86 protein-coding genes, 5 tRNA genes and 3 pseudogenes are annotated in these 91,054 nt (G+C 44.4%); 56 read left to right on the top strand and 38 right to left on the bottom strand.

Annotated elements, in window-relative coordinates:
• From ACGF7G_RS08895 to ACGF7G_RS08865, 7 genes are all read left to right on the top strand, one after another.
• The coding region (locus ACGF7G_RS08895; RefSeq protein WP_387464833.1) for an HNH endonuclease signature motif containing protein at nucleotides 1–409 on the top strand (409 nt) is incomplete at its 5' end.
• A 59-nt stretch (nucleotides 410–468) separates the two neighbouring features.
• Nucleotides 469–702, top strand: a complete 234-nt coding sequence (locus tag ACGF7G_RS08890) for a DUF3085 domain-containing protein (RefSeq protein WP_387464832.1) — start codon at nucleotides 469–471, stop codon at nucleotides 700–702.
• 88 nt (nucleotides 703–790) lie between these two features.
• The gene (locus ACGF7G_RS08885) at nucleotides 791–979 is read left to right on the top strand and encodes a hypothetical protein (protein ID WP_133815652.1); all 189 of its coding nucleotides are present in this window, start codon (nucleotides 791–793) and stop codon (nucleotides 977–979) included.
• Nucleotides 980–1,108: 129 nt separating this feature from the next.
• Nucleotides 1,109–2,080, top strand: coding sequence for a DUF1281 domain-containing protein (locus tag ACGF7G_RS08880; RefSeq protein WP_387464830.1), 972 nt, complete (start codon nucleotides 1,109–1,111; stop codon nucleotides 2,078–2,080).
• A 139-nt stretch (nucleotides 2,081–2,219) separates the two neighbouring features.
• Nucleotides 2,220–2,534, top strand: a complete 315-nt coding sequence (locus ACGF7G_RS08875; protein ID WP_387464828.1) for a hypothetical protein — start codon at nucleotides 2,220–2,222, stop codon at nucleotides 2,532–2,534.
• 217 nt (nucleotides 2,535–2,751) lie between these two features.
• Nucleotides 2,752–4,269, top strand: a complete 1,518-nt coding sequence (locus ACGF7G_RS08870) for a conjugal transfer nickase/helicase domain-containing protein (protein WP_387464827.1) — start codon at nucleotides 2,752–2,754, stop codon at nucleotides 4,267–4,269.
• Between the two features lie 78 nt (nucleotides 4,270–4,347).
• Entirely contained in the window at nucleotides 4,348–4,914 is a 567-nt protein-coding gene (locus tag ACGF7G_RS08865) for a phage integrase SAM-like domain-containing protein (RefSeq protein WP_387464826.1), read from the top strand.
• 226 nt (nucleotides 4,915–5,140) lie between these two features.
• Here ACGF7G_RS08865 and ACGF7G_RS08860 read toward each other — a convergent pair.
• The 4 genes from ACGF7G_RS08860 to mutY all read right to left on the bottom strand — a co-directional run bounded on the left by ACGF7G_RS08860 (nucleotide 5,141) and on the right by mutY (nucleotide 7,848).
• A tRNA-Phe gene (locus ACGF7G_RS08860) sits at nucleotides 5,141–5,216 on the bottom strand.
• A gap of 151 nt (nucleotides 5,217–5,367) precedes the next feature.
• Nucleotides 5,368–6,441: a membrane-bound lytic murein transglycosylase MltC gene (gene mltC / locus ACGF7G_RS08855; protein ID WP_387464824.1), complete on the bottom strand. Its 1,074-nt coding sequence runs from the start codon at nucleotides 6,439–6,441 to the stop codon at nucleotides 5,368–5,370.
• 63 nt (nucleotides 6,442–6,504) lie between these two features.
• Entirely contained in the window at nucleotides 6,505–6,777 is a 273-nt protein-coding gene (locus ACGF7G_RS08850) for an oxidative damage protection protein (RefSeq protein ID WP_132355663.1), read from the bottom strand.
• A 30-nt stretch (nucleotides 6,778–6,807) separates the two neighbouring features.
• A complete protein-coding gene (gene mutY, locus ACGF7G_RS08845; protein WP_387464821.1) occupies nucleotides 6,808–7,848 on the bottom strand; it encodes an A/G-specific adenine glycosylase in 1,041 nt (346 codons plus the stop codon).
• 240 nt (nucleotides 7,849–8,088) lie between these two features.
• Between mutY and trmB the strand changes: the two genes are divergently transcribed.
• From trmB to ACGF7G_RS08820, 5 genes are all read left to right on the top strand, one after another.
• Nucleotides 8,089–8,808 carry a tRNA (guanosine(46)-N7)-methyltransferase TrmB gene (gene trmB / locus ACGF7G_RS08840; RefSeq protein ID WP_387464820.1) on the top strand — a complete coding sequence of 240 codons (720 nt, stop codon included), beginning with the start codon at nucleotides 8,089–8,091 and terminating at the stop codon, nucleotides 8,806–8,808.
• Entirely contained in the window at nucleotides 8,808–9,134 is a 327-nt protein-coding gene (locus ACGF7G_RS08835; protein WP_133815253.1) for a YggL family protein, read from the top strand. Before trmB ends, ACGF7G_RS08835 begins: the two co-directional genes overlap by 1 nt.
• Before the next feature lie 81 nt (nucleotides 9,135–9,215).
• Nucleotides 9,216–10,142, top strand: a complete 927-nt coding sequence (gene glsB, locus ACGF7G_RS08830) for a glutaminase B (RefSeq protein ID WP_387464819.1) — start codon at nucleotides 9,216–9,218, stop codon at nucleotides 10,140–10,142.
• Nucleotides 10,143–10,170: 28 nt separating this feature from the next.
• The gene (locus ACGF7G_RS08825; protein WP_387464818.1) at nucleotides 10,171–10,893 is read left to right on the top strand and encodes a DUF2884 domain-containing protein; all 723 of its coding nucleotides are present in this window, start codon (nucleotides 10,171–10,173) and stop codon (nucleotides 10,891–10,893) included.
• Nucleotides 10,894–11,009: 116 nt separating this feature from the next.
• Entirely contained in the window at nucleotides 11,010–11,960 is a 951-nt protein-coding gene (locus ACGF7G_RS08820) for a siderophore ABC transporter substrate-binding protein (RefSeq protein WP_387464817.1), read from the top strand.
• Between the two features lie 633 nt (nucleotides 11,961–12,593).
• Here the strand turns inward: ACGF7G_RS08820 and hemW are convergent.
• Genes hemW through ACGF7G_RS08795 form a run of 5 tightly spaced genes read right to left on the bottom strand, consistent with a single transcriptional unit; the run spans nucleotide 12,594 to nucleotide 16,446 of the window.
• On the bottom strand, nucleotides 12,594–13,724 hold the full coding sequence (gene hemW / locus ACGF7G_RS08815; protein WP_387464816.1) for a radical SAM family heme chaperone HemW: 1,131 nt from the start codon (nucleotides 13,722–13,724) through the stop codon (nucleotides 12,594–12,596).
• Nucleotides 13,717–14,310: an XTP/dITP diphosphatase gene (locus tag ACGF7G_RS08810; RefSeq protein WP_387464815.1), complete on the bottom strand. Its 594-nt coding sequence runs from the start codon at nucleotides 14,308–14,310 to the stop codon at nucleotides 13,717–13,719. Before ACGF7G_RS08810 ends, hemW begins: the two co-directional genes overlap by 8 nt.
• 26 nt (nucleotides 14,311–14,336) lie before the next feature.
• Nucleotides 14,337–14,885, bottom strand: a complete 549-nt coding sequence (locus ACGF7G_RS08805; protein ID WP_387464814.1) for a YggT family protein — start codon at nucleotides 14,883–14,885, stop codon at nucleotides 14,337–14,339.
• An 18-nt stretch (nucleotides 14,886–14,903) separates the two neighbouring features.
• The gene (gene proC / locus ACGF7G_RS08800; RefSeq protein WP_387464813.1) at nucleotides 14,904–15,725 is read right to left on the bottom strand and encodes a pyrroline-5-carboxylate reductase; all 822 of its coding nucleotides are present in this window, start codon (nucleotides 15,723–15,725) and stop codon (nucleotides 14,904–14,906) included.
• A 25-nt stretch (nucleotides 15,726–15,750) separates the two neighbouring features.
• On the bottom strand, nucleotides 15,751–16,446 hold the full coding sequence (locus ACGF7G_RS08795) for a YggS family pyridoxal phosphate-dependent enzyme (protein ID WP_387464811.1): 696 nt from the start codon (nucleotides 16,444–16,446) through the stop codon (nucleotides 15,751–15,753).
• Between the two features lie 21 nt (nucleotides 16,447–16,467).
• Here ACGF7G_RS08795 and ACGF7G_RS08790 point away from each other — a divergent pair, with 21 nt between their 5' ends.
• Nucleotides 16,468–17,469, top strand: coding sequence for a type IV pilus twitching motility protein PilT (locus tag ACGF7G_RS08790; protein WP_387464809.1), 1,002 nt, complete (start codon nucleotides 16,468–16,470; stop codon nucleotides 17,467–17,469).
• A 60-nt stretch (nucleotides 17,470–17,529) separates the two neighbouring features.
• Here the strand turns inward: ACGF7G_RS08790 and ruvX are convergent, their stop codons facing one another.
• The 4 genes from ruvX to rsmE all read right to left on the bottom strand — a co-directional run bounded on the left by ruvX (nucleotide 17,530) and on the right by rsmE (nucleotide 20,313).
• Nucleotides 17,530–17,949, bottom strand: coding sequence for a Holliday junction resolvase RuvX (ruvX, locus tag ACGF7G_RS08785; RefSeq protein ID WP_133815264.1), 420 nt, complete (start codon nucleotides 17,947–17,949; stop codon nucleotides 17,530–17,532).
• Nucleotides 17,950–18,513, bottom strand: coding sequence for a YqgE/AlgH family protein (locus ACGF7G_RS08780; protein ID WP_036849968.1), 564 nt, complete (start codon nucleotides 18,511–18,513; stop codon nucleotides 17,950–17,952).
• Between the two features lie 108 nt (nucleotides 18,514–18,621).
• Nucleotides 18,622–19,572 carry a glutathione synthase gene (gene gshB, locus ACGF7G_RS08775; protein WP_387464806.1) on the bottom strand — a complete coding sequence of 317 codons (951 nt, stop codon included), beginning with the start codon at nucleotides 19,570–19,572 and terminating at the stop codon, nucleotides 18,622–18,624.
• A 9-nt stretch (nucleotides 19,573–19,581) separates the two neighbouring features.
• Nucleotides 19,582–20,313, bottom strand: coding sequence for a 16S rRNA (uracil(1498)-N(3))-methyltransferase (gene rsmE / locus ACGF7G_RS08770; RefSeq protein WP_387464804.1), 732 nt, complete (start codon nucleotides 20,311–20,313; stop codon nucleotides 19,582–19,584).
• 297 nt (nucleotides 20,314–20,610) lie between these two features.
• On the opposite strand from rsmE, the gene ACGF7G_RS08765 reads away from it, so the two are divergent.
• The gene (locus ACGF7G_RS08765) at nucleotides 20,611–21,285 is read left to right on the top strand and encodes a prepilin peptidase (RefSeq protein ID WP_387464802.1); all 675 of its coding nucleotides are present in this window, start codon (nucleotides 20,611–20,613) and stop codon (nucleotides 21,283–21,285) included.
• A 34-nt stretch (nucleotides 21,286–21,319) separates the two neighbouring features.
• Here ACGF7G_RS08765 and ACGF7G_RS08760 read toward each other — a convergent pair whose 3' ends face one another.
• The gene (locus tag ACGF7G_RS08760) at nucleotides 21,320–21,961 is read right to left on the bottom strand and encodes a DsbA family protein (RefSeq protein ID WP_387464800.1); all 642 of its coding nucleotides are present in this window, start codon (nucleotides 21,959–21,961) and stop codon (nucleotides 21,320–21,322) included.
• A gap of 32 nt (nucleotides 21,962–21,993) precedes the next feature.
• Nucleotides 21,994–22,878, bottom strand: coding sequence for an MBL fold metallo-hydrolase (locus ACGF7G_RS08755; protein ID WP_387464798.1), 885 nt, complete (start codon nucleotides 22,876–22,878; stop codon nucleotides 21,994–21,996).
• A 105-nt stretch (nucleotides 22,879–22,983) separates the two neighbouring features.
• Between ACGF7G_RS08755 and ACGF7G_RS08750 the strand changes: the two genes are divergently transcribed.
• Entirely contained in the window at nucleotides 22,984–23,898 is a 915-nt protein-coding gene (locus ACGF7G_RS08750) for a LysR family transcriptional regulator (RefSeq protein WP_387464796.1), read from the top strand.
• On the opposite strand, the gene ACGF7G_RS08745 is transcribed toward ACGF7G_RS08750, so the two are convergent.
• The gene (locus tag ACGF7G_RS08745; RefSeq protein WP_387464795.1) at nucleotides 23,881–24,816 is read right to left on the bottom strand and encodes a LysR family transcriptional regulator; all 936 of its coding nucleotides are present in this window, start codon (nucleotides 24,814–24,816) and stop codon (nucleotides 23,881–23,883) included. The two genes, ACGF7G_RS08750 and ACGF7G_RS08745, sit on opposite strands and share 18 nt — an antisense overlap.
• Nucleotides 24,817–24,940: 124 nt before the next feature.
• Between ACGF7G_RS08745 and lysA the strand changes: the two genes are divergently transcribed.
• Nucleotides 24,941–26,221: a diaminopimelate decarboxylase gene (lysA, locus tag ACGF7G_RS08740; protein WP_387464793.1), complete on the top strand. Its 1,281-nt coding sequence runs from the start codon at nucleotides 24,941–24,943 to the stop codon at nucleotides 26,219–26,221.
• Between the two features lie 64 nt (nucleotides 26,222–26,285).
• On the opposite strand, the gene fadE is transcribed toward lysA, so the two are convergent.
• On the bottom strand, nucleotides 26,286–28,721 hold the full coding sequence (fadE, locus tag ACGF7G_RS08735; RefSeq protein ID WP_387464791.1) for an acyl-CoA dehydrogenase FadE: 2,436 nt from the start codon (nucleotides 28,719–28,721) through the stop codon (nucleotides 26,286–26,288).
• Between the two features lie 257 nt (nucleotides 28,722–28,978).
• Between fadE and lpcA the strand changes: the two genes are divergently transcribed.
• Together lpcA and ACGF7G_RS08725 are read left to right on the top strand one after the other, a co-directional pair.
• Nucleotides 28,979–29,560 carry a D-sedoheptulose 7-phosphate isomerase gene (gene lpcA / locus ACGF7G_RS08730; RefSeq protein ID WP_387464790.1) on the top strand — a complete coding sequence of 194 codons (582 nt, stop codon included), beginning with the start codon at nucleotides 28,979–28,981 and terminating at the stop codon, nucleotides 29,558–29,560.
• A 24-nt stretch (nucleotides 29,561–29,584) separates the two neighbouring features.
• Complete coding sequence (locus ACGF7G_RS08725; protein ID WP_387464788.1) at nucleotides 29,585–30,352, top strand: class II glutamine amidotransferase; 768 nt, start codon at nucleotides 29,585–29,587, stop codon at nucleotides 30,350–30,352.
• Here ACGF7G_RS08725 and ACGF7G_RS08720 read toward each other — a convergent pair.
• A complete protein-coding gene (locus tag ACGF7G_RS08720; RefSeq protein WP_387464786.1) occupies nucleotides 30,323–31,057 on the bottom strand; it encodes a L,D-transpeptidase family protein in 735 nt (244 codons plus the stop codon). The two genes, ACGF7G_RS08725 and ACGF7G_RS08720, sit on opposite strands and share 30 nt — an antisense overlap.
• A gap of 417 nt (nucleotides 31,058–31,474) precedes the next feature.
• Between ACGF7G_RS08720 and ACGF7G_RS08715 the strand changes: the two genes are divergently transcribed.
• From ACGF7G_RS08715 to ACGF7G_RS08670, 10 genes are all read left to right on the top strand, one after another.
• Entirely contained in the window at nucleotides 31,475–32,818 is a 1,344-nt protein-coding gene (locus ACGF7G_RS08715) for a Na(+)-translocating NADH-quinone reductase subunit A (protein ID WP_387464784.1), read from the top strand.
• A 3-nt stretch (nucleotides 32,819–32,821) separates the two neighbouring features.
• Nucleotides 32,822–34,060 carry an NADH:ubiquinone reductase (Na(+)-transporting) subunit B gene (locus ACGF7G_RS08710; RefSeq protein ID WP_387464782.1) on the top strand — a complete coding sequence of 413 codons (1,239 nt, stop codon included), beginning with the start codon at nucleotides 32,822–32,824 and terminating at the stop codon, nucleotides 34,058–34,060.
• Nucleotides 34,053–34,850 (top strand): Na(+)-translocating NADH-quinone reductase subunit C, encoded by a 798-nt coding sequence (locus ACGF7G_RS08705; protein WP_133815280.1) that lies wholly within the window; start codon nucleotides 34,053–34,055, stop codon nucleotides 34,848–34,850. Before ACGF7G_RS08710 ends, ACGF7G_RS08705 begins: the two co-directional genes overlap by 8 nt.
• On the top strand, nucleotides 34,843–35,472 hold the full coding sequence (locus tag ACGF7G_RS08700; RefSeq protein WP_021322988.1) for an NADH:ubiquinone reductase (Na(+)-transporting) subunit D: 630 nt from the start codon (nucleotides 34,843–34,845) through the stop codon (nucleotides 35,470–35,472). Before ACGF7G_RS08705 ends, ACGF7G_RS08700 begins: the two co-directional genes overlap by 8 nt.
• A gap of 8 nt (nucleotides 35,473–35,480) precedes the next feature.
• A complete protein-coding gene (gene nqrE, locus ACGF7G_RS08695; protein ID WP_023045063.1) occupies nucleotides 35,481–36,077 on the top strand; it encodes an NADH:ubiquinone reductase (Na(+)-transporting) subunit E in 597 nt (198 codons plus the stop codon).
• Nucleotides 36,078–36,092: 15 nt separating this feature from the next.
• The gene (gene nqrF, locus ACGF7G_RS08690; protein ID WP_133815282.1) at nucleotides 36,093–37,319 is read left to right on the top strand and encodes an NADH:ubiquinone reductase (Na(+)-transporting) subunit F; all 1,227 of its coding nucleotides are present in this window, start codon (nucleotides 36,093–36,095) and stop codon (nucleotides 37,317–37,319) included.
• Between the two features lie 109 nt (nucleotides 37,320–37,428).
• Nucleotides 37,429–38,424 carry an FAD:protein FMN transferase gene (locus ACGF7G_RS08685; RefSeq protein ID WP_387464839.1) on the top strand — a complete coding sequence of 332 codons (996 nt, stop codon included), beginning with the start codon at nucleotides 37,429–37,431 and terminating at the stop codon, nucleotides 38,422–38,424.
• A 12-nt stretch (nucleotides 38,425–38,436) separates the two neighbouring features.
• A complete protein-coding gene (gene nqrM / locus ACGF7G_RS08680) occupies nucleotides 38,437–38,664 on the top strand; it encodes a (Na+)-NQR maturation NqrM (protein ID WP_133815284.1) in 228 nt (75 codons plus the stop codon).
• A gap of 702 nt (nucleotides 38,665–39,366) precedes the next feature.
• Nucleotides 39,367–40,407 (top strand): AAA family ATPase, encoded by a 1,041-nt coding sequence (locus ACGF7G_RS08675; RefSeq protein WP_387464778.1) that lies wholly within the window; start codon nucleotides 39,367–39,369, stop codon nucleotides 40,405–40,407.
• A 394-nt stretch (nucleotides 40,408–40,801) separates the two neighbouring features.
• Nucleotides 40,802–42,907, top strand: a complete 2,106-nt coding sequence (locus ACGF7G_RS08670) for a S8 family peptidase (RefSeq protein WP_387464776.1) — start codon at nucleotides 40,802–40,804, stop codon at nucleotides 42,905–42,907.
• Between the two features lie 650 nt (nucleotides 42,908–43,557).
• Here the strand turns inward: ACGF7G_RS08670 and ACGF7G_RS08665 are convergent.
• The 7 genes from ACGF7G_RS08665 to ACGF7G_RS08635 are packed head-to-tail and all read right to left on the bottom strand — an operon-like array spanning nucleotide 43,558 to nucleotide 49,453.
• Nucleotides 43,558–44,895 (bottom strand): MSMEG_0569 family flavin-dependent oxidoreductase, encoded by a 1,338-nt coding sequence (locus tag ACGF7G_RS08665; RefSeq protein ID WP_387464775.1) that lies wholly within the window; start codon nucleotides 44,893–44,895, stop codon nucleotides 43,558–43,560.
• Nucleotides 44,896–44,907: 12 nt separating this feature from the next.
• Nucleotides 44,908–45,198: an MSMEG_0570 family nitrogen starvation response protein gene (locus ACGF7G_RS08660; RefSeq protein WP_133815288.1), complete on the bottom strand. Its 291-nt coding sequence runs from the start codon at nucleotides 45,196–45,198 to the stop codon at nucleotides 44,908–44,910.
• Complete coding sequence (locus tag ACGF7G_RS08655; protein WP_387464772.1) at nucleotides 45,186–46,259, bottom strand: sll0787 family AIR synthase-like protein; 1,074 nt, start codon at nucleotides 46,257–46,259, stop codon at nucleotides 45,186–45,188. The genes ACGF7G_RS08660 and ACGF7G_RS08655 overlap by 13 nt, the downstream gene beginning before the upstream one ends.
• On the bottom strand, nucleotides 46,256–46,819 hold the full coding sequence (locus ACGF7G_RS08650) for an MSMEG_0567/Sll0786 family nitrogen starvation N-acetyltransferase (protein ID WP_387464770.1): 564 nt from the start codon (nucleotides 46,817–46,819) through the stop codon (nucleotides 46,256–46,258). The genes ACGF7G_RS08655 and ACGF7G_RS08650 overlap by 4 nt, the downstream gene beginning before the upstream one ends.
• A 12-nt stretch (nucleotides 46,820–46,831) precedes the next feature.
• On the bottom strand, nucleotides 46,832–47,911 hold the full coding sequence (locus tag ACGF7G_RS08645; protein ID WP_387464768.1) for an MSMEG_0568 family radical SAM protein: 1,080 nt from the start codon (nucleotides 47,909–47,911) through the stop codon (nucleotides 46,832–46,834).
• 22 nt (nucleotides 47,912–47,933) lie between these two features.
• The gene (locus tag ACGF7G_RS08640) at nucleotides 47,934–48,941 is read right to left on the bottom strand and encodes a Nit6803 family nitrilase (RefSeq protein WP_387464766.1); all 1,008 of its coding nucleotides are present in this window, start codon (nucleotides 48,939–48,941) and stop codon (nucleotides 47,934–47,936) included.
• Nucleotides 48,942–48,970: 29 nt separating this feature from the next.
• Nucleotides 48,971–49,453: an MSMEG_0572/Sll0783 family nitrogen starvation response protein gene (locus ACGF7G_RS08635; RefSeq protein ID WP_021326334.1), complete on the bottom strand. Its 483-nt coding sequence runs from the start codon at nucleotides 49,451–49,453 to the stop codon at nucleotides 48,971–48,973.
• Nucleotides 49,454–49,691: 238 nt separating this feature from the next.
• On the opposite strand from ACGF7G_RS08635, the gene ACGF7G_RS08630 reads away from it, so the two are divergent.
• Nucleotides 49,692–51,617 (top strand): sigma 54-interacting transcriptional regulator, encoded by a 1,926-nt coding sequence (locus ACGF7G_RS08630; RefSeq protein ID WP_387464764.1) that lies wholly within the window; start codon nucleotides 49,692–49,694, stop codon nucleotides 51,615–51,617.
• 250 nt (nucleotides 51,618–51,867) lie between these two features.
• Here ACGF7G_RS08630 and ACGF7G_RS08625 read toward each other — a convergent pair whose 3' ends face one another.
• Together ACGF7G_RS08625 and ACGF7G_RS08620 are read right to left on the bottom strand one after the other, a co-directional pair.
• Nucleotides 51,868–52,743 (bottom strand): glycerophosphodiester phosphodiesterase family protein, encoded by an 876-nt coding sequence (locus ACGF7G_RS08625; RefSeq protein ID WP_387464762.1) that lies wholly within the window; start codon nucleotides 52,741–52,743, stop codon nucleotides 51,868–51,870.
• A gap of 102 nt (nucleotides 52,744–52,845) precedes the next feature.
• Nucleotides 52,846–53,364, bottom strand: a complete 519-nt coding sequence (locus tag ACGF7G_RS08620; RefSeq protein WP_387464761.1) for a sigma-70 family RNA polymerase sigma factor — start codon at nucleotides 53,362–53,364, stop codon at nucleotides 52,846–52,848.
• Between the two features lie 485 nt (nucleotides 53,365–53,849).
• Between ACGF7G_RS08620 and ACGF7G_RS08615 the strand changes: the two genes are divergently transcribed.
• On the top strand, nucleotides 53,850–53,990 hold the full coding sequence (locus ACGF7G_RS08615) for a hypothetical protein (RefSeq protein ID WP_387464759.1): 141 nt from the start codon (nucleotides 53,850–53,852) through the stop codon (nucleotides 53,988–53,990).
• 313 nt (nucleotides 53,991–54,303) lie between these two features.
• Nucleotides 54,304–54,636 (top strand): annotated as a pseudogene (gene ampE, locus ACGF7G_RS08610) (regulatory signaling modulator protein AmpE); the annotation flags it as partial.
• A gap of 149 nt (nucleotides 54,637–54,785) precedes the next feature.
• Here ampE and ACGF7G_RS08605 read toward each other — a convergent pair.
• From ACGF7G_RS08605 to ACGF7G_RS08575, 7 genes are all read right to left on the bottom strand, one after another.
• A complete protein-coding gene (locus ACGF7G_RS08605; RefSeq protein ID WP_387464757.1) occupies nucleotides 54,786–55,850 on the bottom strand; it encodes a hypothetical protein in 1,065 nt (354 codons plus the stop codon).
• A 233-nt stretch (nucleotides 55,851–56,083) separates the two neighbouring features.
• Nucleotides 56,084–58,726: a fimbria/pilus outer membrane usher protein gene (locus ACGF7G_RS08600; protein ID WP_387464756.1), complete on the bottom strand. Its 2,643-nt coding sequence runs from the start codon at nucleotides 58,724–58,726 to the stop codon at nucleotides 56,084–56,086.
• 85 nt (nucleotides 58,727–58,811) lie between these two features.
• Nucleotides 58,812–59,555: a molecular chaperone gene (locus ACGF7G_RS08595; protein ID WP_387464755.1), complete on the bottom strand. Its 744-nt coding sequence runs from the start codon at nucleotides 59,553–59,555 to the stop codon at nucleotides 58,812–58,814.
• Nucleotides 59,556–59,630: 75 nt separating this feature from the next.
• On the bottom strand, nucleotides 59,631–60,296 hold the full coding sequence (locus tag ACGF7G_RS08590; protein WP_387464754.1) for a molecular chaperone: 666 nt from the start codon (nucleotides 60,294–60,296) through the stop codon (nucleotides 59,631–59,633).
• A gap of 102 nt (nucleotides 60,297–60,398) precedes the next feature.
• The gene (locus ACGF7G_RS08585; RefSeq protein WP_387464752.1) at nucleotides 60,399–60,971 is read right to left on the bottom strand and encodes a fimbrial protein; all 573 of its coding nucleotides are present in this window, start codon (nucleotides 60,969–60,971) and stop codon (nucleotides 60,399–60,401) included.
• Nucleotides 60,971–61,690: a molecular chaperone gene (locus tag ACGF7G_RS08580; protein WP_387464751.1), complete on the bottom strand. Its 720-nt coding sequence runs from the start codon at nucleotides 61,688–61,690 to the stop codon at nucleotides 60,971–60,973. Before ACGF7G_RS08580 ends, ACGF7G_RS08585 begins: the two co-directional genes overlap by 1 nt.
• A gap of 101 nt (nucleotides 61,691–61,791) precedes the next feature.
• Nucleotides 61,792–62,355, bottom strand: coding sequence for a fimbrial protein (locus ACGF7G_RS08575; RefSeq protein WP_387464749.1), 564 nt, complete (start codon nucleotides 62,353–62,355; stop codon nucleotides 61,792–61,794).
• A gap of 791 nt (nucleotides 62,356–63,146) precedes the next feature.
• Between ACGF7G_RS08575 and ACGF7G_RS08570 the strand changes: the two genes are divergently transcribed.
• The 3 genes and pseudogenes from ACGF7G_RS08570 to ACGF7G_RS08560 all read left to right on the top strand — a co-directional run.
• Nucleotides 63,147–63,242, top strand: a complete 96-nt coding sequence (locus ACGF7G_RS08570) for a helix-turn-helix domain-containing protein (RefSeq protein ID WP_387464838.1) — start codon at nucleotides 63,147–63,149, stop codon at nucleotides 63,240–63,242.
• Between the two features lie 347 nt (nucleotides 63,243–63,589).
• Nucleotides 63,590–63,862, top strand: a complete 273-nt coding sequence (locus ACGF7G_RS08565) for a hypothetical protein (RefSeq protein WP_387464747.1) — start codon at nucleotides 63,590–63,592, stop codon at nucleotides 63,860–63,862.
• A gap of 22 nt (nucleotides 63,863–63,884) precedes the next feature.
• Nucleotides 63,885–64,007, top strand: a pseudogene (locus tag ACGF7G_RS08560) (transposase family protein); the annotation flags it as partial.
• 129 nt (nucleotides 64,008–64,136) lie between these two features.
• Here the strand turns inward: ACGF7G_RS08560 and ACGF7G_RS08555 are convergent.
• Nucleotides 64,137–66,437, bottom strand: coding sequence for a TonB-dependent hemoglobin/transferrin/lactoferrin family receptor (locus tag ACGF7G_RS08555; protein WP_387464746.1), 2,301 nt, complete (start codon nucleotides 66,435–66,437; stop codon nucleotides 64,137–64,139).
• A 248-nt stretch (nucleotides 66,438–66,685) separates the two neighbouring features.
• Nucleotides 66,686–68,146 (bottom strand): beta-Ala-His dipeptidase, encoded by a 1,461-nt coding sequence (pepD, locus tag ACGF7G_RS08550; RefSeq protein WP_387464745.1) that lies wholly within the window; start codon nucleotides 68,144–68,146, stop codon nucleotides 66,686–66,688.
• Between the two features lie 256 nt (nucleotides 68,147–68,402).
• On the opposite strand from pepD, the gene gpt reads away from it, so the two are divergent.
• The 17 genes and pseudogenes from gpt (at nucleotide 68,403) to luxS (ending at nucleotide 85,051) form a co-directional block, all read left to right on the top strand.
• Nucleotides 68,403–68,864: a xanthine phosphoribosyltransferase gene (gpt, locus tag ACGF7G_RS08545; protein ID WP_021325967.1), complete on the top strand. Its 462-nt coding sequence runs from the start codon at nucleotides 68,403–68,405 to the stop codon at nucleotides 68,862–68,864.
• Nucleotides 68,865–68,878: 14 nt separating this feature from the next.
• Nucleotides 68,879–70,126 carry an esterase FrsA gene (gene frsA, locus ACGF7G_RS08540; RefSeq protein WP_387464743.1) on the top strand — a complete coding sequence of 416 codons (1,248 nt, stop codon included), beginning with the start codon at nucleotides 68,879–68,881 and terminating at the stop codon, nucleotides 70,124–70,126.
• 132 nt (nucleotides 70,127–70,258) lie between these two features.
• Nucleotides 70,259–71,362, top strand: coding sequence for a glutamate 5-kinase (gene proB / locus ACGF7G_RS08535; RefSeq protein WP_133816215.1), 1,104 nt, complete (start codon nucleotides 70,259–70,261; stop codon nucleotides 71,360–71,362).
• A gap of 9 nt (nucleotides 71,363–71,371) precedes the next feature.
• Nucleotides 71,372–72,625: a glutamate-5-semialdehyde dehydrogenase gene (proA, locus tag ACGF7G_RS08530; RefSeq protein WP_387464741.1), complete on the top strand. Its 1,254-nt coding sequence runs from the start codon at nucleotides 71,372–71,374 to the stop codon at nucleotides 72,623–72,625.
• A gap of 174 nt (nucleotides 72,626–72,799) precedes the next feature.
• On the top strand, nucleotides 72,800–73,324 hold the full coding sequence (gene aroL / locus ACGF7G_RS08525; protein WP_387464739.1) for a shikimate kinase AroL: 525 nt from the start codon (nucleotides 72,800–72,802) through the stop codon (nucleotides 73,322–73,324).
• 90 nt (nucleotides 73,325–73,414) lie between these two features.
• Nucleotides 73,415–75,441: pseudogene (gene aas / locus ACGF7G_RS08520) on the top strand (bifunctional acyl-ACP--phospholipid O-acyltransferase/long-chain-fatty-acid--ACP ligase); the annotation flags it as partial.
• A 53-nt stretch (nucleotides 75,442–75,494) separates the two neighbouring features.
• Nucleotides 75,495–76,649, top strand: coding sequence for a lysophospholipid transporter LplT (lplT, locus tag ACGF7G_RS08515; RefSeq protein WP_387464836.1), 1,155 nt, complete (start codon nucleotides 75,495–75,497; stop codon nucleotides 76,647–76,649).
• 26 nt (nucleotides 76,650–76,675) lie between these two features.
• The gene (gene pncC / locus ACGF7G_RS08510) at nucleotides 76,676–77,179 is read left to right on the top strand and encodes a nicotinamide-nucleotide amidase (RefSeq protein WP_387464738.1); all 504 of its coding nucleotides are present in this window, start codon (nucleotides 76,676–76,678) and stop codon (nucleotides 77,177–77,179) included.
• Nucleotides 77,180–77,284: 105 nt separating this feature from the next.
• Nucleotides 77,285–78,352, top strand: a complete 1,068-nt coding sequence (gene recA, locus ACGF7G_RS08505; RefSeq protein ID WP_387464736.1) for a recombinase RecA — start codon at nucleotides 77,285–77,287, stop codon at nucleotides 78,350–78,352.
• A 317-nt stretch (nucleotides 78,353–78,669) separates the two neighbouring features.
• On the top strand, nucleotides 78,670–81,303 hold the full coding sequence (gene alaS, locus ACGF7G_RS08500; protein ID WP_387464734.1) for an alanine--tRNA ligase: 2,634 nt from the start codon (nucleotides 78,670–78,672) through the stop codon (nucleotides 81,301–81,303).
• Between the two features lie 243 nt (nucleotides 81,304–81,546).
• Nucleotides 81,547–81,732 carry a carbon storage regulator CsrA gene (gene csrA / locus ACGF7G_RS08495; RefSeq protein ID WP_002209449.1) on the top strand — a complete coding sequence of 62 codons (186 nt, stop codon included), beginning with the start codon at nucleotides 81,547–81,549 and terminating at the stop codon, nucleotides 81,730–81,732.
• A gap of 396 nt (nucleotides 81,733–82,128) precedes the next feature.
• Nucleotides 82,129–82,221, top strand: a tRNA-Ser gene (locus ACGF7G_RS08490).
• A gap of 12 nt (nucleotides 82,222–82,233) precedes the next feature.
• Nucleotides 82,234–82,310: transfer RNA gene (locus ACGF7G_RS08485), tRNA-Arg, on the top strand.
• 86 nt (nucleotides 82,311–82,396) lie between these two features.
• A tRNA-Arg gene (locus tag ACGF7G_RS08480) sits at nucleotides 82,397–82,473 on the top strand.
• 87 nt (nucleotides 82,474–82,560) lie between these two features.
• Nucleotides 82,561–82,637, top strand: a tRNA-Arg gene (locus ACGF7G_RS08475).
• A gap of 183 nt (nucleotides 82,638–82,820) precedes the next feature.
• Complete coding sequence (gene gshA / locus ACGF7G_RS08470) at nucleotides 82,821–84,380, top strand: glutamate--cysteine ligase (protein WP_387464733.1); 1,560 nt, start codon at nucleotides 82,821–82,823, stop codon at nucleotides 84,378–84,380.
• Between the two features lie 155 nt (nucleotides 84,381–84,535).
• A complete protein-coding gene (gene luxS, locus ACGF7G_RS08465) occupies nucleotides 84,536–85,051 on the top strand; it encodes an S-ribosylhomocysteine lyase (RefSeq protein WP_387464731.1) in 516 nt (171 codons plus the stop codon).
• Nucleotides 85,052–85,157: 106 nt separating this feature from the next.
• Here luxS and ACGF7G_RS08460 read toward each other — a convergent pair whose 3' ends face one another.
• Together ACGF7G_RS08460 and ACGF7G_RS08455 are read right to left on the bottom strand one after the other, a co-directional pair.
• A complete protein-coding gene (locus tag ACGF7G_RS08460; protein WP_387464729.1) occupies nucleotides 85,158–86,450 on the bottom strand; it encodes an HlyC/CorC family transporter in 1,293 nt (430 codons plus the stop codon).
• A 45-nt stretch (nucleotides 86,451–86,495) separates the two neighbouring features.
• A complete protein-coding gene (locus tag ACGF7G_RS08455) occupies nucleotides 86,496–87,287 on the bottom strand; it encodes an inner membrane protein YpjD (RefSeq protein ID WP_387464835.1) in 792 nt (263 codons plus the stop codon).
• A 183-nt stretch (nucleotides 87,288–87,470) separates the two neighbouring features.
• Between ACGF7G_RS08455 and ffh the strand changes: the two genes are divergently transcribed.
• From ffh to rplS, 5 genes are all read left to right on the top strand, one after another.
• A complete protein-coding gene (gene ffh, locus ACGF7G_RS08450; RefSeq protein ID WP_046973686.1) occupies nucleotides 87,471–88,832 on the top strand; it encodes a signal recognition particle protein in 1,362 nt (453 codons plus the stop codon).
• A 136-nt stretch (nucleotides 88,833–88,968) separates the two neighbouring features.
• A complete protein-coding gene (rpsP, locus tag ACGF7G_RS08445) occupies nucleotides 88,969–89,217 on the top strand; it encodes a 30S ribosomal protein S16 (protein WP_133816141.1) in 249 nt (82 codons plus the stop codon).
• Nucleotides 89,218–89,235: 18 nt separating this feature from the next.
• On the top strand, nucleotides 89,236–89,784 hold the full coding sequence (rimM, locus tag ACGF7G_RS08440) for a ribosome maturation factor RimM (RefSeq protein WP_133816142.1): 549 nt from the start codon (nucleotides 89,236–89,238) through the stop codon (nucleotides 89,782–89,784).
• 39 nt (nucleotides 89,785–89,823) lie between these two features.
• Nucleotides 89,824–90,576 carry a tRNA (guanosine(37)-N1)-methyltransferase TrmD gene (trmD, locus tag ACGF7G_RS08435; protein WP_387464728.1) on the top strand — a complete coding sequence of 251 codons (753 nt, stop codon included), beginning with the start codon at nucleotides 89,824–89,826 and terminating at the stop codon, nucleotides 90,574–90,576.
• 69 nt (nucleotides 90,577–90,645) lie between these two features.
• Nucleotides 90,646–90,999 carry a 50S ribosomal protein L19 gene (rplS, locus tag ACGF7G_RS08430; RefSeq protein ID WP_021325982.1) on the top strand — a complete coding sequence of 118 codons (354 nt, stop codon included), beginning with the start codon at nucleotides 90,646–90,648 and terminating at the stop codon, nucleotides 90,997–90,999.
• Nucleotides 91,000–91,054: the final 55 nt, after the last annotated feature.

The following is a 91,054-nucleotide window of genomic DNA, read 5'->3' as shown; positions in this document are numbered from 1 at the left end:
GTTCTCTGCAGAAGACCCAAAAGGTGTGCGTCGTACACTTATACAGGCGATGGATACACCAATAAAACGCCATATTAAAATCAAAACAGCAGCAAATCCTTATTTACCAGAATGGGAAGAATATTTTGAAAAGCGACTAGATTATGCTCTAAAAAATACCTATGGCGGTAAGAGGAAGTTGATAACACTCTGGAATAAGCAAGGCAAACGATGCCCGCGATGTGATCAATTGCTCACCTCTGAAACTGGATGGCATGTTCATCATAAGCTTCAGAAAGTAAAAGGGGGCGGAGATGAGCTTAGCAATTTAGAGTTGTTACACCCTAATTGTCATCAACAATTACACAGTCATGAAGCTGGTTCCTGTGAAGGAGCTTATAAAGGCTTGAGCGGTATGCTGGGAAACTAGCATGTACCGTTCTTAGGGGGGAATGAGTCAGTAATGACTTGTTCCTACCCGACTATATCATGTCTGATATGGGTACGATGCAAAATGGCAGGCATCTTGTCGCTTATGCTTGCGGTTATCATCCAGAGAAGGACGAAGGCGGGTATGAACGTGCCCGGGAAGAAGTGGGCGGCGATGATTTTGCGGAAAAGCTGGGTTTCGCCGTATCTACACTCAACCGGTTACTGAATGACCAATGTGATCTGAAGGTGACGCTGACAGCCACACAAATTATCACACAATTTTACCCCTGATTGCCGGGATGCCGGCAGTCGTTTTCACCCTGACGGGCGTTATTTCCCGTCAGGGGATAACGCCCGTTTTTATTTCGGAGCGTTACTGATGAAAAAGATTAAGACCAAAACAGCCCCAAAAACTGTCCGCAAGAACAAAGTCGCCCACCGTCATGGCAGACGTTTCCGGCCTGATGGGTACCGGGGGATGACGGGCAGGATTATCGCGACGTTTGGAAAAAGAAAGCGTCCTGATGTACAGGCCACAAAATTGTGGAGACCAGCTGTCCGGTTATAAATAGCTGGGATGGGGCTGTCCGAAAGTCGGATAGCCTTTTTTCACATCGCTGAACTTATCATCTGCCTGTGGGGGCATTGCCTTCACCAGGCATGCCCTGTTTCAGGTAAAAAAAGAGGATTTTTTACTATGCCGAAGGGGTACGCTAATCGTTTGCATATCACGGGTCAACCCGACCAACTGGAGGCTCTGCAACAATGGGGATTGGGAGACAGAATTCCCTATTACGGGCAGGCTATCCATCAAAGTATTAAGCTGTTTGTCGCGGGCTGTGCCGGTCTCTTGCAACCTACTGAAACGACAGATTACTCACTTTATCCGGCGCTGGTAGCGAAAGGAACAGGGGTAGACTCACCGGAAAACCGGGCGTTTGAGCAATGGCTGGCTTTGTTAAAAGAGAATGTGGCGCTTGATGAAGTTACCAGCCAACAGATTAGCAGGCTTTACCAACAAAGTGGTCTGGCCGCGCGAAAATGGGAGATGTTGCTCCCGGCAGAGCAGGAAACTATCATGGCGTTGTTTAACCAAAAGTCTTGTGACTGGTTCGGTCTGGTTGATTGGGACGGAGAACGTGACACGAAAATGTTGTGGTCTCATCTTGATGACCGGCTGACAGAGACGGTTCCTGGTGACTTATTTCTGCTGATACCGACCCATCTTGCGAGTGAAATCAATGGATTTTGCGGCGGATTGTTAAGGGATCACGAGACGACTCATGAGTTGTATTACCGATTGTACGGTATGACGCGGCCGCGAGGTTATGACATAGCCTGGAAGCACCATGATAATGGCAGTCTGACCGGGCATTTTGACACAGCGCCCTGGGAGCCCTGGGATGAAAAAATCATGGTGCCTTTGTCCAGGCAATATCACTGCCATATCACCCATTATTTTGAGGATGTCTGTGATTTTTGTGGTTACGACAAATACTGGAATGGGCAGTGGGAAGAAGGTCGTGTCGATGAGCTGGAATTGGCTGAGGAAGACGGTATCCGTAAAGTGATAGGGCCGGCCTACATTCTCGGTAATGTTTTACATGACGGGGATGAGTGCCCTGACAGCGTTATTTCGCTTATTCCACAGGGACGTTTCCCGTGGTGAATTGACGGTAAAAAAACAGGTTCAGGTCTGCCTGAGCGTCTGATAACACTACTGCCGGCGGATATGACGCCGGCGATTTACCCATTGGGGGAATATTTCCGCTGAGGGGGCGTGTTCCCCCTTTTCTCAGGAACACGTTTTGTTTGTATTGATTAACCATAAAAAAGCGTTTATGGCTTTATTGAATGAGACAGCTTGTTATCCTCATCGCGACCGGGTATTGGGTGATTTTGTGCAGTGTGCGGCAATCAGTCTGCATAATGCTGTTTGTCCGGACGGTGAGCTGGCGCAACAGTATCTGCACATCATAAAACATGATGAACCGGAAGATGTGACCCGGCTGTCTCAACTGCTTGTGCAGGTTGTGATGGCATTGGAACGTGAACCTCATGATTTTCTGGGTGACGTTTTCAGGGAGATGAATCTGGGTAACCAGCTCTATTTTCCTGTTTAATCCTTTCTTGCATGAGCCATCATTTGCCTTTTGTACTTATTCATGACTAATTCAACGAAAGAACCGGATACACGCTTCGTTATATCCGTGGCTGAATTGGCGTCGTTTGAATCATGACGTGCAGTTTTCATCGATTAATTTTTATTCCCGGAAAAGAGTTTTGCCTTGTCCCTGTCAGAGGATGTATTAGGGTTTGGGGAAAAAGGGGAGATTAATCGTGTTGAAAAAAATTAAAATCCTGCTGGCGGGAGCATCCACAGGAAAAAAGTCACTTCCACAACCCACCGCCATCCCAGAAACGGTCAAAGCAGGCTACTTTTTGCCGTCTGAGTCCCGGCTACTGCTGGATACTGCCCGGCGTCGGCAGTGTTTACAATGTCTGTGGGACAATAGCGCATTACCCAAAACACACTATCAGACGTTGTGGCTGACCCCGTTGTATGAGTGTGTTGCATTGATGCAACAACTTCCGGCGGTACCGCAGGGACCTTATGCCCACCTGGGCGGCTTGATTGATGTGACATTGCAATGTACTGCCTTTGCGGTACGTCTGGCGAAAGGGCAGATGTTACCACCGGGTGTGACCCCTGAGACGCAGGCAGAACAAAGTGTGATATGGAACACGGTGGTGTTTTACGCTGCGTTATTTCATTTTTTACCTGTTTTGGCCCAGTTTGACGGAGAACTGGACGAAGGGCAACCCTGGTATCCTGGGTTGGCTGTGCCGCAGGGGCCGTATCGTTTCCGGTTCAAAACTCCCCCAGTGGAGACGAGGGTTGCCTGTCATTTTGGGGGGGTATTCGCCGGGCGATTGCTGCCGGCTAAGGCGGTGACCTGGCTGGCATCGGTACCGGATGCCTTGCCTACGCTGTTTTGTCTTCTATCCGGCGACATGAAGGAAGATGACGCAATAGGTCAGATAATCACAGAAGCTTTGAGTCAAGCCAGTGCACCGACAATATCAGAAATATTCTCTGTCACGGTTGCATCACCGCAAATGATTGTTTCAGGAAATCCCGATGTTTCTGCTGCGCCTTTATCAACGGCAATGGACAGTGTTCTGCCTTCTCAGAGACGGCAGGAAGATAGCACGATGACTGAAATTGTTTCATCAGCCGTGAGACCGGTTGATGAGATCCCTTCTGCCGTCATGACCGTCACGCCAGAGAAGGGGATGCCGCCGGATGAGAGCACGCAACAGCTCTTGTCATTAATGGGGATGAATGTTGCGGACACAGTGACAGAACAGGTTATGGCCTGTGAAGCAGAAATCGTACCGCCATACACGCCGGTGTCTTCACCACCCGCGGTTCAGGCAACAGGGCAGAACGAAAATGCCAATGAGACACCCTGTATTGGCGAGCAATTCTGGGACTGGTTGTCCGCTGGATTAAGGCAGGGGGTGATGACCCTTAATACGCCGAAAGCCCGGATACATCTGGTCAGTGGTTTTGTGTTTGTGAGTGCACCGGCCATTTTCTTCCAGTTTCTCGGTGAGAAGACGCAGGCAGATGGCAAAGAGGTTAGCCAAAAATGGAAACGGGTACAAACCGCCTTTGAGCAGCTGGGACGACATCGAGTCAGTCGTGGAAAGTGTTTTTGTTGTTGTCATCTTTATGATTCGGCTGATCGGACTGGCTCCTATCAACGTGTTCATGGCTACTTAATCAAAAACACGTTGCTTTATCGTGACCGTTCTGTACCAGAAGATAGCCCTTTTCTGACGATTTCATGAGAAAGCATCTTTAATAACAATATGTTATTTTCTGCGCCCCGCAATGGGTTTTTACATTGATGAAGTGAGGAAGTAGAGATGGACAGTATGACCTGGGATAACCTGCTGGATGAGTATTTTTTTGCCAAAATCTTGCGGCCGGATACGGAGTCAAGTTATCGCAAGGTGGTGAATACCTTCCAGGTGTTTGCAGGTGTGGACAATCGGCCTGCGCAAGTGACCCGACAGCAGGTCCTGGCGTGGCGCAGATATGTATTGCATCAGTCCGGACGGAAAGGTGTGACCTGGAACGGTAAGATTGCGCATATGCGGGCGTTATTTAATTTGGCGATAAAAGAAAAAATACTGCCTCAAACGGAAAACCCATTTAATGGTGTGGTGGTCAATGCGAACAAGAAGAAAAAGAAAACATTAACCAAAAAACAACTGACAGCCCTGTATCTCACGATGGGGCAATTTGAAGCGCGAGAACGACAGGCCGGGGATAACCAGCGTGGCCGCTGTGCATTATATCCGACCTGGTATTGGCTGACGGTACTGGATACGTTGCGTTATACCGGGATGCGGCAAAATCAGTTATTACATATCCGGTTGGGGGATATTGACCTGCATGAGCGCCGGATTATTCTTTGCTCCTCGTGTTAATTAATTCATTGATTTTAGTTTGGATGGCTTGACAGTTGCAATAGAACTTGTAAGTATTGCGCTCGAACGAAAAAGGACATCCGATTTCTCAGATATCCTGAATCTAGAACCTTTATACTCTATATCGAAGCGATGCAAGATTAAGTCAACTGTAACGATGCATTTTTAGGTCCCAGTACCGAACGCCCGTTGAGCTTTTTTATCTCTCAACCAACGCACTTTGAATTGGTGCCCGGAGGCGGAATCGAACCACCGACACGAGGATTTTCAATCCTCTGCTCTACCGACTGAGCTATCCGGGCAACGGGGCGCATTAAACCGTATTCGGTAGAACCCGTCAATATATTTCTTTTGAAATAGTGATTTGTGTTTTGAAATTACTCGATTAGTTAAAAATATAGGCAAAAAATAACGGAGAGTAGAAAAATCGCTCTCCGTTATTATGCTATCGCCTTAATGATGATAGCTTTTCTGGGCAGTATTGACTTTCATCAGGTAGCGGCGTGATTCTGCCGATGGGTGTTTAGTTGTCAGGGTTTCATAAATATCACCCGGTGCCATTCCATTGATGATTTGAGCCGCTTTTTTCCTATCGCTGGAGAATACCCGTAATACACTACCTGCACCGCCATTGTAAGCGGTTATCACCGCATAACGGCGGGAGGTGGTGTTAGTGATGCCACCCAGATAACTGTTTTGTAATATTGATAAGTATGCCGTGCCGGCATCAATATTATTTTCTGGATCAAATAGATAACTACGGCTTGGTTGTCCTGATTTGCCTTTCATCTTAAAGACATCACGGCCCGCGGTATGTTGTACAACTTGCATCAGTCCAAGTGCATCAGAACGGCTGACGGCATATGGGTTAAAACTGGATTCTATTTGCATAATTGCAAGGATCAGGGATTCGTCTACTCCGTATTTAATGGAAGCCTGACGGATCAGTGGCAGATATTTATGAGCGCGTTTATCCAAATGGTTTGGTACCAGTTGCATGGTGACAGACCAAATGACATGTAAACCCGCTTGGCGTTTTTGTAATTTATTCGCCAGCAGATAATCTGCGAAATGTGCTGCCCGCCATTCCCAACGGATCGGCTGACCGTTATGGTCCATAACTTGCCCGTAAAGAAAGGGCTCTTTACTGATCTGAATGTCGTTAATATCAGAATAGAGATCGACAGAACTTGGATCGTCACCCATTAATAAGGTGGTGATAATAGCCTTGCGCAAATAGGTTGTGGGGTCTGTCGGAGAAATTGTCTCAATCGTGATCGTGCCGGCCTCAAAATTAATATGGCTGCGGGTCTGGTATTGATCGGTATATTTAACGTAATCTTTTGGGCCTGCAATTAGTACTTCGTGCAACCCCCAAATGTTTTCGATGTTGTGGGCAAATTGGCCCATCAAAATATCAAAACCATTGGTATCTTTTATATATTCTTCGTTGTATTTGGTATCTTTGGTATTGGTACAGGAAACGAGCAGTGGGGCAATAACAAACAGCGCTAACAGTTTTTTCATCTTACATTGCCATCTGGTGTTGAATACAACATCAGAGCCGTTGGCTCTGATGAAAGCTGAATATTATTTTTCTGGTGGGGTATATCCATCAATTTGAATATCATGACCTTCGAACAGAAATTTAACCATTTCTTGTTCAAGCAATTTACGATCTTCTGGATTCATGGTGCTAAGTTTTTTCTCATTGATCAGCATGGTTTGTTTACTCATCCACTGTCCCCACGCTTCTTTGGAAATTTCATTGAAAATGCGTTTGCCCAACTCTCCCGGATACAGCTGAAAATCCAGCCCCTCGGCTTCACGTTGTAAGAAAGTACAAAAAACAGTTCTGCTCATAATAAATCCTCAAAATAGCGGGTATGGGATTCAGCTCAGTTGTTGCAACAGATATTCAACTGGTGCTGCCAGCCCAACAGTCGCGGGTTGTTGTAAGTTATACCAAAGTCCTTTATGTTCATCCATGCAGGCGGCAAAAGATAAAATATTTATTTTTATCGGCACAATATCCAGATGAAAATGGCTAAATGTATGGCGGAATGCGGTGAGTTGCTCATGTTTGCTGTGAGAAATACCGGATTGTTCCAGCCAGCTATTCAACACATCTAGGCTTTCAAACTGAGGAAACGCGAATAATCCTCCCCAGATCCCCGTTGGTGGGCGCTGTTCCAGCCAAACCGTATGGTCATTTTGCATCAGCAGGAAATAAGCTGTTTTCTCTGGAATACTTTGCTTAGGTTTTTTACCCGGGTATTTTGTCCAGCTATGGTTCGCATAGGCGATACATCCCTGATTTAATGGGCAGATTTCACATTTTGGCTTGCTACGGGTGCAAACCATTGCCCCTAAATCCATCATTGCCTGATTAAAATATTCCACTTCTTTTGCTGGCGTTACATTGCCGCTGATTTGCCAGAGGTGATTTTCAACCTCTTTTTTGCCCGGCCAACCTTCTACTGCGTAACAGCGGGCCAATACTCGCTTAACATTGCCATCAAGAATTGGGAAATGTTTACCTTGAGAAAGCGAAAGGATTGCACCGGCGGTTGAACGGCCGACGCCAGGCAGGGCAACGACATCATCAAATGTTGTTGGGAATTCGTCATGATGCCGTTCCACAATCTGTTGCGCTGCTTTATGCAAATTACGGGCGCGGGCGTAGTAACCAAGACCGGTCCATAAATGAAGAACTTCATCAAGCGGTGCGGCGGCAAGTGAAGCTACATCAGGAAAACGTGAAATAAAGCGCTGAAAATAGGGAATGACTGTCGCAACCTGAGTTTGTTGCAACATCACTTCTGAAAGCCAGACGTGATAAGGTGTCTTTTCCTGTTGCCAGGGCAGGGTTTTACGACCGTAGCGATGGTACCAATCCAGTACCACTTTGGAGAATTGCTTTGCTTCCATCATTGGGATAATTATCTTTAGGGAATATCAGTGTTTCGTGAACAGGATTGCAACATAGTGTTACCTTGCTGTAAACCGGAACTTTGTTTTCGCGGCACTGCGCAATCTGGGATTAAAATTGTACTTGTCACTATTGGACTTGCTAAAATCGCCCATCTTTGGATAATGCGCTCTCTTTATGTGGTTTGCCGGTAAAGCAGCCATAAACGCCTGAATAGATGCCTTTAAACTGACAGAAATACCATGATAAATAACGTAATTTCGCCGGAATTTGATGAAAATGGCAGGCCATTGCGCCGTGTTAGGAGTTTTGTTCGTCGTCAAGGCCGGTTAACTAATCGTCAGCAACAAGCACTTGATGATCTCTGGTCAAAAATGGGTGTTGAATATCAGACGGAAAAGCTGGATATGGAGGCACTTTTTGGGCGTGAAACCCCCATTGTACTGGAAATTGGTTTTGGCATGGGTGCATCACTTGTCACTATGGCAAGCCAGAATCCCGAAAAAAACTTTCTTGGGATTGAAGTTCATGTACCTGGTGTCGGTGCTTGCCTGGCTTCTGCTGACGGTGAAAATATCAGTAACTTGCGGGTGATGTGTCATGACGCTATTGAAGTGCTGGAAAATATGATCCCGGAGAACAGTCTGGAAATGGTACAGCTTTTCTTTCCCGATCCGTGGCATAAAGCGCGTCATAACAAACGCAGGATTGTCCAGCCGCCATTTGTTGAACTGATAAAAAGCAAGTTGAAAGTAGGCGGTGTATTTCATATGGCGACTGACTGGCAGCCATATGCTGAACATATGCTGGAAGTGATGAATAGCGTGGATAATTACCTTAATTTGTCTGAGAATGGTGATTATATACCGCGTCCATCTTCACGCCCAGTAACAAAATTTGAATTGCGCGGTCAGCGGTTGGGGCATGGCGTGTGGGATATCATGTTTAAGAGGGTTAAGTAATGGCTAAAAACCGCAGTCGTCGTTTGCGTAAAAAGATGCATATTGATGAATTCAAAGAAATGGGCTTTTCTATTAAGTGGAGCTTTCCGTCTAATACACCTATAGATATTATTGACAGCACTGTTGATGCATTTATTGATGAGCTGATTGAATCTAATGGTTTAGCATTGGATGCCAGTGGTTACCTGCATTGGGAAGGTTTAATCTGCCTGCAAAAAATTGGTATGTGTACAGAAGAACATCGTCAATTGGTTGAGAAATGGCTGAAAGATCGCGGTATGGAAGATGTCATGACCTCTGAACTGTTTGATGTTTGGTGGGATTGAGTAACATATCGTTGTAAAATAGCCTGAGTGAATAACAACAGGGGTGCCTATTAATAAGTGCCCCTGTCTGGAGTAAAATCAGTGAGTACAACGTTCTCTAACACGTTATTGTCGGATATTTTGCAACAAGTTCGCCCCCTGATTGGCCAAGGGAAAGTGGCAAATTATATTCCTGCACTGGCGGAGGTTCCCGCTGATAACCTGGCAATCGCTGTCTGTACCATTGATGGGCAGATATTTCATGCCGGAGATGCTGAAAAGCGTTTTTCGATTCAGTCTATTTCTAAGATATTGAGTCTGACCTTAGCGATGACACGTTATCAGGAACAGGAAATCTGGCAGCGGGTCGGACAGGAACCTTCTGGTCAGCCATTTAATTCATTAGTTCAGTTAGAACTGGAAAAAGGTAAACCCCGCAACCCTTTTATTAACGCGGGTGCGTTAATTGTGTGTGACATGTTACAGTCGCGGTTGAGCGCACCTAAGCAGCGTATGCTGGAGGTTGTACGTAAACTTGCTGGTTGCCCTGATATTTGTTATGACAACAAAGTTGCCCGTTCTGAAATGGAACATTCTCACCGAAATGCGGCGATTGCCTATCTGATGAAATCCTTTGGTAATTTCGATAACGATGTGCTTGCTGTACTGCAAACTTATTTCCATTATTGCGCTTTGAAAATGAATTGCATTGAGCTTGCCAGGTGTTTCATTTATTTGGCGAATCAGGGGAGTACGATAGGCTCTGAACAACAGATTTTAAGTCCACGTCAGGCCAGGCAGATTAATGCGCTGATGATGACCTGTGGCATGTATGATGGTTCAGGTGAATTTGCATTCAGAATTGGTATGCCGGGAAAATCGGGTGTTGGCGGTGGGATCGTGTGTGTCGTGCCGGGAGAATTGACGGTTGCTGTCTGGTCACCGGAATTGGATCGATCAGGGAACTCTTTAGCGGGTTGTGCTGCCTTAGAACTGTTAGCCGATCGTGTCGGACGATCTGTTTTTTAACTCTCAGGTGGTTTTCTTAGGAGAAAATATGTTACGCAAGACTATCATTGCTATATCTTTGCTATTTGTTGCTCAGGCTCAGGCAGGTTATGAATGCCAGGTAAATCCGCAGAATGACATTATTATTACGTCTCAATCCGTTCAGGTTGTGGGAGCAAGCGGCAATCTCCAGATTTCACCTGATGGTTCAGTTATCCGTGATGGTAAGAATCTGAACTTAAATACGGAACAACGTCGAAAAGCACAACGTTATCAGCAGGCTTTGCGGCAGGATTTGCCTTGGATTCAACAAGAAACCAGCAAACATCTGATAACTGCCCGTAAATCTTTGGACAAAGTGGTGGCAGATACTATGGGTAAAGACAGTAATGTGCGTAACCGGTTGTTTGATCTTGAATCAGGTCTTAATAAACAGATAAACCGAATTATTGAAACCCGCTCAGAGGGTATAGCATTTCATCATCAGGCGATTAAACAAGTTGAAAAAGAGAGCCGTAGTTTAATTGAACAGAGCCTTGGTGGAGTATTACAGGACAGTATTAATGAGATTGGAAATAAACAATTTAGCTTAAATGGCGATAATAATCAGGCATTGCAATCTTTGCTTGGTGGCTTGGGTGGATTGCAGAATAATCTGAAAGCTGAATGGAAAGCTCAGGAAGAAGATTTCCAGCGTTTTGGCAAAGAGGTTTGTGGTAGAGTCAGCGGCCTTGAACAACAAAGAATTGAATTACTGAATTCTATTAAGTAATTCCCAATAATTACAAATAAGAATCAATTTTAAATTGATTCTTATTTAGATTGACATATTTTTCCTGCCACCTAGAATGCGGATTGTTAATAATATCCTTTCTTGGAGCGCGATATATGAAAAAGATAATCCCTGTCGTTCTGGCTTCATTATTTGTTGTTGCAAGCCATTCCGCATTTAGTCAGACATCTGCTGTATTCACTCCAAATGTTGTCACAGCTCAGGCTGATGATAAGATTACAGTTAAACATCTCTCTGGTGAAACTGAGGTCAAAAGGGATCCTCAGAAAGTCGTTTTATTTGATTTCGGTACTTATGATTCATTAGCTAAATTAGGCTTGTCAGATCGGGTTGCTGCACTACCTACTGGTCATACGCCTGAATATCTCCGCAATAATTTGCCTAATGGGGTAGAAAGTGCCGGGGGTATAAAAGAGCCAAATTTGGAAAAATTGGCGCAAATTAAACCCGATCTGATCGTTATCACCGCCCGCCAAGGGCCTTTCTATGAACGTCTGTCAAAAATAGCTCCAACCATTAATCTGGGAACTGATAGTAAAAATTATCTGGTTTCAGTTGAAAGTAACCTGAAGTTATTAGGTGAGTTGTTTAATAAGCAAAATGAAGTGAAAGAGCAGATTGTTGAATTGGAAAAAACAATTGCTAAAGCTCAGGATAAAGCTAAAGTTTCTGGTGCTAAGGTTTTAGTATTATTGCATAACGCAGATAAATTAATGCTGAATAACCAGAGTGTCGTGTTTGATGTGGTTAAGGCACAGAAAGCGGAAGTGCCTATTCCGGTTGGTGAGGATAAAACCAAACGCATTATGGTGACTTCTGACATGATTGCTCAGGCCAATCCAGATGTGATTCTCATTATTGATCGCAGCGAAGCAATTGGTGCCGGTAAACTTGATAAAGCACAGTTTGAAGATGATAAAATAAAATCTACTTCAGCGTATAAGAATGGCAAAATCACTTACCTGAAATCTGATTTGTGGTATTTGTCGGGTGGTGGTTTGGAAAGTTTGACAGCACAAATTAAAGCTGTTGAGGATGCCATTTAATTATGCCGATTTTATTATGTTGAATTTGAGCAGTGATTGAAATTCTATAATGTGTTGTTTTAGAGCCTATCCCAGTAGTCTTAATGGGATAGGCTGTGAGTTTGACAGTTAATATTATCGGTGATTGTCAAATTTAATTCCAGATATTTATATTGGAAGGAATTTATAATAAATAACAAGTTGCTTCATGGTTAAATAAGATTGTAAATAAAGGTTTTATGAGATTTTAATTTTTTAAAATAGCAATTAATACGTTGATTGGTAATAAATGTTAGCTATTATCTATATGGATAAAGATAATTTTAGGGGGAATTGACAAATGCTTATGTTATTTATTTTTGGGCGTTGTTCGTTAATTCTCTTTCTATATGTTGACTTTTTATTGTTGAGTTAAATTATAAGTTGTTATTTTAATGTTTATGACTTAATTGAGTTGTGATTTATATGTTTTTTAATTTATGATTGCAGGAATATTATAAAAATATAACGATTTTCTGCCGATTATTAGCTTTCTTGATTCCAAAATTCTGCTTATTTAAGCACAGTTATTGATAAACTCGAAACCAACGGTGGTATCGAGTTTATCCACAAGATGATCTTTGTGAAGCTGAATTCTTCGGAGGTCATTCTGCGTTAAAGAAATAGCTCCAGTAATGAATTCAGGAACAGTTTTCCTTTCTGCGTAATTTGCCAGTGTGTTGTTGTTTCAGAGAGATAACCTGCGGCTAGGGCTTTATCAATTTGATTGCAGATTGAACTTTCCGATAATCCGGTGAAATCACTGAAATCTTGTTTTGGCATGGCTTCCAGTAAACGGAACCGGTTCATAAAAAATTCAAATGGCCGATCTTCATTTTCTACCTGATGCTGTTTATCCAGATAGCGCCCCTGCATATATCCGCGAGGATGTTTGGTTTTTACTGTACGCAGAATACGGCCATCTTCAAAGGTGATTTTTCCATGAGCGCCACAACCAATACCAAGATAATCGCCAAAACGCCAGTAGTTGAGATTATGCTGGCATTGATAGCCAGGCTTGGCATAAGCAGAAGTTTCGTATTGCTGGTAACCTGCTGCTGTCAGCAATTGATGCCCTTGTGAAAAAATATCCCACAAAGCATCATCATCAGGCAGAACCGGAGGACGGGAACCAAAGCTGGTATTCGGTTCAATAGTCAGTTGATACCACGAAAGGTGCGGTGGTGATAACGCAATTGCCTGACGTAAGTCATCCAGTGCTTCATCAAGGCTTTGGTTTGGCAAACCGTGCATCAAATCCAGATTAAAACTGCGTAGCCCCAGACTGGCGGCTAAATGTGCTGCTCGTTTGGCTTCATCCGGCCCGTGAATACGGCCAAGACGCACCAGTTTATCCGGGCTGAAACTCTGGACGCCAATGGATATCCGGTTAATGCCGGCTTGCTGATAACCACTGAAACGGTCAGCTTCCACTGTACCTGGGTTGGCTTCCATTGTAATTTCAGCTTGTGGCGATACCGGCAGGAGAGTACGAACACCATCCAGTAATTGTTGCATCCCTTGTGAACTGAGCAGGCTGGGGGTCCCACCACCAATGAAGATAGTGGTGATTTCCCGGTCGTTGACCATTGGCAGATCCGCTTTCAGATCTGCCAATAAATGGTCAACATATTCTTGATGTGGAACATCACCTTTCAATGCATGAGAGTTGAAATCACAATAAGGACACTTTTGTACACACCACGGAATATGGATATACAGACTCAGTGGTGGAAGTTTAAGCATTACGTAGTGTATCCAACATCATTTTCAGCGCTTGACCGCGGTGTGAAACAGTATTTTTTTGTTCACCACTTAACTCAGCCGCAGTACAGCCCAATTCTGGTATGTAGAAGATGGGGTCATAACCAAACCCGCCATTACCGGCAGGTTCACGGGCAATAACCCCCGGCCAGCGGCCATGAAATACCAGAGGCGTAGGATCTTCTGCGTGGCGCATATAAACCAGCACACAGTTAAACTGAGCCTGGCGTTGATCATCAGGAATATCTTTCATTGCATCCAACAGCTTTGCCAGATTTTGCTGATCGGTGGCATCTTCACCCGCATAACGGGCTGAATAGATGCCTGGGGCACCGCCAAGGATGTCGACGGATAAACCGGAATCATCAGCAATTGCTGGCAAACCGGTAACTTGTGCGGCGTGACGAGCTTTAAGAATGGCATTTTCAATAAATGTCAGCCCGGTTTCTTCAGCAGAATTTACGCCTAATTCAGTTTGAGCAACGATATCCAGACCAAAATCAGCCAGTAATTGCGCCAGTTCACGAACTTTTCCGGGATTGCCGGTTGCCAGAACAACTTTTTGCATTATTTTGAACCCAATTTAATTCTTATTTACTGTATCAGCCATGAGAGAACATCAGCACGGAGATAGTTCAGCGCGTAGAGGATCAAGATGACGATCATTGCGGAGAAATCAAGGCCACCCATCGCTGGGATAATGCGGCGGATAGGCGCCATTAATGGCTCTGTCAGTTGCATCAGAGCATAGTCAATCGGATTGCGGCCTTGGCTTATCCAGCTTAACAGAGCACGCGCCAGCACCAGCCAAAATACCAGCTTGCCTGCGGCTGTCAGCAGTTCAATTAACCCGATAGGGATGAAAAGCGTGAGGAAGGCAAACGCGCCGGTACTGAACCAGAGTTGCATGGTTAATTTAAGTAATACCAAAGCATAAGCTACAACAACGGAAGCGGTATCAAGCGGACCAATAGCCGGGAGCACACGGCGCAGTGGTCGAACGACCGGCTGAGTAATTTTCACGACAAACTGGGCAAATGGGTTGTAAAAGTCACAGCGGGCCCATTGCATCCATACTCGAAGTAATAAAACAACGATGTATAAATCCAGAACGGTGAACAGAATAAAAGTTAAAAATTGCATTTAGCAGCCCTGATAAAATTAAAATTGTTTTTCTATTTCCTGTGCGCGGCGAATAGCTGCCTGCATGGCACTGGATACGATTTCCGGCAATTTGCCTTCATAAAAAATGCGCAATGCTTCCGCCGTGGTACCACCTTTAGATGTTACCTGCTCGCGCAGGGTTGCAAAAGGGAGATCTGCATTTGATGCGGCCAGTGCCGCAGAACCGGTTGCTGTTTGCAAAACGATTTCACGGGCTGTTTCACTGTCAAAACCTAGGCGTTCTGCCTCCTGTTGCATTGATTCCATAAACAGGAAGAAATAAGCGGGTGCACTACTTGCTGTGGCGATAATATCATTGATGCCGTTTTCATCTTTTACCCAGTAGGTTTTACCGACGCTGTTCATCAATGCTTGAGTGAAATCACGGTCAGATTGACTGACTTGCTCAGGCGCGAATAATCCACTCAACCCCTGACCGACTAATGCCGGGGTGTTTGGCATGATACGAACAATGTTGAGTTTGTCTTGTAATAAAACCTTAAAGCGTGCAACAGAAATTCCTGTTGCGATAGACAGAACTAATTTGTTACTGAAATCTACCTGCTCCTTTAGCGGCTGGCAGGCATCTGCCATTACTTGCGGTTTTACCGCCATAACAACAACATCGGCTTCCTGTGCGCAGCGAATATTATCACTGCTGCTGTTGACGCCATACTCCTTTGCCAGTACATCGCGGCGAGCATTGCCAAGAGCGCAAACATTAATCAGTTCAGCAGGATAGCCTTCTTTTACCAATCCGGCAATGATGGCGTGAGCCATATTACCTGCACCAATAAAGGTAATTTTACGTTTTTCCATTAGATACCTCGTAGCATTGATATGGTTAATTTTGATACTGACGTGCACCGAAAATTGCCGTCCCGATCCGCACTAATGTGGAACCACAATTAATGGCGGCAGCCATATCATCAGTCATCCCCATAGAGAGGGTATCTATTTGAGGATATTGAGTTTTCAGGTTAAAGAAAGCCTGTTCCATTTGCCTGAAAACCACCAATTGGCGTTTGTAGTCGGGCTCCGGTGCGGGGATTGCCATTAAACCGCGTAGCTTCACATTCGGCAGTTTGCTGACTTCGGCTGCCAGAGTGGGGAGTTCAGCAAGTTGAATACCTGATTTGTTCTGTTCATCACTGATATTTATTTGAATAAGAATATTCAGTGGTTCCATTCCCTCTGGGCGTTGTTCGCTCAGACGCTGTGCTATTTTCAGGCGGTCAACGGTATGGCACCAGTTAAAATTTTCTGCCACCAGACGACTTTTATTAGACTGTAACGGACCGATAAAGTGCCATATCAAATCATTACGATTTGCAAAATAAGCAATTTTTTCTACCCCTTCCTGTACGTAATTCTCACCAAACTGGCGCTGATCGGCAACGATTGCTTTTTCGATATCTTCCACAGGTTTGGTTTTACTGACTGCAAGCAGAGTAATTTCTTCTGGAGAGCGTTCGCATTTCTGTGCGGCAACGGCTATGCGGGTCCTGACATCTTGTAAGTTTTGTTCAATATTGTTCATAGTGACTCAGGAGATTAAAAAATGAATATGGATAAATTAGTGGCCCTTAGTGTAAAGCATAATGCTTCTGATCTGCATCTTTGTGTTGGGCAAACTCCTGTATTACGTATAAATGGTGTGCTTTATTCACAAACTCAACTGCCATCTGTAAATAATACTTTGTTGGAAGAGTGGAGCAGGCAGTTTTTATCAGAATATCAGTTAGAACAGCTATCAGTTTGTGGACATGTGGATTTCGCGATGGAGACAGAAAGCCACCAACGATTGAGAGGCAATATTTTTCGTCAGCAATCGGGGCTGTCAGTTGTTCTGCGTTTAATTAGCTCTCAGTGCCCAACTCTGGAACAGCTAAAAGCACCTGAAATTGTCCGGGAAATGATTTTGCGGGAAGAAAGTGGATTGATTCTGGTGACCGGTGCCACAGGCAGTGGGAAATCGACAACCTTAACCGCCATTGTGGATATGCTGAACAGTCATTGTTGTCAGCACATTATTACATTGGAAGATCCTGTGGAATTTATTCACCACAGCCGCAATTGTCTGATACAGCAACGACAAATCGGATTGGATTCCTCCAGCTATCAGGAAGCGCTGAAAGGTGCTCTTCGGCAGGATCCTGATGTATTGCTGTTGGGTGAGCTACGGGATAAGGAGACAATACGTCTGGCATTAACTGCGGCAGAAACAGGGCATTTGGTATTTTCAACTTTGCATACCAGAGGCGCAGTACAGGCAATTGATCGGCTGGTGGATATATTTTCGTCGGAAGAAAAAGGATGGGTACGCAGTCAGCTTGCAGGGAGTTTGAAGGCTGTGATAGCGCAGCAATTGGTTGCTACGCAGGATGGAGGACGGATCGCCGTGTATGAAGTGTTGGTGATTAATCAGGCGGTCAGTCATCTGATACGGGAAGGAAAAAATCATCAAATAACAACGCTTATGCAGACCGGTGCTGCCAGTGGAATGCAAACCTATGAGCAAGGCTGGCAGCAGCGTAAATTACAGGGATTATTGGCAGAGTAGACGGAGGTTAACAGTTAATCGCTGTTGTTGGTTGATCCGCTGTTATTGTTAGCTGATAGCTTAATAGTGCTGCTCGAACCAGCTTTCCAGAATAATAACAGCAGATGCAGCATCGACTTTACCTTTATCTAAAGCTTTGTAGCCTCCACGGTCAAACAGATGAGCGCGGGCTTCAACCGTTGTCAGGCGTTCATCCTGGAGTTCAATTTGCACACCAAACCGGCCATGTAGCCGGTTTGCAAATTTACGTGCCTGTGCTGTTACAAGTTGCTCAGTGCCATCCATATTGAGGGGAAGACCAACAATAACCAGATCTGGCCGCCACTCTTTAAGTAATTTTTCGATTTGTTGCCAATTGGGGATACCATCTGTGGCTTTAAATGAGGTCAACGCTCTGGCGGTACCTGTAATTTCCTGCCCGATAGCGGCACCGATACTACGAGTGCCAAAATCGAAGGCCATTATTGTGCGGCTACTCATTTATGCATGTCCTGCCTGTGGGGCAATGTTATAGATATTGATGCCGAGCAAAGATGCGGCCTCACGCCAGCGATCTGCAATGGGTGAGTTGAAAATAATATGTGGATCAGCGTTTGCGGTTAGCCAGCTATTCTCCATTATCTCTTTTTCAAGTTGCCCCTTTTCCCAACTTGCATACCCCAGCGTGACTAGTATCTGTTTTGGTTGGCGTGGCGTGCCCAGGGTTTCAAGTACATCTTTGGATGTGGTAATCATCGTATCATCGGAAATTTTGATACTTGAACTGAAACCTGGTTGTGGTGTGTGCAATATAAAACCATGATCTTCAGCAAGAGGGCCGCCTGTCATGACCGGCTTGTTTAGGCTGATACTTTCATCCCGATCTTCTGGTGAGATTTTCAGTTTTTGTAGAACTTTCCGAACAGAGATTTGTTCAATTGGTTTATTTATCACCAATCCCATTGCCCCGTTTTCGTTGTGTTCACAAACGTAAACAACTGAGCGTTTGAAGTAGGAATCAGATAATGTGGGCATGGCGATAAGAAAATGATGCTGTAGATTCATTTTGTTTTTGGTAATTAACCTGGCTATTTAAGGATTATTTAGCCCACAGTATGTGGGCTAAAAGTGCAAATGACAAACCTTGACAGGAAAATTAACGAAAAGAGCTTTTTATTTCTCCAATCGTTTTTCAATCGCATTCATCAGCATGCCGGTTATTGAAATATCAGGGAAAACTGCTTCTATCTCGCGTGCGCAGGTTGGGCTGGTGACATTAATTTCGGTCAATCTGTCACCGATAATGTCCAGTCCAACAAAAATTAACCCTTTTTCTTTTAACGTTGGCGCAACAGCTCTGGCTATAGCCCAGTCACTTTCTGAAAGCGGGCGCGCTTCACCACGACCACCGGCAGCAAGGTTACCTCGGGTTTCTCCCTGGGCTGGAATGCGGGCCAGACAATAAGCAACAGGTTCACCATCGACAATTAATATCCGTTTGTCGCCTTCTTTTATAGCAGGTAAGAAATTCTGTGCCATGCAGAAGCGATTGCCGTGTTCTGTCAGGGTTTCAATAATCACACCAACGTTTGGATCATCTTTTTTCAGGCGGAATACAGATGCACCGCCCATGCCATCCAGCGGTTTAAAGATGACATCACCCTGTTTTTGATGGAATTCACGCAGGTGAGCCGCATTGCGGGTCACTAATGTATCCGGTGTTAAATCCGGGAACCAGGCTGTGAAGAGTTTTTCGTTACAATCGCGCAGGCTTTGTGGCTTATTGATGATAAGCGTGCCTTTCTCTTCAGCACGTTCCAGAATATAAGTGGCGTAAATGTATTCAGTATCAAATGGAGGATCTTTACGCATCAGGATGACATCCAATGTTTCCAGTGCCAGATCTTGTTCTCGCTCGAATTGATACCATTGTTGTGGATTGTTTTCTACCTGCAATAGGCGGGTACGGGCGCGGGCTTCTCCTTGGTATAGATAGAGATCGCTCATCTCCATATAATGAAGTTCCCAGCCACGGCGTTGTGCTTCCAATAGCATAGCAAAACTGGTGTCTTTCTTGATTTTGATGGATGAAATGGGATCCATCACTATGCCGAGTTTGATCATTCTTTCTCCTTAACCCAAATCGCCGAAACGCACTTGTAATGCAGTAATTGCGGTAAGCGCTGTCGTTTCTGTTCTTAAGACACGTGGTCCTAACAGGATATCAGTAAATTGGTAATTAGCTGTCATAGCAATTTCGTCTATTGATAAGCCACCTTCCGGACCAATCAGTAAGCGTACTTTTTCCACAGGTAAAGGCAGGGTGTTGATACTTTGGCTGGCGCGTGGATGTAAGTTTAATTTTAAGCTGCCATCATTTTCTGCACACCAGTGTGCAAGTTGCATCACCGGACGAATTTCAGGTATGCGATTACGGCAACATTGCTCACAGGCAGCAATGGCAATTTTTTGCCATTGCTGAAGTTTTTTAGCCAGCCGTTCTCCATCCAGTTTGACACCGCAGCGTTCAGAAATTAAAGGTGTAATAACATTCACCCCTAACTCTACAGATTTTTGAATGGTAAATTCCATTTTCTCACCGCGGGATATGACTTGTCCCAGATGCAGATTAAGTGGTGATTCGTTATCGGCAAGTTCACTATTGTTGATGTGAACTTTGACAGATTTCTTATTGGCTTCGGTAATTTCAGCATCGAAGATCTGATTACTGCCATCAAATAGTTGTAATTGTTGACCGTTACTCATTCTGAGTACCCGCCCGACATGGTTGGCTGCTTCATCACTCAAATAAGTTTCAGTGTTGGGTGTGAGTAATTCCGGGTGATAAATGCGGGGTATACGCATGTTTTTCTTTCCTTCCTGCGGGGTAGAGCTATACATAAGGCAATAAATAATGGTGCTATGATAAGGGAGGCTCAATCCAACTATCAAGCTATCTCTGATATGGATTTTTATCTCTGAATAAATGTTGCGAGTCTGCTCGCATATTTATCTCTTATTAGCATGTTTTATATTTATTTTGTTGTTTTAATGTGGTTTTTATTATTATCTTATTGTGTCGAAAATATAGTGGAAATTGCTTCTGTTATTCAGTTAAGGTGTTTTTAATATAATTGGTTGAAATTAAAGGTGTTTTGTTGGATGGGGTTTAATATAATGATTATTATTCTGGCTATTTCTATTGGAATAGTGTCAGGGATTACTTTAAATAAAATAATGTCTGTGTTTTCTGGGGTTGTTTATGGATATGAGAAAATATCTTTTTGTTATTTACAGGTTGAGTTAGTTACACTGTTTGTAACTGCTTTTTTTGTGATTTATTTTCCATTGAATTTTAATTTATATGTTGCTTTGATATTTATTTGGATGCTAATTATACTTTCTTTTATTGATATAAAAACCAAATTATTACCAGATATAATAAATTATCCACTTTTATGGTTAGGTTTATTATTGAATTTGAATCAAACTTTTGTGCCTATTGAACTCGCTGTAACAGGCGCGGTAGCGGGATATTTGAGTTTATGGTCGTTCTATTGGTTATTCAAAGTTATCAATCATAAAGAGGGAATGGGGTATGGTGATTTTAAGTTAATGGCGGCAGTTAGTGCTTGGTTGGGTGTTGGCGCAATTCCTTTATTAATGCTCCTGTCTTCACTGTTTGGCATTATTGGATGCTTGTGGATGTGGAAATTACGGGGAAATTATCAGGCACCTATCGCTTTTGGCCCCTATATAGCCATTTCTGCGATCATAATGCTTTATTTGAACTTACAGGGAATTGATGGATTATCGTGGATGGCACCCAATAACTGAATAAGGTATGGGCACCAGTAGTTAAACGGTGGTATTAAAACTGAGAGTGAATCAGTGCATCTTGCCAACGTTTTGGTTGTCCCAAATATTTATCAAGAGAAATAACAGATAGCTCGTTTCTGTCATTTTCCAGAATAAAAGTAGGGAAGCCTGAGCCGCTAACTTTTGCCAATAGTTCACGGCTGCTCTTGATATGCTGGAGACTTTCTGATTCATTATTCAGTGTCAGCTCTTGCTGGAATTGTTTTGAATCAAGCTGAAATTCATTTGCTAAATTCAATAATGTTTCAGTTTCGCTGACTTTTAATCCACGAACATAATGCGCTTTTTGTACTGCCAGTAACATTTCGACACCTTTACCAGCCAGCTTTTCTGCTGCAAGGATGGCTGATATTGGTGGTAATGAATCCATCATTAGTGATTTATCGTTTAACAGTGCGACATATTGTTCACTGAAAACTTGCCCGGTAAGATTTGCGATCCGTTTATCCTGACTCAGGATATAATCACGCCATGTGCTGTCTATTTGGCGTTTGTTATCTCCAGTTAGCATTCCGCCGCCATGCAATTTAATTTTCACATTTGTGGCCTCTTGCGCCGCTTGTATTAGAGCGGAAACGCCATAACACCAGCCACATAGGGGATCATAGATATAGTGCAGAGTCATTCCGGGCATATTTACTTATTCCTGAAAAAGAGTTAATTGACTTATTGAGGCCACTTCATTTCGCCTTTCAGCACTTTGGCACTTAGTTCGAGGCTGGATTTGTCTCCAAGTTTTGGATAATACTTTTCCATTGCGGCTATCAGCACTTTTGAATCTTTCGCTTTTGGTAATTCTTTCTCAAAAATAGCCAGGTATTTTTGAGTGAACTTGACCGATTGCAATGTCATTGGTGCGTTACCAATGAAATGTCCCGGAACCACAATGGTCGGTTTCAGTTCTTTGATACGATCCAACGTTTGCATCCAATTTTTGCGGGATTCTTTAGTCTGGGTATCTGCCATCCAGACATGAATGTTGCCTGAAACGGTGACGCCACCGACTACCGCTTTCAGTTTTGGTATCCAAACGAAAGTACGGTCAGCCGCGGGGCCATCAAGACCTTTGACGATCAGCTTTTCACCATCAACTGTAAAAGTGTTACCTTCCAATGGTTGCGGCACGATGACTTTTTTGGGTGCCTGTTCTTTCAGGACACCTCCCCAATAAGCCAGTTTGCCATCTTTGGTCTGGTTGATTTCTTTAATTGTTTCTGGTGATGCAATGACTTTTGCATTAGGGAACGCTTTGGTCAGCGTATCAAGACCAAAGTAGAAATCAGGATCGGACTGACTGATATAAATGGTTGTCAGTTTCTTGCCGGTACCCTTAATTCTTTTGACCAGTGCTTCGGCATCATTTTTTTGGAACTGAGCGTCGATCAGTACAACTTCTTTGTTACCACTAATGATTTCAGAAGAGACGGGAAAGACGCTTTTTTCGCCTGGATTGTAAACATCCAGTTTCAGATAAGCGGCTTGTGCCAGAGAAACAGTACCCAGAGAAAGGATACCGGCCAACGCAATATTTAATGTTGTTTTGCGAGTCATGATTGAATTCCTGATGTTGTGTCAACGGGGTTTATAATAAGTTGCGTTTTTCGATGGAAAAACCGCATAATTGGCAATTATTTGTTGCATAAATCGAGCTAATTGATGGATAGAGTCACTGCTGCGCAAGTGTTCACTATAATTGTAGAACAAGGCAGCATGATTGCTGCATCAGAACGGTTAGATATGTCGCGGGCAATGGTATCTCGCTATTTAGCTGAAATGGAAAAATGGGCAGGAGTACGCCTATTGCACCGTACAACGAGAAAGATCAGCCTGACATCGGCAGGAGAGATCGCCTATCAGCGCAGCCGTAAATTGTTGCAATTGGCAGAGGAGATCCCCGTTCATCAGCCAGAAGCCGCTCAGGAGCTGAGTGGCCTTTTACGGATAAGCAGTTCTCAGTCTCTGGCTATGAGCGCACTGTCTGTGGCTATTCCTGAGTTTATGCAAATTTATCCTCAGATAGCTATTGATATGCAGATGAGTAATAAGGCAATAAATTTGGTTGAAGAGCGGATAGATTTGGCGTTACGGATCACGAATAATCTGGAACCGAATTTGATTGCCAGACCATTGTCGACTTGTCACTCTGTTATTTGTGCTGCCCCTTCCTATCTGGCGGGAAAAATGATCCCACAAAAGCCGGCTGATTTGGCATTGCATAACTGTATGACTTACAACTTCTTTGGTAAAAGTCTTTGGTTATTTGAACGTCAGGGGGAAAAATATTCTGTTCCTGTTAGCGGCACTTTGAGCGCTAATGAATCCATTGTTTTAATGGAAGCAACATTGCAAGGTGCGGGAATGGCTATGCAACCTTATTATTCTGTTGCTTCTCATCTGGCATCAGGAAAACTGATTCAGTTGTTGCCGGAATATCAACCTCAGGCCATGGGTATTTATGGTATTTATGCCAGTCGTCAAAATATGCCGGCAACGCTCAGGGCATTACTCGATTTTTTGGTGAGATGGTTTGCTTCTTCGCCATACTGGCAAAAGCTAATGCTGAAAAGCTGACTTCAATTTCTGAGGAAACAGGGCAATCTGTGCTTTCAGGTGTCCAATAAAAGTATCGACTGGGGCGGAAGAAGGGCGGTGAATGGGCTTGATCAGGCTGACAGTAAAAGGAATGTTAATACTAAACGGGCGGGCGCATATTTCAGCTTCGCCGTGGTAGTCCAGATAATCGAGTACGGTCAGCGGGTTGACAATAGAAACGCCGATACCTTCCCGCACCATTGCACATACTGATGCGGCACTGTGAGTTTCCATAATCATGCGACGGTTAATATGGTGCTCTGCGAATATTCCATCAATCAGTTGACGGTAGCTGTCTGTTATCGAAAGGCTGATGAAATGTTGTCCACTGAAATCTTCTGGAGTCAGTAATAATTTATGACTGAGCGGATGAGCGGCGGGCAATACGCAAATTTCATTCAGTGTGATCAGTGTTTCTCTTTGTGTACCGGGTGGTGTTTGCAAATGTTCGGTCAGGCCAAGGTCATGACGTTGAGCTGAGAGCCACTCTTCCAATAGCGGTGATTCCTGAGGAATGATGGTTAAATTAGCATCAGGGTATTGGCGAGTGAAGTGGTGACAAACTTTAGGTAACAAGGATTGTGAAAATACCGGCAGGCAAGTAATAGAAAGTTGAGCGTGTTGGAATTTGCGGATACTGTCAGCCGCATTCATTATTCTTTCAAGTCCATAATAGGAGCGCTCAACTTCTTCAAAAAGGCGTAATCCTTGTGCTGTCGGATGCAGGCGGCCCTTTACCCGGTCAAACAGTTTGAATTTTATCAGATGTTCAAATCGTGCCAATTCACGGCTGACCGTCGGTTGTGACGTTTGTAATAAAACAGCCGCTTCTGTCAGATTTTTGGTCGTCATTACCGCATGGAAGATTTCAATATGACGCCATGAACAAAAAGACATAGATGATTCCTTCAGATGATAACGCTATATCACAGATGAATAGACTATAGCGAAACAGATATTTTTATTCCTGTTTTTTACTGCCAATAATGGGTTATCTGCTGATTTTGTGAGAGAAACCCTAATGAGTACCTTTATCCGCAATAGTTGTTCTGATCTGATACCCGAAAATCTAAGCTGTCTGCCAGAAACTTATGGTGCTCCGTTATGGGTTTATGATAGCGAAACGATTACTCAAAGAATCAAGATGTTAAGTCAGTTTGATGTGGTCCGGTTTGCGCAGAAGGCTTGCTCTAATACTCACATTTTGCGCCTTATGCGTGAATACGGTGTGAAAGTTGATGCAGTTTCACTGGGTGAAATTGAGCGTGCTTTATGGGCTGGCTTTAGTCCAGGCCGAGATATGGCAGAAATCGTTTTTACTGCTGATTTGATAGATATAGCAACGCTTAACCAGGTAACTGAACTGGATATTCCGGTTAATGCGGGTTCTATTGATATGCTGGAGCAGATTGGTCAATGTAAAAAAGGGCATCCGGTATGGTTGCGGATTAACCCTGGATTTGGTCATGGTCATAGCCAGAAAACCAATACTGGTGGTGAAAACAGCAAACATGGTATTTGGTATCAAGATCTCTCACAGGCAATTGGGAAAATTCGGCATTATGGATTGAAATTGCTTGGTTTGCATATGCATATCGGCTCTGGTGTTGATTATCAGCATCTTGCCAGTGTGTGTGATGCAATGGTTGAACAGGTTATTCTCTGTGGTGAAGATATTCAGGCAATTTCAGCCGGCGGTGGTTTATCTACTCCTTATCGGCAGGGGGATGAACAGATCAATATCGCTCACTATTTTGGGTTGTGGGATGATGCCCGTAAAAGAATTGAGCAACATTTAGGCCATAGCGTTATGCTGGAAATTGAACCTGGGAGATTTCTGGTTGCCGAATCCGGCATTCTGATGACAGAAGTTCGGGCTGTTAAACAGATGGGAAGCCGTCATTATGTGCTGGTGGATGCGGGATTCAATGACTTAATGCGTCCGGCAATGTATGGCAGTTATCACCATATCTCGGTTTTGCCTGCTGATGGACGTCAACTTGAACAGCTGCCATTACAGGAAACATTAGTCGCAGGTCCGTTATGTGAATCAGGTGATGTTTTCACACAGGTTGAGGGTGGTGGGGTTGCGCCAAGAATGTTACCGCCTGTTCAGGTTGGGGATTATCTGGTTTTCCATGATACCGGTGCTTATGGTGCGTCAATGTCTTCTAATTACAATAGTCGTCCGCTGATCCCGGAAGTGTTGTTCATAAATGGTAAACCTCAATTGATTCGCCGTCGTCAAACGATTGAAGAGTTATTAACGCTGGAAGAGGTATCTTTTACATCTGTGCTGTGAAATATGGGGCGATACTTTAAGGTATCGCCCTGTGATTACGTTCATTCTTTCGTTATCAGCAGTATCAGGCTGCTTGCGTTCTTGGCTTTTCGACTGGAGCAGGAACAGCCAACACTTCTGGTTCAAACTCATCGACATTAATAGAACGCAGACGGCTTGCTTCAGCGCGTTTCAGAATTTCAGCCTCGTCTTGCGAAATCTTATGCTCTGCCAGTGCCTGTTCCGCCAGTTTATCCAGGCGGGTAAAGCTAAGGCGTTTACCTGCTTCACGGCTCAGGCGGGCGTGGATCGGCTCTGCGGCAATAATATCGTGCAAAGCTTCTTCCAATAATCCGTGAGGATTATGTTCGGTCGGTGTCAGGAACTGACCACGACCGATGCGATCACGGGTAGCTGAAGGTTGTTGTAAGAGCTGCGCCAGTTTGTGATCCAGACGGTCAGATGGGGCTGAATGTACACGTCCTAATGGGAAGACAATAGCACGCATCAGACCTGCAACCAGACGGTTCGGGAAGTTACGCAGTAAATTATCTATCGCCTGTTCTGCCTGATACAAGCTATCCTGAACGGCCCACTGGACTAGCGGTAAATCTTCTTTTTGACGACCTTCATCTTCATAACGCTTCAAGGTCGCTGAAGCCAAATATGCTTGACTCAGAACGTCGCCAAGACGGGCGGAGACACGTTCACGACGTTTCAGGCTGCCACCTAGTACCCCCATTGCCACATCTGATAATAGCGCAAGGTTGGCACACTGGCGGTTTAATTGCTGATAGTAACGGCGGGTTGCATCATTAACCGGTGTGCTGCTGGTGCGGCCATTGGTCAGGCCAAGCCAGAAACTGCGTAACAGGTTACTGGCAACGTGACCGAGGTGGCTAAACAATGCCTTATCAAAATCTTTAATACGGTTATTTTCAACCGCAGCCATTTCATTAAGTACATAAGGATGACAGCGAATAGCTCCCTGACCATAAATAATCATGTTGCGGGTCAGAATATTGGCACCTTCAACGGTAATGGCGATAGGTGCGCCCTGATAAGCGCGGGCAAGGAAGTTGGATGGGCCAAGGCAAATACCTTTACCACCAGCAATATCCATTGCGTCAATAACCGAACGCTGGCCTCTGTGAGTACAATGATATTTCACAATCGCCGATAATACGGAGGGCTTCTCGCCCAGCATGATACCTGTTGTCGCAAGCGTTGAAGCGGCGTCCATCAGATAGGCGTTACCGGCAATACGTGCCAGCGGCTCTTCAATCCCTTCCATTTTACCAATTGGCATTTTGAACTGACGGCGAATATAAGCGTATGCGCCAATCGCCATAGCAACGCTTTTCACCCCCCCGGTTGCGTTTGACGGCAGGGTGATGCCACGGCCAACAGACAGACATTCAACCAACATCCGCCAGCCTTGTCCGGCCATTTTCGGTCCACCGATGATATAGTCGATAGGTACAAAAATATCTTGACCGCGAGTCGGACCATTCTGGAATGGAATGTTCAGCGGGAAATGGCGATGACCAATTTCGACTCCTGGTACATTTGTCGGGATCAATGCACAGGTAATGCCTAACTCTTTTGTATCGCCCAGTAAATTGTCAGGGTCAGACAGTTTGAAAGCCAGACCAAGTACGGTGGCGATAGGGGCAAGGGTGATGTAACGTTTGTTCCAGGTTAGACGCATACCCAGAATTTGTTCGCCTTGCCATTCTCCCATACAAACTACGCCGGTATCCGGGATTGATCCTGCATCAGAGCCGGCTTCCGGGCTGGTCAAAGCGAAACAAGGGATCTCTTCACCACGGGCAAGTCCTGGTAGATAGCGGTTCTTTTGTTCGTCGGTGCCATAATGCTGTAATAATTCACCTGGGCCGAGGGAGTTTGGTACACCTACGGTGATGGCCAGAATGCCGGATGTCCCCGCCAATTTTTGCAATACCCGTGCTTGCGCATAAGCTGAAAATTCCAGGCCGCCATATTCTTTTTTAATAATCATGGCAAAGAAGCGGTGTTCTTTCAGGTAGTTCCATAACTCAGGTGATAAATCGGCAAGTTCATGGCTTATCTGGAAATCATTGGTCATGCGGCAGACTTCTTCTACCGGTCCATCCAAAAATGCTTGTTCTTCCGCGGTTAACTGAGGCTTTGGATAATCATGTAGTTTTTTCCAATCGGGTTCACCGCGGAACAGTTCGCCTTCCCACCAGGTAGTGCCGGCATCAAGCGCTTCTTTTTCCGTGCGGGATAGACTTGGCATCACCTTACGGAAGGCTTTTAATGCCGGAACAGTAAATAAGGAATGACGCATTGGCGCAAAATTCAGCGGGAATAGAATGATGGCCATGGGTAGCAACATCCAGTAGCTCCATGCATCAATAGCGCCCATTAAGGCGGTATAGACGAGGAGCAGTAGGCTGCTGAGGCTGAGATTGACTTTGTGATAACAAAGTATCCCAATCAAGACTAAAAATAGAATGATACTCAATGTGGTCATAATAAAAGCTCCTGGTTAATCTCAGGGTCGGGTAAGTCATCAGAGGTCTGACCTGTTGGTGTTCTTCTCTTTTTAGACCAGGAAACTGTTTTTAGCAATATATTTACATCTTAATTACAATGTAGCTCACAAACTCGTGGTAATCGGGAGTGGATTAATTTCCCTAAAATGGGATGGCGTCTTCTTTCAATACTCTTGATCCGGTAAACTGCCATTCGGCATAACATTAAAGATTACCTGACTGAAATGAGGAACCTATGTATCAAAACCTGATCCGTAGTGAATTGAGCGAAGCCGCAGATACGCTGGCAAAGTTTTTAAGTGACGATGCAAATATTGAAGCGATTCAAAAAGCGGCGGTATTACTGGCTGATTCATTTAAAGCGGGTGGCAAGGTACTGTCTTGCGGTAATGGTGGTTCGCACTGTGATGCAATGCATTTCGCGGAAGAATTGACAGGCCGTTACCGTGAAAACCGTCCGGGCTATCCGGCGATTGCGATTTCTGATGCCAGCCATCTTTCCTGCGTCAGTAATGATTTTGGTTATGAATTCGTTTTTTCCCGTTATGTGGAAGCGGTCGGGCAAGTAGGGGATGTCTTGCTGGGTATCTCCACTTCCGGTAATTCCGGCAATATTATCAAAGCCGTTGAAGCTGCCCGTTTAAAAGGCATGAAAGTGATTACGCTGACAGGTAAAGATGGCGGTAAAATGGCCGGTGTGGCGGATGTGGAAATTCGTGTCCCACATTTTGGCTATGCAGATCGTATTCAGGAAATTCATATCAAAGTTATTCATATCCTGATTCAACTTATTGAAAAAGAGATGGTTAGAGCTTGATTTTACCGGCTACAGAGGTGGGCAATGTGTGAGTTACTTGGCATGAGTGCAAATGTGCCAACAGATATCTGCTTTAGTTTAGGTGGTCTGATTCAGCGTGGCGGTCATACCGGGCCTCATAAAGATGGTTGGGGGATCACTTTCTATGAGGGGCGGGGCTGTCGCACATTTAAAGATCATCAACCAGGTTGCCATTCACCCGTTGCCCGTTTTGTACAAGAGTACCCGATTAAATCCAGAGTGGTGATTTCGCATATCCGGCAGGCTAACCGGGGTAATGTGGCGTTGGAAAATACCCACCCTTTTATCCGTGAGATGTGGGGGCGCAATTGGACCTATGCCCATAATGGGCAACTTAAGGGTTATCGGCGGCTTGAAACCGGTCAATATCGGCCTGTCGGGCAAACTGACAGCGAACATGCTTTTTGCTGGATTTTACATCAACTTTCACAAAAATATCCAAGGACTCCCTCTAACTGGCCTGCGGTTTTTCGTTTTATTGCTTCACTGGCGGATGAACTCAGGAAAAAAGGTGTATTCAATATGCTGCTGTCAGATGGGTGTTTTGTGATGGCATATTGTTCAACCCATCTTTATTGGATTACCCGTCGTGCGCCGTTTGGCAAAGCAAAACTTTTGGATCAGGATGTTGAAATTGATTTCCAACAGCACACTCAGCCGGATGATGTCGTTTCTGTCATTGTGACTCAACCTTTAACTGGCAATGAGTCCTGGAACCGGATTGAGCCGGGTGATTATGCGCTATTTCATCTTGGTGAGCGCATATCGTGATTGATTCTGCAAAGATGGCGATTTATAAGGTGTTGAGTTAACCGAATATTGACCATTGATGACGTTAATCGCTGCCGGCCGGTTATTTTTGACAAAATACTCATAGGCCGGTTGTAATTGCAGCCAAAATAGATAATGGGAGGATGAGCGGTGGCGTAACATGTTCTTCGGTGTCATTCTGAATGGATAAATGCTGATATCAATTTCACACTGTCCGCGCAATAATGCACTTTCTGCATAATGGTAAATCTCATCCATGTAACCGTTAGTCATCGCGTAACAACCGACAGATTTACACTCGCCGTGGATCATTAAATGGTTGCCGGAGTAGCCTCTGGATTTATCGTATTCATTTGGAAAACCGAGATTAATAGATCGGTAATACCGACTATTTGGATTTAGCTGACTGGTTTTTACACGATAAAAACCTTCTGGGCTTTTCAAATCACCTTCTGTGGTTTTAGGGCCGAGGCCACCAGAGTAATTGCAAATGGGGTAGCTTTTAGTCAGTTGGTAGTTTCCATGATTATTTTTAGTGTAAAGCTCCAGTATCCGCTCCTCTTTGAATATTTGGATAAAGATGGGATATCCGGGTGGCGTGGGGGAGCCTTGCTTAAGTTGAACTAAAGTATCCTGAGCATAGACAGGTAGGAATGAACTAAAAAACAACAATGTTATTGCAGCAAAAGCAGCAGTTTTTTTCATGTGACTACCGTATAGAGATGTCGTGGGCTAACCTAGGATTTAGCTTAAGGTTGCCATGAGTGTTCGATTTTGTGAATAAAAAATAATAACCATGATTTTATCCTGCAAAGTGATTGCAAGATCAAAAAATAATCAGTTGTCGGGAAAGGTGATACAATAGTTCGCTTTTTGCGATCTGTTGATTGTTCAGGGCCAAAATTATTCCTGTTTGCTTGAACTAAATCACTTGATTAGTCAGACAGTCGAAAGAGGGAGATGTTAAAATTGCCGCCCTGAGATTAAAAGAAAATCGTAACAATTATCGGAGAATTATAACCTGGGCACGATTCGTGACTTAAGGGGTTTTTTATAGAGTGGCTATGTTACCACCAGGTAATCTGTAGCATATGATTTAATTGATAAACTTGTGCAAATCTTATGATTAAAATTAAAAAAGGACTCGACCTCCCGATTGCAGGAGCGCCTGCTCAAGTGATAGAAGACGGTCCGACGATTCGCCATGTAGCACTGCTGGGTGATGAGTATGTTGGAATGCGTCCTTCTATGTTGGTTAAGGAAGGTGAGCATGTTAAGAAAGGCCAGATTCTTTTTGAAGATAAAAAGAATCCAGGGGTAGTTTTCACCAGTCCGGCCTGTGGGCAGGTCGTTGCGATTAATCGTGGTGAGCGACGTGTTTTTCAGTCAATTGTGATTGAGATAACTGGAGACGAGCAGGTTGATTTTGACCGTTATGATCGTTGCCAACTTGCTCAGTTATCCCGGGAACAAGCAGAAAAGAATCTGATTGATTCTGGGTTATGGACTGCACTGCGTACTCGCCCTTACAGTCAAAGCCCGGCTCTCGGCTCCTCGCCGAAAGCAATTTTTGTAACAGCAATGGATACCCAGCCTCTGGCTGCAAATCCACAGGTGGTTATCGCTACCGAGGAAGAGGCTTTTGTTGATGGTCTGAATGTGCTGACCAGATTAACCGAAGGTAAAGTTCATGTTTGCCACGGTGCAGGAAGTTTGCCGAATGCCGGTAATAATGCACAAATCACTTATAATCAGTTCTCTGGTCCACATCCTGCGGGACTTGCTGGAACTCACATCCACTTTATTGAACCCGTCAGTGCGACAAAAACGGTATGGCACCTGGGGTATCAGGATGTGATTGCTATCGGTAAGTTATTCACTACCGGCACACTTTATACTGACCGGGTTATAGCACTGGCAGGGCCACAAGTTGAGAAGCCGCGTCTTATACGCACCCGCTTGGGTGCAGACCTGCTTGAGTTGACTCAGGATCAATTGAACGCGGGTGAAAACCGTATTATTTCAGGCTCTGTATTGTGTGGTACGCAGTCAGATGATGCTCATCACTATCTTGGACGTTTCCACACCTTAGTTTCTGTTTTGCGTGAAGGCCGCGAAAAAGAGCTGTTTGGTTGGATCATGCCGGGCACCGATAAGTTTTCTGTTACTCGAACTACTATTGGTCATTTCCTGAAGAATAAGCGTTTTGCTTTTTCAACCACGATGAATGGTGGTGAACGCTCTATGGTGCCAATCGGTAACTATGAGCGTGTTATGCCTTTGGATGTGATGGCAACGCATTTGCTGCGGGATCTGCTTGCAGGTGATACCGATAGTGCTCAGGCACTGGGTTGTCTGGAGTTAGATGAGGAAGACTTGGCGCTTTGTACCTATGTCTGTCCCGGCAAATATGAATATGGTCCGGTACTGCGTGAAGTGCTGACTAAGATTGAGCAGGAAGGATGATCCATGGGCCTGAAAAACTTGTTTGAAAAAATTGAGCACCACTTTGAGCCCGGGGGAAAATTAGAAAAATATTACCCGTTGTATGAAGCGATAACGACGATTTTCTATACATCAGGTACCGTTACTTCTGGCCGTGCCCATGTCCGTGACGCTATCGATCTAAAACGTATGATGATCACAGTATGGCTGGCGGTATTCCCGGCAATGTTCTGGGGAATGTATAACGTAGGTCAACAGGCGCTACCTGCACTGCATCATTTATACAATGGTGCAGAATTGCAACAATTGCTGGCATCTGACTGGCACTATCGTGTTGCTCAACTCCTTGGTGCCTCACTGACACCTGATGCGGGTTGGGGCAGTAAAATGTTGCTTGGGGCAACTTATTTTTTGCCTATTTACGCGGTTGTATTTGTTGTTGGTGGCTTCTGGGAAGTCCTGTTCGCCATTATCCGTAAACATGAAATTAACGAGGGATTCTTCGTTACCTCTATTCTGTTTGCGTTGATTGTTCCGCCAACAATTCCCCTGTGGCAGGCGGCGCTGGGTATTACATTTGGTGTTGTGATTGCGAAAGAGGTCTTCGGCGGTACCGGTCGTAATTTCCTGAACCCGGCATTGGCTGGTCGTGCTTTCCTATTCTTTGCTTACCCTGCACAAATTTCAGGTGACTTGGTATGGACTGCGGCTGATGGTTTTTCCGGGGCGACCCCGTTGTCTCAGTGGGCTGCTGGTGGTAGCCAAGGATTAGTGAATACCGTTACCGGTCAGCCTGTTACCTGGATGGATGCTTTCATTGGCAATCTTCCGGGTTCTATTGGTGAAGTTTCTACGCTGATGATTTTCATCGGTGGGGCAATCATTCTCTTTACCCGCATTGCTTCATGGCGCATTGTCGCTGGTGTCATGTTGGGGATGGTCGCAACTTCCTATCTGTTTAATGCTATCGGTTCAGACACTAACCCGTTGTTTGCTATGCCGTGGTATTGGCACATGGTTCTGGGTGGTTTCGCTTTTGGTATGATTTTTATGGCGACAGATCCGGTATCCGCCTCATTTACCGATAAAGGTAAATGGTGGTACGGCATTCTGATTGGTGTGATGTGTATTCTGATCAGGGTCGTTAACCCGGCATACCCGGAGGGCATGATGCTGGCGATTTTGTTCGCCAACCTGTTTGCGCCATTGTTTGATTATCTGGTAGTACAAGCCAATATTAAGCGGAGAAAAGCCCGTGGCTAATGATAAACAAAAAAATAATGACAGCATCGGCAGAACGTTTATCGTTGTTTTTGTGCTCTGCCTCGTTTGTTCAATTGTTGTAGCAGGCTCGGCGGTAGGGCTGAAATCTCAGCAACAGGAACAAAAACTGCTGGATAAACAGCGTAACATTCTTGATGTTGCCGGGTTATTAACCCCCCAAATGAGTGCTGATGAGCTTAAAGAAACGTTTAAAAGTCGTATTAAAGCTGAATTACTGAATCTGGATACGGCAACGCTTGAAAAGAGTCATGGCAAGTTTAACCTGAATGATGCGTTGCGCAGTGATGATACCAGTATTGCATTGCCTCCTGAGAAGGATCTGGCGAAAATCCGCCGTCGCGCCAATATGGCGGAGATCTATCTGGTGAAGGATGAACAGGGTAAAACCAGTGAAATCGTTCTGCCTGTTTATGGCTCTGGTCTGTGGTCTGTTATGTATGCCTTTATCTCTGTTGATGTGGATGGCAAAACCGCCCGCGGAATTACCTATTATTCACACGGAGAAACCCCAGGGCTGGGTGGTGAGGTTGATAATCCGCAATGGCGTAAAAAGTGGATAGGTAAAAAACTGTATAACGATGAAGGCCATCCGGCGATCAAAATTGTCCGTGGTGGTGCTGCTGCCGATAATCCTTATGGTGTTGATGGCTTGTCTGGTGCGACTCTGACCTCTGCTGGTGTGCAGAATATGTTTGATTTTTGGTTAGGCGATAACGGTTTTGGTCCGTTCCTGAAAAAAGTACGCGAAGGAGCGTTGAAAGATGGCTGATAGTAAAGAAATAAAACGCGTCCTGCTTGGGCCATTATTGGATAACAACCCGATTGCATTGCAGGTTTTGGGGATCTGTTCCGCGCTGGCTGTAACAACCAAACTGGAAACTGCGTTGGTGATGACAATCGCTGTGACGTTGGTTACCGCATTTTCTAGCTTTTTTATCTCATTGATCCGTCATTACATCCCCGGCAGTGTACGGATCATTGTACAGATGGCAATCATTGCATCATTGGTTATCGTCGTAGACCAAATTTTACAGGCATATGCTTATGAGATTTCCAAGCAATTGTCTGTATTCGTTGGTCTTATCATCACTAACTGTATTGTCATGGGGCGTGCAGAAGCCTATGCCATGAAGTCTCCCCCTATTGAGAGTTTTATGGATGGTATCGGTAATGGGCTGGGTTATGGCGTTATTCTGGTACTGGTTGGTTTCCTGCGTGAGTTGTTTGGCTCTGGCAAATTGTTCGGTATTACCGTTATGGAATCCGTACAGAATGGTGGCTGGTATCAGCCTAATGGCTTGTTCCTGTTGGCACCCAGCGCGTTTTTCATTATTGGTATGCTGATTTGGGGTCTGAGGACTTTGAAACCGGCGCAGGCTGAGAAGGAGTAACTGACAACATGGAACATTTTATAAGCCTGTTTGTTCGTGCCGTCTTTATTGAGAATATGGCGTTGGCTTTCTTCCTCGGTATGTGCACTTTTTTGGCCGTATCGAAAAATGTCACCACAGCGTTTGGTTTAGGTATTGCAGTAACGGTGGTTCTTGGGATCTCTGTTCCTGCCAATAACCTCGTTTATAACTTTGTCTTGCGTGACAGTGCATTGGTTGAAGGGGTTGATCTCAGCTTCCTGAACTTTATTACTTTTATCGGCGTGATTGCGGCATTAGTGCAGATTCTTGAAATGATCCTCGATCGTTATTTCCCTTCACTCTATAACGCGCTCGGCATCTTTTTGCCACTGATTACGGTTAACTGTGCAATTTTTGGTGGTGTTTCTTTCATGGCGCAGCGTGACTATAACTTTTCTGAATCCATCGTATATGGCTTTGGTTCCGGTATAGGCTGGATGCTGGCAATTGTTTTGCTGGCTTCTATCCGTGAAAAAATGAAATATGCTGATGTTCCGGCAGGTCTGAAAGGATTGGGGATCACCTTTGTCACCACGGGTTTGATGGCATTGGGTTTTATGTCCTTCTCTGGTGTGCAGTTATAAAGGCGAGAAGCGTTCATGGATATAATAATTTTAGGCGTAGTGATGTTTACCCTGATTGTGTTGGTACTAACGGCCCTGATTTTGTTCGCAAAATCAAAGTTAGTTAACACCGGGAATATTAAAGTTGAAGTTAACGGCGATCCGGAAAAGAGTTTTACCGCTCCTGCCGGTGATAAGTTGCTGAATATGTTATCAAGCCAGGGCATTTTTGTCTCTTCTGCCTGTGGTGGTGGTGGCTCTTGTGGTCAGTGCCGTGTAAAGATTAAAGATGGTGGTGGCGATATTCTGCCAACAGAGCTTTCTCACATTAGTAAGCGTGAAGCAAAAGAGGGTTGCCGTCTGGCTTGTCAGGTTAATGTAAAACAGGACCTGAAAATCAAATTACCGGAAGAGATATTTGGTGTTAAGAAATGGGAGTGTGAAGTTATCTCCAACGATAACAAGGCCACTTTCATCAAAGAGCTAAAACTGAAAATCCCTGATGGGGAAGTCGTGCCTTTCCGTGCTGGTGGCTATATTCAGATTGAAGCTCAACCACATATTGCTCGTTACTCAGATTATGATGTGCCGAAAGAATACCGTGAAGATTGGGATAAATTTAACTTGTTCCGTTTTGTTTCTGAGGTGAAAGAGCCGACAGTTCGTGCTTACTCAATGGCGAACTACCCAGAAGAACACGGCATTATCATGCTTAACGTTCGGATTGCGACGCCACCGCCAAGGGATTCGCAAGCGCCGCCGGGAATTATGTCTTCTTATATCTGGTCACTGAAATCCGGTGATAAAGTGACTATTTCTGGTCCATTCGGTGAATTTTTTGCAAAAGATACTGATGCGGAAATGATTTTCATCGGTGGTGGCGCGGGTATGGCACCTATGCGTTCTCATATTTTTGATCAACTTAATCGATTGAATTCAAAACGTAAGATCAGCTTCTGGTATGGTGCTCGTTCTAAACGTGAAATGTTCTATACCGAGGATTTCGATCAGCTGGCGGCTGAAAATGAAAACTTTACCTGGAATGTGGCGCTATCTGATGCATTGCCTGAAGACGACTGGGATGGTTACACCGGCTTTATCCATAACGTTTTGTTTGAAAACTATTTAAAGGACCATCCGGCACCGGAAGATTGCGAATTCTACATGTGTGGACCTCCGGTAATGAATGCCGCAGTGATCAAGATGTTAAAAGATCTTGGTGTTGAGGATGAAAACATCATGCTGGATGATTTCGGTGGCTGATAGGCCATAAACAGTTTGATTTAATGCTGGCGCCCACAAATTGTGGGCGCTGGTGGTTCAGGAAGGGTAATGAATTGTGCGTAAAAAGATAAGTAGCTGGATAGCGTTAATGTTTGCAGTACTGTTGTTGGCAGCATGTGATGGTCAGGAGCAGCAAAATATTCATGGGCAAACGATGGGGACTTATTACGCCATTAAATTTGTCACTGGCTCGTCGGCCCCCTCGCCAGAAATTTTGCAAAAAGAGATTGATCGTTTGCTGGAAGAGGTTAACGACCAGATGTCAACTTATCGTCCTGATTCTGAATTGAGTCGTTTTAATCAAAGTCGTGAAATTAACAAGCTATTCCCTGTATCACCGGCGACAGCAAAAGTGGTCAAAGAAGCGATCCGTATTAATAGATTAACGGATGGTGCATTGGATGTAACAGTGGGGCCGTTGGTGAATTTATGGGGTTTTGGCCCTGAAGGCCGTGTGACGAAAGCACCTTCTGAAAGTGAACTGGAAAAACGTCGTGAATGGACGGGGATTGAGAAGCTGGCGGTGGAAGGCAATAATCTGATTAAAACAGTGCCGGAGCTGTATATCGATTTGTCATCTATCGCTAAAGGCTATGGTGTAGATGTTGTTGCTGAATATCTGGAATTGCAGAATATCAACGATTACATGGTTGATATTGGTGGTGAAGTTCGTACATCAGGCCATAATGGTAAAGATCTGCCGTGGCGGATTGCGATTGAAAAGCCTTCTGATACCGGAATGGAACAAAGTGCTCAGGAGGTGATAACGCCTGGAAATATGTCGATTGCTACTTCTGGCGATTACCGTAACTATTTTGAACAAGATGGTGTGCGCTATTCACACACGATTGATCCAAAAACAGGTGATCCTATTTCGCATAATCTGGTCTCTATTACTGTAGTTGCACCGGTTTGCATGAGTGCTGATGGGCTTTCTACCGGGTTGAATGTGTTAGGGCCGGAAAAAGGATTGAAAGTTGCAGAAAGCTTGAATATCCCGGTTTTTATGATTGTAAAGACAAAAAATGGCTTTGAAGAGCGTTATAGTAAAGCCTTTGAGCCATACTTACAGAAAAATCAATGAAAGGAGAAGGGAATGTTAAAAGTATTTATTGCAACCTTCATCTTTTTCCTGCTGGCTTTTGCGGGAATGTCATTAGGTTATATGATTAAACGTAAAAGCATACAAGGGAGCTGTGGGGGTTTAAGCAGCATTGGGGTAGAGAAAGTGTGTGATTGCCCAGAACCTTGTGATGCTCGTAAGAGACGTATGGCTCGTGAAGCAGCCCGACAGGTTCAGTTAGAGAAGCATCGGATTATTTGAGTTTAATAAAACTGTGGAATTCTCTTTCCCAAATGCTAATTGGGAGCAAAGCGAACTTTTAGTATTTGGGGGAGATGGATATTTAAGCGTTAATAGGGCACGGAAATGATTTGAAAAGTAGCGACATGAATTATTTAAGGGAATACGAACATGTTTACTTCTAGATTAACGATGTTGCACTTATCATGTGAATCCGCCCATTATTTCTATATCTGAAATGAAATTCTTCACTAACTCCTTATAAAAACTTTCCATGTGAGATACACATAAGACCATAGCTGAACGGCATAGGCTGTTATATGTATCAATATGGCTATGTATGTGTTTATCTGCCAAGTCAATTATGCAATCGATTTCTCTCACACGTTTACGTCAACAGGGTGGGGCAGTGGTTGTCACAATTCCTAGTGACGTTGCAGCCGTAACCGGGCGGTCAGTAGGCATACAATTGGGTGTAAAAGCGTCGATAGACGGAATAATCATCCAAAATATTGGTTTTTTATTTAATATTTGGTTTTTTTACCTATTTCTCTGCTAAGACAACTAGAAATTGGATTTTGAAAATATTTTTTATATATACTTTCTCAGCCTTTAAAGACTAAAAACACAAGCATTATTACGTTTACTCTGTATCGGCTTACTTGCTAAACTCCTAGAAATATGCAAGTGAATTTCAGGCAAGCAAAAGATAGGAATATCAACGTGGCAAGCGCAGAGCAACTCAAGGCACTTATCAAATCGTACATCAGTCGCGATGATAGCCATTTTTATTCAGTTGCTATGCAAGTTGCTGCGCACGAAGCCAAACAAGGACACGGTAGATTGGCAGAGGATCTGCTAAATTTACTGGACAAAGCGAAAGTAAAACTCGCTAATGATAAGGGCGGTAAATTAGTTCCATTAGCCAATGCCGCTAAAAATCGTACTGATCTTGGTAATTTACTTAATGTAAGCCACCCTGCTTATCGCCTATCTGACGTAGTATTGGATGAATCTGCCAATATACAGCTTCAAAGATTGATAAGAGAACAGCGGATGATGTCTCGCATCAAAGAGCATGGATTGTCACCCAGACGAAAAGTACTGCTTGTTGGCCCACCGGGAACAGGAAAAACGATGACTGCATCGGCTCTCGCTGGTGAGTTAGGTATTCCCTTGTTCCAAGTTCGTTTTGATGCCTTAATTACAAAATTCATGGGAGAAACAGCGTCTAAACTTCGGCAAGTGTTTGATGCAATCGCTGATATTCGGGGCGTTTATTTCTTTGATGAATTTGATGTTATTGGTTCCCAGCGTAGTCTTGCAAACGATGTTGGTGAAATTCGTCGAGTACTGAACAGTTTTCTTCAAATGATTGAGCAAGACACCTCAAATAGCATAATCATTGCTGCAACAAATCATCCTGAAATATTGGATTATGCACTGTTCAGGCGTTTTGATGATGTCATTGAATATCACTTACCTACTTTAGAACAAGCCTTGAACTTGATTAAGTCTCGTTTAGGTTCTTTTATACCTAAGCCTTTCCGTAAAAGTGGATTAGAAAAGCATGTACTAGATTTAAGTTATGCTGAAATTTGCAGAGCGGTAGATGAATCGATAAAAGATGCAATTATGAGCGACCGCACTCAAGTTGATCCCGTTGTTCTAAAGCAAGCTTTAGAACAACGTCGTTTAATCAGTAGTAAACTATCAATTAACGAAAAAAATAAATTAAGCTATGATGGAAACAACGCACGATAAAAGGCTACATCTAACTCTCCCAAAAACGTCTATTTCCCAACTATATACAGCTCACTCCGCTGGCAGAGGTTCATCACAAGATCTTCCAGAGCGGGAGCGTAGGGAGCATGGACAAGCTCTAAATGCACAATTACAGCAGTTAAAAGCCATTGCAGCCAAATCGCGAAATCAGCATATCCAGTTAAAACTCAGAAGTGGTATTGGCTTACAGGTTGAGTTTGTTGGTCAGCCCGACGTAGCCCTTGCGTTTGAAAGTCTTAGCAGCGAAAAAGGTAGGAATAAAGACAGACATATTGAAGTACTTAGTATTCACGAAGAAGAGGCGGTTATCTCTGCCAACGTATTTATTCCTGACGGTAAAATTAAGCACTTTGAGAATTATGTTCAGGATTATTTGAAAAAAAAGTGTCGAACCGATGGTCAAGCTGCCGATCACAAAGCGCTAATAAACACTATTTCTTCGATACGGCTTGCCGGAATAAGGTCATTATGGACCGATGATCTTGATCTTCTTCCTACTGATTTAGATGAAGCGTTTTGGTGGGAGGTTTGGCTTCCTGTCAGAGGCAACAGAGATGCCGTTGTTGCAGATTTTCGTAAGTTAAGCCATCTCGCTGAATGTCGTATTAGTGAACATCAAGTTCCTTTTCCTGAACGAACCATTACATGGATGTTTTGCTCTCAAAGACAATTTTCCCGTGCAGAATTGATTCTAAATTGCGTAGCAGAATTAAGACGAGCGAAAGATACCTCAGAATTCTTTGTCGGTTCTTCAATCACGGAGCAACGGCTTTGGTCTGATGATGCGCTTGAACGACTACAGACTCCATCGGAAGACGATAATGTACCCTATGTTTGTTTACTCGATTCAGGAGTAAATCGCGGGCATCCAATGCTTGCTCCTGTATTACATCAGCGAGATGTGCATACGGTTAATGATGCTTGGGGTATAAATGATACGGCTAATCACGGTACGGGTTTAGCCGGTATAGCTGTTTATGGTGACCTGTTTGAAACGTTAACATCCAATACCATAATCGATATTCGTCATCGTCTTGAGTCAGTAAAACTCACGCCAAGTCAGGGCGCTAACGCAGGAGATGCGAAACAGCATGCTTACTTGTTTAGCGCTGCGGTAGCCCGACCTGAAATTTTATTTGGTCAACGAAGACGCGTCTTCAGCTCTGCCGTTACTGCTACTGACTATCGTGATTTTGGTCGTCCTTCCGCTTGGTCATCCATAGTTGATTCCCTTGCTGCTGATGCTCTGTCAGGTAACGCATTCCCCCGTCTTTTCGTGCTTTCGGCTGGAAACATATGCGATAGAGATCACTGGGCAACATATCCTGACAGCCTTTCATTAAACCAAATCCATGACCCGGGGCAAGCCTGGAATGCAATTACCGTAGGCGCATTTACTAATAAAATTGACATCAGCGAAGATGATGTTGATGACTTTTCCTCTGTCGCCGGCCAAGGAGCATTAAGCCCTTTTACAACGACATCTATTCAATGGGACAGGGTTTGGCCGTACAAACCAGACGTCGTATTCGAAGGTGGGAATGCGGCATCAAACACAGAAATTGTCGATAACTTCGCAAGTTTAGAGCTACTAACTACAAACGCTTCTCCACAACATCGCCTTTTCTGGACAACAAACGCGACTAGTGCGGCTTCTGCCCTTTGCGCCCGTATGGCAGCGCAATTGATGGCTCAATATCCTTCCCTACGCCCGGAAACAATTCGTGCGCTGATTACTCATTCTGCACAATGGACACCAGCGATGTTGGAGATGTACCCAGCACGCACAAAAAAAGGCTACGCATTGCTTGTCCGCCACTGTGGCTGGGGCGCACCCAATATTGAAAGAGCACTGTGGAGCGTAAAAAACAGCTTAACGCTTATTGCAGAAGACAGCTTGCAACCCTATCGAAAAACTAACAAGGGAATTAAAACGCGCGACTTAAACTTACACACTTTGCCTTGGCCGCAAGAGCAACTACAGGTGTTGCAAAATACAGAGGTTGAAATGCGTGTTACGCTCTCTTACTTCATTGAACCCAATCCATCAGAACGCGGGGGAGCTTCGAAGTATCATTATCCATCACATCGCCTTCGGTTTGCTGTGAAACGACAAATGGAGTCGTTAGACGAATTTACCACCAGAATCAATGCGGCTGCTGATTCGGATGATAATGATTATGGTGCTACAGGCAACGATGATAATTGGTTATTGGGAGCAACACAGAGACACAAAGGCTCATTACATCAAGATATTTGGCGAGGAACCGCGGCAGAACTGGCTAACTGCGGGTATCTGGCGGTCTATCCTGCGCAGGGGTGGTGGAGAACGCGAGGTGCGCTTGAGCGTTATGATTCCGTGGCAAATTATAGCCTTATCATTTCTATCCATGCACCGCAAACAGATGTAGACCTGTATGCAATCATACAAAATATGGTCGAGAGTCAAATACAGAATCCTATCGAAATATCAGCTTAATTTATTGATTTTTATGTGATAATTCAATGCATCCAGACCGCTGACAAACCCTATTATTTTGAATGTGGCTTGTTTTTTCATTATGAAAAATGCTGTATCCATTTTGCCCCATTAAGCCGGGTCCATCCACCATTTTGGCCTCTGCCACACTGGATATCCCTTCCATCCACAGATAAAAATAACACAGCGCCAATGTCAGTATAACATCGACGTTTTTTGAGAGCATAAAATCTATGGTTATCCCCGTTTTTGCAACAATGATTTTGATTAATGGCGGTCTTGCTTTTTTCCAGATTTCAAAATCACACTGACTGACAAAGCGTTGGTTTTTTATTTGGCATTTAATTTTTTGTTTCCCTATTTCGTTGCTAAGAATGAAATTGTGTTTTATGAAACGTAAAATTCGCTGAAAAGAAAACTGAAACTTGCTATTGTCGGTAAAATATTTTCAATAACGCCTATGCCAGAAGTATCTAAAAAAACTCTCTTATAAGTATTTAGGTTTAAAATACACTATTCAAATTGGTTGAATGGAAGGCATTTTACAATGACTACAGACCATATGATGGTTTGAAAAGTAAAACGCCTTATCAGACTCTTATTGAAAAAATAAGAGTTTAAAAATATTTTGTCAGGCGAAGTGAGAAATTTCACATTTGAGATATTCTTTCATCTTTGATTTCAGATTTAGCACCTTTAATTAAAGTAGATAACATATCTATATTTTGCTGACTTATTTGTTGCTCAATATGCTGCACCACATAGGCGGCATCCTGATCAATCCCCATAAAACGCCCGGAGCCCCATGTATATAACCACGGCAAACCAATAAACGTGACATCCGGATCGATGGTAATACCACGGTCATGTTTTGGATAACCATTGGCTTGAAAAATATCTAGATCAAGCCATGAATAATCTGGTCTAAAACCAATACACCAAATCACGGAAGTAATATTTTCTTTTGCTAAATCAATGTGGGTGATTTCCTGTTCAGGCTGCCAAACAGGTTGATACACCGATGCAGGTTCATCGGTTGCAATATTGTTTTTCTCTAAATACTCATCAATCGAGGCATTAATGCGATTATAAGTGGCATCGGCACTGCCCAGGTTTTCTGATAAATTTGGACTAAACCAGAATTGACCCTCTTTAAAGTCATCAAAATATCCGAACAGTTGCATACCTTCTAAGGCAAATTTGCGCAGGTCAATATCACGCCCACCATCACGCCCGGTGACATAGTGGTTGGTGCTGTTACGTACTTCTTCACTATAACGATGATTGTTGACCGTAGTTTCGTAATAACCCATATCAAACAGCCATTTCACTACATCTTTACCGCGATAGAATCGGGCACAACGTGGTGCATTGCCTGTCGATAAATAGACTTTTTTGCCTGCCAGATGTAAATCTTCGGCAATCTGTGCACCGGACTGCCCTGACCCAACCACCAACACCGCACCTTCAGGCAGTTGATCTGCATTTAAATACTCTTCCGAATGCATCACTTTCACCTGCTTAGGCAAGGCATCGCTGAGTTTTGGATAAATCGGGGTGTGATACCCACCTGCTGCAACGACAAGCTGTTTGGCGGTGGTTGTACCCTGATTGGTTTTAATGACAAACTCATGTGCCGCCACTTTTTTCACCTGCTCTACCTGAATATTTAAAATGGCAGGAGGGTTGATTTTTTCAATAAACTCATCAAGATATGCCTCAATCTCAGGCTTTGTCATAAAACCGTCAGGGTCTTTTCCCTGATAAGGATGTTCAGGCAGTAGACACTGCCAGTTCGGTGTCACCAAGGTAAAATTGTCCCAACGTTTACGGCGCCAGCTAGGGGTCAACTCGGATTCTTTTTCTAATATCACGTGGTCAATGCCGGCTTTTTGCAAATAATGGCTGATAGATAAACCTGCCTGACCACCACCAATAATCACCACATCATAATCTGGCTGTAACATTTGATTTTGGATATTTAACATGGGACACCCCTCTCATTGATTAGTCATTTCAATAATTTCAATTTGATCTTCCGGACTTAACCCGAAGAATTGGGCTTGGCGTTTGATCATTGCCAGAGTGTCCATGGCTGAACTACAGGCAAAGCCATAACGTACCTGCACCCTTTCCGATGCGGCATTCAGGCCATTTTCAACCTGATGCAAGAACTGCGTACTTGGGTAATGCTGACCAATGGACAGATATTCATAAATCACCGTTGAAGGTGAGTAATATTGAATCAGCTCCCCATCAGGCCATTTCACAGTAAAATTCACACTGGGCATAACATAGACTCCTGCTGACTTTTAGCCTCAATCTGTACGAATTGAGCCTGTAACTTGGTTAAAACATCGGCATAACAAAAACCGGTAAACATTTGGTTGTTAAAATCCCAAAATATGTCGTACTGCTGTTGCTGTTGCTGTTGCTGTTGCTGCTGCACTGCAACCGCACCACTGACATTGGTTTCACCAATCACCGCGCAGGCAATGCCCTGCCGGTGAAACAGCCCGATAATTTCTTCACATTCATTTGCATCGGCTGTCAGTAAAAAACCAAAACTGGGGAAAATTTGCAGCCATTTAAACCAGTCCACATCATCAGGTTTAGGAATGGCATCTAAGTTGATATGCGCCCCCGATGCTGTCGCTTCGAGCAGCATCAACAAACTGCCTAAAATACCGGCATTGCTAATATCACGGGCGGCATGAGCCAGATTTGCCTCTGCCAATTGCGGCAACAAGGCAATTTGTGACTGTAAAATGCGGTCAGGCACCCGTTCAAAGCATTTCCAATAAGTGGTATTGGCGTGGAATTGCCCCCGCAGATTTAACGCAATCAGAATTTTTTGTTGTGGTTTGACATGCAGCACCGAGAGCAATTTTCGCGCTATGCCTTGAATCGCAACGGATAAAGTGGGCTGATAAACGACGTCAAGATGGGTATGTCCACCGACCAATGGCACACCATAAGCACGACAAGCATCCTGCATACCTTGCATTAACAATCGGGTATGTTCGCTACTGGTATGCCAAAAACTATTTACCACCGACAATGCCCGGCCACCCATTGCGGCAATATCACTGATATTCGCCATCACCGCTGACCATCCGGCAAAATAAGGATGATGGGTCACAAAACTGGGTAGCATTCCTTCACAGGCGTGCAATACATATTGACCATTTAGCGGTAGTGCCGCCGTATCATCTCCGGGACAGGCATATAAGTTATCCAATGAATCCATATGGCAAGTTGTATTGACTGAAACCGTGTGAGCAATCGCCTGTTTGGACTGCATAGCGGGTGTCTGTTTTAACATTTCGAGTAGTTGATTGAGTGCCATCATCGGGTCTCCTTTAGCATATAGGCTTGCATCGGGATATGCTGTAACGGATAGTTTTCAATCTGTGCCTGCATCAGCACATGTGGAATGCTGGCAATGGTCAACTGACGCAAGCTATCCCAACATAACCTTTGGAAATAGCGTTCATTTTGACTTTGCACGGTGGCTAAAAAAGTACGGCATCCCAGGTTTTTGGCGGTTGATACTGCGGTATTGATTAATGCTTTACCAATGATATGGTGACGTCGATATGAAGGTTCTACGCATAAACGCCCGCCATACCACGTCTGTTCGCCATCAGGGAAAATCCGCACTGCACCAATCACACGGTCATGCTCACCAAACATTTTCCCAATGGCAACAATGCCTAATGCTTTAACATCGTGCTCGTCGCGATCTTCTTGCAAGATTTTCTGTTCATCGCGAAAGGTGACTTCACGCAAACGATAATATTGGCGACGCTCCCAATCTTCCGACACAATTTTGATGGCAATATCATCGCTAATAAATGGTTTCAGCGCTTCATTCAGATCAAGCAGCCAAGGATAGTGAGAAAGTTTCATATCACATTCTCCTTACTCATACGCTTTCAGCGAAGAGCAAGCGCCACATTTGGCGCAGCCTGCTTGAGTATTTTCCGAGTTCAGACCCTGTTGTTTAAGTTGCTGTCCAATTTTCGGATAAAGCGACTGCATAAAAGCGTGATCAGGTTTAGGATGATGCTCTAATGGCGTACCTTGAATCGGTACAAACGGCACTACAAATGGATACACCCCCATTTCAGTCAGTTTGGCGGTCATCTCCACGATTTCCTGTTCAGTGTCGCCCAAACCGGCCAAAATGTAGGTACTGACCTGTCCCCGACCGAATACGGCAACGGCTGCTTCAAATGCCGCAAAATATTTCTCCAACGAGACTTCGGCTTTACCCGGCATAATTTTCTGCCGTACACGCTCGCTCACTGCCTCAAGGTGCATCCCAATCGACACAGCTCCTGCCTCTTTTAAACGTTGAAACCAGGCAAAATCATCCGGTGGTTCGCACTGTACCTGTATTGGCAAATTGACTTGTGCTTTAATCGCTTTAACTGAGTCATATAAAATTTTTGCCCCACGATCTGCCGTATTTGGCGTGCCTGTGGTGATCACCATTTGCTTGACACCATCCAGTTCAACGGCGGCTTTCGCGACCTCCGCCAATTGTTCCGGGCGTTTACGGATTAAGGTTCGACCCTCTTTTAACGACTGATCAATCGAGCAAAATTGGCATGCAGTTGCTTTGTCCTTCATACGAATGCAATGCTGTAACACCGTTGTCGCCAACACATCATGGCTATGTAAGGTCGCAATTTGTTCATAGGCAATGCCTTCGGCGGTTTTTAAATCATAGAAACGGGGTCGAGCAGGTGCGGTTAAGGTCGCCACCGGGATCCGGTTTTTAAAGACAATCACCTTGCCGGAGTGCGGTTCAGGCCTTGCGGTATAGGGCGAGTCTTGTGCTGCAAGGTTCAGCACAGGGATCATCATGGTCTGCCCGTCAAGGCTCAACGCTTTATGATCGCTTGGCCCTGCGCCACCTTTACGGGACAAACCAAACTTGCCTTCCCATTTCAGACCATTACATTGCAAATCGGTCAATAGTTGTATTGCAGACATCTTTACCCCCTATCGATTGGGTTTACATCAATATGGTTTCGACATGTTCTTCATTGGATTTTGAGTGCCTTTCGAGATGACTTTGATCTGATGGTTCAACTTTCAGTTCGTGTAATACATGTGTTGGACGACGATCAATCAATAAACTGAGCAATTCAGGACGGCTGTAATGTCCAATCGAATCCATCATGCGTTTGCGTTTATCAATCAGGTTGAAATCCAGATCGGCAATGCAATAACTTTCACCTTGCGTGATCGGTTTAGCCAGGAACTTGCCTTCGGGAGAAACAATGGCGGTAAAACATCCGCCGGAAATTGGACCGATATCACAGCCAGTATCCTGCATAATTTGCTGTTGCTGTTCGGGATGCAGCCATGCAGTGGCATTGACCACAAAACAGCCAGACTCTAAAGCATGGTGTTGAATGGTTGCGTTAATTTGATCGGCAAACACTTGCCCTACCAACGAACCAGGAAACATGGAAGCATGAATTTGCTCACCATCTGCCATCAAAGAAAAACGTGCCAACGGGTTGTAATGTTCCCAACATGCCAGCGAACCAATACGTCCCACCGCAGAATTAATGGCACGTAAACCACTGCCATCACCTTGCCCCCACACCATTCGTTCATGGTAAGTTGGGGTAATTTTGCGGCGATGCTGAATGATTGAACCATCGGCATCAAATAACAGTTGGGCGTTATAAATCGTACTGCCTGCACGTTCATTAATGCCAATCGACACTACCATGCTGGCTTCAAGACAGGCTTGCCCAATCGCTAAGGTTGCTTCGGAAGGGACAACCACCGATTCATTCAACAGCTTTAAGTGTTCTTTACCCATGGCGAATGGTGGTTGTACGAAGGAAAAATAAGGGTAATAAGGCACGACGGTTTCAGGAAAAACGGCAAATTGCACCCTTTGTTTTCCAAGCTCTAAAATAATGTCACAGATTTTTTTTACCGTTGCGACTTGACTATAAAGCACTGGACTACATTGCACTGCGGCAGCTTTAACGATTCTGTTCATAACCTTATCCCCTTATAGTTTATATTTACTTAGACAGTCCAAGTATCAATGATTAAGGCATTGTCACGACGCATCAGCAGTTTTAAATCCATCACATCTAATGGATTAATAGGACGGATCCCTGGAATAAGCGCTTTTTCGGTTTGACCATACATCGCTTGCAACGCAAAACGGCAGGCATAGACTTCGCCACCTTCTGCCATAAAGGCTTTCAACTGATTATTGACGGCCAGATGACCGGGAAAAGCTTCTGCCCCTAAAGTTGGAAAACCGCGTTGTACACCCAACTGCACGCCTGGGCCGTAAAGCAAGATTTTGGTTTCAAAGCCTTTACGTAATAAACGCTTTGCTTGTAACACGTTGAGCAGTCCAATTGATCCTTCAAATGCAACGGTATGGAAAGTCACCAATGCTTTTTCACCCGGCTGGGCTTTGACGTCCTCAAACACTTTTTCTTCATAATCAACGAGAAAATCGCCATCTTTATATTGTTCGATATCAATGTTTGGCATAGCAGCCTCCTAGTTCAATGTTATTTGGGAATGAACCAACATGTAGTCTAGTCTGACTGTATTAATGCGAGAGCTGTGCCAAGTTATACTTTTGGGCGGAGGTTAATTTCTATCAAATTGAAAAATAACATTTAATGTTTATGAAAATTTTTTTGTGGAGATAAATTGAACTGCTGGGACGTTACGATTTTTCGTAGTATTATGAAATCCCATAACTTAAATTATGAAAATTCATAGTATGAATACAACTGACTTTATCTCTGACTGGGTCGTTTCTGAAGATTCGATTCGCCCGTTGGTGTTTGAACACTCGTCACAGGCATTAATTGTGCTGGACCCACATCAAAACCGGTTTATTGATGTAAATATCAGTGCTACTAAACTATTACGTTATGAACGTCATGAAATTATTCAAAAAACGGTAACTTCCATTTTTGGTCATTTCAGACAACTGCCATACCTTATGGCATTTACCGAAGGCGCTTTAGCAAAAGGTTGGGCTTGGAACAATGAACTGTATACCTTGGATAAAAATGGTGAAAAAATCCAGTTGGATATTACTTCTATTTCATTGCCCTATAAAAACAAGACTTTGCTGATATGGTCGTTGATGGATGTCAAAGCTTTAGAACTGCGCCAACTCAATAAAAATGCCGATAAAGTCATCCGTATAGGTTTAAAAGAACAGCAAACTTTGCAAGAACTGTTTATTGACTCCGACACAGGCAAGCATTTATTGCTGAGTTCAGTCGGTGACGGTATTTACAGTATCAACAAACAAGGCTTATGTACCTTTATTAACCCTGTCGGGGCTAAGATGTTGGGATTGCAACCTGAAGATACACTGGGTAACAATATCCATCAAATTCATCACCATACCCATGAAAATGGTGACCCCTATCCTGAAGAAGAGTGCCCGATTTATGCGGCGGTACATGATGGCATTGTACATGAAGGTATTCAGGAAATTTTTTGGCGCCGTGATGGCAGTTGCTTTCCAGTGGAATTTACCAGTACCCCAGTGATTCGTCACAGTGAAATTATTGGCGCGGTAGTGGTGTTCCGTGATATTACCGATCGGCTGAATACCGAAAAACAACTGACCCATGCCCTTGAAGAACTGCAAGATTTAAAAAGCCGCCTGGAACAGCAAAATGAATATTTGCAAGAGGAGATTTTACAAGAAAATCAATATCATGAAATTATTGGCAGCAGTACATCCATTTTACAGATTATTGAAAAAATCGAGGTGGTCGCCTCAACTGATGCCAACGTGATGATTTATGGTGAATCCGGGACAGGCAAAGAACTGATTGCCCGAGCCATTCATCAATCCAGTCACCGTAAACAGCAACCCCTTATTCGGGTCAACTGTGCTGCCATTCCTTCGGAACTGTTTGAAAGTGAATTTTTCGGACATGTCAAAGGTGCATTTACTGGGGCTGTGCGTGACCGTGTCGGACGTTTTGAATTGGCAGATCAGGGCACACTGTTTTTAGATGAAATTGGCGAAATTCCTATAGAGCTACAAAGTAAACTGCTGCGTGTATTGCAAGAAGGAACCTTTGAGCGAGTCGGCGAAGAAAAAACGCGGCAGGTGGATGTGCGGATTATTGCCGCCACCAACCGCAATTTAAAAGAAGAAGTTAAACACAAACGCTTTCGTGAAGACCTGTATTTCCGTTTAAATGTATTCCCGATTTATGCACCGGCCTTACGTGACCGTAAAGAAGATATTCCACTGTTGGTGACACACTTTACTAAGTTGATTTGTGACAAGCGTAAAATTAATTATCTCCCATTTTCACAAAAGCATATTTTGGTGCTACAGCAATATGACTGGCCTGGCAATATCCGTGAGCTGCAAAATGTCATTGAACGCGCACTCATTACCGCAAAACAGGGGGCGGTTTCCTTTAAATATTTGCTGGAACAAGATCAACAGCAAAATGAAACTACGTATCAGAATATTCACAATGAACTTCAACAAATCGAAGGTGTGCTGACTATGCAACAGCTGAAAGAGTTAGAAATTAAAAATCTCTCTCTTGCCGTTAAACAATGCAAAGGGAAAATCTTTGGTGATGACGGTGCGGCAAAATTGTTGGGAATGAACCCAACAACATTGATCTCACGTTTAAAGAAATTGGCGATTGATTATTAAAAATCTTATCTTGAGCTTGGAAAATGCGCCTCATATGTATTAACACCTTTTTATGGCATTCTGGATGCTTAAGGGACGGTGCTATTTTTGAGTATCAATACCGAAGGCTAGAAAAAACTTGGGCAATGTTAAACCAGATTTATCAGCGGCCAAAACCCGCAGAAAACTGCGGGTTCTATTTTGTCTGTATGGGGAAAGTGTTCCTTCAAAATGATTACTGGAGGCGTTTCTTTCTGGGAACCCCAAATTTTTATTTTGTTTTAAAAGTACTGAACAGCTTGGGAGAATCCACCAGCACACCATCGGCACCAAGCTCTTTAGCCTGTTTGAAATCTGCTTTGGTTTTAATGCCAAATAAAATGATGTTTGCACCACCTTTAGCACGGAAACACTTCATTGCTTCCTTATCCCATAACAATACTGATTTGGAACGTGCTTCGCCAAGAGTATATTTTTCAACAATTTCGACATTGCGGCGCATTTCCAAACCATACCAGCGAGCAGTGTTTGTGTTTTCAGGAATATCGCATTGGTGAGCCATTGTAATATTTGCCAGCATGGTGCGGGTTTTATCACGGCTTTCAAAGCGCTGAATCATTTTTGGCAACGCGTTAAGGTATTTTTCATCAGTGGAATAGAAACGGGTACGTGCCAGCGCTTTCTGTTCGGTTAATACTTTTTCCAGTGCCTTGGCTTGTTGTGCTGGATCGGCATCTGGTGATTTTAGATCAATATAGAAGAAAGTCTTTGGGTATTTTTTTAAGACTTGTTCCAGTGTTGGGATACCTAACCCTTTATTGCGGAATGGATGATCACTATCAGAGCCAAATTTGTAACCGGCATCAAATTTGGTCAACTGACTTGCGTTATAGGCAGAAACAGGCCCACTTTCGTTGGTTAAGCTACTCAGATCTGATGGACGATAGAGCACAGGAATACTCTCTTTTGAAAGCTGAACGGTTATCCAGATGGCATCCGCTTTGTTCTCTAAGGACTTGGAAATTGCATATTCTGTATTTTCAGGTGCATCACCTGTGCCAGCACGGTGAGCGATGATTTGTGGTGTTGTTGCTAAAGCGCCGGCAGAGCAGCAAAGCAGGATTGCAGCGGTAATTCCGTGTCGCATAATTTTCCCCATAATGTCCAATTATAGTTAAATTGAAATAATTCAATTTATTTATGATTTCATAAAGAAATCAATTTTGAATGTAACACGGCTTGGTGAATTTTAAATGAAAAATTGAACTTTTTTACATTTGTTATGGGCTTGTTGCAGATACTGTTTCACTGAACTGGAAGAAATTTGAAGCTTATCAGCGATTTCGTTGTAATGCAGACCTTGTAGTTGTGCCAGCAGGAAAGCTTGTTTTACCCGGTTGGGTAATTTATCAAGAGTGATATCCAGTTTTTCAAGCTGTTCAAATGTAACCAATCTGCTTTCTGTCGAAGGTATGGTCGTTTCTGGTATGGAGTTTATATATTGCAGGTAGCGTTCTTCCGTTTTTTTCCGGCGGTAGTAGTTAGCAACCAGACAGCGAGCCACAGTTGCCAGAAAAGGCCGTGGTTGACGGATATCTGACAGATTTGAGCCGGACAGAACATTCAGGAATGTATCTTGAGTCAGATCTTCAGCATGGCAGGGACAGGAGACTTTATGGCGTAACCAGTTGTATAACCAGTCATGATGTTCAAAGTAAAATTGTTGCGCAAAACTATTAATTTCAGGCATGGCTTTCTGGGTTGCCATTATGATTTCCAATAACTCGTGAAAATGATAATGATTATTATTTAAATGTAAGCATTAACTGTCAAGTTGTTGTCATCAAGTGAGGTTCCCTTATGGCATTTTGCTGCAATCAGATGGTTTTTAAAACCGGGAAAAAGCGCATTAAGTGTGTCATGAAAAAACAGATAAAACCTTAATCATTAAAGGTAAAAAGGCCGTGGTTAAGGGTTTTTCAACGCGGGTAAAAAATTCAATGTTATACTGACATTAAGAGAGAAAACATCAGGAAAAACGGGTGTTAAATTGATTAATAAGGTGACAAAATAACTGGGTTAACTAAATAACAGGAGTATGAGATTACATAAAAAATTTAATATGATTAGCTGTATTAAAAAATTTTCTTAAATAAAATATTTTGCGTTTTTACATATTGATAAAAGGTTTTCGAAAAATCAGAGACAATCGTTGAAAAAGGCCGATAAGCCTTTTGATTAACCAGATTATCAGTGGAAAAAGAACAAAAACATTTAGCAGTATTAAAAACCATTAAAGAAATGGCTTTGATTTTAATACCATTAGCATATCTTTTATTCTTTCTGGTTTTAAACCTAAAAAAATTAAAAGGCGGTTTACTATATGATTTATGAAAAAATAAAGTGTGACTTATGAAAACCGTTTTAGGATTATCAGTAAAACAGAGTCAGTAAAGATAAAAAACGGGTATGATTAACGTTCGTGAAATGTAAAACACGGTATCCCATGATGATTAAACTTAATAAAAATCAGCCATTAAAGGTGGTAAAAACAAGGGTTAAAATTTTATACCGATTAAAATCATAGGTTAAAATAATGACTTTTAATAACAGTTTAAAACCTGCCTATCATAGAGTGCGCGGGGCGCTTACGGCATGATTATCGTGAATATTTTCGTATTGTTCATCAGGGTGACAGGGCGCAGGGTTGGCACAATATGGTACGCCACTTCAGCGCGCGCAATCCGGTGTTGATAGTCTGTTGAACTGGCTGGACTGGCTCCCTGCTCGTCTGGTTGGAATTGCTTATGCCTTATTAGGGCATGGTGAACGGGCTTTACCGGCGTGGGTGGCTTCTCTGAGTGATTTAAGAACCTCACAATATAAAGTGCTCTGTCAGCTGGCTCAATTTTCATTAAGTCGCGAACCCCGTCTTGATGCAATTCAAACGCCTGTTGCAGCGGTGACACTGGCGAAAAAGGTGACGTTCTCTCTCATGGTTGTCGTTGCTTTTCTGACAATTTATGGGGCATTGGTTTGATTGGTTGTCTTAATGACGCTGATGGGGTCGGGTTTTATGAATGTCATCATCCTGTATCTGGAATTGTTTGATCTTCGTTTAGCTATCCGGGGGGGGTTGTGCAGCGCCGACGGGCGCTGCAACAATAACAAGCACAACAATCGCCACAACTAAGCAGATGGTTGGACATCCGACCACACGGAAATGACCGCGACGGCGCTGGCTTGCCCGCCGGCACCGTCAGTCTTCAACAGAATCGGGACTACCGACAGTTGCGTCGATGCCGTATAACTCTCGTCCCCTTGTTTAACGTATCTCGCGTTTTCCCCTTCACCTCGGTGCCCGGTACTGAGTGATAAGGGAGTGTTGGCCGCATCAGTAAACGCGAAGGCGACATCTTCTATTGACGAGGCCAGCGCATTGGGTCTCCCCGCAACAAACGGCCCGTCGATCCGGTAGAGCAGGCGTGAATTTTGAAATACCTCGTCATCGCCGGAACAGGTGCTGCTTATCCCTATCTGCCTTGCTAACTCCAGTGGATCTCCCACCTGTTTACCGGCTCTTTTCACCGTTCCCCAATCCACCGATGACGGAGTAAGAACGACCGCACAGGTGGACGGCTTTTTGACCGATGACAGGATAACCGTGGTCCACAGCGGGCTTAACAGGCCGCCGGCACCCGATACGGCCGTTGAAGTCCAGCCGATAGAGCCCACGGACAAATGACTTCCACCGGGTTGCGCATTGAAATTCCCGTCACTGTCCGGGTAAATGGCCCCGGTCACTGAGCGGACACTGACATCAACCAGACCGTTGGCATCCGGGACGCAGGGAATGTTAACGCCGGGATCCCCTTTGACCAGACTGGCTGATTGATAGGTACCGGGTGAACCATGCGTCTGACAAGAGAGTGACGATTGCCCGATATCAACCATAAAGTCGCCCGCCTTTCCTACCCGGACGTGACCGGCTGATGACGAAGAGATCAATGCGTCGGTCCCCGATCCCACCGTGTAGGCCATAAACCGGGTCTCTGTGGGGACGCGACAGGTTGTCGACCAGTTAAAAGGGCCACTGGTGGTATAACCCACTATGTCACCCGGTGAATAATCACGCTTATTTTTATTGTTCGGCATCATGGCATAGCCGTTTACGGTTACATTGCTAACCATATTCCCCAGGTCAGTCTTGCAGTCCTGATAAGTCTCTGCCGCCTGGAGGGGCAATGCGGTCAATAAAAAGAGCAATGACGCCCCCAGACTCATGATGGTTGGGACGGGGTTTTCTGCATAACCGCCCCACAAACGTTCAGTTTTTAACATCCTTCTCTCTCCAAATTACTCATCTGTTCACATCGCTTTTTCACTGCCGGGGCTAACCTCGCTTTTGGTGGCGCCCCGGATGTAAACGCGATACCGGTGATGCCTCACCGGGCACGTCGGTTAGGGTGCCCATATGAGCGTAATACCTATAGACACACAGCATTGGCCTGCACCAATTGCCCTGGTGTATCGGACGACACCTGATAACGGGTGGTGCATTGTTGATCTGCCCCGTTTCCCCATTTAACTTTCACATGACCCGCGGACGGCATGCCGCTCAGATAAACCCGGCCGTTATCGCCCACAATGCCGCTGCCGGCCTGGGTTGCGTTTCCTGCCAGCGTTGCGGTGGCACCAAAGGGCACGGGTTTGCCATGATGCGTCAGGGTCAGCAGCAACTGGCTGCCCAGCCGAACCTGGTAATTGGCCAGCGTCACCGCCCCTTTGGTCGGGTAAACGTTGCGGCTGGTCTGGTCAATATCGACCCCTTCCGGCAGGGTGGACGGATCCAGATTGATGGTGTTTTTGTGGTAGACCGATCCGCCCGCCAGTACGGCGTAGCCACGCCAGTCGGTCTGTACGTTGCCGTTGCTGACTGTGACCCCTTTCGCCCCGGGCGCGCGGACTAATACTGCGGTATCCCCCAACGCGCGTGACAGCGTTATCCCGTAAGGATGGATGAGAAGGGCACCGGACGTGCCATAGGTGACATGTCGGCTGTCTGCGTTGTCATTGTAACCCAGATTAACGCTCCCCTGACTGCCCTGGTAACCTAGCGACAGGGCCCGGCTGTTCTGCTGACCGCTGTGCCCCCAGCCCTGCTGGAGGTTATAACTCAGGCGGTTATCCCATAACATGCCATTGATGCCGGTCTGCTGAGAGAGGTTACCTTGCGAGTCGCGCGAGGCCGTATAGCGGGTGTAAACGCCCCGTAACGCTGGCGATGATCCAAACAGACTGAGCGGGACCTGCATATTGAATGACACCTGACGGTTTTCCGGCCAGTGGCCCTCGCCCTTTATACGAGAAACGTGATAACTCAGGTTATAGCTGATCCCCATCAGCATCGCGTTGTAACCCAGGCTCAGGTTGTTGTCAGCCCGGCCATTCCAATAATCATTGCGCGTCCCGGAGGCGTAAAGACTGCCCCAGCGTCCCAGTGTCTGACGCAGGTTCACCTGCCAGGTGTTCTGACGCCGGTCAAGCGCCCACGGCACCTGATAGTCATTATTCAGGCTGTAGCCCATGCTGTTAGCATCACTGAAACTGTAGTAATGCTGAGTGGAATAGCGGTAGGCGGCCAGATCAATGCCGGTGCCGGTACTGAGCAAGTTTTTAGAATATTTCACGCGATAAGACTGGCCGAATTGCCCGCGCTCTTCCTGATCCTGGTTCCCCTGCAACTGGGCACGTGCCAGCGTCACATCCGCAGACAGTGCGCCGAATGCCCCCAACGAAACACCCGAGCCGAGTACACCCGACTGATAGTTGCCGGCAACCAGCCCGCCGCCATACAGGGTGATATTGTGTGGTAAGCCATAAACCAGGGTACCCAGCGCAAATACCGGGGAACGGCTGCCATTGGTGAGATTGCCACCGTGGTATTGACCGGTTGTCAACTCATATTTAACGCCACCGGGCCGCAGCATCATCGGAACAGACGAAGAGGCTAGGGTGGAGACCCGGGTACGGCCATCTTCCTCTTTGACCGTGATCGTCAGGTCGCCGGTACTCCCGGTGGTATAGAGGTCGGTGAAACGAAACGGCCCCGGTGCCACCGTGGTTTGATACACGATATTGCCATGCTGGGATACCGTCACCTGTGCATTGGAGTTTGCTACACCGGTTACCACCGGGGCAAAACCGCGCTGACTGTCCGGCAACATCGTCTCCTCAGAAGCCAGTTTCATGCCACGAAACGGAATGCTGTCAAAAATATCCCCACCGGTATAGGTTTCACCGGCCGTGAACTCACTGCGCAGTGACTGCACATCACGTTGCAGGTAGGTATTACTGACCTGCCATTGGGTCTGTGCCGGCGTGGAAAAACCGGGGGCGCCTTCGTTGCGCTGACGGTTGTAACTGTAAGTTTGTGTACTGCGCAGACGCCACGGCCCCAGATTCAACCCGTTACGAAAAGAGGCGAACAGGTTGCGAGAGTGTGATCCTCCGCTTCCCTGATTGTCATAACGCCCTTCCGAACCGTTGACGGTGTAGTTCATTAAAAAGGCCGGGATCCCGTTATCCCACAGTGACGGATCGACCATCCCAGAATGGTGGGGCTGCATGGCGGCTTGAGGGAGACTCAGATCCAGGCGTAAATGGGCGAAATCCAATGTCGCGCGGGCGTGCGGGATCTGTTTCGTCAGATCCGTGATAGTGCTGTCGCTCGCCTTTCCCTTAAAAGCCGGTAATCCGAGGATATTGACCCCATACCCTTCCAGTTGTGCGACGGTTAATACCGGTTGCAAATGGCCGTTGACCCGCCTGAATTCAATCTCGCGATTATCCACCTTATGCTGGTTCATGTAGACATCCACCAGATAGCGTCCCGGTGCGACATACCCCGCGTTTTCATACGCCGAGAGATCGACATGACTGTGTTTACCGTCAGCGCCCATCAGGAACGCCGGGTTGAAGTATTCCCGCGCGGAGGTGGGCAGGGCTGTTGCCGTCAGTGAACACAGCAGACATAGGTATACCGGACGGAGCCGGAAACTGCCCGGCTGACCGGGCGCACGTGGGTTACCCGCCCGTAGGGCAGACGGAAATAAAATGTTTATTGCCATAGCTCATCTCTGCTTCTAATTAAGCTTATGCTGTTAATCTTGAGGTCACTTTGCCGGTACACCGTCCGCCGGGGCGGACGATTTATCACGGAACATGGCGATCCTGACTGTCACCGGGAAAACGCCAGATTAGTGGCCCCTGTATCCCGGTGGTAAACGAGTAGGTTTGTATGCCTTTCGGGGGCACCATCGTTTGGCGGGTGTGGTCATCCGCATGCTGTGTGCCCACTTTCAGGACAGAAAAGGTCAGAAAGTAGGGGGTGGGATTTTCCACCCGCAACTGCGTCCCTTGGCGGGAAAATTTCACCTGTTTAGCCACCGTGGCGTTATCCCGCGCGGGCACGCCCTGAGGCCGATAAAACAGCCGAATATTCATCTGCAGGGCGACCTGTACTTGCGACGCCCGGTCTGACCGGTGGCTTGATGCCGGTGCACCTGAGATATCCGGTACGGCGACTCCCGGGATAGCCCGTAGCGAGACCACAAAGGCCGATTCCCGATCCTGCGGTAACGGCTTGCCAAGCTGACGAAGACGGAACAAAAATTTCCCGCCGGCTTCGATCCGCTTTAACGGCGGCAGGACAACAAAAGGAGGCACTTGCCCGGTTTTGGTGTCAAAGCGACCGGTATCGGGGTCCATCGGGCTGACAAATCCCTGGACCAGATAGCCCTGCGCCGTATGATTGGTCATACTGAGGGTCACACCACCCGGGCTGTCTTTAGCCACATAAGATAACTGCATTGGGGAGAACGATAACCCCTGATTCTCCGCCGCCTGCGCCTTTAACAGGCCGCCTAGCAGCAGGGCGAAACAGAAAGGGTAAATCATTGATCCACCGTGTGCTCGCCGGTTCCCGTTACTGACTCTCTTCACTTTCCACCTCTGGATAAAACAAGGGCGAATTTAACGCGCCACTTTGGCGGTAAATAGGGTTGAAGCCCCGCCGTAATCATTAATCATCGACCAGCTCACCGATTTTTTACCCACCTGTCCGACATAGGTCACACAATCCTGCGGCGCTATCATGGAGGGATAGCGGTTCAGATCGAGCGCCTGTCCGTCCAGCGTCAGGCTGTCCAGTGACAGGAAATACGGGGTGGGATTGCACGCCTTAATGCCGTCGGATTGCGACTGAAAGCGGAGCTGTCCATACGCCTCTTCCGGCAACATTGGCAGGCCATGCGGTCGCCAGAAAAACTTGATCCGCATCCCCACGCTCATTGACGCCTGATCCCGAACTGACTCATCCGTCACCGGCTGAGTCGCGGGGATCGCGTTCATCTGGACATACCCCAGCGATTCCCGATCCACCGGAAAGGGGGGCAGATGAAAAGTCGGCAAAATACGCAGGCTGTTCTGGCCGTTAGCCTCCAGCCTGAACAGCGGGGGGGTTACCACAAATGCCGGGGCGGTTTTCTCCTGATCCTCCGTTATCCTCACCTGCACCAGCCATGCCTGAGGCGTGGTATTGACCACCGTCAGCGTCTGTGCCCGCGCGCCCTGGGTAAAAATCACCCGGGTTTTATTCAGGCTGATACCGGCTGCCTGACAGGGTTCTGTGCCGGTCATACTTAACCCCAGCCAGAATAGGAGTGGTGCCAGCCTGTACCGCGTTGTACGTACCCGACCTGTTTCCACAACGCCTCCTGAAACCGGTTACCTGAGCTGCACTCAGTGATAGTCAAATTGAAATTGAATGTGCGCGGTCAGTTCACCGGGGGTCGGTAAAGCCGGGCCGGATCCCTGCCGCATATCCATCTGGAAAGTGATTTGACTGTCTTTGGCAGCGTTACCCAGTGGAGCTAAATCCACATAATCGCCATTTTTCAGGTAGCTCCCCAACCCGCCGCCCGGCGATTGATAGCGCAGGCCAAATCCCACGTTTTCCGCCACAGTGGAAGCCTTATCCCGAAATAACGTCGGGTGGTTTTCCGGCGTGGGGCCGGCTATTTTAATGGCCGGCGTACGGCCCGCTCTGGCTGATCCCGCACAGCCTGACAACGCCAGCGTAACAGGCTTGTTGTCCGCAGCTTCGATATGTTCCGTACTGCGCTGCACTTCGTAAAGCGGTATGGATGAAAACTCGACATAGGAGGTCTGCACGTTGAGTTCACAGGTTGGCTGTTCCAGTGTCAGCGCCAGCGTCAGTTCTGCCGTGTTGGGGCTCGCGCCTCCGGGCAGGGGGGCAGTACAAAGCAAACCGGCCAGAGTTGTCTGTCTGATAAAAGTCCACGGTTTTAACATTACGGTATCTCCCCTTGATAAGTGGATTCGCCGCCGAGGTCATTAATCACCTTCCAGCTCACTTTAGCCGGGTAATGCACCCCTTTGAGCGGGAAAGACAGGACCGAGAACGGGGAAACCATGTTCGCTTTCTGTTGCTGCGTCATCAGTTCTTGTCCGCCTACTTTCAGGGAAGCGAAGGTGATGTAATAGGGTGACGGGTTAGTGACCGTGATCCCCTCAGCTGTCGGTTTGAAGCGCAAAGCACCAAAGCCCTGTTCCGGCCCCATCGGCAGCCCTGACGGGCGATACATCAATTTAATCGTGTGGGCCAGAGCAAACTGTATTCCGCCGGAGATACTCTGCCGGGAATGTTTGTCGGATTCAGTACTTAATGGGATGGCCTTTGCAGTAAACCAGAACAGGGATTCCCGGTCGGTGGGCAGTGCCTGGCTGGTTTTGATAATACGTACCTGATTCTGGTTGCCGGGCTCCAGACGAAACAGGGGCGGTGTTACCAGAAACGGCGCGGCCTTCTTTTGAGCGGGATCGGCACTGACCGCCACCTGCATCAGATAGACGGCCTCCTGACTGCTGTTGCGTAACGAAGCGGTGGCGGCGTGGCGGTCCGCCGGGTAGATAATGCGGGTAGCATCAATAGTCACCCCTCCAGCCTTCGCGGCGGTGACCGTGCCGCCTAACAGACCGGCCACCATCATTGCTGTAATCAATTTTTTCACTGAGTCACCTGAATGTGTCTGGTTTGGTGTTGCGTAAGTAAGAATCGGACCTCCCTGTCCAATTCTATTGCTATGCTATTCCTTGCGCCTGATGGCGTTGATTACTGATAAGTTAAATTGAAGGTCAGTGGTACCAATACGCTCCCTGCCCCCACAGCGGCACTTCCTGCCTTAATCAGTCCTACCTTAAGCGTTTTCTTAATAGTTGTTTTAGCGTCTGTTGGTACTGAAATAGAGATGGGGGCATCAGTGCTCATGGCAACGGATCCATCAAACACTTGTACCGCTACTGTATCGCCTGTCTGACCGATAAATTTAGCTTTTTCGTTGTTAGGGTTAGTGCCGCCAATGGCCAGTTGAGCAGTTTTTCCATTACAATCAGCTAGTGTAACTGTGAGATCTTTTGCTTCTTCTAGATTAATGGAACTTGGAACGTCGCTAAACGAATGACTTCCCAGTCCGAGCCGTCCATTGTTAGTAATATTGGCACCATCTGAATCCAAACTGAAGCTACAAGTTGGAGCAGTTATAACAGCGTTTACGTTTAACAGGATTGTATTACCTTCAACTGTCTCGCCAGTAACTGCCCCGCCAGTAGCATGTGCCATCCCCATACTCAGGAGTACTGCGGCTAATACGCTGGTTTTCATAATTTGCTTTTTCATTTCATTCATTCCTTATCTATATCTACTTAATAAATTTTGCTTAAAACAACACCACAACAGATTAAACAGTCGCCCGCCAAGGCGGTGCATTTACTTGTCATTTAGAGTTATTTTGTTCGGTTATTAACTTGATGAAATATATGAATATAAATATTCACATTATGAAATCACTTCTGACTTATATCATTGGGTTTCAGGATTTCTGCCTTTAGCATAAGAAAATGAATATTAAATCGCTCAAAAAACAACCTTTCGACGTCGGGGATATTAATAAGATAAGAAATAATTTCCATTTGAAATCAAAAAATTAAGTAATTTTTTACAAAAAAATATAAAAAATGGCTTTTAAGTGATGAAATTTTCCGTATACTACTTCGGCGGTTGATAATAACCGAACAAAATAACTCAAATGTTCGGTTTTTTTGCTCCGCAGTAGAAACTGGTTTCACTGAAAGCTACGCCATTACTTTGAGTAACGTTCCTCCTCGTACTCGCATCTCCCGTCATTGTACAAACACGGCAATCCTCAGAATCGCAAAAAAATTTCATTAATTGTTCTTATGAATATTCTGGTATTAGGTGTGATTGATTCAGCCTGATATTGAATTCGTTTTGAGCAATCCTGTTTAATTCACGCTGTATTGAAGCCGTTCTGTATTGAGTGAATATATTGAGCGTTGAGCGGCTTTCCTGCATAAACCGCATCGTGCCTGTCTATTTAATCCTCGTAACAAAATATCGCCGTAAGCTCTTTGATAGCGGGATGAATAGGACAATGACCAGCATGTTTACTGCTAATAGAGACGCTGGAAAAAATATGCAAGTATTTACAGTGTCAACCCGGAGATATATTGGAATATGTGGAAGATGGAGAGGATAACTGTTAATACAACTCATTAAAGTTACTGTATGTCTTTTGGTATCTTCTAAGATGGAACTTTATATTTATTAACCAGTTATAAATGCATGAAAATATCATTTATTTCATGCTTTTTATCTAGCCTGTTATTCTTTGGTGTTAATGGATCGTCAATAAATCAGGTTTCTCCCAGTGATAAGAATATATATTCTTATCTGGGGGGATATTATTCTGATATTCCTTGGAATGCCAGAAAGATAAAATGCATATGTAGATATTACTTACTCGATCGTAAGAAATAATCGCTCTTTTTATATGGTTTTTTTATTTAAGTTAAATTTTTATAATATATACAGAGAATTAAGGATGTTAAGAATGAATAAATTTCTCATTGCTTTATTATCAACATTTGTGATTACGGGATGTTCCACGCCACAGCTTAGTGATGGCTATATTTCAACCTGTGATTATTTTGAATGTAATGTTAAAGATATCATTTCGGGTACTGAAGTCAAAGTAAATACTCCGCATCCTGTGCCTGATTTTGATAAAAATACATCAATCCAAGACAGACAAATTATACAATCTGGTGGAAAACCCCCTTTTGAAGATAAGCGTTACCGTATTAGGGGAACTTTTAAATTCTAATTTAATTTCCTTGATTATTTTCTTTCTGGTATTTGCTGCGGTATTAAGTGGGGCCTGTGGCTGGAAATCTATTCAGGATTTTGGGGAAACCCAGCTTGAATGGCTCAAAAAGTACAGCCCCTATGCGAATGGTATTCCACGGCGACTTTGTGGTTCAACTCAAAGGTAATCAAAAAACTTTAGCGGAGTTTGTCAAAAAACGGTTTTCCTCTGTTTATAATAGCGATGAAGCAGTCTGAGTTCCCTCAAAAAGAGGGAACTATTAGGTGAGAAATCAGAATTTCTGGGAGATACTGAATTTAATGTTACGTCCAACCCCGGAAACTGATTCACCGAGGTATGGACGATAATCACGATTAAACAGGTTATTTATCGTGATACGTGCTTCAAGATCTTGCCAGAAAGTAGGTTGCCAACTGGCGAATAAACCGTGCAGTGCATAACCTTTACTTTTTTTTAGTGCCCAGTAACTTGCTTCTGGATCCCCGCTTGTAGGAGAACGATCTTGCTTACGGATAAAATCACCAGTCCATCCCATTGTCATTTGCCATTGAGGGATTTTTACGCCTAACATGGCGTGGGCAGAGGTGGGTGGAATTTCCGCAATCCAGGTTTTGTTACCCCAGGGATAGCGTGGTGAAGCGTCTCTTTGACCACGGATAGTTGAGTAAGCAAGTTTTCCAAACAGGTAATCGCTGTCGTAGAAAGTTTCGATTTCCAGCCCCTGAATAGTGTATCCCGGTAAATTACGGTAGTTGGATAAAGGTTTTCCGCAATCCGGTGATTTACACGCGACGCCACGACGGACAAATATTTCATCCTTGCCTCTATTACGGAATAAAGTCGTACGGATTTGTAAACTATCTTGGTCTGCCAGCAGGTTATTGAAATTCAGAATTGCACCGAAGCGTAAACCAGTTATTCTTTCTACATCTAAATTACGGCTGGTGGCCGTGACACCTGCTCGTGCATATTGCATTTCATATTGTTCGTCTATTAATGGAGCACGCCATGTCCGGCTGATATCCGAAAATAGTGACAGGTTTTGCGTTGCTTTCCACATGATACCTAAATGTGGAGACCAGCCAGTATAGGTAACGCTGCTGTAATCATGACCTACATTTGGAGAACTATCATTGTAAATTGATGCGATATTGGGTTTGCCGGTATTGGTGATATGGTCATAGCGAACACCGGGCGTCACAGTAACGCTGCCGATAACCATTTCATCCTGCAAATAGAAACTACTCGTTTTTTGCTCTCCTGAAGGCATGTAGCTTGGTTGAAAGTAACCATAATTATATTCAGGTTTTTTGTTTTTGCTTTTATCATGTATCAGGGTATTACGTTGATTTTTATGCCAACGAGCTCCAACGAGTAATGTGTGTTCTATGTGCCCGGTTATAAATGCATTTTTGTTATTTATATCTGCTAAGTTATCTACATAGTCGATCCAGCTTCTATTTCCTAATGAACCAATAAAACCGCTGTGGGCTTTTTCAGAGCGTTTATCATGCTGTTCTGTTTTTGAATAGGCATAGGTTGCTGTCAGGTTAAGTAATGGATTATCTTCCGGTGCGATATTCCATTTAGCTGTGTAATTTTGGTCTGTTTGATCACGATAAACTAATTTCCGGCACCAGGCTTCATTCCAACCATATTTTTCAACTTCGGCTTCTGATGGAATAGCGATATCATCGCGTTTGGCTGCCCACGGCTGCCAGCCCGCAGAATCAGAACGCATAGCGGAAAGTGTCAATGTGTGAGTATCATTCAGGTAAAAATTCGTTTTCAGTAAGTAGGATGCCTGATCACTCTTAGAGAAAGCAAAGCGGGTACCATCTGGCCGTCTAATATTGCCGCCATCCCGTTTGCTCATATATAACAGGCCGTCAGCGAAACCTTCTATTGTCCGGCCATAGACTGCGCTGCTATAAATATTTTGGCGATCATTGGTGTGATAACTGTATTTCAGTAATCCACCAAAATCTTCTCCCGGCCGTAACAAATCACTGGCATCTTTGGTAACAACTTTAACTGTTCCGCCAAATCCGCCATTACCATCAAGTAGGTTATGCGGGCCTTTATCGACATCCACCCGTTTGATTAATTCCGGCTCAATAAAGATAGATCCCTGGAGATATTTTTCGAAACCTTTTGGTGCATCATCCAGTGTGATTTTTATGTCTTCTGTATCACCCATTCCCCAGATGTTCAGGGTTTGACCTCCTGGGCGGGGCGAGCCTGACATCGAAACGCCAGGGAGTTGATTGAGTAACTCGGCGATATTGTCTGCCTGGGTACGCTCAATATCTGATTTTCTTAATACAGAACTTCCCGCGCTGACGCTATTGTTTAATTCCCCAATAACGGAAAGCGCGGGAAGGGCAATCACCTTCTCTGACTTTTCTAACCTTTCTGCGGCTTTTTGTGTTTCATTCTCCTGTGCTGTCAGATAACCGGGCAGGCCCGTACTAAGAACAATCATGCCTGATAAAGCATAACGAACAGTGCGATTTATTTGCTGTGTTGTTCCTGATACGGATGTTTTTTGTTGTTTCCCGAGATTTTTCATTGCCATAAATACCTTTGGAATGTAGCCAAGTAAAAGAACTTCATTTAAATAGGTCACTTGACGAAGGAAATCGGGTAGAAAAAAGTTAATAACGGGATTAACTTTTTTTTCTGATTGATCTTAATGATGGGTTACTGTGTTTTTATACAGTTCATGATGATTGGTCAAAGCAAAATGCGAAAGATTATGCATGTGGATTGTTTCAATGGTAGTTCCCCTGCCACTATATCGGAGCAGGGGAGATTTGATTAAGATTTTTCAGGAATAGCTTTCAGAACTGCGGTCAATAGTTGCCAGTATTGTCCAACACTTTTGATATGAACCTGTTCGTCAGGGGAGTGAGCGCCTGTGATAGTTGGCCCGATAGAGACCATATCCATATCAGGATAAGGTTTCTTAAACAGACCACATTCCAGCCCTGCGTGGATCACCATAATATTGGGTGTTTTATCGAACAGCTGTTGATAAGTTTCACGTACCAGGTGCATAACCGGAGAATTTGCATCCGGCTGCCAGCCTGGATAATCGCCTTTGGCAGTAATTTCAGCGCTTGATAGTTTAGCCAAGGAACCTAGCATGCTTATAATATAGGATTTGCCGCTGTCGATAAGCGAACGGATCAGACAAATAATATTGACCTTATCCTGCTCCATCGCCACAACGCCCACGTTGAGAGAGGTTTCTACTACGCCTTTGATGATGTCGCTCATACGGATAACACCGTTTGGTGTACTGTTCAGCAATGAGATAAAACGGTTCTGGCAATCATCAGTCAGTGCCTGAATATCGGTTTCAATCTCTTCCAGCAATACAGTCAGGTTTTTCTCGACGATGGTATATTCATTTTTCAGGATCTCTAGGTAGTTATCTTTCAGTTGGGTCAGCTGCGCTGTTTTATCGGCGGGGACGGCAACAATAACATGACCTTCACGTGGAATGGCATTACGCAGCGTACCGCCCTGGAACTCAAGCAGTTTTAGCTCCAGTTCCTCAGTATGGGCCGCAAGGAATCGTGCCAGTAGCTTGTTGGCATTGCCCAGTCCTAGATGAATATCACAACCGGAATGCCCGCCTTTCAGACCTTTGATAGTGAGTTTCAGTGTTTTGTAGTGAGTCGGAATTGTTTCACGGGTAAGTGCTAATGTTGTGGTGAAATCGATACCTCCGGCACAACCCATGTAGATTTCGCCTTCTTCTTCTGAATCGGTATTGATTAAAATATCAGCTTTCAGCCAGCCCGGTTGCAGGCCAAAAGCACCATCCATTCCGGTTTCTTCCGTCATGGTCAGTAAAACTTCCAGAGGACCATGTTTTACGTTGTCATCAGCCAGCACAGCTAATGCTGACGCCAGGCCAATACCATTATCTGCACCCAATGTTGTACCTTGTGCAGTAACCCATTCACCATCAATATAAGGACGGATAGGATCTTGAGTGAAGTCATGCTCCGTATCGTTGTTTTTCTGTGGCACCATATCAAGGTGAGCTTGCAGAACAACCGTTTTACGATTTTCCAGCCCTTTACTGGCTGGCTTTCTGAGCAGAATATTGCCAACCTGATCGCGTTCAACGTGCAAGCCTTTTTCTTGCGCCCATTGAACGATGTGAGTCGCCAGCGCTTCTTCATGATAAGAAGGGTGAGGAATAGAGCAGATTTTGGCAAAGATGTCCCACAGAGGCTGAGGGGATAATTGTGATAGTTCTGACACGACGAATCTCCTGTGACTGCATCTCAATAAGATGGAAATACTACTCTCTACCCGAGATATAGGTTTTATTGTTACGAGCGATTAACGTTATGATGCTATTGATCTCAGAATACCACTTTCTTTTGGTAAGGCTAATGTGATTCATCGATTCCCTGTTTCCGCTGGTTTTTGCTAGCCTAAATCAATATAATCTCGCGCAACTTTTTCTACGAAAACTCTTTTCTGAAATATTCTTAAGTTGCTGGGATCAATTCTTATGAGCGAAAAATATGTTGTAACTTGGGATATGTTGCAAATACATGCCCGTAAATTGGCGCAACGTTTACTCCCTGTCGAACAATGGAAAGGCATTATTGCTGTGAGTCGAGGGGGGCTTGTACCTGGCGCTCTCCTGGCACGTGAATTGGGTATCCGTCATGTAGATACTGTCTGTATTTCCAGCTATGACCATAATAATCAGCGCGATCTGCAAGTGCTGAAAAAAGCAGAAGGTGATGGTGAAGGTTTCATCGTTGTAGATGATTTGGTCGATACTGGGGGCACGGCTCAGGTTATCCGTGATATGTATCCCAAAGCGCATTTTGTGACTATTTTCGCCAAACCAGCAGGTCGTCCTCTTGTTGATGATTATGTTGTTGATATTCCGCAAGATACTTGGATCGAGCAACCTTGGGATATGAGCGTAGTATTCGTGCCGCCAATTTGTGAAAGTAAATAAAATCAGCATTTGTTATGGCAAATCAAAATCTTTCAGAATCACTTTTTAAGCCAAGGCAAAAGCATCAGGAAACTTCCACGCTAGTAAAGCACCGCCATCCCCGGTTGATTGCCGGTAATTACAATACGTTGGATGGTAATAGTCATGGGCGCTGGTATCGTATGATTAACCGGCTGATGTGGATTTGGCGAGGAATTGATCCCTTTGAGATAGAAGAAGTGTTGTGTCGGATTGCCATGGCAAACGCTCAACGTAGTGATGATAATTTACTGGATACCGTGGTTGGGTATCGTAAAGGTAATTGGATTTTTGAGTGGTCACATCAGGCGATGCTGTGGCAACAGAAAGCGTTACAGGCCGGTCAAACCACAGCAGCAGGTAATTTCTGGTTGAAAGCGGCCAATTTGTATAGCATCGCCGGTTATCCTCATCTCAAAGGTGATGATCTGTCTCAGCAGGCCGTTGTTTTGGCAAATAAAGCCTATGAAAATGCAGCCCGTTGCTCTGACTATCAGTTGAGAAAGATAGAGTTCAAACTGAAAGAGGGCGGTTGTGTCACTGGTTTTCTGCATTTGCCTCAACGGCCACAAGGACCCGCTCCAACTATTTTGGTGTGTGGCAGCTTAGATAATTTGCAAAGCGATTATTATCAGTTATTCCGTGATTATTTGGCACCTTTGGGATTCGCGATGCTGACTGTGGATATGCCTTCAGTGGGTTATTGTTCACGTCTGCGATTGACTCAGGATACTTGTACTCTTCATCAACAAATAATTCATCAACTGGATGAAATTCCTTGGATTGACCATACGCGGGTTGGCGTTTTTGGTTTCCGCTTTGGTGCCAATATTGCTGTTCGCCTGGCATATTTGGAATCTAAACGTATCAAAGGTGTTGCCACTTTTGGCGCTATTGTTCATGAGTGGCTCAATAGCGCTGAACGCCAGCAAAATGCCCCTGCAATGTATCTCGATATGTTTGCCAGCCGGATGGGTATTTATAACGTTGATGAAAATGCGTTTCGCCTCGAACTTGGTTGTTATTCCCTTAAAAAACAAGGCCTGTTAGGCCGACGTTGTTCCGTTCCTATGCTGGCTGGTTACTGGCAGAATGATATTTTCAGCCCGAAGGAAGAATCAAAGCTGATAGCAATGTCATCAATGGACAGTAAATTATTGACTATTCCGACAACGCCTGTTTACAGCAGCTTCAATAAGGCATTACAGGAAACCAGTCAGTGGTTGAAAAATAAAATGGGTTAGTTGAAATTGAGGGCATAAGTTTATTTTGAACTCACATTTTTTCAATTTATCGTTATGCCTGTTGGCATAACGCTTCTCTCCTGCTAAAACTGAACGCTGTTTTTTCAAATTAAATATAACGGCAAAAATATGATGAATGGTAGCCAAACATTAGTTGTAAAGCTGGGGACAAGTGTATTGACCGGCGGCTCTCGTCGTCTGAACCGGGCTCGCATTGTAGAGCTGGTACGCCAATGTGCTCAACAACATGAAAAAGGCCACCGCATTATTATTGTAACTTCCGGGGCTATTGCGGCTGGCCGGGAACATCTGGGATATCCGGATTTACCTGCAACTATTGCTTCTAAGCAATTGCTGGCGGCAGTAGGTCAGAGCCGGTTGATTCAGCTGTGGGAACAGTTTTTTTCTATTTACGGTATTCATGTTGGTCAGATGTTACTGACCCGTGCGGACTTGGAAGATCGCGAGCGTTTTTTAAATGCCAGAGATACCTTAAATGCTCTGCTTGATAATCGCATTGTTCCTGTAATCAATGAAAATGATGCGGTTGCGACCGCAGAAATTAAAGTGGGTGATAATGATAATTTATCTGCACTGGCAGCAATTCTGGGTGGAGCAGATAAACTGTTATTATTGACTGATATTGAAGGGCTATATACTGCTGATCCGCGCAGTAATTCAAATGCAGAACTTATTCCGGAAGTTTATGACATCAGCGACGAATTACGTATGGTTGCCGGTGATAGCGTTTCCGGTTTAGGGACGGGCGGAATGGCGACTAAGCTTCAGGCTGCGGGTATTGCAGGCCGTGCCGGTATTGATGTCATTATTGCTGCCGGTAATAAACCTGATGTTATCGCGGATGTCATTGAAGGTAATCCGGTGGGGACGCGCTTTCATGGGCTGGAAAGCCCGATGGAAAATCGCAAGCGTTGGATTTTTGGTGCCCCTCCTGCGGGTGAAATTATTGTTGATCACGGCGCTGAAACCGCAATCTGTGAAAAAGGCAGCTCTTTGTTGCCGAGAGGGATTAAAAATATTAAAGGTGATTTCTCCCGTGGAGAGGTTATCTGTATTCGTAGCCTGTCTGGTAAGGATTTGGCGCACGGCGTTTGCCGTTATAACAGTGATGCTTTGCGTTTGATTGCAGGCCACCATTCACAGCAGATAAACCAAATTCTCGGTTATGAATATGGCGCTGTTGCGGTTCATCGTGACGACATGATTGTGAGTTAAGGATTCATAATGTTAGAGCAAATGGGAAAGGCTGCCAGAGAAGCCTCATGGCAACTGGCACAGCTAAGTACAAAACAGAAAAATCAGGCATTAATCCACATTGCAGATTTGCTGGAGCAGGAAAGTGCAATCATTTTCGAAGCTAATCAGCTTGATATGGCTCAGGCTCGTGAACAGGGAATGAGTGAAGCGTTGCTGGATCGTCTGTTATTGACACAAGAACGTTTGGCAGCGATAGCTAACGATGTTCGCCAGGTGTGCCGTTTATCTGACCCAGTAGGGCAAGTTATTGATGGTGGTTTGCTCGATAGTGGTTTGAAGTTAGAACGTCGCCGTGTACCGCTTGGTGTGATTGGGGTGATTTATGAAGCCCGCCCTAATGTCACTATTGATGTTGCATCTTTGTGTTTGAAAACAGGTAATGCGGTTATTTTGCGTGGTGGTAAAGAAACTCATAACACCAATCAGGCAACAGTGAAAGTCATTCAGCAGGCACTTGAGCAGAGTGGGTTACCTGCCGCAGCCGTGCAGGCGATAGATAAACCGGATCGTGAATTAGTTACTCAGCTACTGAAAATGGATCGTTATGTGGATATGCTGATTCCACGCGGTGGCGCTGGGTTGCATAAGCTGTGCCGTGAGCAGTCAACCATTCCGGTTATTACCGGTGGTATCGGTGTCTGCCACACTTTTGTCGATGAAAGTGCTGATTTCGATAAGGCATTGACTGTCATCACTAACGCTAAGGTTCAACGACCAAGCGCCTGTAATGCTTTGGAAACGTTGCTGGTACATCATAGGATCGCGGCAGATTTTCTGCCTGTATTGAGTAGGAATATGGCAGGACAAGGAGTTACTCTTCACGCGAGTCAATCAGCAATGGAATTTTTGCGGGAAGGCCCTGCAACAGTCGTGGATGTGACAGAAGCAGATTACAGTGATGAGTGGTTATCTTTGGATATGAATGTGGAAATTATCAGTGATATTGACCGGGCAATTAGCCATATCCGTACATACGGCACATCCCATTCTGATGCGATTCTGACCGAATCTTTGCACAATGCTGATTATTTTGTTCGTCAGGTAGATTCTGCGGCGGTTTATGTGAACGCCAGCACGCGTTTTACCGATGGTGGACAGTTTGGTTTGGGGGCGGAGGTTGCCGTCAGTACTCAGAAACTGCATTCCCGTGGTCCAATGGGATTAGATGCGCTGACTACGTATAAGTGGGTTGGTTATGGAGATAATTTAATCCGTAAGTAATCTGTTTATTGTTACCCCAAAAGTGTGTCTGATTAATTGATATATCGGTAGGATCATGCTTTGGGGTAGCTTTTTCCCTATAGATTAATTTTTGATTTTACGTTGATGTAAAGTTCTGGTTACTATAGCTGTTAATATATTTTTAATGATGAAATTTACCAAGGATATCAGGCAATGAACCCAATATTGTTTATTGTAGGTGCGCGTGGGGCAGGAAAAACGACGGTTGGAAAGTTATTAGCCAATGAGTTATCGTACACATTTATTGACACCGATCATCATATTCAACAAATTAGTAATATGACCATTGCGGATATTGTTAGCCAGCAAGGGTGGCAGCAATTTCGACAATTGGAAACTAAGGCTTTACAACAAGTTAGTCAAAGTAACCGGGTTATTTCCACCGGCGGTGGGATTATTCTTTCCGCTGAAAATCGCCAATATATGCGACAAAATGGTACGGTGATTTATCTTCAGGCGTCTGCTGACATATTGGCTGAACGATTAATGCAGCAACCGGAAAGTACTCAACGCCCCAGTTTAACTGGAAAATCTATTGTTGAAGAAATGGAAGAAGTACTCACCGCCAGGGAGAATCTCTATTGTGAGTGTGCAGATCATATTATTAATGCGCAACTTTCACCGGAAAGAATTATAGCTTGTGTGAAAGAAATTATTCTTCCGAGAAGAATATCCTGACGCTATTTTTTTTAAAAAATAATAATATTATGGTATCGAATGGATAAATAATATTTTCTATTTATTTTTCAAATGGGTTGAGATACGAATATGCTGTTTAAATTTCTAAAATTTGTTTTTCGTTTAATGTTCCGTTTGACGATAGAAGGAGATATTAAACAATTTACCCATCCAAAATGCCTTATCACACCTAATCATGTCTCTTTTCTTGATGGTGTTTTGCTAACACTTTTCTTACCTGTCAAGCCGGCATTTGCTGTCTACTCCAGCATTGCAAACCAAGGGTTTATGAAATGGGTAAGGAGGTATATTGAAATAGTTCCTTTGGATCCAATAAATCCAATGGCCGTCAGGGGACTGCTCAAAGCAATAGAGAAAGGGAGGCCGATAGTTGTTTTTCCTGAAGGACGAATTACGGTTACTGGTTCTTTGATGAAAATCTACGATGGGGCGGCTTTTATTGCCGCTGTATCGGGGGCAATGGTGGTACCTGTCCGCATTGAGGGGTTGGAACAAACGATATTCAGCCGATTAAAAGGTATCTTCAAACTTCATCTTTTTCCGAAGGTGACAATAAAAATTCTGCCTGCCACACAATTGCCAATGCCGGATGCGCCTAACGCGGACCAGAGACGCCGTTTGGCGGGAGAACGTTTGCATGAAATTATGATGAGTGCACGAATGGCGACTCGTCCGCAAGAGACAATATTTGAATCTTTACTGGTTGCACAAAAGCGATTTGGCCGCTTTAAGCCCTGTATTGAAGATGCTTCTTTTAAAGAAGATAGCTATAACAGTTTGCTTAAAAAAACGCTGGGTATTAGCCGTATTTTGCAACGTTTTACCTGTCGGAATGAACGGATTGGTTTTCTTTTACCCAATACCACTATTATGGCAGCGGCTATATTTGGCGCATCTTTGAGAGGCAGAATTCCCGCCCTGTTAAACTATACCTCAGGCAGTTACGGGCTGAAAAATGCCATAACAACCGCCAGTATCAAAACGATTGTGACTTCCCGGCAGTTTCTGGAAAAGGAGCAGTTAACGCATTTATCTGAGCAGGTTACTGAGGTTAATTGGGTTTATCTTGAGGATTTGAAAGGTACAGTGACTTTGCTGGATAAATTCTGGATCTTGTGGCATCTCTTTTTTCCGAAACAAGCGATGGTGGCGCAAAAACCAGATGATGATGCGTTAGTGTTATTTACGTCCGGTTCAGAAGGTGTGCCAAAAGGTGTGGTTCATAGCCACGCTAGTTTGTTGGCAAATGTGGAACAGATAAAAACCATTACTGATTTCAATCCACTTGACCGTTTTATGTCTTCTGTACCACTGTTTCATGCATTTGGATTGACTGTTGGCCTGTTTACGCCACTGTTAACGGGTAGCCGGGTATTCCTTTATCCAAATCCACTGCATTATCGAGTGGTGTCAGAATTGGTATATGAACGTAACTGCACCGTATTGTTGGGTTCATCGACTTTCCTAGAGAATTGTGCCTATTTTGCCCACCCATATGATTTTGTACGTCTTCGCTGTGTTATGGCGGGTGTTGAAAAGCTTGCTGAAAGCACTCGACGTGTTTGGCAAAATAAATTCGGTATCCGCATTCTGGAAGGATATGGCGTGACAGAATGTGCGCCTGTTGTTGCATTGAATGTACCGATGATGGCTAAGGTTGGTACTGTTGGGCGAATTTTGCCGACAATGGAGTTCCGTTTGATTCCGGTGGAAGGTATTAAGGAAGGGGGATGTTTGCAACTGCGTGGCCCGAATGTGATGAAAGGGTATCTGCGGGGGGATGATCCAAATCATTTAGAACGTCCATCGGCAGAAGATGAGCATCGGAATATTCAGTGTGGCTGGTTCGATACTGGAGATATTGTTTCAATTGATGAACAAGGATTCTGTACTGTTCTTGGTCGGGTGGAACGTTTTGCTGAACTGTCAGATGAAATAGTGTCACAGGACCGTGGAGAAACTTGCATTGCAAGTTTCTCCTGACTCCAGACATGTTGTTACAGTTAAGAGTGATCATAGCAAAGGAGAAATGATTGGTGCTGTTCACTACTGATTTGGAACTTGAATACTTATTAATGCTTCAGACTGCTCAGGAATAATAATCGTGAATGTATCCTCTGTTGTTGCTCAGCCGTTATTAACCCGTGGTATGAAAGCCGTATTGGCATCACAGTTTTTTTCGGCTTTTGCGGATAATGCGCTGTTGTTTGCGATTCTGGCACAGTTGAAAGCCCAGTTTTATCCTGACTGGAGCCAGCCGATATTGCAGATAGTGTTTGTCCTTGCGTATATCTTGTTGGCGCCTTTTGTCGGGCGAATAGCAGATCGTTTTCCCAAAGGTCGTGTGATGCTGTTTGCCAATAGCTTAAAGCTATTGGGCGCGCTTAGTGTTTGTCTGGGTTATGATCCCTTTTTTGGCTATGCTTTGGTTGGGATTGGTGCAGCGGCATATTCACCGGCCAAATACGGAATCTTGGTTGAATTGACAGATGGTGATCGCTTGGTGAAAGCGAATGGTTTGGTGGAAGCTTCAACGATAGTTGCTATTCTCACCGGTTCTGTGGCGGGTGGTTTTTTGTCTGACTGGAGCTTGACAGTTGCATTATTTACTTGTGCACTGACATACGGTATTGCTGCCATTGTTAATTTATTTATTCCTCGATTGTCGGTGGCCCGTCGCGGGAGGGGCTGGAATCTGAAAAAGATACTGACAGATTTTACCTCAGCATGTTGCATTCTTTGGCATAACAAAGAAGCCCGATTTTCTTTGGTTGGAACCAGTTTATTCTGGGGGGCTGGGATCACACTGAGATTTCTGTTGGTGTTATGGGTGCCAGTTGTTTTGGGAATTGTCGATAACAGCACGCCAACAGTACTTAATGTGATGGTTGCTATTGGGATTGTTATCGGCGCAGGTATTGCTGCGCGTTTTATTACATTGAGAACAGTCCGCCGTTGTATGCCTGCGGGCATTTTAATCGGTGTGATGGTGGTAATTTTTGCTGTTCAGCAGAGTCTCTGGGCTTCTCACGTCATACTTATTATTCTCGGCATTTTTGGTGGCCTGTTTGTCGTTCCGTTGAATGCCTTATTGCAGGAAAGTGGCAGGCAAACGGTTGGGGTTGGTAATGCAATCGCCGTGCAGAATTTGGGTGAGAATACCGCCATGTTACTGATGCTTGGCCTATATTCATTGACCATTAAAATAGGTATTCCGGTTGTCACAATAGGGATAAGTTTTGGTGTGTTGTTTGTGCTGACAATCACTGGTTTGTGGATTTGGAATCAGTTTCAGAAAAATTGATCTTTTATTGGATAAAAGGTGTGTTTATGGATGAAAAAATTCTGACTCAGTTTAGTATTGAACTGGGAATGAAACTGAGACAGCAGAAATTGTGGGTGACTTGTGCTGAATCTTGCACAGGTGGCTGGCTGGCAAAAGCAATTTCAGATATTGCCGGTAGCTCTGCTTATTTTGACCGGAGCTTTGTGACATACAGCAATAAAGCCAAACATCAGATGCTTGGTGTATCAGAAACCACCTTACAGCAATATGGCGCTGTCAGTGAACAAGTTGTGAAAGAGATGGCAGCAGGGGCGTTGAAAGTAGCGCAAGCCGATTTGGCGGTTTCTATTAGTGGTATCGCCGGGCCTGATGGTGGTAGTGAAGAAAAGCCTGTTGGCACAGTATGGTTTGGGTTTGCATATCGCACAGTCAATGGGATAGAAGTTGTATCCCGGCATTGTTGTTTTAACGGTGATCGAAATGAAGTACGCCTTCAATCTGCAATTTATTCTCTGAGGACATTGTTATCAGAGATTATAAAAAATTAGCTTGATGCTGTATGACTATACAGTATAATTGCAGGCAACATTTTGGTATTAAAAATTATTCATCGGCAGTGAGGTAACCCTTTCATTGCTTACGAGGGAGTAAAAATGGCTATTGATGAAAATAAACAAAAAGCACTGGCAGCGGCACTGGGCCAAATTGAAAAACAGTTTGGTAAAGGTTCCATCATGCGTCTGGGCGAAGACCGTTCAATGGACGTTGAAACTATCTCCACTGGCTCACTGTCACTAGATATTGCATTAGGTGCTGGTGGCTTGCCGATGGGACGCATTGTCGAAATCTATGGCCCGGAATCTTCTGGTAAGACAACGCTGACATTACAGGTTATTGCCGCAGCACAGCGTGAAGGTAAAACTTGTGCGTTTATTGATGCTGAACACGCCCTTGATCCTGTCTATGCGAAGAAACTGGGTGTTGATATTGACAATCTGTTGTGTTCTCAGCCAGACACAGGAGAACAGGCTCTTGAGATTTGTGATGCGTTGACACGTTCCGGTGCGGTTGATGTCATTATTGTCGACTCCGTTGCGGCTTTAACACCAAAAGCTGAAATCGAAGGAGAAATCGGTGATTCTCATATGGGGTTAGCTGCTCGTATGATGAGTCAGGCAATGCGCAAACTGGCGGGTAACCTGAAAAGTTCCAATACGCTTTTGATCTTTATCAACCAGATCCGGATGAAAATTGGTGTTATGTTCGGTAACCCCGAAACCACAACCGGTGGTAATGCGCTGAAATTCTATGCTTCTGTACGTCTGGATATTCGCCGCATTGGTTCCGTGAAAAATGGCGAAGAAGTCGTTGGTAGCGAAACCCGTGTTAAGGTTGTGAAAAACAAAGTGGCAGCGCCATTTAAGCAAGCAGAATTTCAGATTATGTACGGTGAAGGCATCAACACTTATGGTGAATTGATCGACTTGGGTGTGAAACATAAATTGGTGGAAAAAGCAGGTGCGTGGTACAGCTACAATAGTGATAAAATTGGCCAGGGCAAAGCGAATGCAACTATCTACCTGAAAGAACACCCTGAAATTGCTACTGAACTGGATAAAAAGTTACGCGAAATGCTGCTACATAATACTGGAGAGTTCAGCAGTGCTGCTTCTGATTATGAAGACAAAGAAAACGAAGAGTTGAATAACGAAGAATTCTAATCTGATTATATTGATAGCCTGTATTCTGGTATTAAAGCTATAAAAGTTTTGTCACCAAACTTATAACCGCGTTAATAATGACGCGGTTTTTTCTCTCAGAAAGCAAGTATTATCCATATTATGCGATCATGCTTTCAGAAAATACCCAGACGATTTACAATACTGCCAGCGAATGGATGTATCTGGGATTTTACTTCTAATGGAAGAAATTTTATCTTATCCCCACTTTGTTTATTCGTGAGTTGAAAATAGGTGATGAAATATTCCACCTAACCAATTCATAAATCTGTTTTTTCCAGCTTGATTTCGGGACAATTATGAGCAAAAGCACCGCTGAGATCCGTCAAGCGTTTCTCGACTTTTTTCATACTAAAGGGCATCAGGTAGTACCAAGTAGTTCTTTGGTGCCAAATAATGACCCAACACTGCTGTTTACCAACGCAGGGATGAACCAGTTTAAGGATGTATTTCTTGGGCAGGACAAAAGATCTTATTCCCGAGCAACAACTGCTCAACGTTGTGTTCGTGCCGGTGGTAAACATAATGATTTAGAAAACGTAGGTTATACCGCACGTCATCATACTTTCTTTGAAATGCTGGGTAATTTTAGTTTTGGTGATTACTTCAAACATGATGCGATTAGCTATGCTTGGGAGCTTCTGACCGGCAAGGATTGGTTCAATTTGCCTAAAGAAAAATTATGGGTGACTGTCTATCAGACTGATAATGAAGCCTATGATATCTGGCAAAATGAAGTTGGAATACCAGCAGAAAGAATTATCCGTATTGGCGATAACAAAGGTGCACCTTATGCATCAGATAACTTCTGGCAAATGGGTGATACCGGTCCTTGTGGCCCTTGTACTGAAATTTTTTATGATCATGGTGATCATATCTGGGGTGGACCGCCAGGAAGTCCAGAGGAAGACGGTGACAGGTATATTGAAATCTGGAACATCGTCTTTATGCAGTTCAACCGTCAGGCTGATGGTACAATGGAACCGTTGCCAAAACCATCCGTAGATACCGGTATGGGGTTGGAGCGTATCGCTGCTGTATTGCAGCATGTTAATTCCAACTATGAGATTGATCTGTTCCGTGAGTTGATTGCTGATGTGGCGGGTGTTACTGGTGCTACAGATGATCTGAGTAATAAATCTCTGCGGGTTATTGCCGACCACATCCGTTCATGTGCGTTCCTGATTTGTGATGGCGTTATTCCTTCCAATGAAAACCGTGGTTATGTTTTGCGCCGTATTATCCGCCGGGCTATCCGTCACGGTAACATGTTGGGCGCTAAAGATACCTTCTTCTACAAATTGGTTGCTCCATTGATAAAAGTGATGGGCGCTGCGGGAGAAGAACTTAAGCGTCAGCAAACTATTGTTGAGCAGGTTTTGAGAACAGAGGAAGAACAATTTGCCCGTACTCTGGAACGCGGTCTTCAATTACTGGACGATGAACTATCAAGACTGTCCGGTGATATTCTGGATGGTGAAACCGTCTTCCGTCTGTACGATACCTATGGTTTTCCTGTGGATTTAACTGCCGATGTTTGCCGTGAGCGTAATATTAAGGTTGATGAAGACGGTTTTGCCGCTGCAATGGAAAATCAACGTCGTCGGGCCCGTGAATCAAGTGGTTTCGGGACGGATTATAATGAATTGATCAATGTTGATGAATGCAGTGATTTCTCTGGTTATGATCATAATGAACAGCAGGTAATAGTAACCGCTATCTTCCGTAATGGCGAATCAGTTAATCAAATTCAAGCGGGTGAAGAAGCGATTATTATACTGGATAAGACCACTTTTTATGCTGAGTCCGGTGGGCAAGTTGGTGACTGGGGTATTCTGAGCAATAATGATTGTGCTTTTGATGTTACTGATACACAAAAATACAGTCAGGCTATCGGTCACATCGGTAAGATTACAAAGGGTAGCTTAAGTGTAAACCATAAGGTCAATGCTGTTATTGATATAGAACGTCGTGATGCAATCCGTTTGAATCATTCAGCAACTCATCTGTTACATGCTGCATTACGTCAGATTTTAGGTGAACATGTATCTCAGAAAGGCTCCTTGGTTAACGATAAATATCTCCGTTTTGATTTTTCTCATTTTGAAGCAATGAAACTGGAGCAGATCCGTCAGGTTGAGGATTTGGTTAATGCCGAAGTTCGTAAGAATTCACCGATCGTGACGGAATTGATGGATTTGGAAGCAGCAAAAGCCAAAGGTGCTATGGCACTGTTTGGTGAAAAATACGAAGAGCAAGTTCGTGTACTGTCAATGGGGAATTTTTCCACTGAATTATGTGGCGGGACTCACGCAAACCGTACTGGTGATATTGGTTTATTCCGGATTACTGCTGAATCCGGAACGGCTGCGGGTATTCGTAGGATTGAAGCAATTACGGGTAAAAAAGCGTTGGAATCTGTGCACCAACAAGCTAATTTGCTCCAGGATATTGCTCAATTGGTGAAAAGTGATATCAATAACTTGAGTGAAAAAGTACGGGTAACACTGGATAAAACCAAAGCACTGGAAAAAGAGCTCCAACAGCTTAAAGATCAACAGGCTACACAGGAAGGCTCTTTTTTGGCAAGTAAAGCGAAAGACTTTAACGGTGTGAAGTTGCTGGTTAGCCAGTTAAATAATACTGAGCCTAAAATGTTGAGAACTATGGTTGATGATCTAAAAAATCAACTGGGTTCAGCAATTATTGTGCTTTCTACTATAAGTGATGATAAAGTCAGCCTAATTGTTGGTGTCACAAAGGATCTGACTGCTAGAATAAAAGCAGGTGAGTTAATTTCTTCTGTAGCTCAACAAATCGGTGGTAAAGGTGGTGGTCGCCCTGATATGGCCCAAGCAGGTGGTTCTGATGTTAAAGCGTTGCCTTCTGCTTTGGATAGCGTGGAAGAGTGGGTAGCATCGCGGCTTACCTGAATTACCTGAGTTTAGAGGGCACCATGATAGCTGTTTTTATGGTGCCTTGAAGTCTTGTTGTGAAATTGTTAAAAGGTTGAGCGCACATTTATTTATTTTGGCTAAACTATATATGTAGGAAATGCGTTCAAAATTGCTTATACTTTAAGCATATAACATTGTTTTACGTTTTCACGGTGTTTGGATGGATAATAGCGGGGAAACCTAAAGACCCGACTCTTTTAAATTTTCAAGGAGCAAAGAATGCTTATTCTGACTCGTCGAGTTGGTGAAACGCTCATGATAGGCGATGAGGTAACAGTTACAGTACTGGGGGTTAAAGGTAACCAAGTTCGTATTGGTGTCAATGCCCCTAAAGAAGTTTCTGTTCACCGTGAAGAAATTTATCAGCGGATTCAGGCAGAAAAATCTCAGCCAACAACTTATTGACTTTAAGTTGGCGTCCTATCTTTGTCAGAACCGGGCGCCATTTTTGAAGTATCTCATCTCTGTTAGTTGTTTATTCCCTTTATTCTTAAATTGTTACCTATCTTCCCAATCTTTTTTGTTTTTCTATCGTAAGAAAAGACAACGTCCATGATGCTATTGTGGGAAATAATGGCTTGCATACATTTCAATTGAAGATAGGGTAATTTGCTGCTGACAAAATACACTCTTTGTCGTCAAACCATCCATCTTGTGCGTGAAGTATCCAAACAAACACAGGTTTAGAAAAATTGTTTGACTTATAAGTCTGGGAAAGTAATATGTGCGCCACGCAGTGACGAGGAGCTTAAACAAAAGTTCTGAGCCGCAGTTCGAAAAATAGCTCGAAAGAAAGCGTACGGTGAGATGGCCGAGAGGCTGAAGGCGCTCCCCTGCTAAGGGAGTATGCGGTCAAAAGCTGCATCGAGGGTTCGAACCCCTCTCTCACCGCCATTTTAAGACCATGCATCCATAGCTCAGCTGGATAGAGTACTCGGCTACGAACCGAGCGGTCGGAGGTTCGAATCCTCCTGGATGCACCATCTTAACCTTAAGATGAAGTTATCTAAGGTACCATTCAGGTAATCAAAGCAACTACTGCCTTTTACCAGAGTAACAAACGAAACATGCATCCATAGCTCAGCTGGATAGAGTACTCGGCTACGAACCGAGCGGTCGGAGGTTCGAATCCTCCTGGATGCACCATATTTAACCTTGAGATGAAATCATCTAGGGTACTATTCAGGTAATCGAAGCAACTACTGCCTTTTACCAGAGTAATAAACGAAACATGCATCCATAGCTCAGCTGGATAGAGTACTCGGCTACGAACCGAGCGGTCGGAGGTTCGAATCCTCCTGGATGCACCATCTTAAGAGCCCCGTCTAAAAAACGGGGTTTTTTCTTTATCTGTATTGCTGTCATCAGCCTGCCCCTTCCCTTGTATAGCACTGAAATACTTTTGCTTATATATCTAATCAGCGACAATTTGGCTTGTTTAAGATAAAGTAAACCTTTATAAAAATTCTTCTAAAACACTACGGGAGGTCGAATTGATCCCGGACGTATCAAAGGCTCTATCATGGCTAGAAGCGCATCCGACAATTTTAAAGGGAATTCGTCGCGGTGTTGAGCGTGAAACATTGCGTGTTACTTCAGAGGGTGATTTGGCAGCAACGGAGCATCCTAAAGCACTTGGCGCAGCGCTTACGCATAAATGGATTACGACTGATTTTGCAGAGTCATTGTTAGAATTCATAACACCAGTCGATGATGACATAAAATATACTATTTCATTTCTTAGCGATATTCATCGTCATACGGCGCGTGTTCTGGATAAAGAAAAAATGTGGCCTTTGAGTATGCCATGCTTTATTGATGCGGAAGAGAATATTACTCTGGCTCAGTATGGTACATCGAATATTGGTCGCTATAAGACGTTATATCGTGAAGGGCTGAAAAACCGTTATGGCGCTTTGATGCAGACCATATCTGGAGTTCATTACAATTTTTCATTGCCGATTGAGTTTTGGCAGGCATGGGCTGGCGTTGAAGATGCAGAGAGTGGTAAAGAGCGGATCTCAGAGGGTTATTTCCGTTTGATCCGCAACTACTATCGTTTTGGATGGGTGATTCCCTACTTGTTTGGCGCTTCTCCAGCAATTTGTTCTTCATTCTTGCGTGGCAGAGAGACTTCTTTGCCTTTTGAGCGCATAGAAAATGGAGCTTGCTATCTGCCTTATGCGACTTCATTAAGAATGAGTGATCTGGGATATACCAATAAATCACAGCGTGATCTGAATATTACGTTTAATAACCTTCGTACCTATGTTGAAGGGCTGAAAAAAGCGATTCACAAGTCGTCTGATGAGTTTGCTAAGTTGGGGATTAAGCAAGGTGACAAATATATTCAGCTCAATACAAACGTCTTACAGATTGAAAATGAGTTGTATGCGCCAATCCGGCCTAAACGTGTTGCAAAAGGGAATGAATCGCCTTCTGATGCTTTACTGCGTGGAGGGGTGGAATATATCGAAGTTCGTTCATTAGATATTAATCCATTTACGGCGATTGGGGTCAATGAAACACAAATTCGCTTTCTTGACCTATTCTTAATATGGTGTGTGCTTGCTGAAGCGCCGGAAATGAGCAGTGATGAGTTGGAGTGTTGCCGCAAAAACTGGAATAGAGTGATCCTTGAAGGGCGTAAACCAGGGCAAGTGATTGGCTTTGGCTGTGGCAGCGTGGAGGAACCATTAGCTAGAGTTGGCAAAGAATTATTCAATGACTTGAGACGGGTTGCTGAAATACTGGATAGTTGTTCTGGTTCGCAATATCAGAAGGTTTGCGAAGAATTGATTGCTATGTTTGATGATTCATCATTGACTTTATCGGCTTGTGTGCTGGAAAAAATGAAGACTCAGGGCATTGGTGGCTTTGGGTTGGAATTGGCAGATAAATATCATCAGCAATTAGTCAATGAAAAATATGAGGTTATTAGCGACGAACAGTTCGCAATAGAACGCAGGGCCTCCGTGGAGCGACAAGACGCGTTGGAATATGAAGATACCATCAGTTTTGATGAATATCTGAAACAACAGGCAGGATGCTAGAGAAGAAAATGGCCACGAACAATAGTGGCCAAATAAAAACTTCTGGAAAAATAGGAATGGCAATAATTGCGCGTCTTTCATTCTTTACGACCGGTGGTAGATGAAAAGGTTTCATTTGCTTGTAAAAAATCTGAATTTTTTGTGGAGATGAAGAAATGCCTTTACTAGATAGTTTTACTGTTGACCATACTCGTATGGCTGCACCAGCTGTAAGAGTGGCTAAAACCATGAAAACACCTCATGGTGACACCATCACAGTTTTTGATTTACGCTTCTGTGTGCCAAATAAAGAGGTTATGCCAGAGAAGGGTATTCATACACTTGAGCATTTGTTTGCTGGTTTTATGCGTAACCACCTCAATGGTGATGGTGTTGAAATTGTTGATATATCGCCAATGGGATGCCGAACAGGTTTTTATATGAGCTTGATTGGTGCACCAGCAGAAATACGGGTTGCTGAAGCGTGGAAAGCTGCAATGGCCGATGTATTGAAAGTGAAAGATCAGAGTCAGATCCCAGAGCTAAATGTTTATCAGTGCGGTACTTATCACATGCATTCACTGACAGAGGCTCAGGATATTGCCCGCCATATTCTTGATTCAGATGTTCGTGTTAATAAGAATGATGAACTGGCATTGCCAGATGAAAAGCTAACAGAATTGCATGTATAGTTTATAACAGCGATGATATTTCGGATTTTTTCGATGAGATGTTAGCAGGAATATACCGTTGGGGGAGTAGCACATACCTCCAACGGTATGGATCTTAAGTGATCATTTAAGCTGTTTGTGCTTTTTGTCCAGTAAGTTGGTTAACGGGCGTGACTCGAACTTGTTTAATGACATTATCGTTCACAGAAAGCACTTCAAAATTATATTTTCCAATTTGTACTTGTACATTCAGTGAAGGTATTTCTCCTAACTCTTCAAGCACCATACCATTAACAGTTCGAGGCCCATCAACAGGCAATGCCCAGTCAAACGCTTTATTTAATTCGCGGATGTTGGCTGTCCCGTCGACTAAAATAGTACCGTCACTTTGGGGAGAAACTTCTTCAGCCAGAGATGGAGACATTGATGTTGTAAAATCACCGACAATCTCTTCGAGGATATCTTCAACAGCGACCAGACCTTGAATATCACCGTATTCATCAACGATAAGCCCGGCTTTTTCCTTATTGCGTTGGAAGTTTACCAACTGAACATTAAGTGGAGCACTGATCGGGATATAGTAAATTTTATCCGCTGCTTTAATCAGGTTTCTTTTGGTGAACTCTTTTTTTTCCGTCATCAATCGGTAAGCTTCACGTACACGGAGCATGCCAATAGCATCATCAAGTGAATCACGATAAAGCACGATCCGTCCATGAGGTGAATGAGTTAACTGACGTATGATGGATTTCCAGTCATCATTAATATCAATACCAACAATTTCATTACGGGGAACCATAATGTCGCCGATGGTGACTTTCTCCAAGTCTAAAATTGAAATCAGCATATCCTGATTTTGCCGTGATAGCTTGGCATTTGATTCATTCACAATAGTGCGTAATTCATCTTTACTAATTGCATCACTGTGACCAGTAGGGTGTTTGATGCCAAGGCAACGCATTAACAATAAGGTAATTCTATTTAGCAGCCAAACTAACGGCATCATGATTTTTTGTAATGGGCGCAGCAGGAAACTGCTCGGAAAAGCGATCCTTTCAGGATAGAGGGCGGCTATAGTCTTTGGCATAACTTCAGAAAATATCAGCACGATAAAAGTTAGAACACCTGTTGCGATAGCGACCCCAGCATCACCATAAAGGCGCATGCCAATGATGGTAGCGAGTGCTGAGGCTAGAATATTAACCAAATTGTTGCCGATAAGAATCAGGCTTATAAGCCTGTCAGGATGACGAAGCAATGCTTCAACTCTACGTGCAGAACGGCTTCCTTGTTTTGCCAGATGACGTAAGCGGTAGCGGTTCAGTGTCATCATACCTGTCTCAGAAGCAGAGAAGTACGCTGAAACCAGAAGCATAATGATTAAAATGATAATTAATGTGCTTGTTGAGACATGCTCCAAAGCAAAATTCCTTCCAAATATTGATGCTGATTGGACATCATGTTGTTAATAAATCATGATTTCTTGCAATAATCGATTGCCAAAATAGGCAAGCGTCAGGGTAAATGCACCAATCAGATTAAACCAGATAACTCGTTTACCACGCCATCCGTCATGGTAGTGGCCCCATAATAAAACAATGTAGACAAACCACGCGATGACAGACAGAACTGCTTTATGGATGTTTTCCTTACTGAAAATATTATCCATATAGAGGATGCCGGTACAGAGTGTCAGAGTCAGTAATATTACGCCAACCTGAGTGATATGGAACATTTTACGTTCGATGAACATCAGTGGGGGCATATCCGGAGTAAAAGTCAGTTTTTTATTTTTAAGCTGATGATCCAGCCACCCAAGTTGTAGAGCATATAGTGCAGCGATAAGCAAAGTCGCATAGCCAAGCAGAGCCAAGCCAATATGAATAGATAATTCAAGGCTGGCTTCCAGATGAGTAATGAATTCACCGGGCATAAAGCTGGCTAATGCCAGGTTTATCATGGCAAAACTATAGACAATCGGCAGTAGGAACCAGGCACGTCCATGGGAAGCGACAATTGTCATTATGATACAAATAAGTAAACTGACAATAGATCCCAGGTTCAAGAGTGTGAGGTTCTGCCCACTGCTGACGTGAAAGATCTTGTATTTAAGCGCAATAGCATGACAAATTAAAGCGACAATCGCTGAAAGCAATGCCAGTCTGCGGTATCCATTCGGTTTTCGCAGTAAGCCGGGAATAATCAGTACCAGGCTGAGTAAATAAGCGAATAAAGCAATTATAGAGAATACTGACATAGCGTTAGTCGTTTTAGCGATAATTTTAGGTGAATTAAAGCTTAAGTATAGCGCTAGCAAGGGTAGCCTCCAACCGTTGTTAATCATCCGTGCGAATCTCTGTGCAGAGATCCCTTTATCATCGTGTTATAATTTTCATAATACGCTTACAGGTAGCCCATTTTTAAAAATTGAGCAGAGACAATGTTTGATAATTTAACCGACAGACTATCGCGCACATTGCGCAATATCAGTGGCCGTGGGCGACTGACTGAAGACAATATTAAAGAGACACTGCGCGAAGTTCGCATGGCTTTACTTGAGGCTGACGTCGCATTGCCTGTAGTGCGTGACTTTATTTCGTGCGTGAAAGAGAGCGCGGTAGGTCACGAAGTTAACAAAAGCCTTACCCCCGGACAGGAATTTGTCAAAATTGTTCAGAATGAACTGGTTAAGGCAATGGGAGAAGTTAACAGTGAACTGAATCTTTCCACTCAGCCTCCGGCTGTCGTATTGATGGCAGGTTTGCAAGGTGCAGGTAAAACGACCAGCGTTGCTAAACTGGGTAATTTTCTGAAAGGAAAACAAAAGAAAAAAGTTTTAGTGGTATCTGCTGATGTCTATCGTCCGGCCGCGATCAAACAGCTTGAAACGTTGGCGCAGGCAGTGGGTATTGATTTCTACCCTTCTGATGCTCAGGAAAAACCGGTCGATATCGTGACTAAAGCTGTACAGCACGCTAAGTTGAAATTCTATGATGTGCTGTTGGTGGATACTGCTGGTCGTCTGCATGTTGACGAAGCCATGATGGATGAAATCAAACAGGTTCATGAAGCCATTAATCCAGTGGAAACCCTGTTTGTTGTTGATGCTATGACGGGGCAGGATGCCGCGAATACAGCAAAAGCTTTCAATGAAGCATTGCCACTGACGGGGGTGGTGTTGACTAAAGTCGATGGTGACGCTCGTGGTGGTGCTGCTCTGTCTATTCGCCATATCACGGGTAAGCCAATCAAATTCTTGGGTGTTGGTGAAAAAACTGATGCACTAGAGCCTTTCCACCCGGATCGTATTGCCTCTCGAATTCTTGGGATGGGAGATGTTCTTTCCCTGATTGAAGAGATTGAAAGTAAAGTTGATCGTACCCAGGCAGAAAAGCTGGCTTCTAAGCTAAAAAAAGGTGACGGTTTCGATTTAAATGACTTTCTGGATCAGCTTAAGCAGATGCGCAATATGGGCGGTATGGCGAGTATGTTAAGCAAAATGCCGGGAATGTCTCAGGTGCCTGATGCAGTAAAATCCCAGATGGATGATAAAGTGCTGGTGAAAATGGAAGCTATTATAAATTCCATGACGCGTAAAGAGCGGGAAAAACCAGAAATTATCAAAGGTTCCCGTAAACGCCGTATTGCCAGTGGTTCCGGTACCCAGGTTCAGGATGTTAACCGCCTGCTTAAACAATTCGACGAAATGCAGCGCATGATGAAGAAAATGAAGAAAGGTGGTCTGGCAAAAATGATGCGTGGTATGAAAGGCATGATGCCACCCGGATTTATGGGTCGTTAATTGATAAAGTCTCGAAGAATATCCACTTTGGATTGCTTTTTGCGCCAAAGTGAGTAAACTTTTCGGGCTTTTTATCTGACAGTTGGACTTCATTCCTCGATGGAGTCTGGTTGTTTTGTTAACTAATGAGGATGTTATGGTAACAATTCGTTTAGCTCGTGGCGGCGCAAAAAAGCGTCCGTTTTATCAAGTAGTCGTGACCGATAGCCGCAACCCGCGTGATGGTCGCTTTATTGAGCGCGTTGGCTTCTTCAACCCTATCGCAACAGGGAAAGCAGAAGTACTGCGTTTAGATCTGGACCGCATTGAACATTGGGTGGGTCTGGGTGCAACTATGTCTGATCGTGTTTCTTCACTGATCAAAGACGCTAAAAAAGCAGCTTAATCTGTCGCGGTGGTAACTATGAGCAAGCAAACCAGCCTTGAACTTCCTGTGAGTCCAATCGTATTGGGAAAACTGGGTTCAACTTATGGTATTCGTGGTTGGCTCAGAGTTTTTTCTTCCACCGAACATGCCGAAGACATTTTTGAGTATCAACCGTGGTTTATCCAACGGGCAGGTCGGTGGCAACATATCGAACTGGAAGCCTGGAAACACCACAATCAGGATATGATCGTCAAAATTAAAGGTATTGATGATCGGGATGCCGCGAATTTACTGATTAATTGCGAAATTACTGTAGATTCAGCGCAACTACCGGAACTGGATACAGGTGATTACTACTGGAAAGACCTGATGGGTTGCCAGGTAGTGAGCACAACAGGTTATAGCTTGGGTACTGTCAATGACATGATGGAAACCGGTTCTAATGATGTAATGGTAGTTAAAGCAAACCTGAAAGATGCATTCGGTGTCAAGGAACGGCTGATTCCGTTTCTTGATGGGCAGGTTATCAAGAAAGTCGATCTCGCTACTAAAACTATTGAAGTAGATTGGGATCCTGGTTTTTAAACTCCGGTTATAAACGGTTTAAATGAGTGGGACGCTGTAATGTGGATTGGGGTTATTAGCCTGTTTCCTGAAATGTTCCGCGCAATAACCGATTATGGGGTAACTGGCCGGGCAGTAAAAAATGGCTTGCTAAGTATTGAATGCTGGAATCCACGGGATTTTACCTACGACCGGCATCGTACTGTTGACGATCGACCTTACGGCGGTGGTCCAGGCATGTTGATGATGGTTCAGCCTTTACGGAAAGCTATTCATGCAGCAAAAACTGCGGCAGGCGAAGGTGCAAAGGTGATTTATCTTTCACCTCAGGGGCGCAAACTCAATCAACAAGGCGTTTGTGAGCTGGCAACAAATGAGAAACTGGTTCTGATTTGTGGCCGCTATGAAGGGATAGATGAGCGGGTTATTCAAACTGAGATTGACGAAGAATGGTCTATCGGTGATTACGTGCTCAGTGGTGGTGAAATTCCTGCAATGACCCTGATTGACTCTGTTTCCCGGTTTATTCCGGGAGTTTTGGGGCATCAGGCATCGGCTGAGGAAGACTCTTTTGCTGATGGATTGCTGGATTGTCCGCACTATACCCGCCCGGAGGTATTGGATGGCATGGAAGTTCCACCCGTTCTGTTATCGGGGAATCATGCTGAAATTAATCGCTGGCGTATGAAACAATCGCTTGGCCGGACCTGGCTTAGAAGACCTGAACTTCTGGAAAACCTAGCTCTGACTGACGAGCAAAGGATATTGCTGGCAGAGTTCCAACGGGAACATCTAACTGAAGCAACGAATTAATCCAGACATATTCCCTGAAGGGAATGAATGTCTTTGATATATCAGTTTACCTAGGGTAAGAGAATTATTATGAGCAACATTATTAAACAACTTGAACAAGAGCAGATGAAGCAAGACGTACCTTCATTCCGTCCGGGTGACACCGTGGAAGTTAAGGTATGGGTCGTAGAAGGTTCTAAGAAACGTCTGCAGGCATTCGAGGGCGTGGTTATCGCTATCCGTAACCGCGGTCTGCACTCTGCATTCACTGTTCGCAAGATTTCTAACGGCGAAGGTGTTGAGCGTGTATTCCAAACTCACTCCCCAGTCGTAGACAGCATTAGTGTTAAACGTCGTGGTGCTGTTCGTAGAGCTAAATTGTACTATCTGCGTGAGCGTTCTGGTAAAGCTGCTCGTATTAAAGAGCGTCTGAACAGCAAATAATACGCTTTCGTTACATCCGAAAGTTATCGTTGAAGAGGCCAGCAATTGCTGGCCT

This window comes from Photorhabdus sp. RM323S (genome assembly GCF_042879375.1).
In the GTDB taxonomy this organism is placed as follows: Bacteria; Pseudomonadota; Gammaproteobacteria; order Enterobacterales; family Enterobacteriaceae; genus Photorhabdus; species Photorhabdus tasmaniensis.
This window is presented reverse-complemented; position numbering and strand designations above follow the sequence as displayed.

Excerpts from the sequence above, each read along its gene's own strand:
- pncC (WP_387464738.1), top strand. The coding sequence starts at position 76,676 with ATGGATGAAAAAATTCTGACTCAGTTTAGTATTGAACTGGGAATGAAA.
- ACGF7G_RS08765 (WP_387464802.1), top strand. The coding sequence starts at position 20,611 with ATGGGGTTTAATATAATGATTATTATTCTGGCTATTTCTATTGGAATA.
- ACGF7G_RS08725 (WP_387464788.1), top strand. The coding sequence starts at position 29,585 with ATGTGTGAGTTACTTGGCATGAGTGCAAATGTGCCAACAGATATCTGC.
- ACGF7G_RS08665 (WP_387464775.1), bottom strand. The coding sequence starts at position 44,895 with ATGTTAAATATCCAAAATCAAATGTTACAGCCAGATTATGATGTGGTG.
- ACGF7G_RS08810 (WP_387464815.1), bottom strand. The coding sequence starts at position 14,310 with ATGCAAAAAGTTGTTCTGGCAACCGGCAATCCCGGAAAAGTTCGTGAA.
- ACGF7G_RS08850 (WP_132355663.1), bottom strand. The coding sequence starts at position 6,777 with ATGAGCAGAACTGTTTTTTGTACTTTCTTACAACGTGAAGCCGAGGGG.
- rplS (WP_021325982.1), top strand. The coding sequence starts at position 90,646 with ATGAGCAACATTATTAAACAACTTGAACAAGAGCAGATGAAGCAAGAC.
- ACGF7G_RS08635 (WP_021326334.1), bottom strand. The coding sequence starts at position 49,453 with ATGCCAAACATTGATATCGAACAATATAAAGATGGCGATTTTCTCGTT.
- ACGF7G_RS08585 (WP_387464752.1), bottom strand. The coding sequence starts at position 60,971 with ATGTTAAAACCGTGGACTTTTATCAGACAGACAACTCTGGCCGGTTTG.
- proA (WP_387464741.1), top strand. The coding sequence starts at position 71,372 with ATGTTAGAGCAAATGGGAAAGGCTGCCAGAGAAGCCTCATGGCAACTG.
- ACGF7G_RS08620 (WP_387464761.1), bottom strand. The coding sequence starts at position 53,364 with ATGGCAACCCAGAAAGCCATGCCTGAAATTAATAGTTTTGCGCAACAA.
- nqrM (WP_133815284.1), top strand. The coding sequence starts at position 38,437 with ATGTTAAAAGTATTTATTGCAACCTTCATCTTTTTCCTGCTGGCTTTT.
- ACGF7G_RS08745 (WP_387464795.1), bottom strand. The coding sequence starts at position 24,816 with ATGTCTTTTTGTTCATGGCGTCATATTGAAATCTTCCATGCGGTAATG.
- ACGF7G_RS08565 (WP_387464747.1), top strand. The coding sequence starts at position 63,590 with ATGAATAAATTTCTCATTGCTTTATTATCAACATTTGTGATTACGGGA.
- rimM (WP_133816142.1), top strand. The coding sequence starts at position 89,236 with ATGAGCAAGCAAACCAGCCTTGAACTTCCTGTGAGTCCAATCGTATTG.
- csrA (WP_002209449.1), top strand. The coding sequence starts at position 81,547 with ATGCTTATTCTGACTCGTCGAGTTGGTGAAACGCTCATGATAGGCGAT.
- ACGF7G_RS08890 (WP_387464832.1), top strand. The coding sequence starts at position 469 with ATGTCTGATATGGGTACGATGCAAAATGGCAGGCATCTTGTCGCTTAT.
- ACGF7G_RS08710 (WP_387464782.1), top strand. The coding sequence starts at position 32,822 with ATGGGCCTGAAAAACTTGTTTGAAAAAATTGAGCACCACTTTGAGCCC.
- ACGF7G_RS08630 (WP_387464764.1), top strand. The coding sequence starts at position 49,692 with ATGAATACAACTGACTTTATCTCTGACTGGGTCGTTTCTGAAGATTCG.
- ACGF7G_RS08655 (WP_387464772.1), bottom strand. The coding sequence starts at position 46,259 with ATGATGGCACTCAATCAACTACTCGAAATGTTAAAACAGACACCCGCT.
- ACGF7G_RS08780 (WP_036849968.1), bottom strand. The coding sequence starts at position 18,513 with ATGAATCTACAGCATCATTTTCTTATCGCCATGCCCACATTATCTGAT.
- ACGF7G_RS08650 (WP_387464770.1), bottom strand. The coding sequence starts at position 46,819 with ATGAAACTTTCTCACTATCCTTGGCTGCTTGATCTGAATGAAGCGCTG.
- mltC (WP_387464824.1), bottom strand. The coding sequence starts at position 6,441 with ATGAAAAAACTGTTAGCGCTGTTTGTTATTGCCCCACTGCTCGTTTCC.
- ACGF7G_RS08720 (WP_387464786.1), bottom strand. The coding sequence starts at position 31,057 with ATGAAAAAAACTGCTGCTTTTGCTGCAATAACATTGTTGTTTTTTAGT.
- trmB (WP_387464820.1), top strand. The coding sequence starts at position 8,089 with ATGATAAATAACGTAATTTCGCCGGAATTTGATGAAAATGGCAGGCCA.
- lplT (WP_387464836.1), top strand. The coding sequence starts at position 75,495 with ATGAAAGCCGTATTGGCATCACAGTTTTTTTCGGCTTTTGCGGATAAT.
- luxS (WP_387464731.1), top strand. The coding sequence starts at position 84,536 with ATGCCTTTACTAGATAGTTTTACTGTTGACCATACTCGTATGGCTGCA.
- gshB (WP_387464806.1), bottom strand. The coding sequence starts at position 19,572 with ATGATCAAACTCGGCATAGTGATGGATCCCATTTCATCCATCAAAATC.
- ACGF7G_RS08790 (WP_387464809.1), top strand. The coding sequence starts at position 16,468 with ATGAATATGGATAAATTAGTGGCCCTTAGTGTAAAGCATAATGCTTCT.
- nqrE (WP_023045063.1), top strand. The coding sequence starts at position 35,481 with ATGGAACATTTTATAAGCCTGTTTGTTCGTGCCGTCTTTATTGAGAAT.
- ACGF7G_RS08805 (WP_387464814.1), bottom strand. The coding sequence starts at position 14,885 with ATGCAATTTTTAACTTTTATTCTGTTCACCGTTCTGGATTTATACATC.
- ACGF7G_RS08600 (WP_387464756.1), bottom strand. The coding sequence starts at position 58,726 with ATGGCAATAAACATTTTATTTCCGTCTGCCCTACGGGCGGGTAACCCA.
- proC (WP_387464813.1), bottom strand. The coding sequence starts at position 15,725 with ATGGAAAAACGTAAAATTACCTTTATTGGTGCAGGTAATATGGCTCAC.
- ffh (WP_046973686.1), top strand. The coding sequence starts at position 87,471 with ATGTTTGATAATTTAACCGACAGACTATCGCGCACATTGCGCAATATC.
- aroL (WP_387464739.1), top strand. The coding sequence starts at position 72,800 with ATGAACCCAATATTGTTTATTGTAGGTGCGCGTGGGGCAGGAAAAACG.
- ACGF7G_RS08645 (WP_387464768.1), bottom strand. The coding sequence starts at position 47,911 with ATGTCTGCAATACAACTATTGACCGATTTGCAATGTAATGGTCTGAAA.
- ACGF7G_RS08640 (WP_387464766.1), bottom strand. The coding sequence starts at position 48,941 with ATGAACAGAATCGTTAAAGCTGCCGCAGTGCAATGTAGTCCAGTGCTT.
- recA (WP_387464736.1), top strand. The coding sequence starts at position 77,285 with ATGGCTATTGATGAAAATAAACAAAAAGCACTGGCAGCGGCACTGGGC.
- ACGF7G_RS08825 (WP_387464818.1), top strand. The coding sequence starts at position 10,171 with ATGTTACGCAAGACTATCATTGCTATATCTTTGCTATTTGTTGCTCAG.
- ACGF7G_RS08595 (WP_387464755.1), bottom strand. The coding sequence starts at position 59,555 with ATGATTTACCCTTTCTGTTTCGCCCTGCTGCTAGGCGGCCTGTTAAAG.
- hemW (WP_387464816.1), bottom strand. The coding sequence starts at position 13,724 with ATGCTTAAACTTCCACCACTGAGTCTGTATATCCATATTCCGTGGTGT.
- ACGF7G_RS08625 (WP_387464762.1), bottom strand. The coding sequence starts at position 52,743 with ATGCGACACGGAATTACCGCTGCAATCCTGCTTTGCTGCTCTGCCGGC.
- ACGF7G_RS08755 (WP_387464798.1), bottom strand. The coding sequence starts at position 22,878 with ATGACTCGCAAAACAACATTAAATATTGCGTTGGCCGGTATCCTTTCT.
- gpt (WP_021325967.1), top strand. The coding sequence starts at position 68,403 with ATGAGCGAAAAATATGTTGTAACTTGGGATATGTTGCAAATACATGCC.
- fadE (WP_387464791.1), bottom strand. The coding sequence starts at position 28,721 with ATGACCACATTGAGTATCATTCTATTTTTAGTCTTGATTGGGATACTT.
- ACGF7G_RS08795 (WP_387464811.1), bottom strand. The coding sequence starts at position 16,446 with ATGAACAATATTGAACAAAACTTACAAGATGTCAGGACCCGCATAGCC.
- lpcA (WP_387464790.1), top strand. The coding sequence starts at position 28,979 with ATGTATCAAAACCTGATCCGTAGTGAATTGAGCGAAGCCGCAGATACG.
- proB (WP_133816215.1), top strand. The coding sequence starts at position 70,259 with ATGAATGGTAGCCAAACATTAGTTGTAAAGCTGGGGACAAGTGTATTG.
- ACGF7G_RS08555 (WP_387464746.1), bottom strand. The coding sequence starts at position 66,437 with ATGAAAAATCTCGGGAAACAACAAAAAACATCCGTATCAGGAACAACA.
- ACGF7G_RS08750 (WP_387464796.1), top strand. The coding sequence starts at position 22,984 with ATGGATAGAGTCACTGCTGCGCAAGTGTTCACTATAATTGTAGAACAA.
- ACGF7G_RS08880 (WP_387464830.1), top strand. The coding sequence starts at position 1,109 with ATGCCGAAGGGGTACGCTAATCGTTTGCATATCACGGGTCAACCCGAC.
- ruvX (WP_133815264.1), bottom strand. The coding sequence starts at position 17,949 with ATGAGTAGCCGCACAATAATGGCCTTCGATTTTGGCACTCGTAGTATC.
- ACGF7G_RS08575 (WP_387464749.1), bottom strand. The coding sequence starts at position 62,355 with ATGAAAAAGCAAATTATGAAAACCAGCGTATTAGCCGCAGTACTCCTG.
- ACGF7G_RS08590 (WP_387464754.1), bottom strand. The coding sequence starts at position 60,296 with ATGACCGGCACAGAACCCTGTCAGGCAGCCGGTATCAGCCTGAATAAA.
- ACGF7G_RS08715 (WP_387464784.1), top strand. The coding sequence starts at position 31,475 with ATGATTAAAATTAAAAAAGGACTCGACCTCCCGATTGCAGGAGCGCCT.
- ACGF7G_RS08685 (WP_387464839.1), top strand. The coding sequence starts at position 37,429 with ATGTTTGCAGTACTGTTGTTGGCAGCATGTGATGGTCAGGAGCAGCAA.
- ACGF7G_RS08820 (WP_387464817.1), top strand. The coding sequence starts at position 11,010 with ATGAAAAAGATAATCCCTGTCGTTCTGGCTTCATTATTTGTTGTTGCA.
- rsmE (WP_387464804.1), bottom strand. The coding sequence starts at position 20,313 with ATGCGTATACCCCGCATTTATCACCCGGAATTACTCACACCCAACACT.
- frsA (WP_387464743.1), top strand. The coding sequence starts at position 68,879 with ATGGCAAATCAAAATCTTTCAGAATCACTTTTTAAGCCAAGGCAAAAG.
- ACGF7G_RS08865 (WP_387464826.1), top strand. The coding sequence starts at position 4,348 with ATGGACAGTATGACCTGGGATAACCTGCTGGATGAGTATTTTTTTGCC.
- alaS (WP_387464734.1), top strand. The coding sequence starts at position 78,670 with ATGAGCAAAAGCACCGCTGAGATCCGTCAAGCGTTTCTCGACTTTTTT.
- lysA (WP_387464793.1), top strand. The coding sequence starts at position 24,941 with ATGAGTACCTTTATCCGCAATAGTTGTTCTGATCTGATACCCGAAAAT.
- ACGF7G_RS08455 (WP_387464835.1), bottom strand. The coding sequence starts at position 87,287 with ATGTCAGTATTCTCTATAATTGCTTTATTCGCTTATTTACTCAGCCTG.
- ACGF7G_RS08885 (WP_133815652.1), top strand. The coding sequence starts at position 791 with ATGAAAAAGATTAAGACCAAAACAGCCCCAAAAACTGTCCGCAAGAAC.
- ACGF7G_RS08835 (WP_133815253.1), top strand. The coding sequence starts at position 8,808 with ATGGCTAAAAACCGCAGTCGTCGTTTGCGTAAAAAGATGCATATTGAT.
- rpsP (WP_133816141.1), top strand. The coding sequence starts at position 88,969 with ATGGTAACAATTCGTTTAGCTCGTGGCGGCGCAAAAAAGCGTCCGTTT.
- ACGF7G_RS08760 (WP_387464800.1), bottom strand. The coding sequence starts at position 21,961 with ATGCCCGGAATGACTCTGCACTATATCTATGATCCCCTATGTGGCTGG.
- trmD (WP_387464728.1), top strand. The coding sequence starts at position 89,824 with ATGTGGATTGGGGTTATTAGCCTGTTTCCTGAAATGTTCCGCGCAATA.
- mutY (WP_387464821.1), bottom strand. The coding sequence starts at position 7,848 with ATGATGGAAGCAAAGCAATTCTCCAAAGTGGTACTGGATTGGTACCAT.
- ACGF7G_RS08700 (WP_021322988.1), top strand. The coding sequence starts at position 34,843 with ATGGCTGATAGTAAAGAAATAAAACGCGTCCTGCTTGGGCCATTATTG.
- nqrF (WP_133815282.1), top strand. The coding sequence starts at position 36,093 with ATGGATATAATAATTTTAGGCGTAGTGATGTTTACCCTGATTGTGTTG.
- ACGF7G_RS08660 (WP_133815288.1), bottom strand. The coding sequence starts at position 45,198 with ATGCCCAGTGTGAATTTTACTGTGAAATGGCCTGATGGGGAGCTGATT.